Genomic DNA, 115,343 nt, shown 5'->3' with positions numbered 1-115,343 from the left:
GAATGGGCGTGGCCCGGTCGCGGCCCTTGGCCGCCAGCCAGATCGAACCGAGGATCGCGCCGACCAGCGAAGAGATCAGGATGGTCGGCAGGATGCCCTTCAGTCCGCACCAGGCGCCGATCGCCGCCAGCAGCTTGAAGTCGCCATGGCCCATGCCTTCCTTGCCGGTGATCTGCTTGAACAGCCACCACACCGACCACAGCGACACATAGCCGACTGCCGCGCCGAGCAACGCCGGCTTGGCCGGCATGTACAGATTGTCCATGCTGCCGACCAGGCCCAGCCACATCAGCGGCAAGGTCAGCTGGTCCGGCAACAGGCGAGTGCGCAGATCGATCCCCGACATCGCGACCAGGAAACAACTGAATACGATCGCCCCGAACCCCTGCCAACCGAAGCCGAAGCGCCAGACGCTGGCGACCACCAGCAGGCTGGTCAGCATCTCCACCAGCGGGTACTGGATCGAGATCGGCGCATGGCAATGCCGGCACTTGCCGCGCAGCGCCAGCCAGCTGAACAGCGGAATGTTCTCGTACCAGGACAGCTTGTGCTTGCAGTGCGGGCAGTGCGAGGGCTCGACCACGATCCCGGGCGGCGGCGGATCGTAGATGTCCGGCAGCTCCAGGATCTCGCGCGAATCCCGCTTCCACTGCCACTCCATGCGCTTGGGCAGGCGCAGGATCACCACGTTGAGGAAACTGCCTACCAGCAAGCCCAACCCCGCCGCGGCGGGAAAGCCGAGGCCGGGGTGTTGATCGAGAAATGCCATTAATGCTTATCCAACGACGGAGGCCAGCTTAAAGATGGGCAGGTACATGCCGATGACCATGCCGCCGACGATGGTGCCGATGAACACCATGATCAACGGCTCGATCAGGCTGCTCAGCGCATCCACCGCATTGTTCACTTCCTGCTCGAAGTACTCGGCCACCTTGAACAGCATCGCATCCAGCGCACCGGCCTCTTCGCCGATGGCGGTCATCTGGATGACCATATGCGGAAACAGGTTGGTCTGCTTCATCGCCACGTTGACCGGGTAGCCGACCGACACGTCGTCGCGCATGCGCAGCACCGCTTTTTCGTACACGCTATTGCCGGTGGCGCCGGCGACGATGTCCAGCGCCTCCACCAGGGGCACGCCGGCGCGGAAGGTCACGCCCAGCGTCCGCGAGAAGCGTGCCACCGAGCTGTTGTGCATGATCTGGCCGATGATCGGTACCTTCAGAATCAGCCGGTCCATGCCGTGCTGCATCGACGGCGAGCGTTTGTAGGCGAAGATGAAGCCGACGATGGTGCCGACCAAGACGATCAGCAGCATCCACCAATAGGCAACCATGAAGCGCGATGCAGCTACGATCATCTGGGTAAACGCCGGCAGCTCCGCACCAAAGCCCTTGAACACATCCTCGAACTGCGGCACCACCCACACCAGCAGGATCGAACTGACCAGCAGGGCGACCGCCATGACCATGGCCGGGTAGAACAAGGCCTTCTTGATCTTGCCCTTCAGCGCTTCGATGTTTTCCTTGTAGGTCGCGACCGTCTCCAGCACGGTCTCCAGCACGCCTGCGCCTTCGCCGGCCTTGACCAGGTTGCGATAGAGCTCGTCGAACTGGATCGGATGCTTGCTGATCGCCTCGTAGAGCGACGAACCGCCCTCGATGTCGGTGCGGACCTGATCCACCATCTTCTTCATGCGCGGGTTCTTGTGCCCGCTGCCGATGATCTCCAGCGACCCCACGATGGGGACGCCCGACTTCATCATCGTCGCCATCTGGCGGCTGAAAAAGGCGATGTCCTTCGCGCTGATCTTGCTGCCGGCAGAGCCGAACAGCGGCTTGGGCTTGGGTTTGACCACCGACGGCGTGATGCCCTGGCGGCGCAGTTCGGCGCGCAGCAGGTTGGCGTTCTTGGCGGTCTGCTCGCCCTTCATCTTGACGCCGCGCTTATCCGTCCCTTCCCAGACGAACGGCAGCTGCTGGCTGGTATTGCGCGCGACGGGCTCTTTGGGTACTGCGCTACGAGTTGCGGACATCAGGTGTGCTCCCCGTCCAGCCATCCCCAGGCGGACATGACCGGCATGGTATCGGTTTCCGTGGCGTCTGGCATCAGCGGCAATGGTCGCGGCAAGCTCCGAGGCGCGAGGAGCCAAAATCCCGACGAGGTGACGTTTTGCGTCACTATGTGACATATCCTGGCAGAGGGGAAAGCCCGTCGCAAATCGTTTCTTTGCCCGTGTCGGGCGGCATTCGATGGGGCATCATGCGCCCTGGGGAGCATAGGGTGCGCGTGGGGAAGTTGGCACGCGGCCTGCTTGCATCACCCGCACGTGGCGCTCTGCCGCGCGGCGCTCGAGGGGTAGCAAGCTCCGCGGGCGGAGTGTCTGCCAACTTACACACCATCTCTAGGGGATTCACCATGAAGAAGCAGCAGGGCTTTACCCTGATCGAACTGATGATCGTCGTCGCGATCATCGCCATCCTGGCCGCCATCGCGCTGCCGGCCTACCAGAACTACGTGCGCAAGTCGCAGGTCACCGCGGCCCTGTCCGACATCACCCCGGGCAAGACGCAGTTCGAAGTGCTGACCAATGAAGGCAAGAGCATCGCTAGCGCTAGCGATATTGGTCTGACTTCTGCCACGAGCCGTTGCAGTGCCATCACCCCGACCGCGGGTGATACCGGCAATATCAACTGCGTCATGATCGGTGGCGATGGCGTCCAAGGGAAGTCGATTCGGTGGACTCGTAATGCGTCCGGCAACTGGGCCTGCTCGACCGATGCTACCGCAAAGTACCGTCCGAGCACCTGCACCACGGCGCTGTAATAATTTCTTGTCTTGCTTGAAGAAGACCCCACGCAGTGGGGTCTTCTTTTTTGGGGGGAGCAAAGGCATGCGCGATCAGAAGGGTTTCAGCTTGATCGAGCTGATGATGGTGATCGCTATAGTGGCAATTCTTTCTGCGATCGCACTTCAGGGCTACATCAATTATGTCTCGCGTTCACAGGTCGTGGCGGCGTTGAGCGAAATTCGGGGCGGGCAGACTGGCCTCGAGGCGGCATTCAATGACGGCAGGGGCAGTGATGTCAGTGCCTCCTACATAGGCCTATCATCATCCGCGCGATGTCCCGAGATAACTGCTTCGGTTGACGCTGCAACCGGAGTTGGCGGCATCAGCTGCGTTCTGGCCGGCAACGACATGGTCACTGGAACGACGCTGTCGCTGCGCCGGAGCATGTCCGGCGTGTGGAGTTGCGATGGCAGTGATGTACCCGAGAAGTATCGGCCTGAAGGATGTGGATGATTGATTTTCTGAGTAGCGATTACGGTCCGGGGATCTTGTGATGGCGAATCCGCCAACCTTGCGTGCGTTGGTTGCCTCCCCGTGGCTTGGAGTTGTCGTATTGGCGATCGTCGTTCTGGCCGTATATTGGCCTGGGCTGACGGGGCCATTCTTGTTCGACGATTACCCGAATATCGTCGACAACGCGAAGATCCATCTTGCTGAATTAAACTTCCAGAACTTGAAGAGCTCGGCCATGGGCTACGAGCCGGGCTCCGTTGGCAGGCCGTTGGCTACCTTGAGTTTTGCTCTGAACTGGTACTTCTCGGGCGAAAATGCTTGGAGCTATAAGTTGACCGGGGTGGTAGTCCACGTCGTCAACGCTTGGCTGGTGTTTGCCCTGTTGTTGAAGATGACACGCGGTGCCGCCACGACGTCTGTTCGGCGTGGGATCGGCTATTGCCTGGTCGTTGCCTTGCTGTGGGCTGTGCATCCCCTGCAGGTGTCTACGGTACTGTATGTAGTTCAGCGAATGGAGTCGCTGTCGCTGACGTTCGTGTTGCTGGCGCTCATTGTCTACCTGCATGGAAGACAACGGCAGATAGAAGGCGGTTCCGGGTGGGGATGGCTCTGCTTTTCCGGGGCGCTCGCCTTGGTTGGGCTGTTGTCCAAGGAATCCGCTGCGCTTTTCGGCGCGTATGCCTTCTCGCTGGAAGTTTGCCTGTTCCGCTTCGCTGCGAATAAGCGACGAGATAGGCGACTGCTGATCGCCTTGTACTTGGCGTTCGGGTTGGTCGCGAGCGCGATATTCTTCGGGTGGATCTTGCCGCGGGCGCTTCGGCCTGGTGCCTTCCAAGGGCGGGATTTCACGCTCTATGAGCGCTTGCTTACCCAGGGGAGGGTATTGGTTCTTTACCTTCAGCAGATCGCCCTGCCGTTGCCGAAAAGTTTGATTTTTTATTACGATTCCTATCCGAAGTCTGTCGGGCTGCTCTCGCCGGTAACGACACTTTTTTCTTGGCTCTTTATCGTCGCTCTACTTTGTGTGGGCTGGTTTGCGCGGCGAGCGATGCCATTGCTGTCGCTCGGGGTTTTCTGGTTTTTTGCGGGGCACCTGTTGACGAGCAACGCGATAGATCTTGAGCTTGTTTTTGAGCACAGGAACTATTTCTCGTTGCTCGGAGTACTCCTTGTGCTTGCCGAATTGGTGCGCATCATCCCGTTGAGGGATGGTCCTGCAATCAAGTATGTCGGTGTTGCCGCTGTAGTCGTCTTCATGGTTGGCCTTTGCGCCATTCGTTCGGCAACGTGGGGCAATGGGTTCCTTTTCTTCAATGAGCTGGTGGACGTGAATCCACAGTCCGCACGGGCGAGAACCGGTCTTGCCATTGCGCTCGTTGAACGCGCCAATGGAGACGGCGATTCGCCCTTGTATAGCTTGGCCGAGCAACAGTTCGAGGCTGCTGCCGCTCTGCCAAGCGCATCGACGCTGCCCGAGCAGGGGCTCATTCTGATGGCGCTGGCCTATGGCAAGCCGGTCAAGAACGAGTGGTGGTCAGGCTTGATCTCGAAGCTGAAAACAAAGCCGCTTTCGGCGGATGTCGTATCATCCATCTCTGACCTGATTCAACGGCGAAAGCGCGGTGTGGCGATCGACGACGGGAAGCTAAAGGAGGCATGCGTCGCGCTGGCCAATCGGGACGGCGTCCCTGCTTTCATGTATGCCCAATTCGGCGACTATGGCCTGACCTACCTGCATGACGCCACGTTTGCCAACCTGATGTTCACTAGAGCAGTGGAGGCGGGCAGATCGGACACTGCGTTTGCCGCCAAGATGATTTCCACGCTGCTTCAGGAAGGGCATCAAGAGCAGGCGTCTGTCGCGCATGAAAGGGCCAAAGAACTCGGCATGCTGAAATAGGTGTGGGACTCCACGCGTCGCGTCGCGTCGCGTCACGTCTGCGTCGACGCGCCGGCGGTTGTAGCCCGAAGTGCCGAATCGAGCATGATTGCGCAATCGCGCCAAGTCGGTATGCGGATTGCGCGAACTGAGGGATGTGCCAACTGCGTAGAAATGCGGTACGCCAGCATCTCCACATTGCCTGGCTCGTAAAGACAGGGCGCATGGTTGTCCAGTACCTGTGCAACGTCCCCCAGTGCTGTGGCCACCAACGGAATGCGCATCGCCAACATTTCATGTAGTTTCAGCGGAAAGCAGTAGCGTCCGAACGCTGAACTTCGATTGCACACGACCCCGACGTCCAACGACGCCAGAACACGGGGTACCTCGGTCTGCGGAAGTCTCCCCAAGTCGATGATGCGAGGGTGCCGATAGCGGCGAACTGTCCGATCGGTTGGCCCGGCATGAACCAGCCAAAGGTCTTGCATGCCTTGGGCCAGTTGGATGAAAGCGTCAAAAAGATCGCTGATGCCCCGACTCGAAGTCAGCGCCCCTGCTGTACCGATCAGGCGCGCATCGACTGGCAGTCCCAACGCGGTTCTGGAGGAGTGCTTGTCGAGGGGGTGAAAGATCTCCGTGTTCACGCCATTCACCACGACATGGACAGGACCGGCTACGCGGTAGTCCCCACGGACATACTCCGCAAGGGCGTGGCTGACCGTTGTCAATGCATACGCGCGGCGGCAAGCCGATCGAAATGCGCCAGACAGGCCGGGTAGCCGCGAGAGCCCGAAGCTCTCATAGTTGTCATAGAGATCGATGACGTAGGGAACGTCTCGTTTGATCGCCCATTTGGCGGCAAGCACCGCCTGGAGCATGTCTGAACTGGCCCACACGACATCTGGACGCCAGCGGGAGGTCGCTGTGTCGAGCCACTGGAAATGGCGAAGAAGGCCCTGTGGCAGTGCGTTGATCGAATGCCACTGGACGCCGAGATCGTCTGGCTTGGGAGTAGCGTCTTCCGGGCGCCGGCGATAGCTGAGCGCACAGACGCGCACCGAGTGGCCCTGCCGGGCCAGTTCGCGAGGAAGCTCGTACAGTCGCCCGAAGCGGTCTTCAAGGAGATCCTTGTCCGAGTACTGCCGCTTGCATACCACCAATATCTTCACTCGGGCATTTCCTGTCGATCGGCGCTGAAGCGCCGCGCGCGCGGCGGTCTGGCAAGCTTACCGTGCAGGCGTTAGATTAACCGCAGCCAGATCTCGCACTCCAGAGTCGTCAATGTCCGCCAGCGAACATCATCTCAAGAGCTTGCAGGCGATTCGGGCATACGAGTTGCGGCAGGCCCTTGCGTTCTTTCCAGTTCCTGCGCCTGGCCGGACGGTAACCGTCCTGGAGCTCGGGGCGGGGACTGGTCAGCAGGCCTTGATGCTGAGGGACGCTGGTTATGAGGTGAGCGCGGTCGATTTGCCAAGCAGCCACTACCATGATGCACGGGTCTTCGAAGTCGAGGACTACGATGGACGCACGCTGCCATTTGCCGATGGCGCGTTCGATGTCGTTTTTTCCTCGAACGTTCTTGAGCATGTCGCGGACATCGACCGCATCCTGGATGAGACGAGGCGCGTGCTCAAGCGCGATGGTCACGCTGTGCACGTGCTGCCCAGTAGCTCTTGCCGTCTCTGGAGCATCCCTGGCCACTATCTCTGGCTGGCGCGCCGGGTGCTGCAACGGGTTTCCACCTCCACGAAAGCGCCAGTTGAGGGCGAGAATTCCCTTGCAATCCCAAAGACCCCATCGGGCTTCGATGAATGGCGGAAGACGCTGTTTCCTTCGAGGCACGGAGAAAGAGGCAACGTGTTGACGGAGACATTCTATTTTTCCCGCTCGTGGTGGTCGGGAACGTTCCAAAAGGGGGGCTTTGAGGCCGTCACGACACAGTCGACCGGTATCTTCTACACGATGTGCAATTCATTTGCGCATAAGTTGTCGATCTCGCGGAGGCAGAGTCTCTCGTTTTTGCTGGGCTCGTCGTGCCACATCTATGTCCTGCGCAAGCTGAATCACGCGCCGGACAAGGGGGGGGACAGGTGAAGGCCAATACCTTGCTCGGTCTCCGTGCCTCTGCCAGAGCGTTCTCATTTGGCGGCCGGTTCAATGCTCCTCAATCCATCATGAGGCGGCTCTTCCGGCATCACAGGGCCGTGGTCAGCATCGGAGATTTTGACGGCGACATGGCGATGGACCTGTCTTTGACGGAACACATGCAGCGGCGCATCTTCTGGATGGGGTACTACAGCCAGGGCATCGTGGCCTTGTTGGACCGCATCCTGGCGCCCGGCATGAGCGTCATCGATGTTGGCGCCAATATCGGTGAAATCACACTGGTGGCGGCGAAGCGCGTGGGTCAGGCAGGAAGGGTCGTTTCGTTTGAACCTGTCGACAGCCTCGCCGACACGTTGTGCAGCCATGTGCTGCGAAACGATCTCCGCAACGTCACGGTGGTACGCCAAGGGTTGTCGAATCGACATGACCATGTACCGATCTTCGCTTCCTGCGGGCAAGGAGAGCTTGGAGACGAGCATCATGGGCTGGGCAGCCTGTTTGGGACACCTTCGCACGATCGCGCACTTCAGGATATCGAAATAACGACGCTGGACGCTTATCTCGATGCAAATCCACTCCGCAGGGTCGACATCATCAAGGTCGATATCGAAGGTGCCGAGCTGGCCTGTCTGCAGGGCGCCAGGCTCACGCTGGGGAAGTACAAGCCCTCGTTGATCGTGGAGGTCCAGCAGGAATCCTCGTTGAAGGCGGGGTACGATCCGGGCGAGATATTGGACTACCTGCAGGAGCTCGGATATAGGTTCCAGGTCATCCGGTCCGATGGGACGTTAAGGAAAGTCGACCGTTCCTCTCTCGGGCCTTACCAGAACGTGCTTTGTACCGTCGCCGGATAGAATGACGGATTCTGAGCCAGCCAATATTTGGCTTCTCCTGAGCCGATTCGGTCATGGAGGTCTGGAGCGTGTGCAGGTTGCGCTGGCCAATGGGCTTTGCCTTCGAGGTCACCACGTCAAGCTTGTTGCGGGGCAGGTGCTTGTGCATCCTGATGGGCTTACGGCGAACGTTCCGGTTCTTGAAATCGCGCCAAGTGGGCCTTTTCATTTTTTATCAGGTTTCCTGCGCGGGTGGCGGCGGCAGGCACCAGATGTAATTTTCACGACGTCCAACGACGTGGCTTGTCTTGTCCTGCTCTTGAAGTTGCTTTACCGGAAACCAGTACGGGTGGTGGTTACCCAGCACCTGTCGGTATCGGGTCCAAGGATTGCAAGTCGCGGTGCCAGGCGGGTGAAGCTCGAATTGCTCATGCGCGCGATGCGGCTGCTTTTCCCCCGTGCCGATTCGTGTGTCGCCGTGTCCGAAGCGGTGGCTAGCGATATGCGCTCTGAGTTGGGGCTGTCGCCGGACAAGGTCAGCGTGATCCACAATCCGGTGGTGGCGCCTGACTGCGAATTGCGCTCTTTGCAACAGGTGGACTGGCCGTGGCCGGACCGGAGCGTTCCCACCGTCGTCTTCGTCGGCCGATTTTCGCCGGAGAAGCGTCTTGATCTCCTGCTTCGCGCATTTTCTCGCGTCCTCACTCAAAAGCCCGCGCGGCTGCTGCTGATTGGAACCGGGCCTCTGGAGTCCCGAGTGTCGCAATGGATGAATGAGGCGGGATTGGGTGCAACTTGCGAGCGGCTTGGCTATGTCGCCAACCCCTTGCCCTATATTCGCCAGGCCGACGTCCTGGTCCTGTGCTCAGACTACGAGGGCTTCGGCAATGTTCTCGTGGAGGCGATGGCGTGCGGGACCCAGGTGGTTTCGACGGATTGTCCCGACGGACCGCGCGAAATCCTGGAGGATGGGCGGCTGGGGCAGCTTGTCCGCTGTGGCGATCACGATGCGCTGGCCGAAGCGTTGATCCGTGTCATCGACGGTAGGTGCCGGGTCGAGCCTGACGTGTTGAGGCGACGGGCGGCAGAGTTTGGCGTGCAAAAATCAATCGATGCTTATGAAGAGCTTGTCGCGGGACTTCGGCCGCGAATTCGCGTCAGGTCGCGCTCGCCCGATGCGTGATCAGGCGGATGGAGAACAGAAACACCAAGGTGCATTCGCCTGCGATCATGGCCCAGGCGGAGCCTAATGCTCCTCGCGTAGGGGTGAGGGCGAACATTGCGCACGCCAGGGCGCAAAGGCCGATCGTCTCCAGCAATACCCTGGCCCGGATGTCGCTTCTCGCCAGGAGCCAGTGCGCCAACAGGATCCGCATGCAACTGACGGGCGCGCACCAGGCGAGCAGCTTTACGACGGCCGCGGCGGATGTGAAGTCGCTGCCCAATATCGCGACGATGGCGCCCGATGCGAAGTAAAGAAGCAGGGCGGCGGCCAACCCATAGGCAAAGGTGCATGCGAGCAGCGCCCGCATCATGAATGGGTGCTCGTTCATGCCCGCTCCCTGCCGAAACATGCGAGGCAGCGCCGCACCGATGAGTCCTTCGATCGGGAGTGTCGCCAGCCCTGTGAACCGCTGAGCTGCGGTGAAGTTCCCTGCGACCGCTTCGCCTCCCCAGCGCAATGCGAACGTCTTGTCTACGGAGGTCCAGGCCATCGTGCTGGCCCAGATGCCGGAAAGCCCGATGCCGGCTCGCAAGTCGATCCAGGCAAGTGAGTGGTTTGGCGAGTTTGCCAGTAGCCGCCTTGTGCAGCCGTGCCGCAACAAGATGGCGCAAGCGGCCAGCGCTGTCAGATGCAGCCAGACGTACAGGGAAAGCCCTTGGCCAGATTGGAACTGCATGAAGGCGGCGACCGCGGCGACCCTTGCCAAGGACCCTGCAACGGGTACAGCCGCTGCCTGCAGCACCAGTGTATGGGCAGCGTATGCGGAAGCGACCTGCGCGATGATCGGTGCGAACAGAATTTCCGATAGCCCGATGCCGAGCAGTATCCAGCCGCCCGGCTGGTGGAACATGGCGCTCCCAAGCACTACGTACGCGAGCAGAAGCAGCGGTGTACTCCATGCCAACGCGCGCCCTGCCTGCTGCCATCTCATGGGGAACAAGGTCTGGTCGCGTGCAGTATCTTGGTACATGCGCAAACCAAGCCCGAAGCCGGCGAAGCCTCCCAGCGCAACGGCTAGGCCGGCAACGCCGGAGTAGTTTCCGTATCCGGATGCCCCGAGTACACGCGCCAACAGCAGTACCCAGACGAGTTGGCTGCCTACTCGCAAAGCGTGCCAGAGCGTCGTGCCCAGAGTGTTGCGTGCGAGCCAGCCCAGTTTTGGCATGCGGAACTTGGCGTTCATCGTGGAGAAGCGACTTCGCATCGTCGCATCACGGTATCCAACAATGCGGCGTATGCTCCGGCACGCACATGCCAATCAAAGCCTTGCACCTCGTTTGGATCGACCGGCTGCGGCGAGCGGACCAGGCGCGAAATGGCGTCGGCTAATGCTGCTGTGCTACCCGGCGGCACCGTATGCACTCCATTGCATGTCTCGGCCAAGCGCCGGACTGCAGGGATGGCCGAGACCAAGACCGGGCAACCGCAGCCCAGTGCTTCTATCAATACGAGTCCGAGGCCGTCTTGGTCGCCACTTGTTGCCTCGACAAAAGGAGCGACGAACAAGGCGGCGCGGCGGTAGAGGGAGGGAAGCTCCGACTGGGGAACCGCACCCAGAAAGCGGACGGCGTCCTGCAGTTCCAGGTCGCGGACCTGTTCCTTACGCATCTCCAGTTCGGGTCCGAACCCGGCAACTGTCAAAGTGGCACCGGGTACGGCAGCCCGGATCGCGTGCATCGCAGCGATCAGGAAACGAAGGCCTTTTTTTTCCACGAGCCGGCCGACGAACAGTATCTCCGTGCGCGACCGTGGCACGGTGGGGTCGGGAACGAACCTGCCGGAAAGATCGGCCCCCATCGGCTCCACCACCACCTTGGACATGTCTGCACCCAGAGCGGCGACCTGCTGCAGCATGCCTTCGCTGACGACGGCCAGTCGCGCCGATCGCCGTATCACAGCGCGCTTGATCCAGCGAAAAGGCCACGACTTCAGCGCGTACAGATCTCCGCCATGGGATGTGACCAGAAAGGGCGAGGAAGAACCGGCAAGGCTTAGTGCTGTGGCAACGATGCCCTGCGGTATCAGCCAGTGCGCATGAACGACGGTCGGGCGATACCTGCGGACGGCACGGTAGGCAGCGAACAACTGGCCGATGAAGAATCCAGGCAGCAGGAGCGCCTTCCAAGGACTGTGTTGCACGTTGGAAACCATGCCGCCGTCGTTCACGAGCGTTTCCCAGCGCTGTGGGGCATATCGATAACGATGGATTTCAACTGAATCCATCGTTTCGTACTCAAGCGCCCCATTCGCGTGGGGGCACAGCACCACGACCCGAAAGCGGTCGGTCAAGCGCCTGGCAAGCTCATGGACGAAGCCAGGCTCTGGGTCGTCGCGCCAGCGAGGATAGGTGGAGGCCAGCACCAAGAGTGTCGGCTTGGTCATGTTTCGGCTCGCACCGCGTGCATTCAGGCGTCGCGCCGATACGTCAGATTGGTGATCTGCTCGGAAATCAGCCCGATCAGAAAAATGATCACTGCGGCACTGAACAACAACGTGCTCATGTTGGTGAAGCGGTGCATCGTCGCAAAGGTATAGCCGTAGTAGGCGAGTCCGAGGGCGAAGAATGCCATCGAGACCGGGACGAATAGCTTAAGCGGCGAATACAACGTGGCGATCTTGAAGATGATCAACAGGAAGCGGATGCCGTCCTTCATGGGGCGGATGTGGCTGCCGTTGCCGACCCGCTTGGCGACGGGGATCGGCACGTAGGCGACCGGGTAGGCGCTGCGGAAGAAGGCCATGGTGCTGGTGGTGGGGTAGCTGAACCCGTTCGGGAGCAGGTGCAGGAATTCGCGGAACCTGTCCGCGCGGACGGCGCGGAAGCCGGAGGTGAGGTCTTTCACCTCGAAGCCGGTCATGCGGCTGGCCAGCCAGTTGTAGAAGCGGTTGGCGAGGCCGCGGTGCACGCTCGCCTGTCCGCTGCTGTCGCGGGCGCCTACGACCATGTCATAGCCTTGGCCGAGCTTGGCCAGCAGTTTGTGGATGTCGCCTGGATCGTGCTGTCCGTCCGCATCCATGAACACCAGGATGTCGCCGCCCGCGGCCCGTGCGCCGCGCTTGATCGCCGCACCGTTGCCCATCGAGTAGGGACTGCCGATGACCCGGGCGCCATGGTCGCGCGCGACCTGCGCGGTCGCATCGGTCGAGCCGTCGTCGACCACGATGATCTCGGCATCCGGCATTTCCTCGCGCAGCCGCGGCAGCGTGCGCGACAGACCGGCCACCTCGTTCTTGGCTGGCAGAATGATGCTGATCTTGTCCAAAGGTCGACCCCTAGTTCCCCGTCGGCTATGGTAATCCCAGTCGCGGCCGGATTCGTGGCGCGCAGCGATGCCGCCCGGCGTTTGCTGCTGTGCCGGAGGCGGCTGCACGGAATTTGCAGTATCTTTGGTCCGCAAGAACGGGGGCTTTTCCATGAATGCAGCTGTCTCGGCCAACCTAGTTGGCATCACCGGCATCGCGCGCCGCCTGGTTCAGGATGGCGCGGTGGAGGAGGCGGTCGCGCGGACCGCGATGGCGCATGCCGCCGAGGCCAAGATCCCGCTGCCGCAGTGGTTCTCGGAGAAGAAGCTGGCCACCGCGGCGCAGCTGGCTGCCGCCAACGCGGTGGAGTTCGGGATGCCGCTGCTGGATGTGTCGGTGTTCGATGCCAACCAGAGCGCGATCAAGCTGGTCAGCGAGGAGTTGCTGCAGAAGCACCAGGTGCTGCCGCTGTTCAAGCGCGGTACGCGGCTGTTCGTCGGGATCAGCAATCCGACCCAGACCCGGGCGCTGGACGACATCAAGTTCCATACCAATCTGACGGTCGAGCCGATCCTGGTCGACGAGGACCAGATCCGGCGCACGCTGGAGCAGTGGCAGGCGCGCAGCGATGCGATCGGCAATGCGCTGGGCGATGACGAGGAGGGCATGGACAACCTCGAGGTCGGGGCCGGCGACGAGGACATGGGCAGCGGCGGCGATACCGGCGTCGATGCCAAGGGCGACGACACGCCCGTGGTCAAGTTCGTGAACAAGATGCTGGTCGATGCAATCCGCCGCGGCGCCTCGGACATCCATTTCGAGCCGTACGAGGACGACTACCGGGTGCGGCTGCGCATCGATGGCCTGCTCAAGAGCGTGGCCAAGGCGCCGGTCAAGCTCAACCAGCGCATCGCGGCGCGGCTGAAGGTGATGTCGCAGCTGGACATCGCCGAGAAGCGGGTGCCGCAGGACGGGCGCATCAAGCTCAACCTGTCCAAGAGCAAGCAGATCGACTTCCGTGTCAGCACCTTGCCGACGCTGTTCGGCGAGAAGATCGTGCTGCGTATCCTCGACGGCAGCGCGGCCAAGCTGGGCATCGACAAGCTCGGCTACGAGCCGGAACAGCAGAAGCTGTTCTTGGACGCGATCCACAAGCCCTACGGCATGGTGCTGGTGACCGGCCCGACCGGTTCGGGCAAGACGGTGTCGCTGTATACCGCGCTGGGCATCCTCAACGACGATACCCGCAACATCTCCACCGCCGAGGATCCGGTGGAAATCCGCCTGCCCGGCGTGAACCAGGTGCAGCAGAACAACAAGCGCGGCATGACCTTCGCCGTGGCGCTGCGTTCGTTCCTGCGCCAGGATCCGGACATCATCATGGTCGGCGAAATCCGCGACCTGGAGACCGCCGAGATCGCGATCAAGGCGGCGCAGACCGGCCACATGGTGCTGTCCACGCTGCATACCAACGATGCGCCGCAGACCATCGCGCGCCTGATGAACATGGGCATCGCGCCGTACAACATCACCAGTTCGGTAACGCTGGTGATCGCGCAGCGCCTGGCGCGGCGCCTGTGCAACAACTGCAAGCGCCCCAGCCAGCTTCCGGAGAATGCGCTGCTGGCCGAGGGATTCAGCGCGGCGGAAATCGCCGCCGGCATCCAGCTGTTCGAGGCCGTCGGCTGCGACGAGTGCACCGAAGGCTACAAGGGGCGTACCGGCATCTACCAGGTGATGCCGATGAACGACGAGATCGCGGCGATCGTGCTGCAGGGCGGCAACGCGATGGACATCGCCGAGGCGGCGCAGAAGATCGGGGTCAAGGACCTGCGCCAGTCGGCGCTGCTCAAGGCCCGCAACGGCATCACCAGCTTGGCCGAGATCAATCGCGTCACCAAGGACTGATGGGGCCGGGATTCGGCATTCGGGATTGGGGATTCGTAAATGCCAGCGCAGCGGCGCTTCATCTGGGGGCGTTGATCCTGCTTTTTCTGCCTGGGCCGAATATAGGTGCAGGGCAGGGGAAGCGTGCTTTTACGAATCCCCAATCCCAATTCCCCAATCCCAGCTCTTCTACTCCATCCCCAACTTCTTGAGCTTGTAGCGCAGCGCGCGGAAGGTGATGCCGAGCTGGGCGGCGGTGCGGGTCTTGTTCCAGCGGTTTTCCTCCAGCGCCTTCTGGATCGCGGCGCGTTCGAGCTGCTCGATGTAGGAGGGCAGGGCGGAGGAGGTCGGGTCGATATCGACCACGCCGGGCGGCAGGGCGGGGGCGGCTTCGGCCGCGGCGCGGGCGCTGTTGCCGGGCTGCGGCAGGTGCAGGTCGGCGGCGCTGATCTGGTCGTCCTCGGCCATCGCCAGGGCGCGCTCGAGGATGTTCTCCAGTTCGCGCACGTTGCCGGGGAAGGCGTAGCGGTTCAGGGCGTCCAGCGCCGATGGCGACAGCAGCGGGGTGATCCGGCCATGGCCCTTGGCCAGCCGTGCCAGGATCGCCGCAGCCAGTTGCGGCAGGTCGCCGCCGCGCTCGCGCAGCGGCGGCACGCGCAGTTCGATCACGTTGATGCGGTAGTACAGGTCGTGGCGGAAGCGGCCGTCGGCGACCAGGTCGGCCAGGTCCTTGTGGGTGGCCGACAGGATGCGCACGTCGGTCGGCACCTCGGTGGCGGCGCCGACCGGGCGCACCGACTTCTCCTGGATCGCGCGCAGCAGCTTGACCTGCATCGGCAGCGGCAGCTCGGCCACTTCGTCCAGGAACAGGGTGCCGCCCTGCGCGGCCTGGAACAGGCCGGCCTGGTCGGCGTGGGCACCGGTGAAGCTGCCCTTCTTGTGGCCGAAGAACTCGCTTTCCATCAGTTCGGCCGGGATCGCGCCGCAGTTGACCGGCACGAACGGCCCGGCCGCGCGCGCGCCCTGTTCGTGGATGGTGCGCGCGACCAGTTCCTTGCCGACGCCGGACTCGCCGAGGATGTACACCGGCGCCTGGCTGCGCGCGACCTTGGCGATGGTGGCGCGCAGCGCGTCCATCGCGGTCGAGGCGCCGAGCAGGCGGCTGGCCTGCTCCGGCGGCGGCGCCGGCGGCGCGGCGCGCTCGGTGTTGTTGAGTTCCAGTGCGTGCTTGACCAGGCCGCGCAGCACGTGGATGTCCACCGGCTTGCTGACGAAGTCGAAGGCGCCGGCCTTCAGCGCTTCCACCGCTAGGTCCATGCTGCCGAACGCGGTGATCATCGCCACCGGCGTGCGCGGATAGTGGCGGGCGATCTCGCTGACCAGCTCGATGCCGTTGCCATCGGGCAGGCGCATGTCGGTGATGCACAGGTCGTAGGGGTTGCTGGCCAGCAGTTCGCGGGCTTCGGCGAGGTTGGCGGCGGTGCTGATGCGCAGCCCCATCCTGCCCAGGGTCAGTACCAGCAGTTCGCGGATGTCGCGTTCGTCGTCGACGACAAGGGCGCTTCGGGTTTCGTTCATGTGGGGAAAAGATAGCCCAGGTCCAGGGTCCAGCGCCAATTTTTCGACGCCACGGGGGTTGCCGGTGTGGCGCTCAGTTCGCGAGCATGGTGTGCGGGCCGGGCAGGACCACGCGGAAGCAGGCGCCGCCGGCCGGCACCGGCACGTACTCCAGCCGCGCCTGGTTGGCCCGGCACAGCTCGCGGGCGATGTACAGGCCCAGCCCGGTGCCGTGCTCGGAGGTGGTGAAGAACGGACGGAACAACTGTGCGGCCACCGCCTCGGGGATGCCGGGGCCGCGGTCCATCACATCGACGATCGCGTTGCGCTCCTGCACCGCCACGCGCAGCCGCACCCGCGCTGGCTCCTCCATCACCCGTCCGTACTTGAGCGCGTTGTGCACCAGCGCGCTGAGGATCTGGTGCAGGTGCTTGGGATCGACCAGCGCGTGCACCGCCTTCGGCGCGGCGATGGCCTCCAGGCTGTCGGTCTCGATCGACATGGTCTGCTGGTACTCCAGCACGAAGCGGCGCACGAACACGCCCAGGTCCAGGTTCTCCGGATTGGAGCGCTCGCGCCGGGCCAGTCCCAGCACGCTCTCGACGATGCCGTTGGTGCGCTGGCACTGCATGTGGATGATCTGCAGCAGGCGGCGGTCGGCATCGCCGATCGCCGGCGACTCCTCCAGCAGCTGCGAGGCGTAGCTGATCGCGGCCAGCGGGTTGCGGATCTCGTGCGCCAGGCTGGCCGAGAACCGGCCCAGCGCCGATAGGGTCAGCGATTCGGCGCGCCGCGACACCACCGTCGCATCGTCCAGGAACACCAGGGTCAGGTCGCCTTCCATCAGCAGCCGGGCGAAGCGCGGCTGCACTTCCGGCTGGTCCGGCGACAGCTGCAGCGGCGTCTCTTCCTGGTTCCAGCCGTTGCGCCAGCGCTGCAGGCGCCGCGCCAGCTCCGGCGCGGCGCTGAGCAGGTCCAGGCGGCCGCTGCCGCTGTTGCCGTCGGCGTCGCCGAGCAGGGCCGAGGCTGCCTCGTTGGCCAGGGTGACGCGGTTCTGCGCGTCCACCACCAGCACCCCGGTGCGCATGCGGCGGATGATCAACTCGTTGATTTCGTAGAGATTGGCGACTTCCGCGCCGCGCTGGTCGGCCAGCGTCTGGCTGCTGCGCGCGCGCTGCCCGATCTGGTAGCAGATATAGGCCACGGCCAGGTAGCTGGTGGCGAACATCGCCAGTTCGGCCAGGCTGCGCGTGTTCTCGCCGCCGTCCAGCGCGGTCCACAGGTATTCCAGCAGCGTGGCCGCCGCCGCGGTCAGGGCGACGCCGAAGCCGTAGCGCAGCCGCAGCAGCATCGCCGCGGCGGCGACGTTGAACAGCAGCATCATCGCGATGCCGGCACTGGCCGCCGGCAGTGCGTGCGCGGCCAGGGTGGCCGCGGCGATGTCCGCGGTCGCGCTGCAGAACACGATCGCGGTCAGATGGCGCTCGTTGCGGCCCCACAGCAGCAGCAGCAGCGCCACGGCCAGGTAGGCGCCCGCCAGCCCGACCGCCAACTGCGGGAACCGCGGTGCGCCGACCAGCACGCTCAATGGGCTGAACACCAAGGCCGCGATCAGCCCGGCCACCAGCACCCGGTACAGCGCGAAGAAATACAGCTCGCGGCGGGGGATGGACTCGATGCGGTCGATGAGCGAAGCGCTTGTGGGCAAGCCGGACTCCAGCCAGGCGACGGACGGCGCGAGTATAGGCGTCGCGCCGGGGAATGCGATGGCAGGCGCGCAATCGGGGCCGGCGGCTGTGGCGCCCGCCCGGCCGGGGCTGGCCGGACGCGGCACGGGCCGGGCCGCGGGCGGCTTCACACGGGGGCCGGACCGGCGCTTTTGCGCCGTCGCCCAGGGTCGGCGACAATATGCGGCCCGTCCGTACCCTTCCGGCCGCCATCAAGGCCCGGAGCGCTGCGGGACGGTCGTTCCTCTTCCCACGGTGACGCATGAATTTCCACGAATACCAGGCGAAACAACTGTTTGCCGATTACGGCATCCCGGTCCCGGCCGGACGCGTCGCGTCCACGCCCGAAGAAGCCGTCGAAGCGGCCAATGCCCTGGGCAATGGCCCCTGGATGGTCAAGGCCCAGATCCACGCGGGCGGCCGCGGCAAGGCCGGCGGCGTGAAGTTCTGCAAGACCACCGACGACGTTAAGGCCGCTGCGGCCAAGATGCTCGGCACCTCGATGGAAACCTACCAGTCCGCCGGCGTGGCCCTGCCGATCAGCCTGGTGCTGGTCACCGAGGCCGGCGAGATCGCCAAGGAACTGTATCTGTCGGTGCTGGTCGACCGCGGCACCCAGTCGATCACCTACATCGCCTCGTCGGAAGGCGGCGTGGACATCGAGCAGGTCGCGGCCGAGACACCCGAGAAGATCCAGACCCTCAACGTGAACTTCGTCGAAGGCCTGCAGCCGTACCAGGCGCGCGAGATCGGCTTCAAGCTCGGCCTGACCGCCAAGCAGGCCAACCAGCTGGCCAAGATCATGGGCGGCCTGTACACCCTGTTCAACGAGAAGGACCTGGCGCTGGTCGAACTGAACCCGCTGGCGATCCTGGACAGCGGCGACCTGTACGCGCTCGACGGCAAGGTCAACTCCGACGACAACGCCACCTTCCGCCACAAGGATCTGGCCGCCATGCGCGACAAGACCCAGGAAGACGAGGCCGAAGTGCGCGCCAGCGAGTACGATCTGAACTACGTGACCATGGACGGCAACATCGGCTGCATGGTCAACGGCGCCGGCCTGGCCATGGCCACCATGGACGTGATCGCGCTCAACGGCGGCTCGCCGGCCAACTTCCTGGACGTCGGCGGCGGCGCCACCAAGGAGCGCGTGACCGAGGCGTTCAAGCTGATCCTGTCCTCGGACAAGGTCAAGGCGATCTTCGTCAACATCTTCGGCGGCATCGTCCGCTGCGACATGATCGCCGAGGGCATCATCGCCGCGGTCAAGGAAGTGGACGTCAAGGTGCCGGTCGTGGTGCGTCTGGAAGGCACCAACGTCGAGGCGGGCAAGAAGCTGCTGGCCGAATCCGGCCTGGCCATCACCCCGGCCGACGACATCAACGATGGCGCCAAGAAGGCCGTCGCAGCCGTCGCTGCCTGAACCCACGAGACTAGGAAGAATTCATGTCTGTTTTGATCAACAAGAACACGAAAGTCATCGTGCAGGGCTTCACCGGCCAGCAGGGTACTTTCCACGCGACCCAGATGGTCGAGTACGGCACCCAGGTCGTCGGCGGCGTGACCCCGGGCAAGGGTGGCACCACCCACATCGATCTGCCGGTGTTCAACACCGTGCGCGAAGCGGTCGAGGCCACCGGCGCCGATGCGTCGGTGATCTACGTGCCGCCGCCGTTCGCGGCCGATGCGATCCTGGAAGCGGCCGCGGCCGGCATCAAGGTCATCATCTGCATCACCGAAGGCATCCCGGTGCTGGACATGCTGCGCGTCAAGAACGTGCTGAAGTCGCACCCGGACGTGACCCTGGTCGGTCCCAACTGCCCCGGCGTCATCACCCCGGGCGAGTGCAAGATCGGCATCATGCCGGGCCACATCCACATGCCGGGCAAGATCGGCATCGTGTCGCGTTCGGGCACGCTGACCTATGAAGCGGTCAAGCAGACCACCGCGGCCGGCCTGGGCCAGTCCACCGTCATCGGCATCGGCGGCGACCCGATCAACGGCCTGAACTTCGTCGACTGCCTCAAGCTGTTCAACGAAGACCCGCAGACCCTGGGCATCATCATGGTCGGCGAGATCGGCGGCGACGCCGAGGAAGCCGGCGCCGAGTACATCAAGGCCCACGTCAAGAAGCCGGTGGTCGGCTTCATCGCCGGCGCCTCGGCCCCTCCGGGCAAGCGCATGGGCCACGCCGGTGCGATCGCCTCGGGCGGTTCGGGCACCGCCGCCGGCAAGTTCGCGGCGATGGAAGCGGCCGGCGTCAAGACCGTCCGCTCGCCGGGCGACCTGGGTGCGGCGATCGCTTCGCTGGTGAAGTAATTGCAAGTGTGGATGTAGCAGTCAGAAGGCCCGCCCTCGTGCGGGCCTTCTTATGTCCGGAGTCAAAAGGGGGCGGGCAGGGGTGAGGTTCCGTAACGAGATCGAAGGTCTACGCGGCATCGCGGTGCTGATGGTGGTGCTGGCCCACGCCAAGCTTCCCTTTCTGCCTGGCGGCTACGTGGGCGTGGATGTCTTCTTCGTCATCTCCGGGTTTCTCATCACCGGCTTGTTGCAGCAGGAATTGCAGGCGACCGGCAGTATCGATGTCCGGCAGTTCTACGCGCGCCGCATCAGGCGGTTGCTTCCAGCATTCGGCGTCATGCTTCTGGCGAGTGCGGCGCTTGCGCTCTGGTTGCTGCCCAGGAGCAGTTGGGGCGCACAGGCCGAAGCCGCGCGCTGGGCCGCGCTGTGGGCGTCGAACATATTTTTCGCGGGTTCCGATTCCGGCTATTTCGACCAAGGAGCCGAAGCCAATCTCTACCTGCATACCTGGTCGCTGAGTGCCGAGGAGCAGTTCTACCTGATCTGGCCCGCGCTCATTGGCCTCGCCTGGAAGCTTGGACGCCGGCGCGGCGCGACGATGCTCGTCTGGGCGCTGGTGGCGCTGGGTTTCGGATTGACGATAGCGGCTACCGCGCTGGAGCCGTTGCATGCCTATTACCAGATGCCGTGTCGCCTTTGGCAATTGGCGTTGGGTGCAGGAGTCCAGCTCTCTGTCGGTCAGGCGCGCCTTTCGCTGCGGTGGGTCCATGCCGCTCGCGCCATCGGCTTTCTGCTACTGGTCGTTGCGGCACTCTGGCTGGCGCCGGATCGGATCTCGTATCCGGGAGCATGGGCGCTGTTACCGACGGTTGCCGCTGCGTTGCTGTTGTTGAACGGCCCGCAAGGCTGGCGGGACGCTTGGCTGGAGGTGATGCCGCTACGATTCCTTGGTCGCTTGTCGTACAGCTGGTATCTCTGGCATTGGCCCGTTCTGGTCCTGGGTTTCTCATTGGCCGGCCGCACTCCAGCGGTCGGACTCGTGGCGGCGGCGCTGTCGCTGGTTCCCGCGTGGCTCAGTTGGAGACTTGTCGAACAGCGCGTTCGTACGATGAAACGAGGCAAGGCAACCACCTGGGTGCTGGCTGGCTTACTCGTATCGGCATTGTTGGCCTATGCGGCGATGATGTGGGAGCAGGTGGCTTTCGTTCCTGGCCAGCCTCCAGATGCGCGGAGCCAGGCTTTGCTGACGACCCTGGCCACACCGGCACTCTACCGGCAGCCCGGCTGCGATGAGTGGTTCCATGCCGACCGCCTCGTCCCTTGCACCCTGGTCCGTGCCACGTCCGAAGCAGCTCCGACCGTGGTGCTGGCGGGCGACAGCGTAGCGGCGCAATGGTCGACCGCGCTGGAGAGCATCGCCCGCGCCCGTGGCTGGAACCTCGTGGTTCTGACCAAGTCGTCGTGCCCGATGATCGATCATCCATTTGTCTATCCACGGATCAACCGTCGCTACGTGGAATGCGAGCGTTGGCGGGATCGCGTGGTGGCGTATCTGCACGAGCGGCCGCCGTCGTTGCTGGTGCTGGGCTCTTCGGCGGCCTATGCGATCGATCCGGTGGATTGGGAGCACGGGACGCGCCGGTTCCTGACGCGGATCGAGGGAGCTTCGGAACGTATCGTGCTGCTCGCGCCGACGCCGCTTTTACCGTTCGATGGCCCGCAGTGCGCGCTGGCGCGTTATGGGCAGAGCGGGCACTTGGCACGGGATTGCAGCGTACCGTTGCAGCAGGTCCGGCCCAGCGCGCTCATCGCGCGGCTGCAGTCCGCTGTCGCAGGCCATCCGGCGGTGCGATTGGTCGATCTCGGGGACGCGGTCTGCCCAGGGCAGAGCTGTTCTGCCGAGCGCAACGGTTTGCTGCTGTATCGGGATGGACAACATCTCAACGCGAACTATGTTCTGCAACTGGCGCCAGCGCTGGAGGCCGCGCTGGAACCGTCCGCCCGTTGAAGGTGGCTAGCGCGCGGCCTGGCATCGGACCGATAGCACGATGGCGTGCAATGGGTTCCTTGGGCCGTCCCGGCCGCGATCCTGACAGTGGACGAAGCAATGGCGCCGTCACCCCTGCCTCGGATCCAGGCTGGCGAGCAGCGGCCGGGTCGTGCCGGAACGCGCATGAGCCGAGCGCCCAGTCTTTCCGCCTTTCCATTCGTCCCTGCCCGGCCACCACTGGTCACCGGGACGACCGCGGCGCTCCCTCGGCCGCTGCGAGCGAGTAAGCGTTGTCGATACTGCTCGGCAATTCGGATGCGACGGGAAGCGGAATGGCGATCAGTGGATGGCGGGCAGCGGTGTGCGGTGCGGGACTGGCGCTCGGCGTGGGAGGGATCTGTGCGGCGGCGCCGGGCGACTGGTCCAGCTATGCCGGGGCGCTCGGCGGCGGGCAGCATTCGCCGCTGACCCAGATCACCCCGGACAACGTCGGGCGGCTGCGCATCGCCTGGTCGTTCCGCACCGGCGAGCTCGGCGCGGGCCTGCCCGATCCGGAACGGCGCCGCTTCGAGGCCAATCCGCTGGTGGTGGACGGGCGCATGTACCTGGTCACAGGCACCGGCATCGCCTTCGCGCTGGATGCGGCCAGCGGCCGCGAGCTGTGGTCGTTCGACGCCAAGGTCGCGCGCGGCAAGCACTACAGCGATCCGGCCTCGCGCGGGGTGAGTTTCTGGCGCGACGCGCAGGCCGCGGCGGGCGCATGCCGCGAGCGGATCGTGTTCGGCACCCTGGATGCAAGGCTGATCGCGCTGGACGCCGCCGACGGCCGGCCCTGCGCCGGGTTCGGCAATGCTGGCAGCATCGATCTGCATGCCGGTGTCGATGTGCACGATGCGCCCAGCGATGCCTGGGCCAACTATGCGGTGACTTCGCCGCCGGTGGTGGCCGGCGAGGTGATGGTGGTCGGCAGTTCGATCGGCGACAACCGCGGGCATGCGCTGGAGCAGGGCGTGGTGCGCGGCTACGACGTGCGCAGCGGCCGCGAGCTGTGGCGCTGGGATCCGGTGCCGCGTGGGCCCGACGCCGCGGCGGCGGCCGGCTGGCAGCCGGAGCAGGCCGCGACGGTCGGCGGCGGCAATGCCTGGGCGCCGCTGGCGGTGGACCTGGCGTTGGGTCTGGTCTACGTGCCGACCGGCTCGGCCAGCCCCGACTACTACGGCGGCGAGCGCCTCGGCGACAACCGCGACGCCAATTCGCTGGTGGCACTCGACCTGCACAGCGGCCGCCGGGTGTGGGCGCAGCAACTGGTGCATCACGACCTGTGGGACTACGACCTGGCCTCGCAGCCGGTGCTGGCGACGGTGCAGACCGCGCAGGGACCGCGCGAGGCGGTGCTGCAGGCGACCAAGACCGGTTTCCTGTTCGCCTTCGACCGTCGCGACGGCGCCCCGGTGTTCCCGATCAGCGAGGTGCCGGTGCCGGCGACGGATGTGCCTGACGAGCGCGTTTCGCCGACCCAGCCGATGCCCGAGCCGGCGCTGCGCCTGGCGCGGCACACGCCGTTGACCGCCGCGGATGCCTGGGGAGCTACGCCGGGCGCACGCCGCGAGTGCGAGGCGCTGATCGCCGGGCTGCGCTCGGAAGGCCTGTTCACCCCGCCCAGCGTGCGCGGCACGATCGCGCTGCCGGGCTGGGCCGGCGGGGTGAACTGGGGTGGGATCGCGGTGGACCCGCAGCGCCAGCTGGCGATCATGCCGGTATCGGACCTGCCGATGCAGGTGGCGCTGATCCCGCGCGAACGCTTCAGCGAGGCCGACCACGCGCGCCATCCCGACCAGCAGTTCAACGACATGCAAGGCACGCCGTACTACATGCGCCGCGGCATGCTGGCCTCGTCCGGCGGCATTCCCTGCGTCAAGCCACCGTGGGGACGGCTGGTGGCGGTCGATCTGCGCACGCGCAAGATCGCCTGGGAACGCCCGCTCGGCACATTGGAAGAGAAGTTGCCGTGGCTGCCGCTGGAGGTGGGCACGCCGCTGCTCGGCGGCGCGGTGACCACCGCGAGCGGGTTGACCTTCATCGCCGCGGCCGCCGACGCCCGCCTGCGCGCGCTCGACAGCGCCAGCGGCAAGACCCTGTGGGACGCCAAGCTGCCGGCCGGCGGCCAGGCCACGCCATCGGTCTATGCGGTCGGCGGCAAGCAATACCTGGTGATCGCCGCCGGCGGCCGCGAGGGCATGGGGCCGATGGGCGACTACGTGATCGCCTATGCGCTCGATGGGCAGGGCAAGGAGGTGGTGTTCCAGCACGGCGTGGCCGCGCGCATGGCGACGCTGGGCGTCGTCGCGCTGGCGCTGCTCGCGGCCGTGGTGGCACTGTGGCGGCGCTGGCGCCGGCGCCGCCGCGCGCGGGCCGGCAGTCGCGGCAACGGCTGAGGCGATGCGCGGGCTTGCCGCTCGTTGCGAGAGCGACTTCAGTCGCGACATGGAGTCCATCAGCGCCCGGCATGTTCGCTCTTGTGGGAGGTGGCTTAGCAGCGATCTGCCGTCGGCCCGCGACCAGCTTAGGGAATGCGTTGGGGACTGAAGTCCCTCCCACAGTGCAGCTAGCAGGCACCCGGGTCGCTCCTTGTGGGAGCGACTTCAGTCGCGACGCGGAGTCCATCAGCGATCGGCTTCGGAGCCTGTCGGGACTGAAGTCCCTCCCACAGTGCACCCAGCCGGCACCCCCGCATTTTCGCTCTTGTAGGAGCGGCTTCAGCCGCGACCCACCGTCGGCCGGCGATCGGCTTCGGAGCCTGTCGGGACTGAATCCCCTCCCACATTGCAGCCAGTCGGCACCCGGTGTCGCTCCTTGTGGGAGCGACTTCTAGTCGCGACGCGCAGTCCATCAGCGACCGGCTTCCGAACCCGTCGAACTGAAGTTCCTCCCACGGTACGCCAGTCGAACCGCAACATGTCCTCCCTGATGAGGCACAGCGCGGAAAGGTGAACCCGGGTCGTCGGCCGCGGCGCGGTGCGGCGCTACACTGCGCTTCGCCGCCGTGCGGATGCCATCCCCGTCCGCCGCGCGGTCGCCGCATCCGCGACCGCGGCACGGCTTCCCCCTTCTGCCTCTGCAAGGTTGTCCATGTCTTCTTCCCTTCGCATCGCCATGGCCCAGTTCGATTTCCCGGTCGGCGCCGTGGCCCAGAACACCGACCGGATCATCGCGATGATCGACGAGGCGCGCGACGAGTACGGCGCCGACATCGTGTTGTTTCCGGAACTGGCGGTCAGCGGCTATCCGCCGGAGGACCTACTGCTGCGCCCGGGTTTCCTCGCCGATTGCGAACTGGCGGTGCAGCGCATCGCGGTGCGCGTGCACGGCATCGTCGCGGTGCTCGGCTGGCCGCAGAGCGCCGGCAGCGTGGTCTACAACGCGGCCAGCGTGCTGCGCGGCGGGCGCATCGAAACCACCTACCGCAAGCGCGAACTGCCCAACTACGCAGTGTTCGACGAGCGCCGCTATTTCGACGCCGATCCGGACGGCGGCAGCTGCGTGTTCGAGGTCAAGGGCACCCAGGTCGGCCTGGTGATCTGCGAGGACCTGTGGTTTCCCGAGCCGCTGGCCGATACCGCGCGCCACGGCGCCGAATTGGTGCTGGTGCCCAATGCCTCGCCGTTCGAGCGCGGCAAGCACGCGCAGCGCGATGCGCTGCTGGCCGAGCGCGTGCGCGAGACCGGCGTGGCGCTGGCCTATCTCAACGTCGTCGGCGGCCAGGATGCGCTGGTGTTCGACGGCGCCTCGGTGGTCGCCGACGGCGACGGCAGCGTGCATCCGGCCGCGGCCGCGTTCACCGACCAATGGCTGGTGGTGGACTACGCGACGCAGACGCGCGCGTTCACCCCGTTGCGCTGGATCGACGACGGCGACGAGAGCATGGACGCGCTGGCCTGGCGCGCGGTGGTGCGCGGGTTGCAGGACTACTGCGGCAAGAACCGGTTTTCCAAGGTGTGGCTGGGCCTGTCCGGCGGCATCGATTCGGCGCTGGTGCTGGCGATGGCGGTGGATGCGCTCGGCGCCGACAACGTCACCGCGGTGCGGCTGCCGTCGCGCTACACCGCTGGGCTGTCCAACGACCTGGCCGACGAACAATGCCGCGCGCTGGGCGTGAAGCTGGAGACGGTGGAGATCGAGCCGGCGTTCGAAGGCTTGTTGAAAGCGCTCGGCCCGATGTTCGAAGGCACCAAGGCCGACGTCACCGAAGAGAACCTGCAGTCGCGCAGCCGCGGCGTGATCCTGATGGCGCTGGCCAACAAGTTCGGCGGGCTGCTGCTGACCACCGGCAACAAGAGCGAGTATGCGGTCGGCTACGCCACCATCTACGGCGACATGTGCGGTGGCTATGCGCCGCTCAAGGACCTGTACAAGACCGAGGTGTTCGGCCTGGCGAAATGGCGCAACACGGTCGGCGGCGCGCCGGTGATCCCGCCGGCGGTGATCGCGCGGCCGCCGTCGGCGGAACTGCGCGCCAACCAGACCGACCAGGATTCGCTGCCGCCCTACGACGTGCTCGACGGCATCCTGTACCGCTACGTCGACCAGGAGGAGTCGCGCGACGAGATCGTCGCCGCCGGCTACGCCGCGGAGGTGGTGGATCACGTGGTGCGGCTGGTGCGCATCACCGAATGGAAACGGCACCAGGCCGCGCCGGGACCGAAGGTGTCGCGGCGCGCGTTCGGCCGCGAACGGCGCTATCCGATCACCAACGGGTATCAGGCGTAGGCGGGAGAGAACGCCGCGGTCTCGCGGACCTTCGTGGCAGTTCCCAGGATGGGTGTGAGTGCCGGTCGCGGCTGAAGCCGCTCCTACAGGAGCGGACCGCGACAGCATCCGCATCCGGGATTCGCCGCTGTCCGAGTCCCGAGTCCCCGGTCCCGAGTCCCGGCTTTAATCACACCACCTGCAGCAACCGCAACCCGAACGCATCGTCCTGCGCGTTCCAGCCGTGGCTGACGCGCAGGCCTGCCGCGGCGGCCATCTCGCCGAAGCTCTGGTCGGTGTACTTGTGGCTGTATTCGACCTGCATGGCCTCACCGGCGGCGAAGTCGAAGCGGCGTCCGCCCACGCGGACCTGCTGCGCGCGCTGGCTGACCAGGAAGGTCTCGATGCGCTCGCGTTCGCGCGCATACACCGCGCGATGGCGGAACTGCTCCAGGTCGAAATCGCTGCCGATCTCGCGGTTGAGCCGGCGCAGCAGGTTCACGGTGAACTCGGCGGTGACGCCGGCCGCATCGTTGTAGGCGGCCTCCAGCACCGCCACGTCCTTGACCAGGTCGATGCCGATCAGCGCGCAGCCGTCCTGGCGCATCGTCGCGCGCATCGACGCCAGCAGCTTGATGCCGTCCTCGCGGGTGAAGTTGCCCAGCGTGGAGCCGGGGAAGAACACCAGGGTGCGGCGCGCGCTGCGCTGCGGCGCCGGCAGCGCCACCGGGGTGGTGAAGTCGGCGCAGACCGGCAGCATCTGGATGCCCGGGAAGCGCTCGGCCAGGCGCGCGGTGCTGGACATCAGCATGTCGCGCGAGATCTCGATCGGGGTGTAGGCCACCGGCGTGCGTAGGCCTTCCAGCAGCAGTTCGGTCTTGCGCCCGCTGCCGCTGCCCAGTTCCACCACGTGCGCGCCGCTGCCCACCGCCTGCGCGATCGACGGCATCCGCGCTTCCAGCAGATCCAGCTCGGTGCGGGTCAGGTAGTACTCGGGCTGGCGGGTGATCGCCTCGAACAGGCGCGAGCCTTCGGCGTCGTAGAAATACTTGGACGGCAATTGCTTGGGGCTGCGCGACAGGCCGGCGATCGCATCGGCGGCGATGTCGTCCGGTTGCGGATGCAGGTCGGTGAGCGCGGCTTCGGTCAGGGCACGGGCGGTCGCGGCGTTCATACGGGATCCTTGGCCAGGCGCACGCCGGCGAATTGCCATCGCGCATCGGAGGGAAAGAAGTTGCGGTAGCTGGCGCGGATGTGGTCGTGCGGCGTGGCGCAGCTGCCGCCGCGCAACACCCACTGCGCGTTCATGAACTTGCCGTTGTACTCGCCCAGCGCGCCCGACCATGGACGGAAGCCGGGGTAGGCCAGGTAGGCGCTGCCGGTCCATTCCCAGACATCGCCGAACAACTGCTGCAGGCCGGCGTCGCCGTGCGCGGCCGATTGCGGATGCAGCGCATCGGCGTCGACGAAATTGCCGGCGATGGCCACGCCGGTGGCGGCCTGTTCCCATTCGGCTTCGGTCGGCAGCCGGGCGCCGGCCCAGCGCGCGTAGGCGTCGGCCTCGAACAGGCTGATGTGGCAGACCGGCGCATGCGGATCGCGTTCGCGCCAGCCGCCCAGGGTGAACTCGCGCGCGCCGTCGGCATGCCAGTACAGCGGCCGCTGCCAGTCCTCGGCGGTGCGCCGCGCCCAGCCGTCGCTGAGCCACAGGGCCACGTTGCGGTAGCCGCCGTCGGCAACGAAGTCCGCGTATTCGGCATTGCTCACCGGACGGCTGGCCAGCGCATGCGCCGGCACCAGCACGCGGTGCCGCGGCGACTCATTGTCGTAGGCGAAGGCCGCATGCGCCGGCCAGCCAGGCGCGCCGATCTCGCACAGCTGCTCGTCGCGCTGGATCCAGCGCAGCGCGGTGGCCGGTGCCTGGGTCACGGCCAGATCGTGGCGATACGCCAGAGCCAGCGGATTGCTCCAGAACGCGTGCTTGATGTCGGTCAGCAGCAGCTCCTGGTGCTGTTGCTCGTGGTGCAGGCCGAGTTCCAGCACCTGCAGCGTCTGCGCCGACAGGTCGCCGGCCTGCAGCCGCGCCAGCACCCGCGCCTCGACCTCGGCGCGGTAGTCCAGCACCTGCGCCAGGGACGGGCGCGACAGCACGCCGCGGCGCGGCCGCGCATGCATCGGGCCGACGCTCTGGTAGTAGCTGTTGAACAGGTAGTCCCACTGCGGATCGACCGCGCGGTAGCCGTCGTCGGCGCCGAGCACGAAGCGTTCGAAGAACCACGTGGTATGTGCGAGGTGCCACTTCGCCGGACTGGTATCGTCCATGCTCTGCACCATCGCATCTTCCTCGCTCAGCGGCGCGGCGAGCTGGCGGGTGCGCTGGCGCACGCTGCGGAAACGCGCCGACAGCGGTACGCCGGACGCCATGGGCGTGGGGGAAGCCGCCTGAGAGGTCGAGTGCATCCGCCAAGCTTAGGGGAAGACCGTGAACATGCCGTCATGCGTGGTGGAACGTCGCGTTACGCTAGCCCGGTCAATGCGATCTTGGCGGGCCTGATCCCCGTCGCGTCAAACGGCCTCATTTCCTATGTCTACAGCAATCCCGTCCAACGCCTCCCTGTGGGCCCCTGCGACCGGTACCGCGGTGCCGGCGCCGGTCGACCTCGCGCAGGCGCCGCACGCCTTCGTCCTGCCCGACGGCGTGCGTTATCTGGACACCGCCAGCAAGGGGCCGCGGCTGGCCAGCGTGCTGGCCGCCGGGCAGGCGGCGCTGGCCGATTCGGTCGCGCCGTGGACGCTGTCCTTCGCGGCCTGGCGGGAGCAGATCGAAGACCTGCGCGCCCTGGCCGCGGCGACGCTGTTCGACGGCGACGTCGACGGCCTGGCGATGGTGCCGTCGGCCGCCTATGGGCTGGCCACCGCGGCGCGGCAATTGCCGCTGGCGGCGGGCGAGGCGGTGTTGCTGCTGGACGGCCAGTTTCCGTCGAACCTGTTGCTGTGGCAGCAGCGCTGCGCCGAGACCGGGGCGCAGCTGGCGGTGGTGCGGCGTGGACCGCAGCAGGACTGGACCGAGGCGGTGCTGGCGGCCCTGGACGCCGAGCCGCGGGTGCGGATCGCGACGCTGCCGCATGCCTACTGGCGCGACGGCACGTTGCTGGACCTGGACCGCATCGCCGCGCGCGTGCATGCGGCCGGCGCAGCGCTGGTGCTGGACCTGAGCCAGAGCCTGGGCGTGCTGCCGGCGCGACTGGCGGCGTGGCGGCCGGATTTCGTGGTCGCGGTCGGGCACAAGTGGCTGCTCGGGCCGCTGGGGCTGGCCTGGCTCTGGGCCTCGCCGCACTGGCGCGCGCACGGCGTGCCGATCGAACACCATTGGCAAGCCCGCGATCCGGGCGCCGACTGGAACTTCCCGGCCGACGCGCTGCCGCCGTTCCGCGCCGGCACGCGTCGTTTCGATGCCGGTGGCGTCGCCGAACCGCTGCGGTTGGCGATGGCGACCGCGGCGCTGCAGCAGCTGCGGCACTGGCAGCCGGCGCGGATCGCGGCGCGGCTGGGCGAACTCGGCGCGGCATTCGAGGATGAGCTGCGGGCGCAGGGCGGTGGCGACTGGACCGTGCCGGGGCATGCGCCGCACCTGTCCGCGCTGCGGCCGCCGGCGCCTGCGCTGCAGGCGTTGCTGCCATGGCTGCAGAGCGCGCAGGTGATCTGCACCCACCGCCACGGCGCGTTGCGCATCGCGCCGTACCTACAGCTGACGCCGGAGGCGATGCGTGGGCTGGCGCGGGAGATGGTTGCCGTGGCGCACGGGTGAGTGCGCGTTCGGAGCGTTCTTGTGCGGGAGGGCTGAGGTTGCGTTGGATTTTTAGCCCGGACTGTCATCGGAGTCTGGGCGTGCCGCTTCGTTCGTCGCGACTGAAGTCGCTCCCACAGGGGGGCTTGCGGTGGGCTTGCTGGGTGCATGTAGAGGAGCTTCAGCCCTGACTTCTCACCGGGGCTGGAGGCTTGCCGCTTCGTTTGTCGCGGCTGAAGCCGCTCCTACAGGGGCTTGCGGCGAGTCGGATGGGTGCACTGTGGGAGGGACTTCAGTCCCGACGGGTTCCGAAGACGGTTGCTGGCCGTTGTCGCAGTGCGATCGATGGCCGGGCGCCGGCGGATGCTTTCATTGTCGTTCCGATGCGCAACAAGCAGGCGCGCCGGCCTCAGCGCCGCGCCGCCAGGCGCAGGCCGCGCGGGGTCAGCCAGCGCTCCAGGCCTTCGAACAGCGCCTGCGCCAGCAGCGCCAGCATCGCTGCCGGCACCGCGCCTTCCAGGATCAGGCCGATGTCGTCCAGGCGGATGCCGGTGAGGATCGGCTGGCCGTAGCCGCCGGCGCCGATCAGTGCGCCCAGGGTGGCGGTGCCGACGTTGATCACCGCGGCGGTCTTGATGCCGGCCAGGATGGTGCGCAAGGCCAGTGGCAGTTCGATCCGCCACAGCCGCGTGCCCGGCGGCAGGCCGATCGCCGCGGCGGTCTCGCGCAGGTCGCGGGCGATGCCGGTCAGGCCGGCATGGGTGTTGCGCACGATCGGCAGCAGGCTGTACAGGAACAGCGCGGCGATGGCGGGTTTCGCGCCGATGCCGAACAGCGGAATCATGAACACGAACACCGCCAGCGACGGCAGCGTCTGCAGCACCCCGGTCAGCGACAGCACCACCTGGCCCAGCCGCGGCCGGTTGGCGGCGAGGATGCCCAGCGGCAGCGCCAGCAGCAGGGCCAGGCCCAGCGACAGGCCGACCAGCGCCAGGTGTTCGCGGGTGCGCTGCAGCAGGCGCGACAGCCGGCTGTCCTGCGCCGGTGCGGCGACGCCCAGCCACTGCGCGGCGATCGCGCTTTCGGCGCGCTTGTGCAGCTTCGCCTCGGCATTGAGCCGCTGCATCGTCGCCGCGTCGATGCGCCCGCCCAGGCCCTCCAGCGCCTGCACGAAGCGCGGCGCGCGCTGCGCCAGGTCGCTGCGATACAGGAACACCGCGGCGTAGCGCGGGAAGTAGCGGCGGTCGTCCTGCAGTACCAGCAGGTCGTGCGCGGGAATCTCGGCGTCGGTGCTGTACAGGTCGGTGAGGTCGATCGCGCCGCTGTCCAGGGCGCGATAGGCCAGGTCGTGGTCCAGCCCGGTCGGCGTCTGCGGCAACTGGTAGGCGTCGCGCACCCCGGGCCAGCCGTCGGCGCGCGATACGAATTCGTTGCTGAGCCCGAACTTCAGCGACGGATGCGCGGCCAGGTCGGAGAGGCGCACGATGCCCAGCGCCTGCGCGCGTTGCCGGCGCATGCCGAACGCATAGGTGTTGTCGAAGCCCAGCGGTGCGCTCATCGCCAGGCCGCGCTGCGCCAAGGCGCGGCGCAACGCGGCATCGTCGGCGTCGGGCAACTGCAGCAGTTCCGCGGCCAGGGTGCCGGTGTATTCGGCATAGGCGTCGATCGAACCCTGCTCCAGCGCGCGCCACAGGATGCGGGTGCCGCCGAGCTGGCGCCGGTGCTCGACCTCCACGCCGGCCTGGCGTCCGGCGCCGGCGGCGATCTCGCCGAGCACCACCGCCTCGGTGAAGTTCTTCGAGCCGACCACGACTTTCTCCGGCGCCGCCGCTGCGCTGCTGGCGAGCAGGGCGAGCGCCGCGGCGAGCACGAGCAGCACCGCCGCGTGGCGCCGCATCGGCGCCGTCACCGCGCATCCTCCAGCGTGCGTTGTGCGTGCAGGAACTGGCCGACGAACGGGTCGGCCGGCGTGTCCAGCAGGTCGCGCAGGCTGCCTTGCTGCACGATGCGCCCGCCGCGCATCAGCACCAGCGTGTCGCCCAGGTAGGCGGCTTCGGCGACATCGTGGGTCACCAGCACCACGGTCTTGCCGAGCAGCGCGAACAGCTCGCGCATCTGCGTCTGCAGCTCGTGGCGCACGATCGGGTCGAGCGCGCCCAGCGGTTCGTCCAGCAGCAGCACCGGCGGGTCCAGCAGCAACGCGCGGATCAGGCCGACGCGCTGGCGCTGGCCGCCGGACAGTTCGGCCGGATAGCGCGCCAGCAGCGCATCCGGCAGGCGGCACAGCGCGGCCAGCGCGTGCAGGCGGGCGTCGATGCGCGGCCGCGCCCAGCCCAGGGTCTGCGCCAGCAGCGCGGCGTTGTCGCGCGCGCTCAGGTGCGGGAACAGACCGCCCTCCTGGATCACGTAGCCGATGCGGCGGCGCTGCGCCAGCAACGTGGCGCGGCGCAGCGGCTCGCCCTGGAAGCGGACCTCACCGACGTCCGGCCACTCCAGCCCGAGCAGCATGCGCAGCACGCTGGACTTGCCGGCGCCACTGGGGCCGATCAGCGCGGTGGTGCGGCCGGGGGCGATGCGCAGATCGACCCGGTCCAGCGCGAGTGCCTCGCCGTAGCGGCGGGTGACCTGATGCAGTTCGAACATGCCGCCAGCATAGCCGGGCGGCGCCGGTCGGCGCGCGAACGCGTGGACGACTTGCCCGGTTGGCGACAGCTGCTCGATGGGGTCGGGCGCATTGGCTGCAGCGGTCGCGGACCACACGCAGATCGCGTCTGTTCGGGCGGAGCAGCGGCCGGTTCTAGCAAACGCCCGCTTGCCGGCCGTTGCCTGCGTCGGCAAACGAAAAGGGGCCTTGCGGCCCCTGTGTCGTTGCGTCCGGCGGTTGGCTCAGCGGGCCATTTCCGAGTTGGACTGGCCGGTGGAAGCGGACTTCTCGCCGGCGAACGGGTTGAGCTTGCGGATCATCCACGGGTACTTCGGCCAGTGGCCGGTCAGCCACGGATGCTTGGGATCGTTGAGTTCCAGCACCCGGCGCGCGTCGTCGGCCAGCGGCTTGTTGCCCAGATGGGTATAGGCCTCGGCCAGCACCGCCACCGCGTCGTACTGGTAGGCGCTCTGCGGATAGGTTTCCAGCAGGTAGGTGGCGCGGCCGGCGGCCGAGACCCAGGCGTCGCGGCGCAGGTAGTACAGCGCGTTGTCCAGCTCCTGCTGGGCGAACACGTTACGCAGCGCGATCATGCGCTGGCGCGCGTCGGCGGCGTAGCGGCTGTTCGGATAGCGCTCGGCGACGATGTTGAAGTCGGCGTAGGCCTGCTGCGGCGTGGACAGATCGCGGCGGCTCGGATCCAGCGACCAGACCCGGCGCAGGAACACGGTGTCGCGATTGCCGTTGGACAGCGCGCGCAGGTAGTACATGTAGGCGATGTTGCGGTGGGTCGGGTAGGTGCGGATGAAGCGGTCGATGCTGGACACCGCGTCGTCGTGCTTGCCGGCCTTGAACTGGGCGTAGGCGGTCTCGATCATCGCCTGCTCGGTGTACTGGCCGTAGGGATATTGCGCGATCAGGCGCTTGAAGCTGCCCTCGGCGCCGGCCCAGTTGCCGCTCTGCATCTGCGAGTGCGCCTTCTGGTAGAGCTGCTCCACCGGCATCCCTTCCTCGGGATTCTTGTTCTTCTGGCGGTGGCAACCCGTCGCCACGACGACCATGACCAGCATCAGGGCGATGAAACGGACGTGCGCGGAGAGCGAGACGGAGCGTCGGATCATGGGTTCGGGCAGGACACGTCAGGAATACGAAGGGGCGATGATAGCCTAGTGGCCTGTCCGGCGACTGACTACGGCCGCCGCGACCCTCCCTTTCCGACGTAGCCGTGCCCTTTTCATGCCCAATACCCTCCCGGACTCCCCCGAGGACGCCGCCTCCGACGGCCCGCGCCAGGCGCGCGTGCCCGACCATGCAGCCGGCCGCCGCTTCGACGCGGTGCTGGCCGAGCTGTTTCCCGAATTCTCGCGCTCGCGCCTGGCCGAATGGATCAAGTCCGGCGACGCGCTGCTGGACGGCGCCCCGGCACGGCCACGCGACGCCCTGCGCGGCGGCGAGATCGCCAGCCTGCACGTGGTGCTGGAGACCCAGACCCACGCGCTGCCGGAGGACATCCCGCTGGAGGTGCTGTACGAGGACGACCAGGTCATCGTGCTGAACAAGCCGGCCGGGCTGGTCGTGCACCCGGGCGCCGGCAACCCCAGCGGCACCCTGGTCAACGCCCTGCTGTACCGCGACCCGTCGCTGGCGGCGCTGCCGCGCGCGGGCATCGTGCACCGCCTGGACAAGGACACCAGCGGCGCGATGGTGGTGGCGCGCACGCTGCCGGCGCACACCTCGCTGGTGGCGCAGCTGTCGGCGCGCGACGTGCACCGCCAGTACCTGGCGGTGGTGGGCGGGCCGCTGGTTTCCGGCGGCACCGCCGATGCGCCGATCGACCGCCACCCGCGCGACCGCCTGCGCATGGCGGTGCGCGAGGACGGCCGCGACGCGGTCACCCACTACCGGCTGCGCGAGCGCTTCCGCGCGCATACCGCGCTGGAGTGCCGCCTGGAGACCGGGCGCACCCACCAGATCCGCGTGCACATGGCGCACCTGAAGCACCCGATCATCGGCGACCCGCTGTACGGCGGCCCGCTGAAGCTGCCCAAGGGCGCCACCGAGACGCTGATCGCCGAATTGCGCGGCTTCAAGCGCCAGGCGCTACATGCCGAGACGCTGGAGTTCAAGCATCCCGTCCATGGCGAGCCGGTGCGCGCCACCGCCACGGTGCCGGCCGACCTGCAGCGCCTGCTGGCGGCGCTGCGCGAGGACTCGCGGCTGGCCGCCGAGCAGACGCGGCGCTGAGGATGGCGCCGGTGGGCGAGCGTGGGCCTGGGGCCGTTCGCTCATTCCCGAGCGGACGTGCCCGGGAATGGGCGACACGGCTTGGCGTGCCGGTGCAGGCGGCGGGGACGCGCGGCCGGCGTGGTGGTTTCCGATACGCCCACGCGGCCGTCGCAGCGCAGGCGGTCGCCGTCGGTAGCGCGGCGCTGCGCCCGCTGGCGCCGTTCGCCTGCATTGCGTGGTCCCGGGCCATGTGCTCATGACCGACTTCACCGACTTCGCCCTGGCCGCCGATTGGCCGGCACCGCCGCGGGCGCGCGCGCTGACCACGCTGCGATATGGCGCCGGCGCTTCGTTGCCGCCGTTCGACCGCTTCAACCTGGGCAACCGCAGCGCCGCCGACGGCGACGACCCGGCCACGGTGCAGCGCAACCGCGACGAACTCGCCGAGCGCCTGGCGCTGCCGTCGCCGCCGCATTGGCTGCGGCAGGTGCACGGGGTGCAGGTGCTGCGCTTCGAGCGGCCGCCCGCCGCGGTCGGCATCGACGCCGAACCGACCGCCGATGCCGCGGTCACCGCCGTGCCCGGGGTGGTTCTGGCGATCCTGACCGCCGATTGCCTGCCGGTGGTGTTCGCCGCCCGCGACGGCAGCGAGGTCGGCGCCGCGCATGCCGGCTGGCAGGGCCTGGCCGCCGGCATGCTGGAAGCCACCGTCGCCGCGCTGCGCACGCCGCCGGCGCAGCTGCAGGCCTGGCTGGGGCCGGCGGCGGGGCCGCAGGCGTACGAGATCGGCGCCAACGTGCGCGATGCCTTCCTGGGCCACGATCCGGCCGCCGCCAGCGCCTTCGTCGCGACCCGCCCCGGCCATTGGCGCGTGGATCTGTATGCGCTGGCGCGGCAACGCCTGGCCGCGGCCGGGTTGGATCCTGCGCAGGTGTACGGCGGCGGGCTGTGCACGATCTCCGCGCCGCAGCGCTTCTATTCCTATCGCCGCGACCGCCGCAGCGGGCGCATGGCCACGCTGGCATGGATCGCGGACTGAGCGCGCCGCTGTTCGCGCAACTGCTCGGCGACGATTTCGCGCAGTTGCCGCCGGCGCTGCGCGCGCTGCACTCGGTGCCGCAGCGGCAGCGCTACGCCGGTCATGCCGAGGTGCGCCGCGGCCGGCATCCGCTGCTGCCGCTGTGCGCGTGGCTGGCGCGGTTGCCGCCGGCCGGCGCCGCGGTGCCGGTCGCGGTGACGTTCAGCGCCGATGCGCAGGGCGAGCGCTGGGAACGCCGTTTCGGTACACATGCGATGCCGTCGCGGCTGTGGCTGCAGGACGGGCGGCTGCGCGAACGCCTGGGCGCGGTCGAATTCGAATTCGCGCTGCGCGTGGACGGCACGGCCATCGTCTGGCGCGCCGCGCGCGCCTGGGCGTTCGGCGTGCTGCCGCTGCCGCGGCGCTGGCTGGCCGGCGTGCATTGCCGCGAAAGCGAACGCGACGGCCGCTATGCGTTCCTGGTCGAGGTGGCGCTGCCGTGGATCGGCCCGTTCATTCGCTACGAGGGTTGGCTTGCGCCGGCCTGAGCGCCCGCGCGGCGCAGTGCCCGCCGCGGCCGCCGGCAGCGCGATCGTCGTCGTGTTCGACGGGGTGTGCGTGCTGTGCAGCGGCTGGGTACGCTTCCTGCTGCGATTCGATCGCCGCGGCCGCTATCGCTTCGCCGCGCTGCAATCGGCCAGCGGGCGCACGCTGCTGCGCGACAACGGGCTGGATCCGGACGATCCGCTCTCGTTCCTGCTGCTGACCCCGGAGCGCGCCTGGACCGACTCGGATGCGGCGATCGGCGTGATCGCCGGCCTCGGCGGCCCATGGCGCATCGTGGCGGCACTGCGCGTAGTGCCGCGGCGCTGGCGCGACGCGGCGTACCGGCTGCTCGCGCGCAACCGCTATCGGTGGTTCGGCACCACTGCGCAGTGCTTCCTGCCCGACCCGGAGCAGCGTTCGCGCTTCCTGGAGTGACGCGGCCGGCGGTGCGGTCGCCTGCGGGCGCTCGGATTCAGGTGATGCGATTCCTGCAGCGGTGCCGCGTGCAATCGCTGTGAGGCGGGGATGCGACTGGGGGCAACGCGCTGGCCGCCGGCTCGGTCGTGCCGCAGCCGAGTTCGGAACGATCGCCGCCGAGGCTGCCACTATTTGGCGCGTCGCGACCGATGGCTCTCGGCACCGAGTCCGCTCCCCACACATCGCTCCGATATGGCACACGGGCCAGACTGGCGCCGGTCGGTCAATCCTGCGTTGTGGGAGTCGCTCCCGCAAAAGCACAATTCGCCGGCGATGCAGCGACCGAGCGACCAAATGGTTGAGCCGCCGCGCAGCTGCCGCGGTCGGCGCGACACGCAGCGCGCCCGCGCGTCGGCTGCGCGTCGCCTAGCCCGCGCTACGCAGCAGCGGAGTGACGTTGCCGCCGGCGTGGCCGCGGTCGGGTTCGATGCGGAACACCGCCACCGCCGTGGCCAGGCTGCCGGCCTGTTCTTCCATGCTGCGGGCAGCGGCGGTCGCTTCCTCGACCAGCGCGGCGTTGCGCTGGGTCACTTCGTCCAGCTGCATCACCGTGCGGTTGACCTGCTCGATGCCGCTGGACTGTTCGACGCTGGCGGCGCTGATCTCGCCGATGAGCCCGGTCACGCGCTGCACCGAGCCGACGATCTCGTGCATGGTCGCGCCGGCCCGGTTCACCAGCCCCGAGCCCAGCGTCACCTTGTTCGTGGAGTCCTCGATCAGGCCCTTGATCTCCTTGGCCGCATCCGCCGAGCGCTGCGCCAGCGAGCGCACTTCCGAGGCGACCACGGCGAAGCCGCGGCCCTGCTCGCCGGCGCGCGCGGCTTCCACCGCCGCGTTCAGCGCCAGGATGTTGGTCTGGAAGGCGATGCCGTCGATGACGCTGATGATCTCGCCGATGCGCCGCGACGAAGTGCTGATCGCGCTCATCGTGGCGACCACCTCGTCCATCACCTTGCCGCCGGACTGGGCGATTTCGCCGGTGCTCTGCACCAGGCCATTGGCCTGCTGCGCGTTGTCGGCGTTCTGTTTCACCGCCGAGGTCAGTTCTTCCATCGAGCTGGCGGTTTCCTCCAGGCTCGCCGCCTGCTGCTCGGTGCGGTCGGACAGGTCGGTGTTGCCGGCGGCGATCTCCATCGAGGCGCGGCGGATCGCTTCGACCGCGCCCTGGATGCCGACGATGATCTCGGTCAGCTTGGCCACGGTGCGGTTGGTGTCTTCGCGCAGTTGCGCGAACACGCCCTGCGCGTCGCCGTCGACGCGATGGGTGAGGTCGCCTTCGGCCAGTGCGGCCAGCGCGGCGGCCAGCGCGGCCAGATTGTTCTCCACCGAATCGGAGATGCGGTTGACGCCCTCGGCCAGCGCCTTGAGCACGCCGTCCATCGCCGCGGTATCGATGCGGCGGCTGAAATCGCCGTGCGCGGCGGCCTCGATCACCGTGGTCAGCGCCTGCTCGGCAGCGACCTGCGCGGTCACCTCCTCCCACTGCGCGATGGTGCCCAGGCGCACGCCGTCGGCGCCGCTGATCGGGCTGTAGACGAAGTCGATCTGGCGGCCGAAGAACGGCGCGCGCACGCGCTTGGAGCCGGTCAGCGCGCGCATGCGGTCGATCGCGGCCTGGCTGTCGGGATAGATGTCGCCGATGCTGCCGCCGACGAACCCTTCAGCGTGGAAGTCGGGGCGGAAGCTCTGCACGTCCGGCTCGATCGCGCGCAGCATCTGCAGCAGCTTGCGGTTGGCGAAGTGCACGCGGCCGTCGTCGTCGGCGATGCGGACCATGGTGTCCAGGTCGTCCAGCGCCTGGATCACGAAGCGGCCGCGGCCCAGTTCGGCCTCGGTCTCGGCCTGGCGCGCGGCCAGCCGCGCCTGCGCGGCCTGCAGCGCACGCAGCAGCGCGGCGTCCGCGCCGTTGCCGGCGGGGGGCAGGCGCTGCTCGAAACGGCCCTCGCCCAGCGCCTGCACGGCCTGCACCGCGCGCTGCAGCGACGGCGCCGCGAGCCGCAGGCCGGCCCAGTACAGCGCCGCCACCAGCAGCGCGCCGATCGCCAGTGCCGGCGCCAGGCGCGCCAGCGCCGGTCCGTTCGGTCCGAGTTGGCGGCCGACGTGCAGCGCGTACAGCGCCATCGCCAGCAACCCCAGCGCATAGGCCAGGGCGAGCAGGAGCGGGCGAGCCTGCAGGCGGGAGGTGCCGGTCGGCGGCAGGGCTGAGGCGTCTGGCAAGGTCATGGCGTCTACCGGCTGGGAAGCGCTGGCGCAGTCCATTCGCGTCAGCGGTTCATGGTGAATGTCTTTCAGTATCGGCCGGCACCTCCGCCGACTTGACCGCAGCGGACGCCGCTCGTCGGAAACATGGCGCCTGAATGCGCGAAATAGGTCGCTGAATACGCTGCATTTTTTGCTGCACCGCGATAAATCGTGGCATCTGCCGCTTGCTGTGGCGCCACCGCTGTCGCCCACCACCGCTGTTGCCGCTGGCGGCGCATCCGCGCCCAAAACGCAACCGGCCGTCTTGCGACGGCCGGTCGGGTCGATCGGGGCGGTGACGCAGGCTATTTCGTCGCGGCGGCGTCCGGCAGGGTCCAGGCGATCACGCTGTCGCCGGGCTTGGTTTCCATGCGGTCGTGGCCGCCGATCGCGGCGACGATGTACTGCTTGCCGTCCACCGTGTAGCTCAGCGGCGCGGCCTGCGGGCCGGCCGGCACCCGCACTTCCCACAGCAGCTTGCCGGTCTGGGTGTCGTAGCCGCGCAGGAAGTTGTCCAGCGCCGCGCCGATGAAGGTGACGCCGCCGGCGGTGGCCAGCGAGCCGCTGTTGTTGGGCGTGCCCAGCTCGAACTTCATCTTCGACGGGATGCCCATCGGTCCTTGGTCGTAGCCGGTGCCCAGCGGCCGCCGCCAGATCACCTGCTGGGTGCGCAGGTCCACGCCGGACACGTAGCCCCATGGCGGCGCGATGCACGGCGTGTTCAGCGGCGACATCCACGGCTCCTTGCGCGCGCCGTAGGCCAGGCCTTCCTGGGCCATGTAGCCGGGCGTCTTGCTCTTGCCGTTGAACACCGAGACCACGCCCAGCGCGTTCATCTCCTGCCGCGGGTAGACGTTCTCGGTGTACGGCAGGCGGTTGCTGTTCATCACCATGATGCCGCGCTGCAGGTCGACCGACACGCCACCCCAGTTGATGCCGCCGTGGTTGCCGGTGAACGACAGCGAGCCGCCCAGGCTGGGCGGGGTGAACATGCCTTCGTAGCGCAGCTGCTTGAACTGGATGCGGCAGGCGAGCTGGTCGAACGGGGTGATGCCCCAGGCGTCGGACTCGACGATGGTCTCGTAGTCCTTGCTGGGCGCACCGACCGTGTTGGGCATGCCCGGCGACACCGGCTGGGTCTTGGCGGTCCAGTCGCCGTGGTCGGTGCCCTGCGGCACCGGGATCTGCTGCACCGGCATGATTGGCTTGCCGGTCTCGCGGTCGAGCACGAACACCTGGCCGGACTTGGTCGCCTGGATCACCGCCGGGCGGGTGCCGCCGCCGGGGACCGGGAAATCGACCAGGTTCGGCTGCGGGCCGATGTCGTAATCCCACAGGTCGTGGTTGACGGTGCGGAAGTGCCAGCGTTCCTTGCCGGTGGCCGCGTCCACGGCGACCAGCGAGGCGGTGTATTCCTCCTCCTGCGGCGTGCGGCCCTTGCCGAAGAAGTCGCCGGCGGCGTTGCCGGTGGGCAGGTAGACCAGGCCCAGTTCGTCGTCGGCGGCCATCAGCGACCACACGTTGGGGGTGGAGCGGGTATAGGTCTGGCCGGCCGGCGGCGCGGCGTCGATCGCCGGGTTGCCCAGGTCCCAGGCCCAGCGCAGTTGGCCGCTGACCGCGTCGAAGGCGCGTACCACGCCCGACGGCGCATCGCGTTCCTGGCCGTCGCGGACCTGGCCGGTGGGCTGGATCACCACGCCGCGCATCACCACCGGCGGCGAGGTCGGGCCGACGAAGCCGGGCTTGGTGTTGCCGGTGTCCTTGTTCAGATCGACGTAGCCGTGGTCGCCGAAGCTCTCGCACAGCTTGCCGGTGACGGCGTCGAGCGCGCCCAGGCGGCCGTCGACCATCGGCCAGAAGATGCGCTTGGCGCATTCGGCGACCGGCGTGGTGGCCTCGAAATAGGACACGCCGCGGCAGGTGGTGGCGGCGACGCCGGCCATCGCCTTCGGATTGGTCTTGGGATCGAAGCGCCAGCGCTCCTTGCCAGTGGTGGCCTCGACCGCGATCACCTTCTGCGTGGGGGTGCAGATGTAGACCAGGTCGCCGACCTTCAGCGGCGTGTTCTGGAACGCATAGCCGAGCTTGGAGCCTTCCGGCTTGAGGTCGCCGGTATGGAATTCCCAGGCGATCTTCAGGTCCTTGACGTTGTCCGGGGTGATCTGCGCGCCGGGGCTGTAGTGGTTGGACAGGTTGGAACCGGCATAGGCGGTCCAGTTGCCGGCATCGTGGTTGGCGGCGACGTTGCCGTCCGGGCTGTTCACCGCGGCGCGGCTGAACGCGGCTTGCGGGCGTTGCGCGGCCAGCGCCGGGTCGGCCAGTTCGACGGTGCGCGGGAAGAACAGCGGCACGAACACCAGCAGCGCGCCCAGCACCGGCAGCACGCCGGTGACCAGTGCGTAGCCCAGGCCGGACAGCGGCGCCAGGCGCCAGCGCGCCACCTTCCAGAACGGCAACAGCAGCAGGCCGAGCACCGAGATCATCGCCAGACGCGGGATCAGCGCCCAGCCGTCCAGGCCGACCTCGGCCAGCGCCCAGGCGATGGTCGCCGCCAGCGTCGCGCCGAACAGCCACAGCCCGGCGCGGCGGCCGAGCGCCAGCAGCGCGCCGGACACGGCCAGCGCCAGCCCGGCCAGCAGGTAGTACCAGGAGCCGCCGACGGCGACCAGTTGCCCGCCCATGAAGGCGAGCGCGATGCCCACTAGGGCGATGACCACGGCATAGGCGGCGAACAGCCAGTGGCCGGGTCCGTGTTTCGGGGTGTGATCGTTCATGGGGATGGGGGAGCGTCTGACGGGGACCCGGAGGCGTCGCGGTGCGGCGGAGGCGGGTCGTGGAGGGAGCAGGCGAGGGCATGGCCGCATCGGCGGTGGTCCTGCGCACAACGGCAACATCGCGCTACCCCTCCCAGGGTGCAGAAAAGCGCGGTGCGTAGGCGTAATTTTAAGGCCCGCAGGTCATCGGACCGTGACGGCAGGCGGAACCTTCCGTCCTGTGCGGCGGGCGATCCCGACGCCGGTGCCGGACTGGGATTGGGGTCACCCGGCAGTGCAGCGTTCGCGAAGCGCGCCGGTACGTGGAGTTTTCGCGCTGCGAAGCGCTGCGGCGCCCATGTCCGCAAGTGCGGGCGCGCTACCCTTCGCGGGACGGTTGCCCAACGTGGAAACTTGCAGCCGATGCGCCGGCCGCTGTCCGGCACCGCACGCCGCTCCGCCGGCAGCCGCGTACAGCGCAGCGTGGCGCAGGCCTCAGCGTTCCAGCGCCTGCAGGTAGCGCTGCCGCCAGACGCCGATGTCGTTCTTGCGCAGGTGCTCCATCATGGTCTGCCAGCGTTCGATGCGCTTGGCCTTGGACAGCGAGGCGGCGGTGGCGATCGCGTCGGCGACGCCGTCCAGGTCGTGCGGATTGACCAGCAGCGCTTCCTTCAGTTCGTCGGCGGCGCCGGCCAGCAGCGACAGCACCAGTACGCCCGGATTCTCCGGGTCCTGCGCGGCCACGTATTCCTTGGCCACCAGGTTCATGCCGTCGCGCAGCGGCGTCACCAGACCGACCTGAGCGGCACGGTAGAAGCCGGTCAGGGTGGCGTGGGTGAAGTTGCGGTTGACGTAGCGCAGCGGCGTCCAGTCCGGCTCGGCGTGGCCGCCGTTGATGTGCCCGGCGATCTGTTCGAGCTGATTGCGCAGCTGCTTGTATTCGGCGACGTCGCCGCGCGAGACCGGCGCGATCTGTAGGTAAGTGAGGCTGCCGCGCTGGTCCGGATGCCGTTCCAGGTAGCGCTCGAAGCCGAGGAAGCGCTCGGGCAGGCCCTTGGAGTAGTCGAGCCGGTCCACGCCGATCGCCAACTGGCGGTCGCGCAGGCTGCTGCGCAGGTCGCGCACCGCCGGCTTGGCCACCGCCGCGCGCGCCTGCTGCGCGATCAGTTCGGTGTCGATGCCGATCGGGAACTTCTCGGCGCGGAAGCGGCGCCCGCCGGGCGCTTCCAGCACGCCGTCCTTGATCACCTTGCCGCCGCCGAACAGGCGCACGTAGGCCTGGAAGCGGTCCACGTCGCGCTGGGTCTGGAAGCCGACCAGGTCGTAGGCGTAGAAGCCGGAGAACAGCCGCGCATGGTCGGGCAGGGCCTGGATCAGGTCGGCCGAGGGGAACGGCACGTGCAGGAAGAAACCGATCTTGCAGCCGATGCCGCGCTCGCGCAGCAGCGAGGCCAGCGGGATCAGGTGGTAGTCGTGGATCCACACCGTGTCGTCGTCGCGCAGCAGCGGCGCCAGCTTCTCGGCGAACATCGCGTTGACCCGGCGGTAGCCCTCGCGGGTGGCGCGGTCGTAGTCCACCAGGTCCAGGCGGAAATGCAGCAGCGGCCACAGCGTGCGGTTGGCGAAACCGTTGTAGTAGGCGTCCAGGTCGGCGCGGTTGAGATCCATGGTGACGAAGCGGATGTCGCCCTGGGTCTGCTCGTGCATCGCGCCGCTGTCGCCGCGCACGGTCTTGCCGCTCCAGCCGAACCACACCCCGCCGCGTTCCTTCAACGCGGCGAGCAAGCCTACCGCCAGGCCGCCGGCACGGTTCTCGCCGGGCAAGGCCACGCGGTTGGATACCACCACCAATCTGCTCATGACGCCTCCTGCCAGCTGCGCGACAACCGCATCGCGGCGATGATCAACCCGACATGCGAATAGGTCTGCGGGAAATTGCCCCAGGCCTCGCCGTTGTCGAAGGCTAGATCCTCCGACAGCAAGCCCAGGTGATTGCGGCGCGCGAGGATGCGCTCGAACAGCTCGCGCGCCTCGTCCTTGCGCCCGATCGCGGCGAGCGCGTCGATGTACCAGAACGTGCAGATGGTGAAGCTGGTTTCCGGCTCGCCGAAATCGTCCGGCGCCACGTAGCGGTACAACGCATCGCCATGCTTGAGGTCGCGGCCGATCGCCTCGACCGTGGCGACGAAGCGCGCATCGTCCGGGGCGATGAAGCCGATGTCGGCCAGCAACAGCAGCGAGGCGTCCAGCCGATGGCCGTTGAACGTGTCGGTGAAGTGGCCGCGCTCGGCGCTCCACGACTCGGCCAGCACCCGCGCGTGGATGGTGTCGGCGCGCTGGCGCCAGTAGGCCACGCGCGCGTCGATGCCCAGCCGCGCGGCGATCTTGGCCAGGCGGTCGCAGGCGGCCCAGCACATCGCGCTGGTGTAGGTGTGCACCTCGGCACGGCCGCGGAATTCCCACAGGCCGGCGTCGGGGACGTCGTGCAGCGCGAAGGCGCGCTCGCCCAGCGGCTCCAGGCGCAGGAAGGTGTCGGCGTCGCCGGGGTCCTTCAGGCGCAGGTCGAAGAACAGCTGGGTGGAGGCCAGCACCACGCTGCCGTACACGTCGTGCTGCTTCTGGATCCAGGCCAGGTTGCCGCGCCGCACCGGGCCCATACCGCGGTAGCCGGCCAGCGATTCGACCTCGTGTTCCTCCAATGCCGCTTCGAAGCCGATGCCGTACAGCGGCTGCAGGCTGCCGTCGGTGGTGGCGATGTTGAAGATGTAGCCGAGGAACTGCTCCATGGTGCGGGTGGCGCCGAGCCGGTTCAGCGCGCGCACCACGAAGGCGGCGTCGCGCAGCCAGCAATAGCGGTAGTCCCAGTTGCGCGGGGTGTCCGGCGCTTCGGGGATGGAGGTGGTCATCGCCGCGATGATCGCGCCGCTGTCTTCGTACTGGCACAGCTTCAGGGTGATCGCGCTGCGGATCACCGCGTCCTGCCAGTCCAGCGGCACCGACAGGTAGCGCACCCACTCGCGCCAGTATTCCTCGGTGCGTTCCTGCGCTTCCTGAATGTAGCCGGTCAGCGAGCGGGTCAGCGATTCGTCCACGCCGAGCATCAGGTTGACCGGATGGTTGAGCACGAACGGCAGTTGGTCGCGGATGAAGCGCACCGGCACGTCGGTGGTCAGGCGCAGGGTGAAGTCCGGCAGCAGCCAGCGCACGTGGTTGCTGCCCCAGGTGCTTTCCGGCTGGCGCGCGCCCCAGTCGGCCAGCGGCCGCGCCAGCACGCGGATGCGCGGGTTGCCGGACAGCGGGCGCACCTGGCGGATGATGCTGACCGGCCGGTAGAAGCGGCCGTGATTGCGCCAGCGCGGCGCGAAGTCGATCACTTCCACCGCGCCGCCGTGCGCGTCGCGCAGCACGGTGCGCAGGATCGCGGTGTTGGCCAGGTAGTGCTGTTCGCTGTCGACGAAATCCTCCAGCTCGATGCTGAAATCGCCGCCGGGGTGGTCGCGCGGGGACAGCAATGCGCAGAACGCCGGATCGCCGTCGAAGGCGGGCAGGCAGCTCCACACCACGCGGGCCTGCTTGTCGACCAGTGCGCCGAAACTGCCGTTGCCGATCACGCCGAGGTCGAGGTTGGGGGAGCTCATGGAGCGGGCAGATCCTTGTGCAGGGACGGGGAGAAAGCGAAGGCGCACCAGGCGGCGCGCGCGGGCAGGCCGGCACGCGCCGTCGTACGCGCCGCGCTCATGCGGCGTTGTCGCGCAGCCATGCGTGCACGCCGTGTGTATCGGGCAATGCGAACGTGGCCGCGCTGCGTTCGCGGGCGCCGACCAGCACGCTCCAGCCGCCGGCGCGGTTGGCCGCGTCGAAGCCGAATTCGTCGGTGAGGTCGTCGCCGACGAACACCGGGCGTCGGCCCTGGAACGGCGGCTGCTGCAGCAGCGTGGTCACCGCTTGGCCCTTGTCGCTGCCCTCGGGCACGAACTCGACCACGTGGTCGCCGGGTTGCAGGCGGTAACCGGGCAATGCGTCCATCTGCGCCTGGGCGAAGGCCAGCACCTGCGCGCCGGCGTCCGGCGCGGCACGCCAGTGCAGCGCCAGGCTCGCGCCCTTGTCTTCGATCAGCACGCCCGGGTGCGCCTGGCGCAGGTGCGCGGCGCGCTGGTGCAAGCCATGCAGCCACTGCGAGGTGTCGGCGGGCATCGCCGCACGCGCGTTGATGTCGCTGCGCAATTCGTGGCCGTGCAGGCCGGCGGCCGGCAAGCGCAAGGGCGCGAACAATGCGTCCAGCTGCGCCAGCGGCCGGCCGCTGACCAGCGCCAGCGCGCCGTGCAAGCGGTCGCTGATGCGGCCGATCGCCTCGCGCACCTCGGGCAGCAGGTGCACGCCGTCGGGACGGTCGGCGAACGCGATGAGGGTGCCGTCCACGTCCAGGAACAATGCGCAGGCATCGTCCAGGCGCGGCGGCGGCGGTCGGAGGGGGAGCGCGTCAGCCATCCATTCATCATGAACGAGACAGCGTTAGCGTCAGGTGGAGCGGCGCACGACCCAGGCCGCTAACGCAGAAATCGGTCGGATCCGCGTCCGATACCAATGTAGGGGCGCACGCGCCCCTGCATTGAAGATGCCGCCGATTCGCGCGCGATATCGCCGAAACGGCTTTGCCGAGTCCCGGGTCCCGGGTCCCGGGTCAAAAGGTAAACCGCACCCGCCCGTAGTAATAAGCGCCATTGCTGCCGATCGGCGACAGCACGTCGTAGGGCAGGTTGCCGAAGTAGTAGATGTCTTCGTTGGAGCGGTCGGAGTAGTTGTCGGTGAGGTTCTGCCCGCCCAGCGCCACGCTCCACTGCGGCGTGATGCGGTACTCGACCTCGGCGTCGAGCTGCCACTCGGCGCCGTAGGTCTGCCGCGGCACGAAGCCGCCGCCGAAGTCGAACACGCGGGTCGCGCTGCCGTAGCGGCTGACGCGGGTCTGCAGCGCCCAGCGGTCGTTGCTCCAGTTCGCCGCGAACTGCGCGCGGGTGCGTGGGGCGGCGTCGGTCAGGGTGTTGCTCTCCTCCACGCCGAACAGCACGTAGTCCGGATTCAGCGCCAGCAGCTGCGCCGGGGTGGCGACCACGTTCTTCAGCTCGGTCTTGGCGTAGCTCCAGGTGCCGGTCAGCTGCAACTGGCCGTTGCCCAGCGCCTGCCGCCAGTTGCTGACCAGTTCGGCGCCGCGGGTGCGGGTGTCGGCGGCGTTGACGAAGAAGCTGGCGCTCTGCAGGCCGCTGACGCCGAAGTTCTGCGCCACGAACGCGGTCAGCGCATCGCCGCTGATGTCTTCGGACAGCGCGATGCGGTCGTCGATGTCGATCTGGAACAGGTCCAGCGACAGGTCGAAGTGGGAACCGATGCGGCTGGTGAAGCCGAGGCTGTAGTTCAGCGACTTCTCCGGCTTCAGTTCGCGCGCACCGAGCGCCTGCGCGATCGGGTTGTTGACCGACAGCAGGCGGCCCTGCTGCAGCTGGCCGGCGGCGTCGTAGCCGGTGGAGGTGGCTTCGTAGCCGATCTGGCTCAGCGACGGCGCATGGAAGTTGTTGGAGATCGCGCCGCGCAGCGCGAACGCCGGCACGAACTCGTAGCGTGCGGCCAGCTTGCCGGTCAGTTCGCCGCCGAAATCCTGGTAGTGCTCGTAGCGCGCGGCCAGGTCGGTGGAGAACTTGTCGCCGAACTGGCTGGACAGGCTGGCGTAGGCGCTGGCGACGTTGCGCGACAGGTCGGCCGCGTCCTGCGGGGTCAGCCCGCCGCCGGCCTGGGCGCCGGTGGGACGGTCGGTGAAGGCGCCGGCGGCGTAGCTGGCCGGGTCGCCGGGGCGGGTGCGGTAGTGCTCGCGGCGAAATTCCACGCCGCTGCCGAAGCTGTGGCTGGCGCCGGCCGCGTCGAAGCTGCGGCTCAGGTCCAGGTTGGCCACGCTCTGCTCGAAGGCGTAGTCGCCGGTCTTGAAGCGGGTCGTGCTGCCCGGGCCGAGCGAGGCGTTGAGCGAGTTCTTCAGCCGGTAGGTGAAGTCGTTGCGGCCGTAGTCGAGGCTGGCGTCGTAGGCCCACTCGCCCCATTGCCCGCGCGCGCCGGCCACGCCCTGCAGGTCGCGGTTCTCGCCCAGCGACACCGGGCGGTAACCGTTCGGGTAGACCTCGGTCCAGTTGGCGTCGCTGTCGGGATAGCGGAAATAGTTGGCGCCCTGCGTGTCGCGCTGGTTGTAGGTGCCGAAGAAATAGAACTCGCTGCTCTGGCCGAACGGCAGCTTGCCGTTGATCCAGGCGTTGAGGTCCTTGCTGGCGCCGTCGCCGAGCACGTAGTTGCGCTTGCCGGCCAGGGCCAGGTTGGCCGGGGTCTGCGCTTCGAACGGCGGGATCTGGTCGTAGCCGGCGCGGTTGGTGCCTTCGCGGTTCTTCAGTTCCAGGCCGACCTTGAAGAAGCCGCCGTCCTCGCCCAGGCGGGTGCCGACCTTGGCGCTGGCGTAGCTGGTCTGGCCGTCGGTCACGGTGCGGTCGATCGGCTGCACGTCGGTGTGGTGGGCGCCGAAGCTGGCTTCCAGTGCGCCGCTGTCCGGATCGTCGTCGAGGATCACGTTGATCACCCCGGCCACCGCGTCCGAACCGTACTGCGCGCCGGCGCCGTCGCGCAGCACTTCGATGCGCTGGATCGCGCTGACCGGGATCGCGTTGAAGTCGACCGGGGTGGTGCCCTTGCCGATCTTGCTGTCGGTGTTGACCAGCGCCGAGGTGTGGCGGCGCTTGCCGTTGACCAGCACCAGCACCTGGTCGGGCGAGAGCCCGCGCAGCTGCGCGGCGCGGATGTGGTCGGCGCCGCCGGAGTTGGACTGGCGCGGGAAGTTGAACGACGGCAGCAGCGCCTGCAGCGCGCTGCCCAGCTCGCCGTTGACCACGCCGGCCTTGCGGATGTCCTCGGCGCTGAGCACGTCGACCGGCGCGGTGGACTCGAGCACGGTGCGGCCGCTGGCGCGGGTGCCGGTGACGATCACCGTGTCCAGGTTGGTCGCGGCGGCGGGCTCGGCCTGCTGCGCCAGGGCGGGGGCCGACAAGGCCAGGGCGATGGCCAGGCTCAGCGGCCGGGCGAACGGGTACGACATGGGGGCTCTCTCCTGCGGTGGCGCGAAGACCAGCCGCGGCGGTGGTCCATGCGCCGCAGACGATCGAATTTGGTTACATCCATCCGGATGAAGCGATATATTAGCTTATCGTTAACACGGCTGCGAGCCGCCCGATCCGCTGCGTTTGGCATGAGCTGATGCCCGGCGGTTATCGGGTACGCGCGGCCGCCGTCGCCTACCATCCCCTTTTTCCATTCGCTTCCGAGACCTGCCGATGCTGCTGCGTGCCCCGTTGCTTGCCGTGTTCCTGGCCCTGACCGCCTGCGCCAGCGTGGCGCCGTCGGCTTCCACCGCGCCGGCCAAGGTCGCTGCCGCCATGCAGGGCGATGCCGCGCGGCCGGCGCAGGCCAGCGGCTGGGTGCGCAGCGAGCTGTACTTCGGCGTCGGCGAGGAGAGCGGCCCGGCCGACCGCCCGCAGGCCGAGCCGATCAGCCAGGCGCAGTGGCGCGCGTTCCTGGACAAGCAGGTCACGCCGCGCTTCCCCGACGGCCTGACCGTGTTCGACGCCTACGGCCAATGGCTGTTCCGCGGCGCCAAGGAACCGAACCGGCTCAACACCAAGGTGCTGGTGATCCTGCACGAGGACACGCCGCAACGCCGCGCCGACATCGAGGCGATCCGGCTGGCGTGGAAGCAGGCGACCGGACACCAGTCGGTGCTGTGGTCGCGGCAGCCGGTCGAGGTGTCGTTCTGAAACCGGGACTCGGGACTGGGGACTCGGGACCCGGAAAAGCGCCGGCGGCGACGTTCTCGATTCGGCGGGACGATCTGTCCGGTGCGGCGGTGCAGGCGTTGCTCGAATACCACCTGCAGCAGATGCATGCGCAGTCGCCGCCGGGCAGCGTCTATGCGCTGGACCTGTCCGGATTGCAGCGTCCGGATGTGACCGTGTGGAGCGTCTGGCGCGGCGATGCGTTGGCCGCGGTCGGCGCGTTGCGCGTGCTGGACGATGGCGGCGGCGAACTGAAGTCGATGCGCACCCATCCGGAGTTCCTGCGCCAGGGCGCGGCCGCGGCGCTGCTGGAGCACATCGTGGCCGCCGCGCGCGCGGCCGGCCTGCGCCGGCTGAGCCTGGAAACCGGCAGCGGCGCGGCCTTCGACGCGGCACTGGGCCTGTACCGGCGCCGCGGCTTTCGCAATGGACCGGCGTTCGCCGATTACGTGCCGAGCGCGTTCAACCAGTTCCTGCATCTGGCGCTGTAGCCGCGGCGCACGGGCGCAGGCCGGGATGCTGCATCCCTGTTCGCGCGCCAATCGGCAAGCGCCGCTTCCATTACCATCCATCGATCCCTCACCTAGCCATCGCCCGCATGCCCAGCATCGCTCCTCCTACGTCGCGCCCGCGCTGGTTCGTTGCCGGCGACCTCAACGGTTTCTTCGGGCTGGTGGTCGACAACCTGTCGATCCTCGGCTTCATCACCATGGCGCTGGTCGGGATCTTCCAGTTCCCGGCCGAGGTGATCTACACGCGGATGATTCCCGGCACCGCCTTCGGCGTGCTGATCGGCAATCTGCTGTACACGTGGATGGCGCGCAGGCTGGCCGCGCGCAGCGGGCGCAGCGACGTCACCGCGATGCCGCTGGGCCTGGATGCGCCGACCAGCATCGGCATGGCGCTGCTGGTGCTGGGCCCGGCGTTCGTGCACTACAAGCAGCAGGGTCTGGATCCGCAGGCCGCGGCGATCGCCACCTGGCACCTGGGCATGGCCTCGCTGGTGGTGATGGGCGTGCTGAAGACGGTGCTGTCGTTCTTCGGCGACGCGGTCACCCGCGCCTTGCCGCGCGCGGCGCTGCTCGGTTCGATCGCCGGCATCGCGCTGGTGCTGATGGGCTTCCTGCCGCTGTTGGAGACGCTGCGCGCGCCGCTGGTCGGGCTGGTCGTGCTGGGCCTGCTGCTGTACGTGCTGATCGCCAAGGGCCGGCTGCCGTACGGCGTGCCCGGCGTGCCGCTGGCACTGGTGCTGGGCACCGGCCTGTACTACTGGTCGAACGCGGCCGGTTTCGGCATCCCCGGCTACCAGGCGCCGCAGTGGGTGGCGCCGCAGTTGGTGCTGCCGTGGCCGAGCCTGGGCTTCGTCGCCGGCCTGCCCGACACCGTGCCGTTGCTGCCGCTGCTGCTGCCGTTCGGCCTGCTGATGGTGGTCGGCGGCATCAACGTCAGCGAGAGCGCGCGCGCCGCCGGCGACGACTACCGCACCCGCGACATCCTGCTGGTCGAGGCCTGCTCGACCCTGGTCGCCGGCATCTGCGGCGGCGTCGCGCAGACCACGCCCTACATCGGCCAGCCGGCGTACAAGCACATGGGCGCGCGCAGCGGCTACACGCTGCTGACCGGGCTGTTCATCGGCCTGGGCGGCATGCTCGGCCTGGTCGCCGGACTGGTGCAGTGGCTGCCGCTGGCGGTGCTGGCGCCGATCATCGTGTACGTGGCCATCGACATCACCACCCAGGCGTTCCAGGCCACGCCCAAGCGCCATGCCGGGGCGATGGTGCTGGGCTTCCTGCCGTCGGTGGCCTACCTGCTGGCGATCAAGGCGCCGGGCTGGATCCCGGCGGACAAGCTGGCCGCGCTGACCACCACGCTGGACGGTCACGGGTTGCCCGAACTGGCGGTGATCTTCACCCTGGGCAACGGCTTCATCATCACCGCGATGCTGTGGACCGCGGCGGTGGCGGCGATGGTGGACGGACGCCTGCGCCGCGCCGCGGTGTTCCTGCTGGTGGCGGCCGGGTTGACCCTGTTCGGCTTGATCCATTCGGTGGATCCGCGCGGCGGCATCTATCTGCCGTGGACGCTGAGCGGCCTGCCCAAGTTGATCGCCTGGCAATTCGTCGGTGGCTACGTCGCCCTGGCCGTGCTGCTCGGCCTGCTGTCGTTGCAGAAACCGCGCGCGGTGGTGGTGGACTGAACGTTCCGCGGCCGGCATGCTCGGCCGCCCAACCGCAACAGGGATGTCGCACATGACCCCACGCTTCGTTCCGCTGGCCGGCCTGGCCCTGGCGGCGCTGCTGCTGGCGCCGGCCGCGTCGGCCGCCTCCTTCGATTGCGCCAAGGCCGCCAGCCCGATCGAGCGGCTGCTGTGCGGCGACGCGAACCTGGGCCATCAGGACGAGCAACTGGCCAACGGGTACGCCGCCCTGCTGGACAGCGCGCCGCGTGCCGAGGTCGCCGCGTTGCGCAGCGCGCAGCGCGCCTGGCTTACGCAACGCAATGCTTGCCTGCAACAGGCGCAGCCGGTGGCCTGCGTGCAGCGCGCCCAACTGGCGCGGATGCGGGAGTTCGACACGCAGAGCGCGGCGCAGGCGGCGCGCCTGGACCGCATCGTCGCCCGCATCCCGAGCGCGCCGGCCGCCGCCGCCGCGCAACTGCGCGACTACGACGGCGCACTGGCCTCGGCCTGGTTGGCGTACCTGCAGCGCTTCGAACCCGGCGCCGGGGTCGGCGCCAAGGAAGCGCAGACGCGTTTCGCCCGCGCCGCCACGGCATTGCGCGCGCAGGACGAGTTCGCCGCCTCGCTGCTCGACGACCTGCGCAAGGATCCCAAGACACCAGCGGGCGAGGTCGAATTGACCCTGCTGCGCAACTGGATCGAGCGCAGCGGCTACGACGATGGCACGCGTCCGTACGTGCACTGCTTCGTGTTCGCGCGGCAGGGCGAGTTGGCCTATGCGGCGATGGGTCCGCTGTACGGCTCCTCGCGCGACGGCAGCGCGCCGCTGTGCGCACCGCAGGGCGGCCTGTTCGATCTGCCGGCCTGGACCCAGCTGCGGGCGGCGTTCGAGCCGGCGATCGCGACTGTCTCGGGCGACGCGGGCACGATCCGTTTCGCCAGCTACGCCGGGTGGCGCGTGCAGGAACTGCGCGCGACCGTATCGCCGCTGGATTTCCTGCAGGCGGCGAAGGTGCCGCGGGCGCCCGATCCGCTGCCGGCGATCCGCGCCATCCGTGGCGAGACGCCGTGGCCTGCGGCCGCGCGCAAGGCCGCGCTGGCGGCGGTGCCGGCGGCGCGCATCGCGACCGCGGCGTGGCTGGTGCAGCACAAGCGGTTGCCGGCGGTGCAGGCCGACACGGTGGCCGCGGCGATCGTCGCCGACTGGGTCGGGTCGCGGCTGGACTTCATCGACGAAAACGCGGTGGAGCAGTAGCGCGCGGCATGGCACGCGCCGGCCGCACGCCGTGCGGTGTGGCTTAACGCCGCCCCACTCGCCGCGGAACCAGGACCGCCGCACCGGGTCACACCCCTGTGTTCCGCAAGAGGTGCGATTCCATGCAGACCCGACACGCGCGCTGGCCCTGGGCCGTGGTGGCGCTCGCCATGCTCGCGGCGGCCGCCTGGCTGTTCCGCGACAACCTGGGCGGTCTCGGCACGCCCGCCGCGCCGACCCCTGTCGCAGCGCCTGCGGCCGGCACCGCGCCAGCGGCTGCACCTGCACCGGCCGCTCCGGCGCCGCCGCCGATCCAGCATCCCATCGCGCCTGCCGACCCCGCTGCCGCCGACGCGGCGATCCCGGCGCTGGCCGACAGCGACGCGGCGGCGTGGGCCGAGCTGGTGACGCTGGCCGGCAGCGATGCACCGCTGGCGCTGCTGATCCGCGACCATCTGGTCCAGCGCGCGGTGACCATGATCGACAACCTGCCGCAGCGCCGCGTTGCCGCGCGCACCCTGGCAATGAAGCCGGTGCCTGGACAGCTGCAGGTCGACACCGATGCGGCCGGCGCCAGCACCGTCGCGGAGGCCAATACGCAGCGCTACGCGCCCTACGTGCAGGCCTTCACCCACGCCGATGCCGGCGCCATGGTGACCGCGTACCGGCGCTTCTATCCCCTGTTCCAGCAGGCGTACGTGGAGCTGGGCTATCCGCAGGGTTATTTCAACGACCGCCTGGTGCAGGTGATCGACCACCTGCTGCAGACCCCGGCGGTACCCGCTGCGCCGGCGGTGGTGGCCGATGCGCGCACCGGCAAGTACCGCTTCGCCGATCCTGCGCTGGAGTCGCTGTCGGTCGGGCAGAAGGCGCTGCTGCGCCTGGGGCCGGCGCAGGCCGAGGCGGTGCGCAAGCAACTGCAGGCGATCCGTGCGGCGTTGATCAGGACCTGAGGGCCGTCCTGGCCGGCTTCGGTACCGTGGTTGTGGAACGCCTTCGCATTGCTGCAGGAATCATGTGGGAGCGACTTCAGTCGCGACGGGCTTCACCGGCAATGCCCGTCGCGACTGAAGTCGCTTCCACAGGAAGACGTCATGCTAAAGCCCAGGTTTGAAAGCAGACCTCACGGTTCGCCACACCTCACCCATCCAACTCCGGATAACGCCGGAAAATCCCGTTGTCGTTGAACGGCAGGCGCCGCGGCGAGGCCAGGTAGGCGGCGACGCCGGGACGCTCGGAGACGCGCTGCTGCAAGGCGCGCAGCTGCGGCAGCTTCGGCGAGAGTTTCTTCATCGCGCCGGGGAACGCGTAGTCCAGTCCGCTCATCAGCTGGAACAGCGACAGATCCACGTAAGAATGCTCGCGCAGCGCATGGCGCCCGCCGCCCTGGACCAGCACCTGCTCGAAGTAGCCCAGGAATTTCGGCAGCCGCTGCGTGCGCAGGTCTTCGGCGCGGCGCCGCGCTTCGGGCTTCTGGTCTTCGTAGTACAGCGCGCTGGCGATGGGGTGGTGGCTGTCGTGGACCTCGGTCACCAGGTCGGCGATGGTCAGCTGCAATTGCAGCGCCTGCAGGCGCCGCGACTCGCTGTCCGGCACCAGTCCCAGCGGCGGACCCAGGTAATGCAGGATGTTGGCCACCTGCGCAATCACCTGCCGCCCGGCCTTCAGGAACGGCGGCGCGAACGGCCGCACGCCCGGCTGCTCGCCGTCGAGAAAGGGCTGCAGCACAGCGTCGCCTTCTTCGCGGGCGACGTCGCGGTAGGCCGCGCCGGCATCCTCCAGCGCCAGTCGCACGAACTCGCCGCGGCCCTGGATGCCGGTCCAGTAATAGAGTTCGTAGTGCATTGCGGCTCCTGTGCGGGATCGTTCGGAACGTGCAGGGTAGGGGGACGACCGGTAGCGGCGTGTGACCGCAGCGCGACGGACTGCGCCCGTGCCCGCGGCGCAGGAGTATCCGCAGCCGCGGGCATCGCCGGCGCATGCGCGCAGATGGGCGGAGCCGGCGGTGATCGCGCATCGACGCGAGGCCCACGTTGCAGCCCCTCGCGCGCGCCGGGCGCGGCTCCCGCCGATCCTTCCCGCGAGCGGCCCATGCGTCGCGAGGGTGTATACAGACGGTCCCGGCGGCCTTGAAACATGCCGCGCCAACCGCATCTGACTAGCATGCCGGCACGGCCGGCCCTTCATTCAGAGGAACTTCCCGATGCGGATGGACAAGCTCACCTCGCGTTTCCAGCAGGCGCTGGCCGACGCCCAGTCGCTGGCCGTGGGCCGCGACCACACCATCGTCGAGCCGGTGCACGTGTTCACCGCGCTGCTCGACCAGTCCGGCGGCAGCACCCGGCCGTTGCTGGCGCAGGCCGGCGTCAACGTACCGGTGCTGCGCGAGCGCCTGGGCGAGGCGCTGGACAAGCTGCCCAAGGTCAGCGGCCAGCCCGGCAACCTGTCGATCGGCAACGATCTGAGCCGGCTGCTCAACCAGACCGACAAGCTGGCGCAGCAGCACAACGACCAGTTCATCGCCAGCGAATGGTTCGTGCTGGCCGCGGCCGACGACGCCGGCGCGTTGGGCCTGGCGCTGCGCGCCGCCGGCGCCGACAAGAAGAAGCTCGAAACCGCCATCGACAAGCTGCGCGGCGGCGAGACGGTGCAGTCGGAGAGCGCCGAGGACCAGCGCCAGGCGCTGGAGAAATACACCATCGATCTCACCGCGCGCGCCGAGAGCGGCAAGCTGGATCCGGTGATCGGCCGCGACGAGGAAATCCGCCGCACCATCCAGGTGCTGCAGCGGCGCACCAAGAACAACCCGGTGCTGATCGGCGAGCCCGGCGTCGGCAAGACCGCGATCGTCGAGGGCCTGGCCCAGCGCATCGTCAACGGCGAGGTGCCCGAAGGCCTGCGCGGCCGCCGCGTGCTGTCGCTGGACATGGGCGCGCTGATCGCCGGCGCCAAGTTCCGCGGAGAGTTCGAAGAGCGGCTCAAGGGCGTGCTCAACGACCTGTCCAAGACCGAAGGCCAGGTGATCCTGTTCATCGACGAACTGCACACCATGGTCGGCGCCGGCAAGGCCGACGGCGCGATGGACGCGGGCAACATGCTCAAGCCGGCGCTGGCGCGCGGCGAGCTGCACTGCATCGGCGCCACCACGCTGGATGAATACCGCAAGTACATCGAGAAGGACGCGGCGCTGGAGCGGCGCTTCCAGAAGGTGTTCGTCGGCGAACCGACCGTGGAGGACACCATCGCCATCCTGCGCGGCTTGAAGGAGCGCTACGCGGTGCACCACGGCGTGGAGATCACCGATCCGGCGATCGTCGCCGCGGCCACGCTGTCCAACCGCTACATCAGCGACCGCCAGCTGCCGGACAAGGCCATCGACCTGATGGACGAGGCCGCCAGCCGCATCCGCATGGAGATCGACTCCAAGCCGGAGGAACTGGACCGCCTGGAGCGGCGCCTGATCCAGCTGAAGATCCAGCGCGAAATGCTGAAGAAGGAAAAGGACGAGGCCTCGCGGCAGCGCCTGGCCGACCTGGAAAGCGACATCGACAAGCTCGAACGCGAGTTCTCCGACCTCGACGAGGTGTGGAAGTCGGAGAAGGCCGCGTTGCAGGGCGCGACCAGGATCAAGGAGCAGATCGAGCAGGCGCGAGTCGAACTGGAAGCGGCGCATCGGCGCCAGGACTACGCCAAGATGAGCGAGATCCAGTACGGCCTGCTGCCGAACCTGGAGAAGCAGCTGGCCGCGGCCGGCGATGCCGAGCATCACGATTTCACGCTGGTGCAGGACCGGGTCACCGCCGAGGAGATCGCCGAGGTGGTGTCGCGCTGGACCGGCATCCCGGTCAGCAAGATGCTCGAAGGCGAGCGCGACAAGCTGTTGCGCATGGAAGACGAGCTGCACCGGCGCGTGGTCGGCCAGGAAGAGGCGATCAAGGTGGTGTCCGACGCGGTGCGGCGTTCGCGTGCCGGCCTGTCCGATCCCAACCGGCCCAGCGGTTCGTTCCTGTTCCTGGGTCCGACCGGGGTCGGCAAGACCGAGCTGTGCAAGGCGCTGGCCGAATTCCTGTTCGACAGCAGCGAGGCGATGATCCGCATCGACATGAGCGAGTTCATGGAGAAGCATTCGGTGGCGCGGCTGATCGGCGCACCTCCGGGCTACGTCGGCTACGAAGAGGGCGGCTATCTCACCGAAGCGGTGCGGCGCCGGCCGTATTCGCTGATCCTGCTCGACGAGGTGGAGAAGGCGCACAGCGACGTGTTCAACATCCTGCTGCAGGTGCTCGACGACGGCCGCCTCACCGATGGCCAGGGCCGCACCGTGGACTTCCGCAACACCGTCATCGTGATGACCTCCAACCTGGGCTCGCACCAGATCCAGGAACTGAGCGGGGACGGCAGCGCGGAGGCGTACACGCAGATGAAGGCGGCGGTGATGGGCGTGGTGCAGGCGCATTTCCGCCCGGAGTTCGTCAACCGGCTGGACGACATCGTGGTGTTCCATCCGCTGGACAAGGCGCAGATCAAGTCGATCGCGCGCATCCAGCTGCACGGCCTGGACAAGCGCCTGGCCGAGCGCGGATTGAAGATCGAACTCAGCGACCGCGCGCTGGAACTGCTCGGCAACGTCGGCTTCGATCCGGTGTACGGCGCGCGGCCGCTGAAGCGCGCGATCCAGTCGCAGCTGGAGAACCCGCTGGCGCAGCAGATCCTGTCCGGGCAGTTCCTCAGCGGCGACACGATCCGGGTCGATGCCGAGGGCGGACGCCTCACGTTCGTGAAAGCCTGACGCGTTGCCGATCCTGGCCCATGGTGCGCTCGGCGACGGCCGAGGCACCGTCGGCGTGCGGCGGCGCTCCTAGCGTCGCCGCCACGGCGGCGGCATGAGCTCATAACCGCAGCTTTGCATTCGCCGCCGCGCATGGCGCTATCGTCTCGGCTCCTCTTGCCGAGACCCGCCCATGTCCGACCCGAACTGGAAGCTGGAAACCATCGCCGTGCACGGCGGCTACCGTCCCGATCCGACCACGCGCGCGGTGGCGGTGCCGATCTACCAGACCGTGGCCTATGCCTTCGACGATACCCAGCACGGCGCCGACCTGTTCGACCTGAAGGTGCAGGGCAACATCTACAGCCGCATCATGAATCCCACCACCGACGTGCTGGAGCAACGCATCGCCGCGCTGGAAGGCGGCATCGGCGCGCTGGCGGTGGCGTCCGGGCAGGCGGCGGTGACCTATGCGATCCAGACCATCGCCGAGGCCGGCGACAACATCGTCTCCTCCAGCGCGCTGTACGGCGGCACCTACAACCTGTTCGCGCACACGCTGCCGCTGTCGGGCATCGAAACCCGCTTCGCCGACTACCGCGAACCCGACGCGTTCGCCGGGTTGATCGACGAACGCACCAAGGCGATCTTCGTCGAGTCGATCGGCAACCCGCGCGGCAACGTCACCGATCTGGAGGCGGTCGCCAAGGTCGCGCACGCGCACGGCGTGCCGCTGATCGTCGACAACACGGTGCCCACGCCGTACCTGCTGCGGCCGATCGAGTTCGGCGCCGACATCGTGGTGCACTCGCTGACCAAGTACCTGGGCGGGCACGGCACCAGCCTGGGCGGGGCGATCGTGGACTCGGGCAAGTTCCCGTGGGCGGCACATGCGCAGCGCTTCCGTCGCCTCAACGAGCCGGACGTCAGCTACCACGGCGTGGTCTATACCGAGGCGCTGGGCGAGGCCGCCTACATCGGCCGCGCGCGGGTGGTGCCGTTGCGCAATACCGGCGCGGCGCTGTCGCCGTTCAACGCGTTCCAGATCCTGCAGGGCATCGAGACGCTGCCGCTGCGGATGGACCGGATCAACCAGAACACCTTGGCGGTGGCTCGGCACCTGCAGAGCGAGGCCAAGGTGGAGTGGGTGAACTACGTCGGCTTGCCCGGGCATCCGGAGCATGCGCTGGCGCAGAAATATCTGCGCGGACACGGCTCGGGCGTGCTCACCTTCGGCCTGCGCGGCGGCCGCGCCGCCGGCGCGCGCTTCCTCGATGCGCTGCAGTTGTTCACCCGCCTGGTGAACATCGGCGATGCGAAGTCGCTCGCCACGCATCCGGCCTCGACCACGCATCGCCAGCTGTCGCCGCAGGAACTGGAACGCAGCGGCGTCAGCGAGGACACGGTGCGGCTGTCGGTCGGCATCGAGCACATCGACGACCTGCTCGCCGATTTGCGGCAGGCGCTGGCGCAGGCCTGAGTCCGGCGCTGGTAGAGGCCGGAAACGCTACCCATAGAACCAGCTCGGCGGCTGGCCGAGTTGGCGCTTGAGGCCGTCGCAGCCGGGTTCGGCCATGCGTCGGCGAAGCGGTCGCCAGCGGGCCAGCCGTCGTTGCCCGCGCGACGGCCGCCGCCATCGGCCGCCGCCGCCCGCAAACGCGCGCCAGACTCAGACCTGGGCGAACCCGCCATCCACGAACACTTCGCTACCGGTCATGAAGCTGCTTTCGTCCGACGCCAGGAACAGCGCCGTCGCCGCCACTTCTTCCGCACGGCCGATGCGCTCCAGCGGGATCTGCGCCGTCATGCCGTCGACGATCGCCTCTTGCTGGCCGGTGCCGGAAAGCGCCAGATCCAGGCCCGGTGTCGCGATCGGCCCGGGCGACAGGACGTTGACGCGGATGCCGGTGCCTTTCAGGTCCAACGCCCAACTCCTGGCGAAATTGCGCAGCGCGGCCTTGGTGGCGCTGTACACGCTGAAGGCCGGGGTGCCCATCGTGCCGGTCGTCGAGCCGGTCAGGATCACCGAGCCGCCGGCGCGCATCAGCGGCAGCGCCTTTTGCACGGTGAACAGCGTGCCTTTGACGTTGATGCCGAAGGTGCGGTCGAACGATTCTTCCGTGATCGCTCCGAGCGGCTGGAACTCTCCCAGCCCCGCATTGGCGAACAGCACGTCGATCCGGCCCTTGGCGGCTTCGACCTGAGCGAACACGCGGTCCAGATCGTCCAGCCTTGAAATGTCGCCCTGGATCGCGACGGCGTCATGGCCGATCAGGCGCAGCGCCTTGTCCAGTTCTTCCTGCCGGCGCCCCACGATCACCACCTGGGCGCCTTCGGCCGCAAAGCGGATGGCGCTTGCCAGGCCGATCCCGCTGTTGCCGCCGGTCACCACTGCAATCTTGCCGCTGAGCCTGCTCATGTCTGCACTCCGAGAAAGTCGAGGCGCAACTGTAGATCTCGGCTATTATTTTGAATAGTATGCACCATTAGGTAAGTACCTTGGAGCGACCGATACCATGGCGAACAACAGCACCTTCAGTTGCGGGCTCGCGGCCGCCCTGGCCGTGGTTGGTGGCAAGTGGAAACCCCTGGTTCTCTACTATCTGGCCAAGCGTGCCCACCGCTACGGCGAATTGCGGCGTGCGATCGGCGGGGTGACCGACAAGGTGCTGATCCAGCAACTCAAGGAGCTGGAGCGCGACGAGATCGTTGCGCGCATCGACTTCCAGGAAATCCCGCCCAAGGTCGAATATTCGCTGACGCCTTTCGGGCAGTCCCTGGCGACCGCGCTGGGCGGGCTGTGCGAATGGGGCACCGAACACATGCGCACGGTCGAGCGCATCAGCGGACGCCGCATGCCCGCGTCGCCGGATCCGAGCCTGCCACGCTGAAGGACACGACTAGCGGAAGAACTGGCTCGGCGGCTGGCCGAACTGGCGCTTGAACATCGCGGTGAACGCGCTGGGGCTGTCGTAGCCGAGTTCGACCGCCACGTCGATGACGCGGTCGCCGGCAGCCAGCCGTTCCAGTCCGCGCAGCAGGCGCTGCTGCTGCCGCCATTGGCCGAAGCTCATCTGCAACTCGCGCCGGCACAGGCGCTGGATGGTCTTGACGTCCACGCCCAGCCGCACGGCCCAGGCGTGCAGGGTGGTGGCGTCGGCCGGGTCGGCATCGAGCGCGGCGGCGATACGCAGCAGGCGCGCATCGTGCGGTTGCGGCAGGTGCAGCGGCAGCGCGGGCAGGGCATGCAGCTCGTCCAGGATCAGCCGCATCAGGCGCCCGTCGCGCGATTCGGCGGCGTGGTCCCAGGGCACGCTGGCGGCGCTGCGGATCAGTGCTTCCAGCAGCGGCTCCACCGCCATCACCGTGGGCTGCGCAGGCATGCCGGCGATCGCGCCCGGGCGGATGTACAGGCTGCGCATCCCCAGCGTGCCGACGCAGCGCACGCTGTGCACGGTGCCGGCCGGCATCCACAGCGCGCGGGTGCTCGGCACCACCCAATGGCCCTGGCCGGAGCGCACCACCATCAACCCGTACAGCGCGTAGACCAACTGGTGGCGTGCATGCCGGTGCGGGGCGATGACGGTGTCGCTGGGATAGTCGGACGCCTTGCACACCACGTCGGCCGGCGCGTCGTCCACGCTCCACGCCCGCGGCGTCGCGGCGCGGAAGCTGTCCTTTTCTCGACGAGTGATGGGCATGTTGCGCAGGAAGGTCGCGGCGACGCAGCCTACCATGCGCGCCGTCCCCCCTCATTGCCCGGTCCGCCATGTCGAGCCCGCGTCCTGCCGCCGCCACCGTTCCCGCCGTCGCGCCCCGCCCGATCGTGGCCGGCGTGCTGGCCGCGATCACCTCCTCGCACCTGATCAACGACATGATGCAATCGCTGATCCTGGCGCTGTATCCGGTGCTCAAGGGCCAGTTCGAGCTCAGTTTCGCCCAGGTCGGGCTGATCACGTTGACCTACCAGCTCACCGCCTCGCTGTTCCAGCCGCTGATCGGGCTGCGTACCGACCGCCGCCCGGCGCCGTACTCGCTGCCGCTGGGCATGACCTCCACCCTGTGCGGCCTGTTGCTGCTGGCGTATGCGCCGAGCTTTGCGATGGTGCTGCTGGCCGCGGCGCTGGTCGGCATCGGCTCGGCGATCTTCCATCCGGAATCCTCGCGCATCGCGCGGCTGGCCTCGGGCGGGCGCCACGGGCTGGCGCAGTCGGTGTTCCAGGTTGGCGGCAACACCGGCACCGCGCTGGGGCCGCTGATCGCCGCGGCGGTGATCGTGCCCAACGGCCGCCACGCAGTGGCCTGGTTCGGCGCCGCGGCGCTGCTCGGCATCGCCTTGCTGTCCTACGTCGGCCGCTGGTACGCGTTGCACCTGCAGGCGGTGCGCGCCGCGCCGCGGCCGGCGGTGGCGGCGCCGGCGTTGCCGCGCAAGACCGTGGTGCGGATCGTGGCGATCCTGCTGCTGCTGATCTTCTCCAAGTATTTCTACATCGCCGGGCTGAGCAGCTACTACACGTTCTACCTGATCCAGCGTTTCGGGGTGTCGGTGCAGAGCGCGCAGCTGCACCTGTTCGCGTTCCTGCTGGCCTCGGCGCTGGGCACGCTGATCGGCGGTCCGGTCGGCGACCGGATCGGGCGCAAGCCGGTGATCTGGGTGTCGATCCTGGGCGTGGCGCCGTTCGCGCTGGCGCTGCCGTACGTCGGTCTGCATGCGGCGACCGCGCTGACCGTGTTGATCGGCTTCGTGCTGTCCTCGGCGTTCTCGGCGATCCTGGTGTACGCGCAGGAAATGATGCCCGGCCGCATCGGCACTATCTCCGGGCTGTTCTTCGGCTTCGCCTTCGGCATGGGCGGGCTGGGCGCGGCGGTGCTCGGCCTGCTCGCCGACCGCGAGGGCATCGTGTTCGTGTACCAGGCGATGTCGTATCTGCCGCTGCTGGGCATCGTGGCGGCGCTGCTGCCGGCGCGGCGCGTGCCGCCGCCTGACAGGTTGTAACCGCGATCGCGCAAGATCGGGACCGCCACGCGGCCGCCGCCATGGGAGGCTGTGATCCTCGTCCATCGGAGCCCACCATGAACATCGCCGTACGTCACGCCTACGCACGCGCCATCGAGCGCGTCATCGCGCACCTGCAGCAGGTGGTACAGGACAACGCTCCGTTGCCGGACCTGGCCGAGCTGGCGGCGGTGGCGCACCTGTCGCCGTTCCATTTCCATCGCATCTACCGCGCGCTGACCGGCGAGACGGTCGGCCGGACCGTCGCCCGGCTGCGCCTGCTGTGCGCGCTGCAGCTGTTGGGCGGCACTGCGCGGCCGGTCAGCGAGGTGGCGTTGGCGGTGGGCTACGAGACCTCGCAGGCGCTGGCGCGCGCGTTCCGGCAGGCGCTGGACGCCACCCCGAGCGAACTGCGCGCCGCGCCGGAACGGCTGCAGGCCAAGCAGCGCGAACTGGCGCAGCCGGTGGTGGCGGTCGACGCCGCGGCGCCGCTGCAGGTCAGCGTGCTGACCCTGGCGCCGTTCGAGCTGGTGGTGCTGCGCAAGCGTGGCGCCTTCGACGATCTCGACCGCGGCTTCGGCCGGCTGTTCGCCTGGGCGATGCGCGCCGGCATCGCCGAGCGGCTGGAGCGGCTGGTGGGCATTCCGCTGGGCGACCACCGCGACCTGCCGCCGCGCGAACTGGAATTCGACTGCGCGATGGGATTCGCCGCTGCGGTCGATCCGCCGCCGCCGCTGCAGCGGCGCGTGCTTGGCGGCGGCCTGTACGCGGTGCTGCGCCACGTCGGCCCCTACCACGAGCTGGACGCCGAGGTGGACCGGTTGATCGCCGGCTGGCTGCCGGGCAGCGGCCATCTGCTGCGCGATCAGCCGCTGCACTTCCATTACCTGGACGATCCGGAGGAAGTGCCGGCGTCCATCCTGCGCGCGGACATCTGCGTGCCGGTGCAGGCCGCAGGATGACCGCAGCGACGCCGCGCGGCGTCGTCGGAATCCCGGTCCCTGCCTCTCCCGCGACAGCCGCCGCGTAACGGGAACGGTTCGACCCTAGGCCGGCGTGGTCTGCTTGCGCAGTGCGCGGTACGGCGGCGTCGCCATCACCATTTCGGCCAGCGAATAGGCCAGCTCGCGCTCGGCCATCACCGTGCCGTCGGCGCCGTGGTCGAGCAGGTGCTTGACCTCGGCATCGCTGTGCGCGCGCGCCAGCAGGGTCAGTCCCGGATTCAGCGCGCGCAGCTTGGCCAGCGCCTCGCCGGCCTCCAGCGGTTGCGGGATCGCCAGGATCGCGATCTTGGCCTTCTCCGGATGCGCCTCGGCCAGCACCCGGTCGGCGGCGGCGCTGCCGCGGATGCCGGGGATGCCGTCGGCATGCGCGCGTTCCACGTGTTCGCGGTTGTCGTCGATAACCAGCACCGGCACGCCGCGCTCGCGCAGCACCGCGGCCAGGGTGCTGCCGACCCGGCCATAGCCGATCACGATGGCGTGGTCGACCAGGTCCAGCGACGGCCCCGGCGGCAGTTCCGCTTCCACCGTCACCGGCGCGTCCACCGCCTGCCTGGCCTGCCAGCGGTCCAGCCAGGTGAACAGCAGCGGGTTGGCGATGATCGACAGCAGCGCGCCGGCCAGGATCAGGTCGCGGCCGGTCTCGGGCAGGATCGCCAGGCTCACCCCGAGCCCGGCCAGGATGAAGGAGAACTCGCCGATCTGCGCCAGGCTGGTGGAGATGGTCAGGGCGATGCCGGTGGGATGGCCGAACGCGCGCACGATCACGAACGCGGCCAGCGACTTGCCCACGGTGATGGTCAGGAACGTGGCCAGCACCTGCCACGGATGCTCGAGCAGGATGTGCGGGTCGAACAGCATGCCGACCGAGACGAAGAACAGCACCGCGAACGCATCGCGCAGCGGCAGCGAATCGCTGGCCGCCTTGTGGCTGAGTTCGGACTCCTTGAGCAGCATGCCGGCGAAGAACGCGCCCAGCGCGAACGACACCCCGAACAGGGTGGCCGAGCCGAACGCCACGCCCAGCGCGATGGCCAGCACCGATAGCGTGAACAGCTCGCGCGAGCCGGTCGCGGCGACCTTCTCCAATACCCACGGGATCGCGCGGCGGCCGACCACCAGCATCACCACCACGAACGCGGCCATCTTCAGCAGGGTGATGCCCAGTGCGCCGAGGATCGCACCGCTACCGGCGCCCTTGCCGCCGAGCGCGTCGGCCAACGCCGGCAGCAGCACCAGCGCCAGCACCATCACCAGGTCCTCGACGATCAGCCAGCCGACCGCGATGCGCCCGCGCTGGGTTTCCAGCAGGCGCCGCTCTTCCATCGCGCGCAACAGCACCACGGTACTGGCCACCGACAGCGCCAGGCCGAACACCAGCCCGTGCAGCGTCGGCCAGCCCATGCTCCAGGCCAGCCCCCAGCCGAGCAGGGTGGCGACCGCGATCTGCGCCAGCGCGCCGGGGATCGCGATCCACTTCACTTCCATCAGGTCTTCGAGCGAGAAGTGCAGGCCCACGCCGAACATCAGCAGCATCACCCCCAGTTCCGACAGCTGGTTGGCCAGCGCCTGGTCAGCGACGAAGCCGGGAGTGAACGGGCCGACGCAGATGCCGGCCACCAGATAGCCGACCAGCGGCGAGAGCTTGAGGCGATGGGCGAGCGCGCCGAGGACGAAGGCGAGGGCGAGCCCGACCGCGATGATGTCGATGAGGCTGGTGTCGTGATGCATTCAGATTCGCAGAACAGGGATGCCCGGAGTTTGGCCGATACGGCTTTTGTCGGCAAATTCCAGCCAATCGGCCGAGTTACGGAGAACGCCTGCCCGCGCGTCGCGTCGCACGACGCGCGGCCGCCGCCTGCTTGCGGGCCACGACACCTTGCGATGGCATTGGCTTGCCGAGCGCTGCGACGTCGCCGGCGGCCGCTGCCACGTCCCGGCATGTGCTTCCGATCAACGCTGCAGCAGCGGCGGCGCGGCGGCGCGGCGGCAGGGCACATCGCGCTTCGGCAAACATGCGTCGCGTTCGCATTCCCGCGCGCGCTATCCGTTCTGCGCCGCAGTCGGCCGCTCCGCCCGATTGCAGTAAAGCCGCTCCGTTCCGACAAAACGCCGACATCGCCGCCTGGATACCGGGTTACACAGCATCTGGGACGCCGCCGCGCCAATATCGGCGGCACTCTCACACAAGCGTGATACGCGAAACCGTCAAAATTGCGCCGGGCCGGGAAGACGTCGAATGAGAAGCCTGTCCCAGGGCTCCTCGCGATCGCTGCAAACCCCCGCCAGGCAAGGGGTTGCCGCGATCGCGCGCGCTGCAAAATGTCTACTGTGCGGGTTCGCGGCGTGCTGTATGTTTGCGCCAATTGGGCGTCCTGCCAAGGATCAAGGTGGCATGGCAACACTGAAAAAATTCGCTGGCGGCATCCTTCTGAGTGCGCTGTATTGCGCGCTCTACATGACCGTGTGGCGCTGGTCGGTGGACCAATGGTTCCTGCCGGCGGGCGTGCGCGCGGCGGCGTTTCTGTTCCTGCCCTACCGGCTGTGGCCGTATGTGCTGCTCGGCGACGCCGCCGCGTTGCTGGCGATGCGCGTGCCGATGGCCAACCACGACGGCGTGAGCGAAGTGTGGGCGTACCTGAGCCCGTTCCTGGTCGCGCCCTTGTTCGCGTTGCTGCCCTGGGCCTTCCGCAGCCGCTTTCCCGCCGCCACGGCCGTACAGCGCTGGTTGCCGCTCCTCACCGTGAGCCTGGCGCTGTGGGGCCTGCTGGTCAACAAGGCGGTCAACGCGATGTTGGACGGGCCGGCCGCGTTCATCACCCTGGAGCACAGCGTCAGGTACTGGATCGGTAGCTATCTGGGCATCCTGATGTTCTTCCTGCCGGCCTTGCTCTGGCTGCATCGCAAGACCGACAAGGCCGTGCCCAGCAAACTGCTGCGCGACTCCGCGATCGCGGTGCTCGCGGTGGCGGCGATCTTTGCGCTGGCGATGAGGACGCCGGGCCTGTTGCACCAGGTCATCTTGCTGATGCTGCTGGTGCCCGGCGCCTGGCTGACGCTTTCGCATGGTTGGCGCGGCTCGGCGGTAGGCGTGGTGCTGGCCAACCTGGCGGTGGCCATGTCGCTGCCGCGCTCGAACTATTCGGGCGCCTACGACCAGCAGGGATTCGACGTGCAGATGCTGATCGCGGTCGCCGCGACCCTGCTGTTCGTGCTCGGCGCGAAGATTTCCAGCGCCTTCCGCCAGGCGCGGCATTTCGGCTATGCCGAGCAGCAGGCGCTGCAGGTGGCGCAGGCCAGCTACATGTCCGCCGAACGCACGCTGCGCAACCGGGTGATCGAGTACACCGATATCCATGTCCACCTCAACAAGCTGCGCCGCGACATCGCCTCCTCGCTGAAGGAGCGCGGGCACTACGCCGCGGCCATGGAAATGAACCGCACCGGGGTGATCCAGGCGCAGCTGCTGGACGACTACGTCGCCGCGCTGTATCCGCTGGACATCGAGACCCATGGGCTCTACGGCGCACTGAGCTCGGTCGCCTTCGCCAATGCCTGCGATACCGAGGTGGAGACGCGGTTGCGCGGCGAATCGCGGCAGCTATCGATCGGCCTGCAACTGGCGGCGTACCGCTGCGTGCTCAATGCGATGGAGATCCTGCCGCGCGGCGGCCGGCATCGGATCACTGCGCGCGTCTGGAACGTGCGTGGCCGGCGCGGCCTGGTGGTGGCGATCGCCGCCGATCCGGCGCTGCTGCTCGACACCGGCGCAGGCAAGAGCACGGACGAGATCGAGTGGGAGCTGGCGAGCCGGCTGAAAGCTCATGACGGCACCTGTCGGCGTCGCCATGAGCTGAAGATCAGCTTCCTCGTCTCCGAACTCTCGGAGCGGCGCCCCCTCACTTCTTGATGGTGACGGTCCACGCGTCGCCGCTGGCGGTGCTGGAGCGCTGCACGGTGAAGTAGCGTGCATCGTAGAGCACCATGCCGCGGCTCTGGTCCAGCGTATCGACGATGCTGACCCGGTCGACGTCCTGGCCCATCGGCGTCACCCAGGCGGTGTTTTCGATGCGCGCCACGGCGCCGCGGACCTGGCCGTTGGCATCGTTGATCTGCAGGTAGGTCACCCCGCCGCGCTCGAATTGATAGATGCTCACGGTGGCGTTGGTCGACAGATTGGTTGCGGCCGGCATGCTTTCGCCCAGGCCTTGCGTCGCGATGTGGCTACCGCCTCCGGTGGGGCAGCAGGTCTGCGCGTGGGCGGCCGTGGCGAATGCGGAGCACAACAACACTCCCGAGGCCAGCGCCGCGGTTTTCGAGATATTCCAGTCCATAGCTTGTCCTTCCCCTGCTAAGGGTTTTTATCGCCTGCCGTTCAGGCGATTCCACCTTACGCGAGTCGCGGCGGACAGCTGTTGACAAATATCGGGTAGATAAACGGAGTTTTAGCCTATGCCATTGATATCCCGCATATTGTGAGGATGTCTACCGAAGTAACTTCCTCCGGTTCTTAATCTGTGTTAGCCGGTTGAGTTAATCGACAGGCGGCAGCCGGCTTAATGTGCGATGGCCGCTTACGCAGCGCGCGGCAGCCAAAAAAGCCCCGGCGAACCGGGGCTTTTCTATCCGCTCAGCGGCCGGCGCCGCATCGTCTACGTATCGACCCGGCTCACCATTTGAAGTTGACGTTGGCGTAGGCGAACGCACCGTTGAAGCCGAACGGCGAGGAGGTGCTGTACGGCAGGTAGGTGCGGGTGCCCGCGCCGGCGCGCGACTGGTCGGGGTATTCGTCGAGCACGTTGTCGCCGCCGATGGTGAAGTCCCAGTTGCCCAGCTTGTAGCTGGCGGCCAGGTCCAGCGTCCACTTCGCCGTATAGGTCTGGTCGGCCGCGGGCGTGGTGCCGAAGTCGGTGAATTCGCCCCAGCGCGTGGCGGTGGCGGTGAATGCCCAGTTGCCGGGCGCCCACACGCTGCTGAGGAAGAACTTGTCGCGCGGCGCGCCCTTGGTGATGCGGCCGATCTCGGCGCGGCCGATGCGCACCGCGGTCGGGTCGATCGCCTCCAGCACCGCCGGGTTCTCGGCGATCTTCTCGATCTCGGTCTTGTTGTAGTTGTAGCCGGCGGTCAGGTCCAGGTTGCTGTTGCTCAGCGCGAGCTTGTAGGTGCCGACCGCGTCCACGCCCTGGGTCTTGGTGTCGATGGCGTTGGTGAAGTAACGGCCGCCGCCGATGCCGGCGTAGCCGTTGGCCTGCAGGTAGTTGCGCACTGCTGTGGAGGTCAGGTTTTCCGACAGCACGATGCGGTCGTCGATGTCGATGCGGTAGGCGTCGACGGTGACGTACAGCGCATCGACCGGTTGCAGCACCAGGCCCAGGCCGTAGTTCTTCGACTTCTCCGCCTTCAGCGGCTCGGCACCGAGCGCAACCGCGGCCGGATTGTCGGTGCGGAAGGTGCCGATCTCGAACGGCGTGGCGGTAATGCTGCCGTCGGGCTGGGTGACGTTGATGAAGTTGGTGGCGATGGACTGGAAATACTGCTGCTGCAACGACGGCGCGCGGAAACCGGTGGAGGCGGTGGCGCGCAGCGCGATCTTGTCGGTGAAGGCGTAGCGCAGCGACAGCTTGCCGGTGCTGGTGTCGCCGAAATCGCTGTAGTTCTCGTAGCGCCCGGCCAGGCCGGCGGAGAACTTGTCGGTGATGTCGCCTTCCAGGTCGACGTAGGCCGAATAGCTGTTGCGGTCGTAGTGGCCCGAATCGCTGGGCTTGAAGCCGGCGTATACCTGCGCGCCCGGCAGCAGCGTGCCGTTGGCCGAGGGCACCCCGCCATTGAGGTAGGAGGCCACGTCGCCGGGCGATTCGTTGAACTTCTCGCCGCGCCACTCGCCGCCGAAGGCCAGCGTGACCGGATAGGCCAGGCCGATCTCCAGCGACTTGCTGAAGTCGGCGTTGAGCAGGTTTTGGGTGACTTCCAGCGAACCGGCGTAGAAGTCGGTGGGGCTGCTCAGGCCCATGCTGTTGTTGAGGCTGTTCTTGACCTCGAAGCTGAGGTCGTTGCGGCCGTAGTTGTAGCTGATGTCGATGCCCAGCCCGCCCTCGGTGCTGGCCTTGAAGCCGCCGACCCAGGAGACGTCCTTGCTGACGTTGTAGATCTGCGGCAGGAAGCCGCCGGGGTAGATCTCCGGACGGTTGCGGTTGTCGCCGGACCAGCGGAAGTAGCCGTTGGACAGCACTTCGCGGCGGCTGAGCATGCCGTAGGAATAGAACGTGATGTACTCGGCCGGGCTGTACTGGCCGTTGTAGGAGAACGCGCCCTGGTCGATGTCCGGGTCGCCGTAGCGCTGCTGCACTTCGCCCAGGTACGGCTTGGCGCGGTCGGTCTGGTCCTGGTGGCCGGCTTGCGCAGCGAAATGCACCGCGCCGTTCTCGCCGAACTTGACCCCGGCATCGCCGGACAACTGGTACTGCTCGCCGTCGCCGGCGCTGTACTTGCCGTAGCGCGCGGCGATGCTGCCGCCATCGCCGCTGCCCTTGAGCACGATGTTGATGACCCCGGCGATGGCGTCGGAGCCGTACTGCGCCGAGGCGCCGTCGCGCAGCACCTCGATGCGCTCGACCGCGGCGATCGGAATGGTGTTGAGGTCGGCCGGCGACGAGCCGCGGCCCTGCGCGCCGTTGAGGTTGACCAGCGCGGTGGTGTGGTAGCGCTTGCCGTTGACCAGCACCAGCACCTGGTCGGGCGAAAGCCCGCGCAACTGCGCCGGGCGCACCGCGTCGGAGCCGTCGGTGATCGCCGGGCGCGGGAAGTTCAGCGACGGCACCGCGCGCGACAGTGCGGTGGCCAGTTCGGTGGTGCCGGTGGACTGCAGCATTTCCGGCGAGATGATGTCGATCGGCGAGGCCGACTCGGCGACGGTGCGGTCGGCCACGCGGGTGCCGGTGACGATCACGGTATCCAGCGTCTGTGCGCTGCTGGACGTGCTCTGGGCGATGGCGGGCGCTGCGGAGGTGGTCAGGGCGAGGGCGACGGCGATAGCGAGAGGATGGGACGTGCAGTTCATCGGTGGGCGGCTCCAGAACGGGGGAGGTCGCCGCCAGATTCGCCATCACCCCCTCCCGGGTGTCGCGCGCATGGCGAACGTGGCGGCTGTCCAGTGGATTACCGGGATATGTCAGGTGTGTCAATGTTCCGTTAAACCTTGTTGCGTGGTTGCAAGTGCAACGACCGCCGCGACACTTGCGCCAGCGGCGATGCGGCCGTTCGCCGCGCTTGTAGACAAAACCGGGCGGTGTCGTCCGACGGGGCGGTAGAAGTGCGTTGCGCTTCGCGCGTCGCGCCGCGTGCCGGCAAAGGCGGCGCCACTCACACGGCGGCGGGCGACCACACTGGAGGATGTGCGTAGCGAGGCGCCGCAAGCGCGCGTGTGAGGGGTGAGGAAACTCGATCAGGCCGACGCTGCGTCAGCTTTCAACAGCTCGCTCCGCATGTGCCGCAGTCGCTTCACGTCAAGTGCCGAGGATGGCGTGTAGGCGCAGGCATCGACATGCTCCCGCGCCTCCCGCATGCGCAGGTCCGGCATCCCTTGCAGCGCAATGGCGACCAATGCGCTTGCGCTCCACAACTGGATCGTGGAATCAGTCCGGCAGCTGCAGTCGGCTCAGAAGCTGATCTGCACCGCGTCGGCACTGCGTTGTGCCGGCCCGTGGAAAACCGCTTCGATGTTGTTGCCGTCGGGATCGAGCACGAACGCCGCGTAGTAGGCGGGGTGATACGGGCGCAGCCCCGGCGCGCCGTTGTCGCGTCCGCCATGCGCCAGCGCGGTGCGGTGGAAGGCGTCGACCATCGCGCGATCGCGTGCCTGGAACGCGAGGTGGTGGCGTCCGGTCAGCTCGCCCTGCGCTAGCGTACTGCGGTCGGACACGAACAGTTCGTCGGCCCAGAAATAGCCCTCGCCCTGGCCACCGAGCGGGATGCCCAGTTCGCCGAGCACGGCGGTGTAGAAGGCCTGGCTCGCCTGCAGGTCGCGCACCACCAGGTGCAGGTGGTCGATCAGGCGCCCGCGGTACAGTCGCTCGGTTTCCATGTGCATGCTCCGCCGAAGGAAGATGGCGCGTGTGATACCACCGTTCCCGCCCTGGTTTGTTCAGGTCGTGTGGATGCGAGACGCCGGCGTGCGGCGCAAGAACGAGCACGCCCCGGACCGGCCGGGGCGTGCTCGTGGTGCGCTACGTACGTGGGCCTACCAGCGGTAGTTGATCCGCCCGTACACATAGGCGCCATTGAAGCCGTACGGCGAATAGTTGCTGTACGGCAGCATGCCGTAGGTGGAGTTGACCAGGTTGGTGGTCTTGTCCGGATACTGGTCCAGCAGGTTGTCCGCGCCCAGGGTCAGGGTCCAGTTGCTGCCGGGCTTGAAGCTGGCCGAGGCGTCCACCACCCAGCTCGCATCGTAGGTCTGGTCGCGGGCGGCGCTGGCCGAGTTGCGCACGGTGAAATCGCCGTAGCGCGTGGCGGCCAGGTTGAAGTCCCAGTGCTGCAGCTTCCAGGTGCCGCTGAGGATGAGCTTGTCCTTCGGGAAGCTGTCCTCCAGGCGGCCGATCTCGTCGCGGCCGAGGATGGTCTGGGTCGAGCCGATCGCCGCCAGCGCCTGCGGCTGTTCGACCGCATCGGTGATCTCGGTCTTGCTGTAGCCGTAGCTGGCGGTGAGGTCCAGGGTACTGGCCGCGAACGGGATCGTGTAGGTGCCGACCAGGTCGACGCCGCGGGTGCGGGTGTCGGCGGCGTTGGCGAAGTAGCGCACGCTGGTGACGTTGGCGTAGCCCAGGCCCTGCAGCTGCGCGAGCACGGCGGCATCGTTGAGGTTGGAGGAGAGCAGGATGCGGTCGTCGATCTTGATCTGGTACGCGTCCAGGGTCACGTACAGGCGCTCGACCGGCTGCAGCACCAGGCCCAGGCTGTAGGACAGCGAGGTCTCGGCCTTCAGCGGCGCAGCGCCCAGCGCCTGGGCCACGGCGCTGTCCACCGGGAAGGTGCCCGATTCGAAGAAGCTGCCGTTGATGTAGTTGCTGGTCACCGCCTGGTACTGCTGCTGCGCCAGCGACGGGGCGCGGAAGCCGCTGGCCACGGTGCCGCGCAGCGCCACCTTGTCGGTGAAGGCGTAGCGTGCCGACAGCTTGCCCGAGCTCTTGCTGCCGAAGTCCGAGTAGTCCTCGTAGCGGCCGGTGAGGCCGGCGGAGAACTTGTCGGTGAAGTCGGCTTCCAGGCCGGCGTAGACGGCGTAGTTGTGGCGGTCCGAATGCACCGCGTTGGCTGGGGAGAAGCCGGCGAAGCCCTGCGCGCCGCCGGTGGTGCCGGTGTAGGACGCCGCTTCGCCCGGCGACTGGTTCCACTTCTCCTGGCGGTATTCGGCGCCGAAGGACAGCGTGACCGGGTAGGCTAGGCCCCATTCCAGCGGCTGGGTGAAGTCGGCGTTGAGGATGTTCTGGGTGTACTCAAGCGCACCGTCGTAGAAGCTGCTCGGGCTGTCGGTGCCCAGGCTGTAGTTGATGCTGTTGCGGGTGTTGAAGCCGATCTTGTTGTAGCCGTAGTTGTAGCTCACGTCCCAGCCGAAGCCGCCCGCGGTGCTGCCCTTGAGCCCGGCGACCAGCGAGCGGTCCTTGGAGGACTGGTCGATTTCCGGCACGTAGCCGTCGGGGTAGGTCTGCGCCAGCAGCGCGCTCTGCCCGTTGTGGTTGCGCGAGCGGTAGAACGCGAACGAGGTGATGTCGCGGTTGCTGGCGATGGCGGTGGCGTAGCCGGTGACGTTGTCGCTGAAGCGGAACTCGCCGTTGGCCGAGACCGCGCTGGCGTCGACCTGCGGATCGCCGTAGACGAAGGTGGTTTCGCCGATGCCGGGATAGTTGCCGGTGTTCGGCGCGACGCCCTGGTACGGGCCGGCGCGGTTGGTCTCGTCCTGCTGGCTGATCTGGCCGGCCACGTGCAGCGTGCCGCGGCCGTCGCCGAAGCTGACCCCGGTGTCGCCGGAGAGCTGGTACTTCTCGCCGTCGCCGGCCGAGTACTGGCCATAGTCGACCGCCAGGCTGCCGCCCTGGCCGGCGCCCTTGAGCACGATGTTGACGACGCCGGCGATGGCATCGGAGCCGTACTGCGCCGAGGCGCCGTCGCGCAGCACTTCCACGCGTTCGATCGCCGCGATCGGAATCGCGTTGATGTCCACCGCCGAAGCGCCGCGGCCGATGCTGCCGTTGACGTTGATCTGCGCGGAGGTGTGGCGGCGCTTGCCGTTGACCAGCACCAGCACCTGGTCCGGCGACAGCCCGCGCAGCTGCGCCGGGCGGATGCCGCTGGTGCCGTCGGTCAGCGCCGGGCGCGGGAAGTTCAGCGAGGGCAGGGCGCGCGACAGCGCGGTGGCCAGCTCGGAGGTGCCGGTGGACTGCAGCGCTTCGGGGGTGATGATGTCGATCGGCGACTGCGATTCGGCCACGGTGCGGTCGCTGACCCGGGTGCCGGTGACGATGACGGTGTCCAGGGTGCTCGGCGTGGCGCTGCCATCGGCGTTCTGGGCGAAGGCGGGGATGCCGACGAGGACCGCGACGACGGCGGTCGCGAGCCGGGAAACAGGGTGCTTCATGGATTCTCCAGACAACGGGTAGGCCGCGAGGGCCCAATAAGTGGGGGAGCGGGCGGCGCGGGGTGCCACAAGCGGGGTGGCAGGGTGGCGCGCGGGTCCCTGAGCGTCAATTATTCGTTAACGGTAGAATCGTGTCCCAGGAAGCATGCTCATCTGCATATTCCCAACCGTTCTTTGGACGCTCTCCCCCGATGATTTCGTTACGTAATTTCGCCATGCGCCGCGGCGAGCGGCTGCTGTTGTCCAATGTCGATCTGACCCTGCATGCTGGCTACCGCGTCGGCGTGGTCGGGCGCAACGGCACCGGCAAGTCCAGCCTGTTCGCGGCGATCCGCGGCGAGCTGGAGGCCGACAAGGGCGACGTGGAGCTGCCCGGCAAGCTGCGCACCGCCAGCGTCGCCCAGGAGACCCCGTCGCTGCCCGATCCGGCGCTGGACTTCGTGCTCGGCGGCGACACCGAGGTGGCCGCGGCGCTGCAGGCCGAGGCCGACGCGCTGGCCGCCGAGGACTGGGAGGCGGTCGCGGCCGCGCACGTGCGCCTGGAAGAGGTCGGCGGCTACGACGGCACCGCGCGTGCCGGCAAGCTGCTGCACGGCCTGGGCTTTCCGGCGGCGACGCATTCGCGCCCGGTCAAGGATTTCTCCGGCGGCTGGCGGGTGCGGCTGAACCTGGCGCGGGCGCTGATGATGCCCTCGGACCTGCTGCTGCTCGACGAGCCGACCAACCACCTGGACATGGACGCGGTGCTGTGGCTGGAACAGTGGCTGCTGAAGTACCCCGGCACGCTGCTGCTGATCAGCCACGACCGCGAGTTCCTCGACAACGTCGCCACCCACACCCTGCACCTGCATGGCGGCGGCGCCAAGCTGTACGTGGGCGGCTATACCGATTTCGAGCGGCAGCGCACCGAGCAGCTGCGCCAGCAGCAGATCGCGCACGACAAGGAACAGGCCGAGCGCGCGCACCTGCAGAGCTTCATCGACCGCTTCAAGGCGCAGGCCAGCAAGGCCAGCCAGGCGCAGAGCCGGATGAAGCGGCTGGCGAAGATGGCCGGCACCGAGGCGGTGCGCGCCGAGCGCGAGTTCCGCATCGAGTTCGCCCAGCCCAATCGCCTGCCGCATTCGCTGATCCGGCTCAACCATGCCGACTGCGGCTACGGCAGCGAGGTGATCCTGCGCCAGGCCGGCTTCGGCCTGGAAGCGGGCGACCGCATCGGCCTGCTCGGCCCCAACGGCGCCGGCAAGTCGACCCTGGTCAAGAGCCTGGTCGGCGAGATCCCGCTGCTGAGCGGCGAGCGCAGCGCGCACCCGGACCTGCGCATCGGCTACTTCGCCCAGCACACGGTGGAATCGCTGCACGAAGGGCAGTCGCCGATCGACCATTTCCGCGACATCTCGCCGGACGCGTCGATCCAGGCGTTCCGCGACTTCCTCGGCAAGTGGAATTTCCCCGGCGACCGCGCCTTCGAAGTGGTGGACGGTTTCTCCGGCGGCGAGCGCGCGCGCCTGGCGCTGGCGCTGATCGCCTGGCAGCAGCCCAACGTGCTGCTGCTCGACGAGCCGACCAACCATCTGGACCTGGAGATGCGCGAGGCGCTGGCCGAGGCGCTGAGCGACTTCGAGGGCGCGATCGTGATGGTCTCGCACGACCGCCACCTGATCGGCCTGGTCTGCGACACCTTCTGGCGCGTGGCCGACGGCGTGGTCGAGCCGTTCGCCGGCGATCTGGACGAGTACGCCGCGTGGCTGCGCAGCCGCCCGGCCGCGCAGGGCACCAAGCAGAAGATGGCCGAGGTCGCGCCGACCCCGCCGCCGCCGGTCAAGCCGCTGCCGGCGAAGAAGCCGCCGAACCCGCACAAGCTCGCCGCCGCCGAGAAGCGCGTCGGCGAGCTTGAGGCGGCGCTGGCCGAGCTCGATCGCCAGCTGGCCGATCCCAAGCACTACGCCGATGCCGAAAAGATGGCGGTGCTGGGCCGCGACCGCGAAGCCACCGCGCAGCAGCTGGCGCAGGCCGAGCAGGCGTGGATGGAACTGATCGAGGGCGCGTGAGCGGCGGCGCTTGCCTGCGGCGCGCTGTCTGGCGCCGCACGTGCGCGCCGGTTCGCTAAGCTGTGGCGCCACGCCAGCAAGCAGGGAGCCAACCATGATCAGCGGCATCATCAGCGTGGACGACTATCTTGCCGCGCAACGTCTGCATACCCGGCATCAGCTGCGGCGCGCCTTGGCGGTGCTGGTGGTCGCATTGCTGGTCGGGCTGGTGCTGGTGCTGTCGCTGCCGTCCGCGGCCACGGTGTTCGGCGCCTTGCTGATCGGCGCCGCCGGCGGCGGGCTGATCGGCCTGGGCGTCACGCGCGCGTGGATACTGCCGCGCAAGGTGCGGCGCCTGCACGCGCAACAGGCCACGCTGCGGCACGTCGTCACCTATGCCTGGAACGAGGCCGAAATAGAGGTGTCGTGGTCGGGCGGGCAGGCGCGCCATCCCTGGGCCGACTACGTCCGCTGTCGCGAGAACGCGCAGGTACTGCTGCTTTACCACAACGACATGCTGTTCGAGCTGGTGCCCACCTCCTGGTTCGCCGATGCCGCCCAGCACGAGGCGTTTCGGCGGCTGGCGTCGCGCGTGGGGGCCTCTGCCGCACGCGCTGTGTAGCTGCGGCCGCAGATGGGTGTGCGAACACGGGTGACGCGTCGCGGCAGAAGTGGAGCGTGCGCCCGCGGCGTGTGCAGGGCGGCGCGCCGGACCGTTGCCAGCTCGTGCGCCCCGATCAGGCGCCGGCGTTTAGGGGGTGGCTCAGGCGGCGGCGCTGGCCACGACCAGCAGGCCGCCGGCGATGGCGGCCCAGTCCAGCGGCGTGCGCGAGCGCAGGCTGCGCAGCGACGGGCGCGCCGTCGGCGTCGGCCGCAGGCTGGCCTTGATCGCCATCAGCGCCAGTCCGGTCGCGCTGAGCGCCCAGTGCCATTCGCTCGCGCCGCTGCGCAGGAAATAGGCCAGGTGCAACAGGCACAGGCAGGCCAGCGCAGCGGCCAGGACGACGTCGCGAGAGACCAGGGCCGGACGCGCGGCCATGACGATACGGTTCATTGCGTGTTCCCCCCAGGAACGTGATCGCCTTCCCCTGGCGCACATTGCAACTGCGACCCTGATCATAGTTCGGCCTTCGGCCGGCCGCCAAGTGGCAGTGCACAAATTTTTCACGCGGTTTGGTGTGGGGGTCTGCACGGCTCCGAGGCACTCGCGGGTCTAGGTGTCGTGCAGCGAAGGCGGTAGCGCTCGGACCGAAACCGCGGGGCGAAGCGCCGCTCAGTGCCCCGCCTGCTGCCCCTGCTCCTGCAGCCACTCGCGCAAGCGGCGTCCGGCGTCGCTTTCCGCGCGCGAGCGCAGGCGGGTGAGCCAGTAGCGTCCGGCGTCCAGGCGGGTCGGGAACGGCGCGACCAGGCGCCCGGCATCCAGGTCCTGCGCGAACAGGCGCAGCGGCAGCAAGGCCACGCCGGCACCCGCCGCCGCGGCGCTGGCCAGGGTCAGCGACGAGTCGCAGATCGGCCCGCCGGCGACCAGTTCGGGCGCGCCGGCCGCCTGCAGCCAGTGCGGCCATTCGTCCAGCCGGTAGGAGCGCAGCAACGGCACGCCGCCCAGGTCGGCCGGTGCGCGCAGCGCGCGCGCCAGTGCCGGCGCGCACACCGGGGCGAACGGCGCATCGAGGATCGGCGTGGCGCACTGGCCTTGCCAGTCGCCGTCGCCGAAGCGGATCGCCAGGTCCAGGCCTTCGCCGGCCAGGTCGACCCGGTTGTTGTGGGTGTGCACGCGCAGTTCGATGTCCGCATGCGCGGCGTGGAAGGCGTCCAGCCGCGGCAGCAGCCAGCCGACCGCGAACGTGCCGACCACGCCGAGGCTCAGCGTCTCGCGGTAGCGGCCGCCGGCGAAGCGCTGCAGGGTGGCGGCGATGCGGTCGAACGTCTCGGTCAGCACCGGGTGCAGGCGCTGGCCCTCGTCGGTCAGGGCCACGCCGCGCGGCAGGCGCTGGAACAGGACCACGCCCAGGCGCTCCTCCAGCCGTTTGATCTGGTGGCTCAGCGCGGCCTGGGTCACGCACAACTCGGCGGCGGCGCGGGTCAGGTTCTGGTGGCGCGCGGCTGCCTCGAAGGCGCGCAGGGCATTCAATGGCAGCTGCGGGCGGATCATCGTCAGGAATTAGTTTTGCTCATGGCTGAGATTGAATAACCTCGCTGGTGGGCGGCGGTCAAGCTGCGCATCATCGACGCTTCCGACGGAGGTGGACGATGCTGGCGAGACGACAATTTTTGCAGGGAATGGGGTTGGCGGCGGCAGCGCTGGCGGTCGCGGTGGCGGACGCTAAAGCGCCGCAGAGCAAGGCGCCGGCCCTGGCGCAGCGGCTGGCCGCGATCGAGCGCGGCAGCGGCGGCCGGCTCGGGGTGACGCTGCTCGACGGCAACGGCGCGACGCTCGGCGGGCAGCGCCAGGACGAGCGTTTCCCGATGTGCAGCACCTTCAAATTTCTATTGGCGGCGGCGGTGCTGCAGCGGGTGGATCGCGGCGAACTGACGCTGCAGCAGCGCGTGCAGATCCGCGCGGCGGACATGCTGTCGCACGCGCCGGTCACCGAGCGCCATGTCGGCGGCGCGCTCAGCGTGGCCGAGCTGTGCCAGGCGACGATGATCTTCAGCGACAACCCGGCCGCCAACCTGCTGTTCCCGCTGGTCGGCGACCCGCCGGGGCTGACCCGCTTCCTGCGCGGACTCGGCGATACGCAGACCCGCTCCGACCGCCACGAGCCGGAGATGAACCGGTACGCCGCCGGCGACCCGCGCGACACCACCACCCCTGCGGCGATGGCCGCGACCCTGCGCGCGCTGCTGCTCGGCGATGCGCTGCAGCCGGCCTCGCGCAAGCGGCTGACCGATTGGATGATCGACAACCGCACCGGCGACGCCTGCCTGCGCGCCGGGCTGACGCCTGCCTGGAAGATCGGCGACAAGACCGGCAGCAACGGCGTCGACACCCGCAACGACATCGCCATCGTGTGGCCGCCGGGCCGGCGCACGCCGTTGCTGCTGACCGCCTATCTCAATGGCGCCAAGGTCGACGACGCCGCACGCGACGCGGCGCTGAAGGCGGTGGCGGTTGCGGTACGGGAAACGCTCGCGCACTGAACGCCTGGCGTGTCCGGTCCGCGCAACGCATGTAGTCGGCGATGGGCTTCGGCGACAAGCGGTGGCCGTCCGGGCTTCGCCATCGCGGCCTCTCCGAGCGAAGGCGGGGCGCTCAACCGGGCGCGGCGATCTCGGCCACCTCGCTCTGGTGCAGCTGCGCCGGCCCGCCCATGGCCGGATCGCTGACGCTGGCCTTGCCGGTTTCCACGCGCCCGGCCAGACGCTGGCGCGCGCGGTCCTGCACCAGCCACAGGTCGTACCAGCCGCCGGTGGGCGCCGCTTTCCAGGCGAGCCGCCGCTGCGCGCCCGGGGCCAGGCTCAGGCGGTCGTGCGGTTGCGCCTGCGCGTAGGCGCCCGGCTGCAGTTGCACGTGCAGGGCGCTGTTGCCGGGATTGCGCAGCAGCAGGCACAGCGCCTGCGGATCGTCCGCGTCCTGCGCGATCTCGGCCTGCAGCAGCGGTGCGTCGAGGTCGCCGCGGTAGTGGCGGTGGAAGCCGTTGGGGCCGAGCAGCCACAGGTCGTAGCGGCCGTCGTAGGTGGTCCAGGTGGCGTCCAGCGTCGCGCCGCCGCCGACCGTGTAGCGCCGCGGAATCGCCGCCAGGTCGTAGCGGTCGTAGACGTGCAGCACCGCGGCCGCGCCGGCATTGGCCATCCGCAGCCGCACTTCGCCGCGCGCGTCCACGTGTTCGAACTGCACCGTGGGGCGATACGGCAATGCGCGCGAGCGGCGCACGCCGAACGGCTGTTGCGGCGCCTGCACGGTGGCCGGCAGCGGCGGCAGCGCATGCTCGCGCAGGGCGGCCGCGCGCGCCGCGGCGGCGCTCACATCGGGCAGCGCGGCGACGAACGGGCGCGTATCGGCCTGGCGGAAATCGAAGGCGTCGAGCAGGTCGCCGCAGACCGCGCGGCGCCATGGCGTCAGTCCGCTCGCGGCGACGCCGAAGCGGCGTTCCAGCAGGCGCAGCACCGAGGTGTGGTCGTAGACCTGCGAGTCGATCCAGCCGCCGCGGCTCCACGGCGAGATCACGTACAGCGGCACCCGTGGGCCCAGGCCATAGGGCCGGCCGCGCAATTCCGGCAGGTCGGCCTTCTCGTCGCCCGGCGCCGGATGCAGATGGTATTCGCCGTCGGTGCTGACCGTCGAAGCGCCGGCCCAGCCGCCGGTGGCGGCCGGATCGGGCGAGGGCGGCGCCGGCGGCGGCACGTGGTCGAAGAAGCCGTCGTTCTCGTCGAACATCAGCAGCAGCGCGGTGCGCGACCAGACCTGCGGATCGGCGGTCAGCGCGTCGAGCACGCGCGCGGTGTAGGCCGCGCCCTGCGCGGGACTGGACGGATCGGGATGCTCGCTGCCGGCGGCGTCGGCGATGATGAAACTCACCGCCGGCAGCCGCGCGGCGAGCACGTCCTCGCGCAACTGCGCCAGCGTGCGCGTGCCGACCCCGCGTTCGCGCAGCTGCGGATCGTGGCCAGGCGCGCCGCGCCAGGCCGCGCGGAACGGCGCGAAGCCGGCCAGCGGGTTGTCGGTGAAGTTGTCGGCCATGTCCTGGTAGATCTGCCAGGACACGCCGGCGCGCTGCAGCGCCTCGACGTAGCTGGGCCAGCGGTAGTCCTGCGCATGTCCGCCCAGTTCGGGGAAGTTGTCGTGCGAGTTGGCGATCACCGGCCCGCCGGCGTGCGCATGCGCATCGTTGTGGCCGGTCCACAGGAACACCCGGTTGGGATTGGTGCCGGCCTGGATCGCGCAGTGGTAGGCGTCGCACAGGGTGAAGGCCTCGGCCAGCGCGAACTGGAACGGCAGGTCGGCGCGTTCGTAATGGGCCAGCGCATGGTCGCGCTTGGCCGCGGTCCAGTGGCCCATGCGGCCGTGGTCCCAGGCCTGCTGCGCGTTGGGCCAGGTGTGCGGCGTGCCTTGCACGCGCATGGTGGCGAAGTCGCGCGCGGTGTGCAGCGGGAACGGCGCCAGCAGCCGGCTGCCGTCCGCGCTGGGCTGCAGCCAGACGCTGCGCCGTGCCGCCTCGGGCAGCGGCGGCGCCGGGATCGGGAAGCGGTCGCCGAAGCCGCGCGCGCCGGGAAAGCTGCCGAAGTAGTGGTCGAAGGCGCGGTTCTCCTGCATCAGGATCACCACGTGCTGCAGGTCCTGCAGGGTGCCGCTGCGTACGTCCGGCGCGATCGCCGCGGCGCGGGCGATGCTGGGCGGCAGCAGCGCCGCGGCGGCACCGGCGACGCCGGCCTGCAGCAGGCGGCGGCGGGGAAGATCGGTCATGGCACGGGCACCGGCAGGACGGAACGAAGAGGGCTCGCCGGCGGCATCGCGCCGCCGGCGAGGGCGCAGCATGCGGGCTGCGCGATTACAGATCCAGCGTCAGGGTCAGGCCGACCGTGCGCGGTGCGGCGATGAAGGCGCTGTCGCTGCCGTCCACGCCTTCCAGGTAGCGCTTGTTGGTGAGGTTGCTGACGTTGAGGTCCAGCTTCACGCCCTGCAGCTGCGCCGACAGCTGCGACAGGCTCAGGCCCAGGTGCGCGTCGAAGGTGGTGACGCCGTCCAGGCTGGCGCTGTTGGACGCATCCAGGTAACGCTTGCCCAGGTAGCGCCCGGAGATGCCGAACGCCCAGGCCTGGCCCTGCCAGTCGGCCGAGGCGACCAGGGTGTTGCGCGGCTGGCCGATCACCTGCGAGCCGGGGGTGATCTCCAGCGCCGTGTCGCGCGCCGCGTCGCCGCTGCCCAGGTAGGTCGCCTTGTTGAAGGTGTAGGCGCCGTTGATCCGCCAGCCGTTGTCCCAGCCGTAGCCCAGCGCCGCTTCCAAGCCGCGCGCGTGCACGCCGCCGAAGTTCTCGTAGACGCCGTCGGTCTCGCCCAGGTAGTCGATGCCGTCGACGAAGTTGGCCGGCACGTAGACGATGCGGTTGTCGAAACGGATGTCGTACACGGTGACGCTGCCGGTCAGCGGCCAGCGGCTGATGCGCAGGCCCAATTCGACGTTGTCGGCGGTTTCCGGCTTGACCCGGCTCAGCGCCACCGGGTCGGTCTCGCCGAGCACGCCGGAGGGGATCGCGGCGAAGTTCTGCGAGTAGCCGGCGAAGGCTTCCAGGCCCTTGACCGGCGTGGTCCAGGTCAGGCCGGCGGAGAACAGCGGATCGGAATGCGCGTCCGATGCGGCGTGCTGGCTGTCGCCGATGCGGCGGTCGCGGGTCTGGTCGACGAAGAACTGCTTGACGCCCACGCGCCAGGCGAAATCGCCGTAGCGCATCAGGTCCTCGACGTAGTACATGCGCTCGTCGGTGTCGTAGCGGTCCTTGAACTGCACCCAGTACGGGCTGTGGTCGAAGGCGATGTTGGTGCCGACGTTGAGCAGCCGGTGCCAGTCGCGGGTGACGCTGCGCTGGTACTTCTCCAACCACACGCCGGCGCGCACGGTGTTGTCGATCGCGCCCAGCGCGGTGCGCCATTCGGCATCGGCGGTGAACCCGGCGCGGTCGTTGTCGTAGTGGCTATGGCGGTAGGACTGCACCGCTTGCGAACCGGCCGGGTAGCAGGCCGGGTCGGACTCGGCCGGCAGCGCCGCGCTGCCGCTGCAGCCGGCGCGCATGGTCGCCGCCGCGCCGCTGGGGGTGACGAAGTAGATCTTGCCCAGGTCGCTGCCGCCGTACACGGTGCGCCCGCCCCGGTATTCCGATTCCGGATTGCCGCTGCCGTCGTCGCTCACGTCCACCAGGTACGGTGGGATCCAGTCGCCGCGGCCTTCCAGGCGGTGCGCGTAGCCGGCGAACGTGGCCTTGAAGCCGTTGCCGCCGTCGAACGCGCCGCGCAGGTAGCCGAAGGTGTTCTTTCGGAGCGCGCGCGAGCCGGAACGGTAGTTCTGGTCCAGATAGGGAATGCCGGTCAGCGTGCCGGTCAGCAGGTCGTGCTCGGGATCGCGCGCGAACTGCTCAGGGGTGACGCTGGTGTATTCCGACTCGTCGGCGTCGTCGTAGGACAGGTAGCCGCTCAGTTTCCATGCGCCCAGCTCGCTGTCGAACTTGCCGGCCAGGTGGTCGCGAGTGGTGTGGCCGCTGCCGTCGATCCAATCGTCGTTGCTGCTGTGCGAGGCGCTGAGCCAGGCCTTGGTGCTGCCGATCAGGCCGGTGTCGTAGCGGGCGTAGTACTTGCGCGCATCGTTGTCGCCGATGCCCACCGCCACGCGCACGCGCTGCGCATCGAGCGGCTCGCCGGTCAGGTAGTTGAGCGTGCCGCCCAGCGCCTCGTTGGAGCGCGAGGCGATGTCGGCGGTGCCCTGGCTGACTTCCACCGTCTCCAGGTCCAGCGGATCGATGAAGCGGTTGGCCTTGGCGCCGCCGCCGTAGGCCGAGCCGCCGTTGGGCAGGCCGTCGATGGTGGTGCCGATCTGCTGAGTGTCGCGGTTGCTGACGAAGCCGCGCATGCTGATCTGCGTGCCCCAGTCGGAGGAGCCGAACGCGTCGGCCTCGGTCACGATCACGCCCGGCAGTTCGTTGAGCACGTCGTTGACGCTGCCCATGGCGAACTGGCGGTCGAGCATTTCCTTGCTGACGCTGGTCTTGGCGTAGGTGGTGGCCTGGCCGACGACCTGGACCTGCTCCAGGGTGGAGACCTGCTCGCCAGCATCGGCGGGGGCCGCGGGAGCGCCGGTGTCGCTGGCGGCCTGGGCGTGGGCGACCATGGCCGACAGCAGCAGGGCCAGCGCGGTCCGCCGCGGGACACGGAAACTTTTCGGAAAATTCATCAAAGGTGAACGCTTGCATGTGGGGGACCGTGATGGTGTCGGCGCATGGTTGCGTGGATGTGACTGTCGGTTTGCGGCCCTTGTGCGCATGCCTCTGCGGTGGCGGCGCGCTCGGCTGCTCCTTCTCCCATCGGGGCTACGGCCCCTTTGGTGGAAGGTGCCCGAAGGGGCGGATGAGGGTGCGGACGCAGCCTCGTGCGCCCAGCGGGTCGCTTCGCGCCGGACCCTCACCCCAACCCCTCTCCCGACGGGAGAGGGGCTTCGGCTGTCCCTTCTCCCGGTGGGAGAAGGTGCCCCGTAGGGGCGGATGAGGGTACGGGCGCAAGCCTCGTGCACCCAAAACCAGCGAGTCGCTTCGCGTCGTAACTTCACCCCAGATCCTCTCCCGGTGGGACAGGGCTAGGCGGGCTGGCGGCCGGCGCCGCCGTTGCCGCTATGGCCTCGGCAGGCACCGCCTCGGCGGCCAAGCTGACGGCATCGCTTGAAAGCCTGCGCCCGGGCCCCATACTGGCGGCCTCTGTTCCTCTCGCGTTTTTGCCGCCATGCCGATCTATGCTTTCCAATGTGCCGAGTGCGGTCACAGCTTCGACCGCCTGCAGAAACTCTCCGATCCCGATCCGGACGTCTGCCCGTCGTGCGGCGCGCCCGCGGTCAAGCGGCAGCTGACCGCGCCGTCGTTCCGGCTGTCCGGCAGCGGCTGGTACGAGACCGATTTCAAGAAGGACGGCGACAAGAAGCGCAACCTGGCCGAGTCCGGCAGCGGCAGCAGCAGCGGCGGCGAGACCAAGCCGGCTGCGGCGGCGGCCTCCACCGACAGCGCGGCCAAGCCCGCCGCCGCGCCTGCGGCCACGCCGGCACCGGCGGCCAAGCCCGCCGCGACCTGAGGGCGCGCCTGTAGGCGGCGTCGCGCGGCTCGCCCGGCCAGGCACCTTTGCCACCGGCGGCCCGAGGCCCGCAGCAGCAGCCAACGCCCAAAAATGCGAACGGCCCGGAGTCGCCTCCGGGCCGTTCGCGTTTCCATCTAGGAAGATCAGCGGGCGCCGAAGCGCGCCCGGCAGCCTTCCTTGACCCATACCGCGTTGCCCTCGTACCCCCAGTTGCGGCCTTCCACGCAGGTGGTGCCGGACAGCTGCTGGATCACCGCCGGGCGGCCCTGGCGGCGATCCCAGGCGCAGCTGCGCAGGCGCTTGTCGTCGCTGCTGCAGGTCACCGAGTAGTCGCCGCCGCCGGACGGCGGACGGCCCGGGCCCCAACCGCCGCCACCGCCACCGCCCCGGCCTTCTGCGAATTCGCCGCGGCAGCCATCGTCCACCCACACCGTGCCGTCGCGCTGGCCCCAGCTGCGGCCCTCGATGCAGCGGGTGTCGGACAGCTGCCGCACCAGCACCGTGTTGCGCCAGCCGGTGTTGCACACGCGTTGCCGCTGGTCCTGGCTCTCGCAGCGGATGGTGCCGCCGGGACCGGCGCCGCCGCCATTGCCGCCGCCGCCCCAGTTGCCGCCGCCACCGCCGTCGCCCCAGCCGCCCCGGCCCTCGGCGAAGCGGCCGCGACAGCCGCGGTCCACCCACACCACGCCGGGACCGGCGCCCCAGGTCTGGCCCTCGATGCACGGCGAGTCCGACAGCGTGCCGACCAGCCGCGCGCGGCCGCGGAACGGGGTCGCGCACTGGCGGCGCTTGCGGTCGCTGCTGGAGCAGGCGATGGTCTGCGCGGTGGACCCGGGCTGCGGCCGCCACTGGCCGCTGCTGCCGCGCAGCGAAGTGGCGATGTCCTGCTGGATGCGGCCGAAGCCCCAGCCGCGGTCGATCTGGTCCAGATAGAACTCCAACTGGTCGTCGGGGATCTGCCGGCCGCGCGACTGGTCGGCGTACTCGCGCTCGATCGCCCGCACCCGGCTCGGCACCGACAGCTGCCGCAGGTCCTCCGGCGCGTAGGCGCGCGCGCTCTGCGCGGCCACCGGCCCGCTGGCCAAGGCCAACCCGGCCACCAATAGCCAACCGCTCAGCTGCTTCAACATGGGTCCCCTCCGATGCCCGTGGATGTGGGCGGACTATAGCCTCACGGAAACTTAAGGCCAGGTGAGTTGCGGCGCGATTTGCCCGGGCCGGCGCCGCGCCGCAGAATATCCGGCTTGCCGGCGCCTTCTGCGGCGGCGGTCCCTCCTTGGAGTTTGCGATGCGTACCCACTTCTGCGGCCTGGTCGACGAGACCCTGATCGGCCAAACCGTCACCCTGGCCGGCTGGACCGATGTCGCCCGCAATCTCGGCGGCGTCTGCTTCATCGACCTGCGCGACCACGAAGGCATCGTGCAGGTGACGGTGGAGCCGGAGAACGCGGAGGTGTTCGCGGTCGCCGCTTCGCTCGGCTACGAGGACGTGCTGCAGGTCGAAGGCGTGGTGCGCGCGCGGCATGCGGTCAACGACAAGCTGCGCAGCGGCAAGGTCGAGGTCATCGCGACCCGCATCAGCGTGCTCAACAAGGCCGCGCCGCTGCCGTTCCATGCGCACGAGAACCCGGGCGAGGAAACCCGCCTGAAGTACCGCTACCTGGACCTGCGCCGCCCGGAGATGCAGCGCATGCAGCGCACCCGCATCAAGCTGGTGCAGGCGCTGCGCCGGCACCTGGACGGCAAGGGCTTCCAGGACATCGAGACGCCGATCCTGGCCAACGTCACTCCGGAAGGCGCGCGCGACTTCCTGGTGCCGGCGCGCATGCACGCCGGCGAGTTCTACGCGCTGCCGCAGTCGCCGCAGCTGTTCAAGCAGATCCTGATGGTGGCCGGCTTCGACCGCTACTACCAGATCGCGCGCTGTTTCCGCGACGAGGCGCTGCGCGCCGACCGCCAGTTGGAGTTCACCCAGCTCGACATGGAGTTCGCCTTCGTGCGCGAGCGCGACGTGCAGGACTTCGTCGAAGAGATGATCCGCGCCATCTTCAAGGAAGTGGCCGAGGTGGAGCTGGACGCCAGCTTCCCGCGCATGACCTGGGCCGAGGCGATGCGCCGCTACGGCTCGGACAAGCCGGACCTGCGCATCGCGCTGGAGCTGGTCGACGTGGCCGAGCTGGTCAAGGACAGCGAGTTCGCGGTGTTCAGCGCCGCCGCCAACGACGCCGGTGGCCGCGTCGCCGCGCTGCGCATCCCAGGCGGCGCCAGCCTGTCGCGCAAGCAGATCGACGAGTACGCCGCGCACGCCGCCAAGTACGGCGCCAAGGGCCTGGCCTACATCAAGATCGGCGACAACGGCGAGATCGCATCGCCGATCGCCAAGTTCTTCGGCGAAGCGGCCTTCGCCGCGCTCGTCGCGCACGTCGGCGCCGGCAACGGCGACATCGTGTTCTTCGGCGCCGGCGCCTACGGCAAGGTCTCCGATTTCATGGGCGCGCTGCGGCTGAAGGCCGGCAAGGACTTCGGCCTAATCGCCGACGGCTGGCGCCCGCTGTGGGTCACCGATTTCCCGATGTTCGAGTACGACGAGGAAGCGCAGCGCTACGTCGCCCTGCATCATCCCTTTACCGCGCCGGCGGTGGAGGACATCGACGACCTGCGCGCCAACGCCAGGACCGCGGTGTCGCGCGGCTACGACATGGTGCTCAACGGCAACGAGATCGGCGGCGGCTCGATCCGTATCCACCGTACCGACATGCAGGCCGCGGTGTTCGAACTGCTCGGCATCGGCGCTGAAGAAGCGCGGATCAAGTTCGGCTTCCTGCTCGACGCGTTGAAGTACGGCGCGCCGCCGCACGGCGGCATCGCCTTCGGCATCGACCGCATCGCCGCGCTGATGGCCGGCACCGACTCGATCCGCGACGTCATCCCGTTCCCCAAGACCACCGGCGCGCAGGACCTGATGACCGGCTCGCCGTCGCCGATCAGCGAAGAGCAGCTGGCCGAAGTGCACGTGCAGGTGCGCGCCAAGCCGGTGCAGGGCTGAGCGATGGCATTGGCGATCCGCCAGGCCACGCCGGACGACGCCGCCACGCTGGCGGCGCTGGCCGCGGCCACCTTCACCGAGACCTTCGGCCACCTGTATTCGCCGCAAGACCTGCATGGCTTCCTCGACGAGCACTACACCGCGCAGCGGCAACGCACGATCCTGCAGCACCCGGACTACGCGATCTGGCTGCTGGAGGACGACGGCGTGGCGGTGGGCCACGCCGCGGCCGGCCCATGCGGCCTGCCGCATGCCGAGGTGCAGCCCGGCGACGGCGAACTGAAGCGGCTGTACCTGCTGCGTTCGCACCAGAACAGCGGCTGGGGCAGCCGCCTGTTCGAGACCGCGCTGGCCTGGCTGGAACACGCCGGCCCGCGCACGCTGTGGATCGGGGTGTGGTCGGAGAACTTCGGCGCGCAGCGCTTCTATGCGCGCTACGGCTTCGAGAAGGTCGGCACCTACGAGTTCCCGGTCGGGCAGACCCGCGACCTGGAATTCATCCTGCGGCGCCTGCCGCGCTCGGCATAGCCTCGCGCGGCACGCATGGCCGCCATGCCGGCGCGGCCAGCCGATCGGCAGGGCCGGCGACATGGCGCAGTACACTGGCCACTCCTCCGGGCCCGACAGGAGAGTGCCATGCCGCGATCACTGAAATACGCCGCCGCCGTGCTGCCGCTGCTGGCCGCGTGCGCGCCATCGGCCTCGCTGCAGCCGGCCAGCGGCGGCCCGGCCGGGCAGGGCGACGGCCGCTGCCAGGCCGAGCCGGTGACCTGGGCGGTCGGCCAGGTCGCGACCGACGCGACCCTGGCCAGGCTGCGCAAGGACAGCGGCGCCGGCCTGGTGCGGCCGATCGCGCCGGGCCAGCCGACCACGCGCGACCTGCGCCCGGACCGGCTCAACGTCTTCGTCGGCGCCGACAATGTCATCACCAAGCTCGGTTGTGGCTGAGCCGGCCGGCGCGTGCGCAGCGCGGCCGGAGCCGGACATCGGTGCCGCCGCTGCCGCCGCAACGCCGCAGGTGCTGCTGTTGCACGGCATCTGGAACGGCCGCGCCTGGCTCGGGCCGCTGGCCTGGCGGCTGCGTCGCGCCGGTTTTCGCGTCGCCAGTTTCGGCTACTCCACCGCGTTCGGCGGCGCCGAGGCGGCGGTGCCGCGGTTGCAGCAGCGGATCGAGCGCCTGGCCGCGCACGGGCCGCTGGCCCTGGTCGGGCACAGCCTGGGCGGGCTGGTCGCGCTGCACGCCCTGCGCCAGGCGCCGCAGCTGCCGGTGACCCGGGTGGTATGCCTGGGCGCCCCGCTGGCCGGCAGCGCGGTGGCGCAGGCGCTGCTGCGACGCGGCCTCGGCGCCGCCCTGGGCCGCAGCGCGGCCTTGCTGCAGCAGGGTCTCGGACACTGGGACGGTCGCGCCGCGGTCGGCATGGTCGCCGGCAGCGTCGCGTTGGGACTGGGCAACCGCTTCGCCGCGCTGGGGCCGGAATCGGACGGCACCGTGGCCCTGGCCGAGACCCGCGTGCCCGGCCTGCACGACCATTGCCTGGTGCGCGCCAGCCACAGCGGCCTGTTGTTCTCGCCGGCGGCCGCGCTCCAGACCGCGGCCTTCCTGCGCCATGGCCGCTTCGCCGCCTGAGCGCGGGCACCGCGGATGGGGCGCGGCGGCGCAATCGAGTAAAATCCGCCGCTTGTCCTTCTGATGTCCGGAACGCCCCATGGGTAGAGGCCCCTCGATCGAAGCCCGCAAGAACGCATCCGATGCGAAGCGCGGCAAGATTTTCACCAAGATCATCCGCGAGATCGGCGTCGCCGCGCGCGCCGGCGGCGGCGACCCGTCCAACAACCCGCGCCTGCGCGTGGCGATGGACAAGGGCCTGGCCTCGAACATGTCCAAGGACGTGATCGAGCGCGCGATCAAGAAGGCCACCGGCGAGCTGGAAGGGGTCGAGTACGAGGAAATCCGCTACGAGGGCTATGCACCGGGCGGCGTGGCGGTGATCGTCGACTGCCTGACCGACAACCGCGTGCGCACCGTGGCCGACGTGCGCCATGCCTTCAGCAAGTGCGGCGGCAACATGGGCACCGAGGGCTCGGTGGCCTTCATGTTCAAGCGCCTGGGCGTGCTCAGCTTCGCCGCCGGCGCCGACGAGGAAAAGATCACCGAAGCGGCGATCGAGGCCGGCGCCGACGACATCGTGGTCTATCCGGAGGACGGCGCGATCGACGTGCTGACCTCGCCGGACGCGTTCCACGCGGTCAAGGACGCGATGCAGGCGGCCGGCCTGGCCGCCGACCATGCCGAGATCAGCTTCCGCGCCGACAACGACATCGCGGTGGAGGGCGACACCGCGCTGCAGGTGCGCAAGCTGCTGGACATGCTGGAAGACCTGGACGATGTGCAGGCGGTCTATTCCAACGCCGATCTGGGCGGTTATGCGTGAACTGAGGCGCGGGACCGGGGACCGGGGACCGGGGACCCGTAACGGCGCAAGGCACAGGTACGTCACTGCCCGGCGCGTCGAGGTGTTCCAATGCGCGCCCCGGTGAGCGCTTCCGGTCCCCGGTCCCCGGTCCCCGGTCCCGGCGCCGTCCGCATCCTCGGCATCGATCCCGGCTCGCAGCGCACCGGCGTGGGCATCATCGACGTCGACGCCGCCGGCCGCACCACCCATGTGCACCACGCGCCGTTGCTACTGCTCGGCGAGGGCGACTTCTCGCAGCGGCTCAAGCGCCTGCTGCACGGGCTGGGCGCGCTGATGGAGGAATACCAGCCGCAGGAAGTGGCGATCGAGCGGGTGTTCATGGGCAAGAGCGCCGATGCGGCGCTCAAGCTCGGCCACGCGCGCGGCGCGGCGATCTGCGCGGTGGTGCTGCGCGATCTGCCGGTGCACGAATACGCGGCCAAGGAGATCAAGCTGGCCATCGTCGGCAAGGGCGGGGCCGAGAAGCAGCAGGTGCAACATATGGTCGGCCTGATGCTGAGCCTGACCGGCAAGCTGCAGGCCGACGCCGCCGACGCGCTGGCGGTGGCCATCACCCACGCCCACGTGCGCGCGACCGCGCAGCGCCTGGGCATCAGTACGCAACAGGCTTGGAGCAGGAAATGAGTGGAGCCGGGATTCGGGATTGGGGATTGGGGATTGGAAACGGCCGCGCGCAAGCGCGGACGCCGCGCTTTTACGAATCCCCAATCCCCAATCCCCAATCCCGGCGCCTCGCACGAGGCGCCCAATGATCGGCCGTCTGCGCGGGATCCTCGCCTACAAGCAGCCGCCGTGGCTGGTGATCGACGTGGGCGGGGTCGGCTACGAGCTGGAGGCGCCGATGAGCACCTTCTACGACCTGCCCGACGTCGGTCGCGACGTGATCCTGTTCACCCACTACGCGCAGAAGGAGGACAGCGTGTCGCTGTACGGCTTCCTGCGCGAGGGCGAGCGGCGCCTGTTCCGCGACGTGCAGCGGGTCACCGGCATCGGCGCCAAGATCGCGCTGGCGGTGCTGTCGGGAGTCAGCGTGGACGAGTTCGCGCGGATGGTCACCGCCGCCGACGTCACCGCGCTGACCCGCATCCCCGGCATCGGCAAGAAGACCGCCGAGCGCATGGTGGTGGAACTGCGCGACCGCGCCGCGGACTTCAGCGGCGGCGCGCCGATCACCGGCCAGTTGGGCACCGATGCGGTGTCCGAGGCCACCGTGGCGCTGCAGCAGCTCGGCTACAAGCCGGCCGAGGCGGCGAAGATGGCGCGCGATGCCGCCGCCGACGGCGACGAGGTCGCCACCGTGATCCGCAAGGCCCTGCAGGCCGCGTTGCGCTGAGCCGGCCGTACCCCTCTTCTTCACGCCTTGCGGCGCTAACCTGATCCCCTCATGTCCTCCACTCCCGTTCCATCCCCCGGCTCAGGCCATTCGGCCGATGCGCATGGCAAGGCCGGCTTCGCGCTGGTCATCGGCGCCATCGGCGTGGTGTTCGGCGACATCGGCACCAGCCCGCTGTACACGCTCAAGGAAGCGTTCTCGCCGCACTACGGCCTGAGCAGCGACCACGACACCGTGCTCGGGGTGCTGTCGCTGGCGTTCTGGTCGCTGATGATCGTGGTCACGCTGAAGTACGTCACCATCATCATGCGCGCCGACAACGAGGGCGAGGGCGGCATCATGGCGCTGATGGCGCTGACCCAGCGCACCATGCGCAAGGGCTCGCGCTCGGCCTACGTGGTCGGCATCCTCGGCATCTTCGGCGCCTCGCTGTTCTTCGGCGACGGCGTGATCACCCCGGCGATCTCGGTGCTGGGCGCGGTCGAGGGCCTGGAGGTGGCCGCGCCGGGCCTGCACGCCTTCATCGTGCCGATCACCGTGGTGGTGCTGGTGATCCTGTTCCTGGGCCAGCGCTTCGGCACCGAGAAGGTCGGCAAGGTGTTCGGCCCGATCACCTGCCTGTGGTTCCTGTCGCTGGCGGCGATCGGCATCTGGAACATCGTCGACGCGCCGGAAGTGCTGAAGGCGTTCAACCCGTGGTGGGCGATCCGCTTCTTCCTCGAGCACGGCTGGCACGGGGTATGGATCCTCGGCGCGGTGGTGCTGGCGGTGACCGGCGGCGAGGCGCTGTACGCGGACATGGGCCACTTCGGCGCGCGCCCGATCCGCCACGCCTGGTACTTCTTCGTGCTGCCGTGCCTGGTGCTGAACTACCTGGGGCAGGGCGCGCTGGTGCTCAAGCATCCGGCGGCGCTGAAGAACCCGTTCTTCGAGGCGGTGCCCGGCTGGGCGCTGTACCCGATGATCGTGCTGGCCACGCTGGCGGCGGTGATCGCCTCGCAGGCGGTGATCACCGGCGCGTTCTCGATCGCGCGCCAGGCGATGCAGCTGGGCTACATCCCGCGCATGCTGATCAAGCACACCTCGCACGACACCATCGGCCAGATCTACATCCCCGGCATCAACTGGCTGCTGATGGTGATGGTGATCGCGCTGGTGCTGATCTTCCGCAGCTCCACCAACCTGGCGGTGGCCTACGGCATCTCGGTGTCGGCGACGATGCTGATCGACACCCTGCTGCTGGCGCTGGTGGCGCGCGCGCTGTGGCCGCGCTGGCGCAACTGGGTGCTGCCGCTGTGCGTGGTGTTCTTCGTCATCGACGCCGCGTTCCTGATCGCCAACGGCGCCAAGCTGCTGCAGGGCGCCTGGTTCCCGGTGGCGCTGGGCATCGTGATGTTCACCATGATGCGCACCTGGCGCCGCGGCCGCGAGCTGCTGCGCGAGGAGATCCGCAAGGACGGCATCCAGATCGACAGCTTCCTGCCCGGGCTGATGCTGGCGCCGCCGGTGCGCGTGCCGGGCACCGCGGTGTTCCTGACCGCCGACGCGACCGTGGTGCCGCATGCGCTGATGCACAACCTCAAGCACAACAAGGTGCTGCACGAGCGCAACGTGTTCCTGACCGTGGAGACCCTGCCGGTGCCGTACGCCTCGGCGCGGCAGCGGCTGAAGATGGATGCCATCGGCGACGAGTTCTACCGGGTGATCGTGCGCTTCGGCTTCATGGAGACCCCCGACGTGCCGCTGGCGCTGATGCGCTCCTGCGACCAGGGCGGCATCTACTTCGACCCGATGGACACCACCTACTTCGCCAGCCGCGAGACCATCGTCGCCAGCGCCAACCGCGGCATGCCGATCTGGCGCGACAAGCTGTTCGCGGTCATGCACCGCAACGCCGCCCCGGCCACCGGCTTCTTCCGCATCCCGGGCAACCGGCTGGTGGAGCTGGGGGCGCAGGTGGAGATCTGAGTGGGGCCGGGACTCGGGTTGCGGGACTCGGGACCCGGAAAAGCGGCAGTCCGCCTGCCAGTTGCCTACAATAGCCGGATGCCGACCTGCGCCCGCGCCATTGTCCGTTTGCCGATGATCCGTCCGATGGCGGGAACGCTTGCCGGGTCCCGGGTCCCGAGTCCCGAGTCCCGCTGATGGACCGCATCATCGCCAGCAGCGCCACCCGCGAAGACGATGCGGTCGAGGCCAGCATCCGTCCCAAGCGCCTGGCCGACTACCTCGGCCAGCAGCCGGTGCGCGAGCAGCTGTCGATCTATATCGAAGCGGCCAAGGCGCGCGGCGAGGCGATGGACCATGTGCTGATCTTCGGCCCGCCGGGGCTGGGCAAGACCACGCTCAGCCACGTCATCGCCAACGAGCTGGGGGTCAACCTGCGGGTGACCTCCGGCCCGGTGATCGAGAAGGCCGGCGACCTGGCGGCGCTGCTGACCAACCTGCAGCCGCACGACGTGCTGTTCGTCGACGAGATCCACCGCCTGTCGCCGGTGGTCGAGGAAGTGCTGTATCCGGCGATGGAAGACTTCCAGATCGACATCATGATCGGCGAGGGCCCGGCCGCGCGTTCGATCAAGATCGACCTGCCGCCGTTCACCCTGATCGGCGCCACCACCCGCGCCGGCCTGCTGACCGCGCCGTTGCGCGACCGCTTCGGCATCGTGCAGCGGCTGGAGTTCTATACCCCGGAAGAGCTGGGCAAGATCGTGCGCCGGTCCTCCAGCATCCTCGGCATCGCCTGCGACGCCGACGGCTGCGCGGAGATCGCGCGGCGCGCGCGCGGCACCCCGCGCATCGCCAACCGGCTGCTGCGCCGGGTCCGCGACTTCGCCCAGGTGCGCGCCGACGGGCACATCGACCTGGCCGTGGCGCAGGCGGCGATGCAGATGCTCAAGGTCGACCCGGAAGGCTTCGACGAGCTCGACCGGCGCCTGCTGCGCACCATCATCGACTACTTCGACGGCGGCCCGGTCGGGGTCGAGTCGCTGGCCGCCTCGCTGTCCGAAGAGCGCGGCACCCTGGAAGACGTGATCGAGCCCTACCTGATCCAGCAGGGCTACCTGATCCGCAGCGCCCGCGGGCGCATGGCGACCAACAAGGCGTATCTGCACTTGGGCCTCCAGCCCAAGCGGGATTCGGGATTGGGGATTGGGGATTCGGGAGGGCTGTTTTGACTGCCGGCCATCAGGACACGCCGTCGCCCGGCCAATCCCCAATCTCCAATCCCCAATCCCGGCAGCTATTCAGTTGGCCGACACGCATCTACTGGGAAGATACCGACGCCGGTGGGGTGGTCTACCATGCGCGCTACGTCGCCTTTCTGGAGCGGGCGCGCACGGAGTGGTTGCGCGCGCTGGGCTACGGACAGGAGCGCTTGCGCCTGCAGCACGATCTGGTGTTCGCGGTGCGCGCGATGCAGCTCGACTTCCTGCGCCCGGCCCGCCTCGACGATACGCTGCAGGTCGGCGCCGCGCTGTCGCAATGCAAGCGCGCCAGTCTGCTGTTCGCGCAGTCGATCCACCGCGACGGCGAGTTGCTGTTGCGCGCGCAGGTGAAGGTGGCGGTGCTGGGCGCCGGCAGCTTCCGCCCGCGCGGCATGGACGACGCGCTGTACGACGCATTGAAAGTTCTCGAAATCACTGAAACAGAATTACTGAGGAACGACGGATGATCGCATTGCTCCTGGCCTTGCAGGACACGGTGGTGGAGGCGCTGCCGCAGGACGTGACCCAGACCGCCGCGCAGGCCGTCGCCAACACGGCTGCCCACGGCGGCATCAACTACCTGGACCTGATGCTCAAGGCCAGCCTGCCGGTCAAGGTGATCGTGCTGCTGCTGCTGCTCGGCTCGCTGATCAGCTGGGTGATCATTTTCCGCAAGGCGCGCGTGTTCAAGCAGGCCAACCGCGAGGCCGACGATTTCGAGAACCGCTTCTGGTCCGGCACCGACCTGACCAAGCTCTACGCCGGCGCGGCCGACCGCAACCGCGTGGTCGGCGGACTGGAGGCGATCTTCGAGGCCGGCTTCCGCGAGTTCACCCGCCTGCGCGACAAGCGCAAGCTCGACGCGCGCATCCAGTTGGAAGGCGCGCAGCGCGCGATGCGGGCGACCTATGCGCGCGAAGTGGACCGCCTGGAGCGCAACCTGGAACTGCTCGCCAACATCGGCTCCACCGCGCCCTACGTGGGCCTGGTCGGCACCGTGTTCGGCATCATGGTGACCATGCACGACATGATCAACAGCGGTCAGCAGGCGGGCATCGCCGCGGTGGCGCCGGGCATTTCCGAGGCGCTGTTCGCGACCGCCATCGGCCTGTTCGTGGCGATCCCGGCGGTGTGGGCGTACAACCGCTTCACCACCCGGGTCGAGCGCATGGCCGTCCGCTTCGAGACCTTCTCCGAAGAGTTCAGCTCCATCCTGCAGCGCCAGGCCAGCGGCGACTGAGCGCGCCCGCGCGCTCCGCCCCAGATCCCAGGATTCCCGCATGACTGCCGCCATTTCCCGCCGCAAGCGCCGCAAGCTCAAGTCCGAGATCAACGTCGTGCCGTACATCGACGTGATGCTGGTGCTGCTGATCATCTTCATGGTCACCGCGCCGCTGCTCAGCCTGAGCGTGGACGTGGACCTGCCCGATTCCACCGCGCGTTCGGTGGAGAGCAAGAAGGACCCGGTCATCGTCACCGTCGACGCCGAGGGCCGCTATACGCTGACCCTGCAGGACGGCAAGCCGGAGAAGATCGGCGCGCCGGAACTGAAGGCCAAGATCCAGGCCTTCGTCGGCCAGAACAAGGACGTGCCGGTGTTCGTCGCCGCGCCCGGCAATTCCAACTACCAGCTGGTCATGGACACCATGGTCATGCTGCAGCAGGCCGGCGTTCCCAAGGTGGGCCTGATGAGCCAGCCCGGTACCAATGCACGCTGAAGCCGATACCCGACCGCATCTGGACCAGGGCGACAACGATGGCCTGATGTACGGCATCGCCCTGGCGGTGGGCGTGCACGTGCTGCTGGCGCTGCTGTTCTTCCTCGCCTGGTGGTGGTCGCCGCTGCGCGAGGTGGAGCCGGCGGCCGGGTCGCCGATGGTCGAGGCCTCGCTGGTGGTGTCCGCCGCCGACGTGCGTTCGGCGCAGAAGGCGGTGCAGGACGCGCCCAAGCCGCTGCCCGAGCCGCTGCCCGAACCGGTCAAGGACATCGCCGAGGACGACACGGTGCCGCCGCCGCAGCCGATCCCCGTGCCCAAGCCGCAGCAGGCGCCGACCGAGCAGCAGCAGAAGGCGCAGGACTTCATTCCGGTGCCGGACAAGGTCGACCAGGACCGCGCCAGCCGCACCGCGATCTCGCAGGAAAAAGAGAAGCAGGAGCAGGAAGCCAAGCGCCGCCAGGAGCAGATCGACCTGACCGAGCAGAAGCGCCAGCAGGAGGCCGAGCAGAAGCAGCGCCTGGCCGCGCAGCAGGAAGAGGAGCGGCAGAAGAAGATCGCCGACATCCGCAAGCAGCGCGAGCAGGCCGACCGCGAAGCCAAGCTGGCCGAGCAGAAGCTGCGCCAGCTGGCCGACGTGCGCGCCAAGCAGGCCTCGGCCACCGCCGCGTCCACGCCGCAGGCCGCACCCGGCCAGAACGGCACCAACACCGACCTGTCGGCCAAGTACGCCGCGGCGATCCAGCAGGCGGTGCTGAGCCAGTGGGTGCGCCCGGATTCGGTGCCGCTGGGGCAGAAGTGCAAGATCTCGATCAAGCAGATCCCCGGCGGCACGGTGATGGAAGCCCGGGTCAGCCCCGACTGCCCCTACGACGAGGCCGGCCGCCGCTCGATCGAGGCGGCGGTGCTGCGCGCGCAGCCGTTGCCGTATCGCGGCTTCGAATCGGTGTTCGCGCGCGAGCTGACCTTCAACTTCACCGCGCAGGATCGCTGAGAGGCCGGGATTGGGGATTCGGGATTGGGAATGCGAAGTTTCGTTACCTGTCCCCACGGGCCAAAACCCCCGCTTCCGGGCTTGGCGAGGTCCGGAACTCCCGGGCGGCGGTGCGATAGGCGATAATCGGTGCCTCCTGCCATCGGCTTCACATGCCGATGGTTCATGATTGCGAATACGTTCACCCGCGCATTGCTATCTCTTGCGCCTTCCCGAGTACTGCTGAGCGACCCATGAAGAAACTGCCGCGCTGGCTAGCCGTCCTGACTGCCCTGTTGCTCCCCTTGGCCGCGTCCGCGCAGGACAAGGGCCTGGAAATCGACATCGTCGGCGGCAACGCGTCGGCGACCCCGATCACCGTCGTGCCGATGCCCTACCAGGGATCGGCGGCCGCGCCGTCCACCGACGTGTCCGCGGTGGTCCGCGCCGACCTGGACCGGTCCGGCCAGTTCCGCAACCTGCCCGAGGCGCAGATCGTCGAGCGCCCGACCCGCGGCAGCGAAGTCCAGTACGCCACCTGGCGCGCGCTGAAGCAGGATTACCTGGTCGCCGGCCGGGTGATGGACGCCGGCGAGGGCACCTACCGGGTCGAGTACGAGCTGTTCGACGTGGCCAAGGGCGAGCGCATGCTCGGCCTGGCGATGACCGCGCGCGCCAGCGCGATGCGCGACGTGGCGCACCAGATGGCCGATGCGATCTACGAGAAGATCACCGGCGTGCGCGGCGCGTTCTGGACCCGCATCGCCTACGTCACCGCCAGCGGCAAGGGCGGCGCGATGCGCTATGCGTTGATGGTCGCCGACTCGGACGGCTACAACCCGCAGACCATCGTGCGCTCGGCCGAGCCGCTGCTGTCGCCGAACTGGAGCCCGGACGGCAAGAAGCTGGCCTACGTGAGCTTCGAGCGCGGCAACTCCTCGATCTACATCCAGGACATCGCCACCGGCGCCCGCCAGCTGGTGTCCAGCTTCCGCGGCATCAACGGCGCGCCCGCATTCTCCCCGGATGGCCGCAAGCTGGCGCTGGCGCTGTCGCGCAGCGGCAACCCGGAGATCTACGTGATGGACCTGGGCAGCAAGCAGCTGACCCAGCTGACCAACCACTTCGGCATCGACACCGAGCCGACCTGGGCGCCGGACGGCAGCACCATCTATTTCACCTCCGATCGCGGCGGCCGCCCGCAGATCTACCAGGTGGCGGCGAGCGGCGGCAGCGCCAGCCGGGTGACCTTCCAGGGCAACTACAACGCCACCGCCAGCGTCTCCTTCGACGGCAACAAGATCGCCGTCGCCCAGGGCAGCGGCAACACCTACAAGATCGCGATGATGGACCGCAGCCTGGGTTCGCCGCGCTGGAACACGTTGTCTACGGGTTCGCTGGACGAGTCGCCGAGCTTCGCGCCCAACGCCAGCATGGTCCTGTACGCCGCCCGCGAAGGCGGACGAGGGGTGCTTTACGCGGTTTCGGCCGATGCGCGCGTGCGCCAGCGCCTGGTCCTGGCCGATGGCGACGTGCGCGAGCCGTCGTGGTCCCCGTATCGGACGGCGCGTTGACAACGTAAGTTTGATGTTAATATTTCGCTGCGTTGAACCCCTTTTCGGCTCAGGAGCCATATAGGTATCCCCATGAACAAGACCACCCGCGTTCTGCTTGTTTCGCTTTTGTCCGTCGCAGCTCTGGCCGGCTGCTCCAAGAAGGTCAAGGAAGTTCCCCCGACCGACACCACCGGCACCACCGGTTCCACCACCCCGACCGGTCCGTCGACCTCCGGCCTGTACGGCCCGGGCGACCTGGACACCGACGCCTGCCTGCGCCAGCGCGTGGTCTACTTCGATCTGGACCAGGACTCGCTGAAGCCGGAGTTCCAGGCGATCATGGCCTGCCACGCCAAGTACCTGCGTGACCGTCCGTCCTCGCGCATCACCCTGCAGGGCAATGCCGACGAGCGCGGTTCGCGCGAGTACAACATGGGCCTGGGCGAGCGTCGTGGCAACGCCGTGTCTTCGGCGCTGCAGGCTGCCGGCGGTTCGGCTGCGCAGCTGACCGTCGTCAGCTACGGCGAAGAGCGTCCGGTCTGCACCGAGTCGGGCGAGTCCTGCTGGTCGCAGAACCGCCGCGTCGAGATCGTCTACACGGCTCAGTAATAGATGCGTATCGGTGTCCTTACATCGATGATCGTCGCGGCGGCCCTGGTGGCCGCCGCGCCGGCTCATGCGCAACGCGCCAGCTTGGCCGACCGGGTGACCGTGCTCGAGCAGCAGGCGATGAACACCCAGGCCAACACCGACATGCTGAACCAGCTCAACCAGCTGCGGACGCAGATGCAGTCGCTGCAAGCCACGATCGAGCAATTGCAGCACGACAACGAACAACTCAAGCAGCGCGTCAAGGACCAGTATCTGGACCTGGACGGTCGCCTGAACCGGCTCGAGGGTGGCGCCATGCCGCCGTTGCCGCCGGCTGGCGGTGCCGCACCGGCCGCTTCCGCACCGCCTGCCAGGCCGGCTGCCGCCGTTTCCGAACGGCCGCCGTCGGTGCATGGCGATGCCGGCACGCTGAGCGCCACCGGCGACGAGCGCACCAGCTACAACGTCGCGTTCGACGCACTGAAGGCCGGCAAGTACGCCGACTCGGCCAACCTGTTCCAGAGCTTTCTCGAGCTGTACCCGAACGGCGTCTACGCCCCCAACGCCTTGTACTGGCTGGGCGAGAGTTATTACGCCACCAAGAATTTCCCGCTGGCCGAGGCGCAGTTCCGCGACCTGATCGGCCGCTATCCGACCCACGACAAGGCGTCCGGCGCCCTGCTCAAGCTTGGCCTGTCGCAGTACGGCGAAGGCCATGCGCAGGAAGCCGAGCAGACCCTGCAGCAGGTGATCAGCCAGTATCCGGGATCGGATGCCGCGCGCACCGCGCAGGACCGCCTGCAGTCGATCCGCATCGGCCAGCAGCTGCGCTGAGCCCCGAACGCTGCCGCCATCGTCGCGGGGGCATACTTTCCCGCCATGGCCGCCGTTCCCAGCGATATCGTACAAAGCCCGCTGCCGCGCCTGAAGCTGACGGAGATCTTCCTGTCGCTGCAGGGCGAGGCCGACAGCGCCGGCTGGCCGACCGTGTTCGTGCGTTTGACCGGTTGCCCGCTGCGCTGCAGCTACTGCGACACCGCCTACGCCTTCCACGGCGGGCAGTGGTGGGACATCGATGCGATCCTGGCCGAAGTGGCGCGGCATGGCGTGCGCCATGTCTGCGTGACCGGTGGCGAGCCGCTGGCGCAGAAGCGCTGCCTGCGCCTGCTCGAGCAACTGTGCGACGCCGGTTACGACGTGTCGCTGGAAACCTCCGGTGCGCTCGACATCGCCGAGGTGGACCCTCGCGTGTCGCGGGTGCTCGACATCAAGACCCCGGCCTCGCAGGAAGCGCACCGCAACCGCTGGGACAACCTGCCGCTGCTGACCGCGCGCGACCAGATCAAGTTCGTGCTGTGCGGCCGCGCCGACTACGACTGGGCGCGCGCGCTCGTCGCCGAACATCGCCTGCATGAGCGCTGCACCGTCTGGTTCTCGCCGAGCAAAAGCGAACTGCCCCCGCGCGACCTAGCCGACTGGATCGTCGCCGACCGCTTGCCGGTCCGCTTCCAGATGCAGTTGCACAAGCTGCTGTGGAACGACGAGCCGGGGCGGTGAGAGGCCGAGATTGGGCACTCGGGATTGGGGATTCGTAGAAGCTCCCTCCGATGTCCGATGGCGTGCTGTAGCTTTTGCGAATCCCCAATTTCCAATCCCCAATCCCGGCCCCACAATGAAAAACGCCGTCGTCCTACTCTCCGGTGGCATGGATTCCGCCGTCGTCGTCGCCATCGCCCGCGAGCAGGGCTATGCCGTGCATGCGTTGAGCGTGAGCTATGGACAGCGGCATACGTCCGAGCTGGACGCGGCCACGCGCGTGGCCGACGCGCTCGGCGCGGTGGCGCACAAGACCGTCAACGTCGACCTGCGCAGCATCGGCGGCTCCGCACTGACCGACGACATCGAGGTGCCGGACGCGGGCGGCGAGGGCATCCCGGTCACCTACGTGCCGGCGCGCAACACCATCATGCTGTCGGTGGCGCTGGGCTGGGCCGAGGTGCTGGGCGCGGCGGACATCTTCTGCGGCGTCAACGCCGTGGACTATTCCGGCTATCCGGACTGCCGCCCCGAGTTCATCGACGCCTTCCAGACCCTGGCCAACCTGGCGACCAAGGCCGGCGTGGAAGGCGCCGGCCTGCGCGTGCACGCGCCGCTGCAGCGCCTGAGCAAGGCCGACATCGTGCGCGAGGGCGTGCGTCTGGGCGTGGACTTCGGCCTGACCGTGTCCTGCTACCGCGCCGATGCCGCCGGCCGCGCCTGCGGCCACTGCGACGCCTGCCGCCTGCGCGCCGCCGGCTTCGCCGACGCCGGCGTGGCCGACCCGACCCGCTACGCCTGATTTCGCGTTGACCCGGGGCTGGGGTAGAATACGCACCCCGGCGCAATGCCGGGGCATTGTTTTGGGCCGTTAGCTCAGTCGGTAGAGCAGAAGACTTTTAATCTTTTGGTCGATGGTTCGAATCCATCACGGCCCACCACTTCGATCAGCGATCCGAGCGTCGCCTTCGCTGGTCTCGTCACCGCTTGCTGAAAGCACGCCAGAAAATCTGGCGGTGCGGGCGAGCACGCATCGTTGCGGTTGCCGCGGGAACTGCGTCGCTGCTTACGCGTCGAACAAACCTGCACGCGGCTGTCGGGACTGTAGCTTCTGCCGCCGTGCACCTGATCGCAAGTCAAAGGGAGCGGCTTCCGTCGCGACAAGCGCAGCGACTGAGCACGCCGCGCTCAAGCGCGTTGCCGGCCGCCCTGCATGCTCGATGCCGCCGTGCGCAGTGCCTGGCCGATGTGCTGCAAGGCGCTCGAGCGCACCGCCGCGTGTTGCCAGTAGAGCGGAACGTCGAGCCAGCGCTGCGGATCGATGATCACGATCTGCTTCTCGCGCAATCCGGACGCGAGCATCTGCTCGGGGGCGAGGCACCATCCGAGACCGCGTGCGGCGGCTTCGACGAAGCCGGTGGAGGTCGGCAGGTAGTGGATGGGAGGGGCGAGGCGGGTGCGGGTGATGCGCCGTACGAAGCGCGCCTGCAGCGCGTCCTTGCGGTTGAACACCATCATCGGCGCCTGCGCCAGTGCCGCGGCGCCGAATCCGGCGGCGAAGTGGCGGGCGACGAATGCCGGCGAGGCGATCGCGTAGTAGCGCATGGCGCCCAGGGGATGGACGTTGCAGCCCTGCAGCGGCTTGCTCGCGGAGGTGACCGCGCCAAGCACGGTGCCGTTGCGCAGCAGTTCCAGGGTGTGGTCCTGGTCGTCCACGTGCACGTCGAACAGAAAACCGTGCGCATCGTGCAGGGCTGACAGTGCGGCGAGGAACCAGGTCTGCAGCGAGTCGTCGTTGACCGCGATCGCGATGCTGCGCGCGGGTCCCGCGGTGGCCGCGCTCGGCACGAAGTCGGCCAGCGCCTCGGCCTCCAGCGCCTGCATCGGCCGCACCCGGCGCAGCAGCGCTTCTCCCGCAGGCGTCGGCCGGCACGGCGCCTGGCGCACCACCAGCACCTGCCCCAGGCGGTCCTCGAGCGCCTTGATCCGTTGCGAGATCGCCGAAGGGGTCAGCGAAAGCCGGCGCGCGGCCGCCTCGAAGCTGCCTTCGTCGAGCACGGCGGCGAAGGCAGACAGTTGTGGATGCAGCAGGTCCATGCGCCTGGCCGATTAGAATTTCTTCATAGGCTACAGAATATTTAGCTTGGCTAATGCCGTGGCCAGGGCCAGCATGCGCTTTCCGCAGTCTTGGACATCCCCATGTTGCTCGAAGCATCGCTTGCCGGCTTCGTCGCCAGCGCCGGCTTGATCATCGCGATCGGCGCGCAGAACGCGTTCGTCCTGCGCCAGGGGTTGCAGCGGCAGCATGTAGGCGTGGTGGTGGTGGTCTGCGCCTTCGGGGATATCGCGCTGATCGTGCTCGGGGTCGCCGGCATCGGTGCGCTGGCGCAGCAATGGCCGGCACTGCTGCAGGTGTTGCGCTACGCAGGCGCGGCCTTCCTTGGCGTCTATGGCCTGATGGCGGCGCAGCGCGTATGGCGCGGTGCCGGCGCATTGAAGGCGCAGGGCGAGGAGCCGGCGAGTTGGCGCCGCATCCTGCTGACCTGCCTGGCTTTTACCTTTCTCAACCCGCACGTGTATCTCGACACGATGATCCTGCTCGGCAGCCTGTCCACCCGCTATCCGGGAGCGCTGCGCTGGGCGTTCGCGTTCGGCGCCTGCCTGGCGAGCGTGGCCTGGTTCTGCAGCCTGGGCTATGGCGCGCGATTGCTGCAGCCGGTGTTCCGCAAGCCCAACGCATGGCGGGTGCTGGATGCATGCATCGCGGTGTTCATGCTGGCGCTGTGCCTGTTGCTGCTGTCGCGGCCGCTTGGCTGACGCGCTCGGCGGCAATGCGAGGTACTGCAGCGGCAAGCGGCCGGTCGCGGTAGGCCAGCGGCAAGCGAAGCGCTGGCCCGGTGGCCGCTACGCGGAGGCGGGCGCACTGCTGAGCATCCCGGCCAGGCTTTCGCTGAGGATCAATTGCAGGTGCATGCGCTTGAGTTCCACGCCCATCATCATCAGTTGCAGGCCGGCGCACATCGCCGCGACCGCGTAGACCCGCGCCTGGAATTCCTGGTCGCTGCCGTTCCAGCTGCCGTGTCCGCGCAACAGGCGCTTGAGCATGTCGCCGAGGTGTTCGACCAGGGAGACGGCCAGGCGCCGCGCATACGCGGTCAGCTCGGGGTCGCGCGCGGCGGCCAGGTCCATTTCCAGGTTGAACCTCAGCCGGCGCTCGTCGACCTCGGATAGCAGCCATTCCTCCAGCGCGCCGGCGATGAAGTCGGTCGCGTCCAGGTGCGGCGGCCGTTCGGTCGTCCACATCGCGCGCAGCGACCTCTCGTAGCTGCGTTCCATCAGCGCCCGCACCAGTCCGCGCCTGTCGCCGAAGCGCCGGCGCAATGTGCTGCAGGAGACGTCGCTGGTCTGGGCGATCAGTTCGAAGGTGGTCGCGCCGACACCCTTGTCGGCGATGCACTGTTCGGCCGCGTCCAGCGCGGCGTCATAGAGGCGTTGCTCGCGTTCCCTGGCGCTGCGCAGATCAATAAGGTTGGACATGGAGATCGGTCCTGGGCGGAAAAACATGGTGACGCGGTTGTGCTGCTGGCGCCATGCCGGACCAGCGCGAATGCGGAGTCGCGGGTGCGGGACGGCGGCGGTCGGATCGCACGTGTGCGTATAATAATCATTCTCGTTAGTCGACGGCGCCTGGGTGGCGCCGTCTCGTCCCAAGGACCCATTGATGCGTTTGCCGCTTTCCCTGTTCGCCGCGATGCTGCCGGCGACGGCCGCCATTCCCGATGCCCGGGCGCAGTCGCCCTCCACGCAAACGCTGGACGCCGTGGTCGTCAGCGCATCGCGGACCGATCAACCCGCGGACACGGCGCCACAGACCGTGGTGGTGATCGACCAGCAGGAGATCGCCCAGCAGCTCAGCATCAGCAGCAATTCGTCGGACCTGCTGTCCAGCCTGCTGCCGTCGTATACGCCGAGCCGCGGCAAGATGAACGGCAGCGGCGAGACCTTGCGCGGACGCACGCCGCTGATCCTGGTCGACGGCATTCCGCAGTCCAATCCGCTGCGTCCGACCGGGCGCGAAGCGCACACGATCGACTATGCGATGGTCGAGCGCATCGAAGTGATCCAGGGCGCCAACGCGATGAACGGCCTGGGCGCCACCGGCGGCACCATCAATCTGGTCACGCGCCGCCCGCAGCCGGGCGCGCTCAACCAGCATGTCGAGGTGCAGGCCAGCGTGCCGACCACCGACGTCGATGCCGAGACCGCGAGCTACAGGACCAGCTACCGCATCGACGGGCGCCGCGACAAGCTCGACTACCTGCTCGCCGTCGGCTACGAGGACCAGGGCCTGTACCTGGACGGCGACGGACGCGCGATCGGCACCGACGTGACCCAGGGCGATCTGATGGCCACGCGCGCCTACGACGTGCACGCCAAGCTGGGCTACTGGATCGACGACCGGCAGGAGCTGCAGTTCAGTTCCAACCGCTACCGGATCAAGTCCAAGGCCGAGTACCTCGGCGTGGCCGGCGATCGCGATCTCGGCATCCCGACCACCTCGGTGCGCGGCCGGCCGCAGGGCACGCCGCCCTGGAACGACGTGTGGACCACCGGCCTGTCCTACGCCCATCACGATCTGGCGGGCATGGAACTGAAGGCGATGGTGTTCAACCAGGAGTTCGAGGGCCTGTTCGGCGCCGACAACTCGGCCACCTTCCAGGACCCGCGCATCGCGCCCAACGGCACGCTGTACGACCAGTCGCGCTCGGTCGCGTCCAAGTGGGGTTCCAAGACCAGCCTCGGCAAGGACGACCTGCTCGATGGCCGGCTCAAGCTCACCGGCGGCGTCGATACCCTGTGGGACAGCGGCAAGCAGGACCTGTACGGCACCGGCCGCACCTATGTGCCCGAGTCGGAGTTCCGCGACCTGGCCGCCTTCGTGCAGGGCGAATACCGGCTGCTGCCGCAGCTGACCGTGCATGGCGGCGTGCGCCACGAGGACGCCAAGCTGACCATCGACAGCTACCAGACCCTGGCGCGCTACAACCGGGTGCAGGTGCAGGGCGGCAGCCTGTCCTTCGCCGAGACGCTGTACAACGCCGGCGCGGTGCTGGCGCCGAGCGAGCGTTTCAGTGTCTTCGCCAGCTATTCCGAAGGCTTCGGCATGCCCGACGTGGGCCGCGTGCTGCGCTCGATCAATACGCCCGGCACCAGCGTCGCCAGCCTGAGCGCGCTGCAGCCGGTGCTGACCCGCAACGTCGAACTGGGCACGCGCCTGCGCGGCGATGCGTGGGATGTCGATGTCGGCGTGTTCCAGTCGCGCTCGGATTACGGCACCCGCGTGATCGCGGTGGACGGCGCGTTCCAGATGGCGCGGGAGAAGACCCGCATCGAGGGCGTGGACGCCAGCGCCAAGTACCGGCTCAACGACCGGCAGCGCCTCGGCCTGGCCTATGCGTATACGCGCGGGCGCTACGACAGCGACGGCAACGGCAGCCTGGACGCGCATCTGGACGGGCTGAACATCGCGCCCAACCGGGTCATCGGCAGTTGGTCGTCGCAGTGGACGCCGCGGCTGTCCAGCTTCGTGCAGGCGCAATACGCGTTCAGCCGCAGCTTCGACGATCCGCAGAAGCGGTTCAGCGGCTACGCGCTGGTCGATGCCGCGCTGAACTACAGGCTGCGCCAGGGCGAACTGCGTCTGGCTGTGGCCAACCTGCTCGATCGCCAGTACATCACCTATTACTCGCAGAGCGCGCTGGTCGAACCGGATCGCTATTTTGCCGGGCGCGGGCGCACGCTGACGGTGGGCTACAGCCTGGATTTCTGAGCGGCGGCGGCTGCGTGACGCGCGCTTGAGCGCGTCCGCAGGTGCAGCGTTGCGGCGCGGTGTCCGCATGGTTCTAGGTCGGACGACGGACGCGGCGGATGGCGGCGGGCCGTGCAGCCATTCGTGGCTGGCTGACTAGGGCCATTTGCCGGGTCGGCGCGTTCGCCGGCATCGGCGGCGTTGTCGAGCAGCGCCTGCAACAGGTGTCCGATCGCGCTAGGTATCCGATCGCGCTTTCCGGCCGCTCGCGCCGGAATCCATGCGTGGCGTTCGCCTGCCGGATGCCGGTGCGGGCAGGCAGCCGCTGCGCCGGCCGTCTGGCGGCTACTTACCAGCCGCCGTAGGGATAGCCGTAACCGCCGTGGCCGTAATAGCCGCCATGGCCTTCGCTCTGGCCCACGCTGATGCTGATGCCGACTTCGCGCGGCTTGCCGTCATCGTTGTAGTAGGTCTTGCACAGGTTGAGGTTGGCGGCCTGGTAGTTGCTGTTGCCGCCGCGCGAGGAATAGCCGAAGCCGGTGGCGACACTGCCGTGCACGTCGCCCTTGCAGCGGTCGGCGCGCGCCTGTTGCGCCTCGGCCAGGGCCTGGGTGGCCGCGGCCTTCTGCGCCGAGGCCGAGGTGCCGCTGGTGTCGCCGTAGTAGGCGCCCGGCGGGTCGGCCTTGTACACCGGGTCGGTGCCGTAGGTGATCGGCTGCTGCGGCACGCTCAGGTCCAGCGCGCGCTTGGCCGCTTCGCTGTCGCTGTTGCCGCTGTCGGCGGAGGTTTGCGCCATCGCCGGGCCGGCGAGCAGGGCGCAGGCAAGCAGGAGGGATCGCTTCATCGGACGTACGCCAAGGAAAGAAGGGCTCGGTGGCTGCAGCCGCAGCTGCGCGCCGCCACAACGCGACGCTATCAATACCACGTTGAACCCGGCCTGTCGGCGGCCGGGGATTTTCTTGCCGGTGCCGGCCACAGGGCGCGATGCGGCGGCAAACGTCCGCCGCCAGGCCAGCCCAGCTAGCCCTGCTGCTGCACGATGTCGACCAATTGCTGGCCGTAGCGGGCCAGCTTGGTGCCGCCGATGCCGCCGACGTGGGCCAGTTCGTCCAGGCTGGTCGGGCGCTGCTCGGCGATGTTGCGCAGGGTGCTGTCGTGGAAGATCACGAAGGCCGGCACGTTCTGCTCCTTGGCCAGGGCCGCACGCAGGTCGCGCAGGGCGTTGAACAGGCTCAGGTCCTGCGGCTGCACCGGCACGCCGGTGCGCGGGCTGCCGCTGCGGTCGCCGCGTTCGCGGCCGCGGGTCGGCGCCTCGCGGCGCATCATGATCTGGCGCTCGCCCTTGAGCACCTGGCGGCTGGCGTCGGTCAGGCGCAGCCCGCCGTAGGCGTCGCTGTCCACCTCCAGCAGCCCGGTGGCGACCAGCTGGCGGAACACGCCGCGCCAGGCGCGCGCGTCCAGGTCCTTGCCGATGCCGTAGGTGCTGAGCTGGTCGTGGCCGAACTGCTTGATCTTCTCGCCGTCGCTGCCGCGCAGGATGTCGATCAGGTGGCCGACGCCGAAGCGCTGGCCGCTGCGGTAGACGCAGCTCAGCGCCTTCTGCACGGCGACGGTGGCGTCCCAGGCGGCGGCCGGGGTCAGGCAGTTGTCGCAGTTGCCGCAGGGCTGCGGATAGGTTTCGCCGAAGCTGGCCAGCAGCACCTGGCGCCGGCACTGCATCGATTCGCAGTAGCCCAGCAGCTGGTCGAGCTTGCGCCGCTCCACCCGCTTGCGGTCTTCGCCGGCCTCGCCCTTCTCGATCATCTGCTTGAGCAGCACCACGTCGCCCAGGCCGTAGCACAGCCAGGCCTCGGCGGCTTCGCCGTCGCGGCCGGCGCGGCCGGTTTCCTGGTAGTAGCCTTCCAGCGATTTGGGCAGGTCGGTATGCGCGACGAAACGCACGTCCGGCTTGTCGATGCCCATGCCGAAGGCGATGGTGGCGCACATCACGATGCCGTCCTCGCGCAGGAAGCGGCGCTGGTTGCCGGCGCGCACCTCGGCCGGCAGCCCGGCGTGGTAGGGCAGGGCGTTGAGCCCTTCCTTGGCCAGGAACTCGGCGGTTTCCTCGACCTTGCGCCGCGACAGGCAATACACGATGCCGGCGCTGCCGCGGTGCGCGCGCAGGAAATCCAGCAGTTGGCGCTTGCTGTTGTCCTTCTGCACCACGGTGTAGCGGATGTTGGGGCGGTCGAAGGAGCTGACGAAGTGGCGGGCCTGGGTCAGGTCCAGGCGCTCGGCGATCTCGCGCTGGGTCGGCGGATCAGCGGTGGCGGTCAGGGCGATGCGCGGGGTCTGCGGCCAGCGCTCGTGCAGCACCGTCAGCTGGCGGTATTCGGGGCGGAAATCGTGGCCCCATTGCGACACGCAGTGCGCCTCGTCGATCGCGAACAGGGCGATGCGGCTGCGCTCGATCAGCGACAGGAAGCGCGGGGTCAGCAGGCGTTCGGGGGCGACGTACAGCAGGTCCAGCTCGCCGGCCAGCAGTTCGCGTTCGACCCGCTGCGCGGTCTCGCCATCCAGCGTGGAATTGAGGTACTCGGCACGCACGCCGAGCTGGCGCAGCGCTTCGACCTGGTCCTGCATCAGCGCAATCAGCGGCGAGATGACGATGCCGGTGCCGTCGCGCAGCAACGAAGGAATCTGGTAGCACAGCGACTTGCCGCCACCGGTGGGCATCAGCACCAGCGCGTCCTGGCCGGCGGCGACATGTTCGACGATGTCCTGCTGCGGGCCGCGGAACTGGTCGTAGCCGAACACGCGGCTGAGCACGGAATGAGCGGAAGATTGCATGCGCCTAGGATACCGCGTAGGTCAAGTGCGCCAGAGCGGCGCCACCGTGCTCCGCGGTGTCAGGCAAGCGATGCGGCATGCGTCGGCATTGCCCGACGCGCGCGGCGCCTGCCGACGAAGTGGCCGATCACCAGCACCGGCAGCGCGACCAGCAGCCCTGCCGAACACGCCAGCGCCGGCGCGATCAGCGCCACCAGCTGCGCCGGATGGTCGGGGTCGTATCCGCGCGCCCACCACGTCACCGCCAGCACGCCCAGGCCGCTCGCCAGCAGCAGCAAGGCCAGCGCGGTCATCTTCGGCACGCTGCGCTGCTGCGGCTGGTAGCTGTCCACCGCCAGGGCCAGGGCGACGCAGGCGGCCCACACCCCGGCGAACCAGTTCAGCGCGGGCACGAGAAAACCGACGCTGTAGCCGATCACGGTCAGCACCGCGAGCAGCAACGCGACCAGCCCATGTCCACTATTGGTGGGCACGCCGGAGTCGCCGAGCTGCCACCAGGCATGAAAACCCGCGGCCAAACCAGCCGCGATGCCAACGGCGCAGCCCAGCACGATGGCCAGCAGTGGGCGACGCAGCGAGGGATACGGAAACGGGGCGGCCATCGAACGTCCATGTAGGCGGAGCGGCTGCTCCGCCCGCCAGTATGCCCGACGCTTGCGACCCGGGCGCTTGCGTTGAAGCCCCGGCGTGCAAGCCCCCTTGGTAAGGGGGGGGGCGCCGAAGGCGCGGGGATCGGGAGCATGCTGCTGGGGCCCGGAGTTTGCAGCGCAAACTCCGGGAGGCCATGCCTGCTGCGCAGGCCTGGCCGTACCCTTACTGCAGCAGCGACCGCAACATCCACGCGTACTTTTCGTGGGTCTGCAAGCGCTGGGTCAGCATGTCCACCGACGGATCGTCGCCGGCGTCGTCGGCGGTCTTGAGCGCCTTGCGCGCGGTGCGGCACAGCGCTTCGTTGCCGACCACCAGCTGGCGCACCATCTCGCGCCAGTCGGCGCTGTCGGTCAGGCCCGGCTCTTCCGGGATCGAGGTCAGCGCGGCGAATTCCTTGTACGAGCCGGGCGCGTTGAAGCCCAGTGCGCGGATGCGCTCGGCGACATCGTCCAGCGCGGCCCACTGCTCGGTGTACTGGGTCTCGAACATCAGGTGCAGCGAATTGAACATCGACCCGGTCACGTTCCAGTGGAAGTTGTGGGTCTTCAGGTACAGGGTGAACGCGTCGGCCATGAACTGCGACAGGCCGTCGGCGATCTTCTTGCGGTCGCCGCCGCTGATCCCGATATCGATGTTGGGCGCGGACGGCGCCAGCGCCGCCAGCGGCTTGGTGGCGAGGCTCTTGGTCTTGCCGGGGGTCTTGCTCTTGGCCATCGGGGAATCCTCTTGAGGGGTTGGGAACGATATGGCGTCACAATAGACAGACTAAAGCATGCGCTGTTATTCAAAGTTCAACGGCACCCGATTGATGAGCACTATCGAAAAACAATTGCCCGCCCGCCTGCGCGAGCGCCGCGACGCGATCGACGGGGCGTTGACCCGCGACCGCGGCCGCCTGTTCGGCCTATGGTCGCGCTGGCAGGCCGCGCCCGGCAATCCCGCAGCGGAGGCCGCGTTCGAGCAGGCACTGGGCCAGTCACGGGCGCGCTGCGAGGCGCGCGCGGCGGCGCAGCCGGCGATCACCCTGGACGAGCAGCTGCCGATCGCGCGCGAGGCCGAGCGCATCGTGGCGCTGATCCGCGCGCACCAGGTGGTGGTCATCGCCGGCGAGACCGGCTCGGGCAAGACCACCCAGCTGCCGAAGCTGTGCCTGGCCGCCGGCCGCGGCGCCGCCGGCATGATCGGCTGCACCCAGCCGCGGCGCATCGCCGCGCGCGCGGTGGCCGCGCGCGTGGCCGAGGAATTGCGCACGCCGGTGGGCGGGGTGGTCGGCTTCCAGGTGCGCTTCAACGACCGGGTCGGCGAGGAGACCCGGATCAAGTTCATGACCGACGGCATCCTGCTGGCCGAGATCGCCAGCGACCGCTGGCTGTCCAGCTACGACACGATCATCGTCGACGAGGCGCACGAGCGCAGCCTCAACATCGACTTCCTGCTCGGCTACCTCAAGCAGCTGCTGCGCAAGCGCCCGGAGCTGAAGGTGATCGTGACCTCGGCGACGATCGACACCGCGCGCTTCGCCGAACATTTCGACGGCGCGCCGGTGATCAGCGTCGAGGGCCGCACCTTCCCGGTGGAGGTGCGCTACCGACCGCTGGAAGAGCCGGGATTGGAGAGTGGGGATTCGGGATTGGCAGAAGCGCGAGAAGGCCAGCGTTCGCCGCGAACGGCCGTTGCGGTTGCGACTCCCGACTCCCGACTCCCCAATCCCGGCCTCACAGTCAACGATGCGATCGTGGCGGCGGTGGACGAGATCACTCGGCTCGATCCGCGCGGCGACGTGCTGCTGTTCCTGCCCGGCGAGCGCGAGATCCGCGATGCGCACCAGGCGCTGGAGCGGCGCAAGTACCGCGAGACCGAGGTGCTGCCGTTGTACGCGCGGCTGTCCAACAGCGACCAGGACCGGGTGTTCAATCCCGGCCCGCGGCGGCGCCTGGTGCTGGCCACCAACGTCGCCGAGACCTCGCTGACGGTGCCGCGGATCCGCTACGTGGTCGATCCGGGCTATGCGCGGGTCAAGCGCTACAGTCCGCGGCAGAAGCTGGACCGGCTGCACATCGAGCCGATCTCGCAGGCCAGCGCCAACCAGCGCAAGGGCCGCTGCGGGCGCGTGGCCGAAGGTATCTGCTACCGGCTGTACGCCGAGGCCGATTTCCAGGCGCGGCCGGAATTCACTGATCCGGAGATCCGCCGCTCCAGCCTGGCCGGGGTGATCCTGCGCATGCTGCAGTTGGGCCTGGGGCGGATCGAGGATTTCCCGTTCCTGGAGCCGCCGGACGAGCGCGCGGTCGCCGACGGCTGGCAGCAGCTGGTGGAGCTGGGCGCAGTCGGCGAGCCCGACCGGCATGGCCTGCGCAAGCTCACCGAGACCGGCCGCAAGATGGCGCGGCTGCCGGTGGACGTGAAGCTGGCGCGGATGCTGGTGGCCGCGCAGCAGCATGGCTGCCTGCGGCCGATGCTGGTGATCGCCGCGTTCCTGGGCATCCAGGACCCGCGCGAGCGCCCGCCGGAAGCGCGCGAGGCGGCCGACAACGCGCACGCCAAGTTCGCCGATGCGCGCTCGGAATTCGTCGGCATCCTGCGCCTGTGGGACGGCTATCGGCAGGCGCATGAGGAGCTGACCCAGTCCAAGCTGCGCGACTGGTGCGGGCGGCAGTTCCTCGGCTTCCTGCGCATGCGCGAGTGGCGCGAACTGCACCGCCAGCTGCACCTGCTGTGCGAGGAACTGGGCTGGAGCGAGGAGCCGGCGGCGGCCTCGCTGCTGCCGCTGCTGGCCGGCGCCGCGTCGCTGCCGCCGGCGCGCGATGCCGAGACCAATGCGCGGGCCACGCGCGGGCAGCTGCACCGTGCCGCGCGGCTGGCGCGCGAAGGGCGCAGCGAGCCGACGGCGGCGCCGGTCGAGACCAGGCCCGCGCCGCCGGCCAATGCGGCCGACGACGCGCCACGTGCGAGCGAGCGCGAACGCGCCGCCGCCTACCAGGCGCTGCATCGCGCGCTGCTCGCCGGCCTGCCGACGCAGGTCGGCCATCGCACCGAGAAGGGCGATTTCCTGGCGCCGCGGCAGCGCCGTTTCCTGCTGTTCCCCGGCTCCACGCTTGCCCGCAAGCCGCCGCCGTGGGTGCTGCCGGCCACGCTGCTGGACACGCAGAAGGTGTGGGGCCTGACCAATGCCGCGGTCGAGCCGGACTGGGTCATCGCCGAACTGCCGCACCTGCTGGCGCGCAAGCACTTCGACCCGCACTGGTCGCGCGCGCAGGGGCAGGTGCTGGCCTCCGAACAGATCAGCCTGTTCGGGCTGGTGCTGGCGCCGAAGAAGCCGGTGCATTACGGCCGTATCGATCCGCCCGGCGCGCACGAGCTGTTCGTGCGCCAGGGCCTGGTGCCGGGCGAGATCAACACCCGCGCCAGTTTCGTCGCCGACAACCAGAAGGTGCTGGCGCAGGCGCACGAGGAAGAAGCCAAGCTGCGCCGCGCCGGCATCGTCGCCGACGAGGACTGGCAGGCGCGCTGGTACCTGGACCGGATTCCGGGCGAGATCCACTCCGCCGCCGGCCTGGACGCGTGGTGGAAGGCGCTGCCGCCGGAGCAGCGGCGCGCGCTGCACTGGTCGCTGACCGACCTGCTGCCGGGCGAGGGCAGCGAGGCCGATCGCTAT

General features: G+C 68.6%; 90 protein-coding genes, 1 tRNA gene and 1 pseudogene (2 of these 92 cut by a window edge). 54 read left to right on the top strand and 38 right to left on the bottom strand.

The genetic code is table 11. The features are described 5' to 3' along the window. On the bottom strand, positions 1–769 hold the 5' portion of the coding sequence (locus NUG20_RS16230; protein ID WP_263395460.1) for a prepilin peptidase. 95 nt of this gene lie to the left of the window's left edge; only the first 769 of its 864 coding nucleotides appear in the window; it begins with the start codon at positions 767–769; the stop codon falls past the left edge of the window. A 6-nt stretch (positions 770–775) separates the two neighbouring features. Next, positions 776–2,035, bottom strand: coding sequence for a type II secretion system F family protein (locus NUG20_RS16225; RefSeq protein ID WP_263398512.1), 1,260 nt, complete (start codon positions 2,033–2,035; stop codon positions 776–778). 383 nt (positions 2,036–2,418) lie between these two features. Between NUG20_RS16225 and NUG20_RS16220 the strand changes: the two genes are divergently transcribed. The 3 genes from NUG20_RS16220 to NUG20_RS16205 all read left to right on the top strand — a co-directional run bounded on the left by NUG20_RS16220 (position 2,419) and on the right by NUG20_RS16205 (position 5,204). Further along, positions 2,419–2,826 (top strand): pilin, encoded by a 408-nt coding sequence (locus NUG20_RS16220; RefSeq protein WP_263395459.1) that lies wholly within the window; start codon positions 2,419–2,421, stop codon positions 2,824–2,826. A 67-nt stretch (positions 2,827–2,893) separates the two neighbouring features. Then, positions 2,894–3,304: a pilin gene (locus NUG20_RS16210; RefSeq protein ID WP_286038011.1), complete on the top strand. Its 411-nt coding sequence runs from the start codon at positions 2,894–2,896 to the stop codon at positions 3,302–3,304. Between the two features lie 100 nt (positions 3,305–3,404). Further along, a complete protein-coding gene (locus tag NUG20_RS16205) occupies positions 3,405–5,204 on the top strand; it encodes a glycosyltransferase family protein (RefSeq protein ID WP_263395458.1) in 1,800 nt (599 codons plus the stop codon). 32 nt (positions 5,205–5,236) lie between these two features. Here NUG20_RS16205 and NUG20_RS16200 read toward each other — a convergent pair whose 3' ends face one another. Continuing rightward, entirely contained in the window at positions 5,237–6,352 is a 1,116-nt protein-coding gene (locus NUG20_RS16200) for a glycosyltransferase family 4 protein (protein ID WP_263395457.1), read from the bottom strand. A gap of 112 nt (positions 6,353–6,464) precedes the next feature. On the opposite strand from NUG20_RS16200, the gene NUG20_RS16195 reads away from it, so the two are divergent. The 3 genes from NUG20_RS16195 (at position 6,465) to NUG20_RS16185 (ending at position 9,305) form a co-directional block, all read left to right on the top strand. Next, positions 6,465–7,277 (top strand): class I SAM-dependent methyltransferase, encoded by an 813-nt coding sequence (locus NUG20_RS16195; protein ID WP_263395456.1) that lies wholly within the window; start codon positions 6,465–6,467, stop codon positions 7,275–7,277. Next, positions 7,274–8,143 (top strand): FkbM family methyltransferase, encoded by an 870-nt coding sequence (locus NUG20_RS16190; RefSeq protein ID WP_263395455.1) that lies wholly within the window; start codon positions 7,274–7,276, stop codon positions 8,141–8,143. Before NUG20_RS16195 ends, NUG20_RS16190 begins: the two co-directional genes overlap by 4 nt. A gap of 70 nt (positions 8,144–8,213) precedes the next feature. Continuing rightward, positions 8,214–9,305 carry a glycosyltransferase gene (locus NUG20_RS16185; RefSeq protein WP_263395454.1) on the top strand — a complete coding sequence of 364 codons (1,092 nt, stop codon included), beginning with the start codon at positions 8,214–8,216 and terminating at the stop codon, positions 9,303–9,305. On the opposite strand, the gene NUG20_RS16180 is transcribed toward NUG20_RS16185, so the two are convergent. From NUG20_RS16180 to NUG20_RS16170, 3 genes are read right to left on the bottom strand one after another with little or no spacing between them, the layout of a single operon-like run. Further along, positions 9,280–10,530 carry a lipopolysaccharide biosynthesis protein gene (locus NUG20_RS16180; RefSeq protein WP_263395453.1) on the bottom strand — a complete coding sequence of 417 codons (1,251 nt, stop codon included), beginning with the start codon at positions 10,528–10,530 and terminating at the stop codon, positions 9,280–9,282. The two genes, NUG20_RS16185 and NUG20_RS16180, sit on opposite strands and share 26 nt — an antisense overlap. Further along, on the bottom strand, positions 10,527–11,729 hold the full coding sequence (locus NUG20_RS16175; RefSeq protein WP_263395452.1) for a glycosyltransferase: 1,203 nt from the start codon (positions 11,727–11,729) through the stop codon (positions 10,527–10,529). The genes NUG20_RS16180 and NUG20_RS16175 overlap by 4 nt, the downstream gene beginning before the upstream one ends. A 23-nt stretch (positions 11,730–11,752) precedes the next feature. Beyond that, complete coding sequence (locus NUG20_RS16170) at positions 11,753–12,610, bottom strand: glycosyltransferase family 2 protein (RefSeq protein WP_263395451.1); 858 nt, start codon at positions 12,608–12,610, stop codon at positions 11,753–11,755. Between the two features lie 151 nt (positions 12,611–12,761). Between NUG20_RS16170 and pilB the strand changes: the two genes are divergently transcribed. Next, a complete protein-coding gene (gene pilB, locus NUG20_RS16165) occupies positions 12,762–14,498 on the top strand; it encodes a type IV-A pilus assembly ATPase PilB (protein WP_263395450.1) in 1,737 nt (578 codons plus the stop codon). Positions 14,499–14,666: 168 nt separating this feature from the next. On the opposite strand, the gene NUG20_RS16160 is transcribed toward pilB, so the two are convergent. Together NUG20_RS16160 and NUG20_RS16155 are read right to left on the bottom strand one after the other, a co-directional pair. Beyond that, complete coding sequence (locus tag NUG20_RS16160; protein WP_263395449.1) at positions 14,667–16,055, bottom strand: sigma-54-dependent transcriptional regulator; 1,389 nt, start codon at positions 16,053–16,055, stop codon at positions 14,667–14,669. Between the two features lie 73 nt (positions 16,056–16,128). Further along, entirely contained in the window at positions 16,129–17,742 is a 1,614-nt protein-coding gene (locus NUG20_RS16155) for a sensor histidine kinase (protein WP_263395448.1), read from the bottom strand. A 281-nt stretch (positions 17,743–18,023) separates the two neighbouring features. Between NUG20_RS16155 and sucC the strand changes: the two genes are divergently transcribed. The 5 genes from sucC (at position 18,024) to NUG20_RS16130 (ending at position 26,822) form a co-directional block, all read left to right on the top strand. Next, on the top strand, positions 18,024–19,187 hold the full coding sequence (gene sucC, locus NUG20_RS16150) for an ADP-forming succinate--CoA ligase subunit beta (protein WP_145702360.1): 1,164 nt from the start codon (positions 18,024–18,026) through the stop codon (positions 19,185–19,187). 23 nt (positions 19,188–19,210) lie between these two features. Next, positions 19,211–20,083 (top strand): succinate--CoA ligase subunit alpha, encoded by an 873-nt coding sequence (gene sucD, locus NUG20_RS16145; RefSeq protein WP_263395447.1) that lies wholly within the window; start codon positions 19,211–19,213, stop codon positions 20,081–20,083. 82 nt (positions 20,084–20,165) lie between these two features. Next, the gene (locus tag NUG20_RS16140) at positions 20,166–22,073 is read left to right on the top strand and encodes an acyltransferase family protein (RefSeq protein ID WP_263395446.1); all 1,908 of its coding nucleotides are present in this window, start codon (positions 20,166–20,168) and stop codon (positions 22,071–22,073) included. Between the two features lie 314 nt (positions 22,074–22,387). Next, entirely contained in the window at positions 22,388–24,490 is a 2,103-nt protein-coding gene (locus NUG20_RS16135; protein ID WP_263395445.1) for a pyrroloquinoline quinone-dependent dehydrogenase, read from the top strand. Between the two features lie 694 nt (positions 24,491–25,184). Beyond that, positions 25,185–26,822: an NAD+ synthase gene (locus tag NUG20_RS16130; RefSeq protein WP_263395444.1), complete on the top strand. Its 1,638-nt coding sequence runs from the start codon at positions 25,185–25,187 to the stop codon at positions 26,820–26,822. A 169-nt stretch (positions 26,823–26,991) separates the two neighbouring features. Here the strand turns inward: NUG20_RS16130 and egtD are convergent, their stop codons facing one another. Next, positions 26,992–27,975 carry an L-histidine N(alpha)-methyltransferase gene (egtD, locus tag NUG20_RS16125; RefSeq protein ID WP_263395443.1) on the bottom strand — a complete coding sequence of 328 codons (984 nt, stop codon included), beginning with the start codon at positions 27,973–27,975 and terminating at the stop codon, positions 26,992–26,994. Beyond that, entirely contained in the window at positions 27,972–29,225 is a 1,254-nt protein-coding gene (gene egtB, locus NUG20_RS16120; protein WP_263395442.1) for an ergothioneine biosynthesis protein EgtB, read from the bottom strand. The genes egtD and egtB overlap by 4 nt, the downstream gene beginning before the upstream one ends. A 190-nt stretch (positions 29,226–29,415) precedes the next feature. Here egtB and NUG20_RS16115 point away from each other — a divergent pair, with 190 nt between their 5' ends. After that, positions 29,416–30,609, top strand: coding sequence for an aminotransferase class V-fold PLP-dependent enzyme (locus NUG20_RS16115; protein ID WP_263398510.1), 1,194 nt, complete (start codon positions 29,416–29,418; stop codon positions 30,607–30,609). 388 nt (positions 30,610–30,997) lie between these two features. Here the strand turns inward: NUG20_RS16115 and NUG20_RS16110 are convergent, their stop codons facing one another. The 3 genes from NUG20_RS16110 to NUG20_RS16100 form a co-directional block, all read right to left on the bottom strand. After that, positions 30,998–32,485, bottom strand: a complete 1,488-nt coding sequence (locus NUG20_RS16110; protein WP_263398509.1) for an ABC transporter permease/substrate-binding protein — start codon at positions 32,483–32,485, stop codon at positions 30,998–31,000. A gap of 8 nt (positions 32,486–32,493) precedes the next feature. Further along, positions 32,494–33,231 carry an ATP-binding cassette domain-containing protein gene (locus NUG20_RS16105; RefSeq protein ID WP_263395441.1) on the bottom strand — a complete coding sequence of 246 codons (738 nt, stop codon included), beginning with the start codon at positions 33,229–33,231 and terminating at the stop codon, positions 32,494–32,496. A gap of 243 nt (positions 33,232–33,474) precedes the next feature. After that, positions 33,475–34,353 carry an outer membrane protein assembly factor BamD gene (locus tag NUG20_RS16100; RefSeq protein WP_263395440.1) on the bottom strand — a complete coding sequence of 293 codons (879 nt, stop codon included), beginning with the start codon at positions 34,351–34,353 and terminating at the stop codon, positions 33,475–33,477. A gap of 115 nt (positions 34,354–34,468) precedes the next feature. Here NUG20_RS16100 and rluD point away from each other — a divergent pair, with 115 nt between their 5' ends. The 4 genes from rluD (at position 34,469) to NUG20_RS16080 (ending at position 37,457) form a co-directional block, all read left to right on the top strand. Further along, entirely contained in the window at positions 34,469–35,476 is a 1,008-nt protein-coding gene (rluD, locus tag NUG20_RS16095) for a 23S rRNA pseudouridine(1911/1915/1917) synthase RluD (RefSeq protein WP_263395439.1), read from the top strand. A gap of 238 nt (positions 35,477–35,714) precedes the next feature. Next, positions 35,715–36,497 (top strand): peptidoglycan editing factor PgeF, encoded by a 783-nt coding sequence (gene pgeF / locus NUG20_RS16090; protein WP_263395438.1) that lies wholly within the window; start codon positions 35,715–35,717, stop codon positions 36,495–36,497. Beyond that, positions 36,482–37,024: a DUF4166 domain-containing protein gene (locus NUG20_RS16085; protein WP_263395437.1), complete on the top strand. Its 543-nt coding sequence runs from the start codon at positions 36,482–36,484 to the stop codon at positions 37,022–37,024. Before pgeF ends, NUG20_RS16085 begins: the two co-directional genes overlap by 16 nt. A gap of 16 nt (positions 37,025–37,040) precedes the next feature. After that, complete coding sequence (locus NUG20_RS16080) at positions 37,041–37,457, top strand: thiol-disulfide oxidoreductase DCC family protein (RefSeq protein WP_263395436.1); 417 nt, start codon at positions 37,041–37,043, stop codon at positions 37,455–37,457. 408 nt (positions 37,458–37,865) lie between these two features. Here the strand turns inward: NUG20_RS16080 and NUG20_RS16075 are convergent, their stop codons facing one another. The 6 genes from NUG20_RS16075 to NUG20_RS16050 form a co-directional block, all read right to left on the bottom strand. Next, the gene (locus tag NUG20_RS16075) at positions 37,866–39,722 is read right to left on the bottom strand and encodes a methyl-accepting chemotaxis protein (protein WP_263395435.1); all 1,857 of its coding nucleotides are present in this window, start codon (positions 39,720–39,722) and stop codon (positions 37,866–37,868) included. Positions 39,723–40,045: 323 nt separating this feature from the next. Next, positions 40,046–42,475: a membrane-bound PQQ-dependent dehydrogenase, glucose/quinate/shikimate family gene (locus NUG20_RS16070; RefSeq protein WP_263398508.1), complete on the bottom strand. Its 2,430-nt coding sequence runs from the start codon at positions 42,473–42,475 to the stop codon at positions 40,046–40,048. Between the two features lie 513 nt (positions 42,476–42,988). Further along, complete coding sequence (gene otsA, locus NUG20_RS16065; RefSeq protein WP_263395434.1) at positions 42,989–44,353, bottom strand: alpha,alpha-trehalose-phosphate synthase (UDP-forming); 1,365 nt, start codon at positions 44,351–44,353, stop codon at positions 42,989–42,991. Further along, positions 44,350–46,131 carry a glycoside hydrolase family 15 protein gene (locus NUG20_RS16060; RefSeq protein ID WP_263395433.1) on the bottom strand — a complete coding sequence of 594 codons (1,782 nt, stop codon included), beginning with the start codon at positions 46,129–46,131 and terminating at the stop codon, positions 44,350–44,352. Before NUG20_RS16060 ends, otsA begins: the two co-directional genes overlap by 4 nt. Positions 46,132–46,228: 97 nt before the next feature. After that, positions 46,229–46,981, bottom strand: coding sequence for a trehalose-phosphatase (gene otsB / locus NUG20_RS16055; RefSeq protein ID WP_263395432.1), 753 nt, complete (start codon positions 46,979–46,981; stop codon positions 46,229–46,231). A gap of 193 nt (positions 46,982–47,174) precedes the next feature. Next, the gene (locus tag NUG20_RS16050) at positions 47,175–49,613 is read right to left on the bottom strand and encodes a TonB-dependent receptor plug domain-containing protein (RefSeq protein ID WP_263395431.1); all 2,439 of its coding nucleotides are present in this window, start codon (positions 49,611–49,613) and stop codon (positions 47,175–47,177) included. 235 nt (positions 49,614–49,848) lie between these two features. On the opposite strand from NUG20_RS16050, the gene NUG20_RS16045 reads away from it, so the two are divergent. The 5 genes from NUG20_RS16045 to NUG20_RS16025 all read left to right on the top strand — a co-directional run bounded on the left by NUG20_RS16045 (position 49,849) and on the right by NUG20_RS16025 (position 54,733). Then, on the top strand, positions 49,849–50,328 hold the full coding sequence (locus NUG20_RS16045; protein ID WP_263395430.1) for a DUF3574 domain-containing protein: 480 nt from the start codon (positions 49,849–49,851) through the stop codon (positions 50,326–50,328). Between the two features lie 89 nt (positions 50,329–50,417). Continuing rightward, on the top strand, positions 50,418–50,837 hold the full coding sequence (locus tag NUG20_RS16040; protein ID WP_263395429.1) for a GNAT family N-acetyltransferase: 420 nt from the start codon (positions 50,418–50,420) through the stop codon (positions 50,835–50,837). A 107-nt stretch (positions 50,838–50,944) separates the two neighbouring features. Further along, the gene (locus tag NUG20_RS16035) at positions 50,945–52,543 is read left to right on the top strand and encodes a hypothetical protein (protein ID WP_263395428.1); all 1,599 of its coding nucleotides are present in this window, start codon (positions 50,945–50,947) and stop codon (positions 52,541–52,543) included. Between the two features lie 52 nt (positions 52,544–52,595). After that, on the top strand, positions 52,596–53,780 hold the full coding sequence (locus NUG20_RS16030) for a lysozyme inhibitor LprI family protein (RefSeq protein ID WP_263395427.1): 1,185 nt from the start codon (positions 52,596–52,598) through the stop codon (positions 53,778–53,780). A gap of 122 nt (positions 53,781–53,902) precedes the next feature. Continuing rightward, entirely contained in the window at positions 53,903–54,733 is an 831-nt protein-coding gene (locus NUG20_RS16025) for a DUF3014 domain-containing protein (RefSeq protein ID WP_263395426.1), read from the top strand. A 187-nt stretch (positions 54,734–54,920) separates the two neighbouring features. Here the strand turns inward: NUG20_RS16025 and NUG20_RS16020 are convergent, their stop codons facing one another. Next, positions 54,921–55,625, bottom strand: a complete 705-nt coding sequence (locus NUG20_RS16020; protein WP_263395425.1) for a glutathione S-transferase — start codon at positions 55,623–55,625, stop codon at positions 54,921–54,923. A gap of 358 nt (positions 55,626–55,983) precedes the next feature. Between NUG20_RS16020 and clpB the strand changes: the two genes are divergently transcribed. Further along, positions 55,984–58,569 carry an ATP-dependent chaperone ClpB gene (clpB, locus tag NUG20_RS16015; protein ID WP_263395424.1) on the top strand — a complete coding sequence of 862 codons (2,586 nt, stop codon included), beginning with the start codon at positions 55,984–55,986 and terminating at the stop codon, positions 58,567–58,569. Between the two features lie 172 nt (positions 58,570–58,741). Further along, the gene (locus tag NUG20_RS16010) at positions 58,742–60,028 is read left to right on the top strand and encodes an O-acetylhomoserine aminocarboxypropyltransferase/cysteine synthase family protein (protein ID WP_263395423.1); all 1,287 of its coding nucleotides are present in this window, start codon (positions 58,742–58,744) and stop codon (positions 60,026–60,028) included. A 189-nt stretch (positions 60,029–60,217) separates the two neighbouring features. Here NUG20_RS16010 and NUG20_RS16005 read toward each other — a convergent pair whose 3' ends face one another. Beyond that, positions 60,218–60,967 (bottom strand): SDR family NAD(P)-dependent oxidoreductase, encoded by a 750-nt coding sequence (locus NUG20_RS16005; RefSeq protein WP_263395422.1) that lies wholly within the window; start codon positions 60,965–60,967, stop codon positions 60,218–60,220. Positions 60,968–61,064: 97 nt separating this feature from the next. Between NUG20_RS16005 and NUG20_RS16000 the strand changes: the two genes are divergently transcribed. After that, positions 61,065–61,439: a winged helix-turn-helix transcriptional regulator gene (locus tag NUG20_RS16000; protein ID WP_263395421.1), complete on the top strand. Its 375-nt coding sequence runs from the start codon at positions 61,065–61,067 to the stop codon at positions 61,437–61,439. 9 nt (positions 61,440–61,448) lie between these two features. On the opposite strand, the gene NUG20_RS15995 is transcribed toward NUG20_RS16000, so the two are convergent. Then, positions 61,449–62,249, bottom strand: coding sequence for an AraC family transcriptional regulator (locus NUG20_RS15995; RefSeq protein ID WP_263395420.1), 801 nt, complete (start codon positions 62,247–62,249; stop codon positions 61,449–61,451). Positions 62,250–62,317: 68 nt separating this feature from the next. Between NUG20_RS15995 and NUG20_RS15990 the strand changes: the two genes are divergently transcribed. Continuing rightward, positions 62,318–63,544 (top strand): MFS transporter, encoded by a 1,227-nt coding sequence (locus NUG20_RS15990; protein WP_286038013.1) that lies wholly within the window; start codon positions 62,318–62,320, stop codon positions 63,542–63,544. Positions 63,545–63,621: 77 nt separating this feature from the next. Then, on the top strand, positions 63,622–64,506 hold the full coding sequence (locus NUG20_RS15985; protein ID WP_263395419.1) for an AraC family transcriptional regulator: 885 nt from the start codon (positions 63,622–63,624) through the stop codon (positions 64,504–64,506). Between the two features lie 84 nt (positions 64,507–64,590). Here NUG20_RS15985 and ybaL read toward each other — a convergent pair whose 3' ends face one another. After that, positions 64,591–66,276, bottom strand: coding sequence for a YbaL family putative K(+) efflux transporter (gene ybaL / locus NUG20_RS15980; protein WP_263395418.1), 1,686 nt, complete (start codon positions 66,274–66,276; stop codon positions 64,591–64,593). A gap of 664 nt (positions 66,277–66,940) precedes the next feature. On the opposite strand from ybaL, the gene NUG20_RS15975 reads away from it, so the two are divergent. Continuing rightward, a complete protein-coding gene (locus tag NUG20_RS15975; RefSeq protein WP_263395417.1) occupies positions 66,941–68,455 on the top strand; it encodes an MASE1 domain-containing protein in 1,515 nt (504 codons plus the stop codon). On the opposite strand, the gene NUG20_RS15970 is transcribed toward NUG20_RS15975, so the two are convergent. The 4 genes from NUG20_RS15970 to NUG20_RS15955 form a co-directional block, all read right to left on the bottom strand. Further along, positions 68,445–68,738, bottom strand: a complete 294-nt coding sequence (locus NUG20_RS15970; RefSeq protein WP_263395416.1) for a hypothetical protein — start codon at positions 68,736–68,738, stop codon at positions 68,445–68,447. The two genes, NUG20_RS15975 and NUG20_RS15970, sit on opposite strands and share 11 nt — an antisense overlap. A 476-nt stretch (positions 68,739–69,214) precedes the next feature. After that, entirely contained in the window at positions 69,215–71,602 is a 2,388-nt protein-coding gene (locus tag NUG20_RS15965; protein ID WP_263395415.1) for a TonB-dependent receptor plug domain-containing protein, read from the bottom strand. Positions 71,603–72,199: 597 nt separating this feature from the next. Then, positions 72,200–72,625 (bottom strand): VOC family protein, encoded by a 426-nt coding sequence (locus NUG20_RS15960; RefSeq protein ID WP_263395414.1) that lies wholly within the window; start codon positions 72,623–72,625, stop codon positions 72,200–72,202. A 156-nt stretch (positions 72,626–72,781) separates the two neighbouring features. Beyond that, entirely contained in the window at positions 72,782–75,172 is a 2,391-nt protein-coding gene (locus tag NUG20_RS15955; RefSeq protein ID WP_263395413.1) for a TonB-dependent receptor plug domain-containing protein, read from the bottom strand. A 191-nt stretch (positions 75,173–75,363) separates the two neighbouring features. On the opposite strand from NUG20_RS15955, the gene NUG20_RS15950 reads away from it, so the two are divergent. Then, the gene (locus tag NUG20_RS15950; protein ID WP_263395412.1) at positions 75,364–77,220 is read left to right on the top strand and encodes an ABC-F family ATP-binding cassette domain-containing protein; all 1,857 of its coding nucleotides are present in this window, start codon (positions 75,364–75,366) and stop codon (positions 77,218–77,220) included. A gap of 94 nt (positions 77,221–77,314) precedes the next feature. Next, on the top strand, positions 77,315–77,821 hold the full coding sequence (locus tag NUG20_RS15945; protein ID WP_263395411.1) for a YcxB family protein: 507 nt from the start codon (positions 77,315–77,317) through the stop codon (positions 77,819–77,821). Positions 77,822–77,962: 141 nt separating this feature from the next. Here NUG20_RS15945 and NUG20_RS15940 read toward each other — a convergent pair whose 3' ends face one another. Together NUG20_RS15940 and NUG20_RS15935 are read right to left on the bottom strand one after the other, a co-directional pair. Continuing rightward, entirely contained in the window at positions 77,963–78,253 is a 291-nt protein-coding gene (locus NUG20_RS15940) for a hypothetical protein (RefSeq protein WP_263395410.1), read from the bottom strand. A 219-nt stretch (positions 78,254–78,472) separates the two neighbouring features. Beyond that, entirely contained in the window at positions 78,473–79,351 is an 879-nt protein-coding gene (locus NUG20_RS15935; protein ID WP_263395409.1) for a LysR substrate-binding domain-containing protein, read from the bottom strand. A 197-nt stretch (positions 79,352–79,548) separates the two neighbouring features. On the opposite strand from NUG20_RS15935, the pseudogene bla reads away from it, so the two are divergent. Then, positions 79,549–80,340, top strand: a pseudogene (gene bla / locus NUG20_RS15930) (class A beta-lactamase); the annotation flags it as partial. Between the two features lie 112 nt (positions 80,341–80,452). On the opposite strand, the gene NUG20_RS15925 reads toward bla, so the two are convergent. Further along, the gene (locus NUG20_RS15925) at positions 80,453–82,603 is read right to left on the bottom strand and encodes a phosphocholine-specific phospholipase C (protein WP_263395407.1); all 2,151 of its coding nucleotides are present in this window, start codon (positions 82,601–82,603) and stop codon (positions 80,453–80,455) included. Between the two features lie 85 nt (positions 82,604–82,688). Beyond that, a complete protein-coding gene (locus tag NUG20_RS15920) occupies positions 82,689–85,079 on the bottom strand; it encodes a TonB-dependent receptor domain-containing protein (RefSeq protein ID WP_263395406.1) in 2,391 nt (796 codons plus the stop codon). A 542-nt stretch (positions 85,080–85,621) separates the two neighbouring features. Between NUG20_RS15920 and NUG20_RS15915 the strand changes: the two genes are divergently transcribed. Continuing rightward, positions 85,622–85,963: an FmdB family zinc ribbon protein gene (locus NUG20_RS15915; protein WP_263395405.1), complete on the top strand. Its 342-nt coding sequence runs from the start codon at positions 85,622–85,624 to the stop codon at positions 85,961–85,963. A 146-nt stretch (positions 85,964–86,109) separates the two neighbouring features. On the opposite strand, the gene NUG20_RS15910 is transcribed toward NUG20_RS15915, so the two are convergent. Continuing rightward, positions 86,110–87,096 carry a DUF3011 domain-containing protein gene (locus tag NUG20_RS15910; protein ID WP_263395404.1) on the bottom strand — a complete coding sequence of 329 codons (987 nt, stop codon included), beginning with the start codon at positions 87,094–87,096 and terminating at the stop codon, positions 86,110–86,112. Positions 87,097–87,254: 158 nt separating this feature from the next. Here NUG20_RS15910 and aspS point away from each other — a divergent pair, with 158 nt between their 5' ends. The 19 genes from aspS (at position 87,255) to NUG20_RS15815 (ending at position 103,340) form a co-directional block, all read left to right on the top strand. Further along, positions 87,255–89,012: an aspartate--tRNA ligase gene (aspS, locus tag NUG20_RS15905; RefSeq protein WP_263395403.1), complete on the top strand. Its 1,758-nt coding sequence runs from the start codon at positions 87,255–87,257 to the stop codon at positions 89,010–89,012. Positions 89,013–89,015: 3 nt separating this feature from the next. Next, complete coding sequence (locus NUG20_RS15900; RefSeq protein WP_263395402.1) at positions 89,016–89,540, top strand: GNAT family N-acetyltransferase; 525 nt, start codon at positions 89,016–89,018, stop codon at positions 89,538–89,540. A gap of 108 nt (positions 89,541–89,648) precedes the next feature. Then, positions 89,649–89,960, top strand: coding sequence for an I78 family peptidase inhibitor (locus NUG20_RS15895; RefSeq protein WP_263395401.1), 312 nt, complete (start codon positions 89,649–89,651; stop codon positions 89,958–89,960). Positions 89,961–90,033: 73 nt separating this feature from the next. Beyond that, positions 90,034–90,639, top strand: coding sequence for an esterase/lipase family protein (locus NUG20_RS15890; protein ID WP_317852751.1), 606 nt, complete (start codon positions 90,034–90,036; stop codon positions 90,637–90,639). Between the two features lie 79 nt (positions 90,640–90,718). After that, positions 90,719–91,444, top strand: coding sequence for a YebC/PmpR family DNA-binding transcriptional regulator (locus tag NUG20_RS15885; RefSeq protein ID WP_263395400.1), 726 nt, complete (start codon positions 90,719–90,721; stop codon positions 91,442–91,444). Positions 91,445–91,546: 102 nt separating this feature from the next. Continuing rightward, the gene (gene ruvC, locus NUG20_RS15880; protein WP_263395399.1) at positions 91,547–92,110 is read left to right on the top strand and encodes a crossover junction endodeoxyribonuclease RuvC; all 564 of its coding nucleotides are present in this window, start codon (positions 91,547–91,549) and stop codon (positions 92,108–92,110) included. A 124-nt stretch (positions 92,111–92,234) separates the two neighbouring features. Continuing rightward, positions 92,235–92,819, top strand: coding sequence for a Holliday junction branch migration protein RuvA (gene ruvA / locus NUG20_RS15875; RefSeq protein ID WP_263395398.1), 585 nt, complete (start codon positions 92,235–92,237; stop codon positions 92,817–92,819). A 51-nt stretch (positions 92,820–92,870) separates the two neighbouring features. Then, positions 92,871–94,787: a potassium transporter Kup gene (locus NUG20_RS15870; RefSeq protein WP_263395397.1), complete on the top strand. Its 1,917-nt coding sequence runs from the start codon at positions 92,871–92,873 to the stop codon at positions 94,785–94,787. Positions 94,788–94,963: 176 nt separating this feature from the next. Further along, a complete protein-coding gene (gene ruvB / locus NUG20_RS15865; protein ID WP_263395396.1) occupies positions 94,964–95,998 on the top strand; it encodes a Holliday junction branch migration DNA helicase RuvB in 1,035 nt (344 codons plus the stop codon). Beyond that, on the top strand, positions 95,995–96,495 hold the full coding sequence (ybgC, locus tag NUG20_RS15860; protein ID WP_263395395.1) for a tol-pal system-associated acyl-CoA thioesterase: 501 nt from the start codon (positions 95,995–95,997) through the stop codon (positions 96,493–96,495). Before ruvB ends, ybgC begins: the two co-directional genes overlap by 4 nt. Further along, positions 96,492–97,268, top strand: a complete 777-nt coding sequence (gene tolQ / locus NUG20_RS15855; protein ID WP_263395394.1) for a protein TolQ — start codon at positions 96,492–96,494, stop codon at positions 97,266–97,268. The genes ybgC and tolQ overlap by 4 nt, the downstream gene beginning before the upstream one ends. 40 nt (positions 97,269–97,308) lie before the next feature. Further along, on the top strand, positions 97,309–97,746 hold the full coding sequence (gene tolR / locus NUG20_RS15850) for a protein TolR (protein ID WP_263395393.1): 438 nt from the start codon (positions 97,309–97,311) through the stop codon (positions 97,744–97,746). Continuing rightward, positions 97,736–98,737 (top strand): cell envelope integrity protein TolA, encoded by a 1,002-nt coding sequence (tolA, locus tag NUG20_RS15845; RefSeq protein WP_263395392.1) that lies wholly within the window; start codon positions 97,736–97,738, stop codon positions 98,735–98,737. The genes tolR and tolA overlap by 11 nt, the downstream gene beginning before the upstream one ends. A 233-nt stretch (positions 98,738–98,970) precedes the next feature. Continuing rightward, on the top strand, positions 98,971–100,290 hold the full coding sequence (tolB, locus tag NUG20_RS15840) for a Tol-Pal system beta propeller repeat protein TolB (protein WP_263395391.1): 1,320 nt from the start codon (positions 98,971–98,973) through the stop codon (positions 100,288–100,290). A gap of 72 nt (positions 100,291–100,362) precedes the next feature. Continuing rightward, positions 100,363–100,881: a peptidoglycan-associated lipoprotein Pal gene (pal, locus tag NUG20_RS15835; RefSeq protein WP_263112686.1), complete on the top strand. Its 519-nt coding sequence runs from the start codon at positions 100,363–100,365 to the stop codon at positions 100,879–100,881. Positions 100,882–100,884: 3 nt separating this feature from the next. Next, complete coding sequence (gene ybgF, locus NUG20_RS15830; RefSeq protein WP_263395390.1) at positions 100,885–101,697, top strand: tol-pal system protein YbgF; 813 nt, start codon at positions 100,885–100,887, stop codon at positions 101,695–101,697. Between the two features lie 45 nt (positions 101,698–101,742). Next, entirely contained in the window at positions 101,743–102,420 is a 678-nt protein-coding gene (queE, locus tag NUG20_RS15825; RefSeq protein ID WP_263395389.1) for a 7-carboxy-7-deazaguanine synthase QueE, read from the top strand. A 115-nt stretch (positions 102,421–102,535) separates the two neighbouring features. Then, positions 102,536–103,201 carry a 7-cyano-7-deazaguanine synthase QueC gene (queC, locus tag NUG20_RS15820; RefSeq protein WP_263395388.1) on the top strand — a complete coding sequence of 222 codons (666 nt, stop codon included), beginning with the start codon at positions 102,536–102,538 and terminating at the stop codon, positions 103,199–103,201. A 63-nt stretch (positions 103,202–103,264) separates the two neighbouring features. Beyond that, positions 103,265–103,340, top strand: a tRNA-Lys gene (locus tag NUG20_RS15815). Between the two features lie 247 nt (positions 103,341–103,587). On the opposite strand, the gene NUG20_RS15810 is transcribed toward NUG20_RS15815, so the two are convergent. After that, on the bottom strand, positions 103,588–104,496 hold the full coding sequence (locus NUG20_RS15810; RefSeq protein WP_263395387.1) for a LysR family transcriptional regulator ArgP: 909 nt from the start codon (positions 104,494–104,496) through the stop codon (positions 103,588–103,590). Positions 104,497–104,598: 102 nt separating this feature from the next. On the opposite strand from NUG20_RS15810, the gene NUG20_RS15805 reads away from it, so the two are divergent. Next, the gene (locus tag NUG20_RS15805) at positions 104,599–105,216 is read left to right on the top strand and encodes a LysE/ArgO family amino acid transporter (protein ID WP_263395386.1); all 618 of its coding nucleotides are present in this window, start codon (positions 104,599–104,601) and stop codon (positions 105,214–105,216) included. An 87-nt stretch (positions 105,217–105,303) separates the two neighbouring features. Here the strand turns inward: NUG20_RS15805 and NUG20_RS15800 are convergent, their stop codons facing one another. Further along, positions 105,304–105,936, bottom strand: a complete 633-nt coding sequence (locus NUG20_RS15800) for a TetR/AcrR family transcriptional regulator (protein WP_263395385.1) — start codon at positions 105,934–105,936, stop codon at positions 105,304–105,306. A 184-nt stretch (positions 105,937–106,120) separates the two neighbouring features. Between NUG20_RS15800 and NUG20_RS15795 the strand changes: the two genes are divergently transcribed. Further along, positions 106,121–108,229: a TonB-dependent receptor gene (locus NUG20_RS15795; protein WP_263395384.1), complete on the top strand. Its 2,109-nt coding sequence runs from the start codon at positions 106,121–106,123 to the stop codon at positions 108,227–108,229. Between the two features lie 328 nt (positions 108,230–108,557). Here NUG20_RS15795 and NUG20_RS15790 read toward each other — a convergent pair whose 3' ends face one another. The 4 genes from NUG20_RS15790 to NUG20_RS15775 all read right to left on the bottom strand — a co-directional run bounded on the left by NUG20_RS15790 (position 108,558) and on the right by NUG20_RS15775 (position 112,402). After that, on the bottom strand, positions 108,558–109,052 hold the full coding sequence (locus tag NUG20_RS15790; protein WP_263395383.1) for a hypothetical protein: 495 nt from the start codon (positions 109,050–109,052) through the stop codon (positions 108,558–108,560). A 176-nt stretch (positions 109,053–109,228) separates the two neighbouring features. Continuing rightward, positions 109,229–111,037: a DNA helicase RecQ gene (recQ, locus tag NUG20_RS15785; protein WP_263395382.1), complete on the bottom strand. Its 1,809-nt coding sequence runs from the start codon at positions 111,035–111,037 to the stop codon at positions 109,229–109,231. Positions 111,038–111,096: 59 nt separating this feature from the next. Continuing rightward, positions 111,097–111,639, bottom strand: a complete 543-nt coding sequence (locus NUG20_RS15780; protein WP_263395381.1) for a hypothetical protein — start codon at positions 111,637–111,639, stop codon at positions 111,097–111,099. A 211-nt stretch (positions 111,640–111,850) separates the two neighbouring features. Continuing rightward, complete coding sequence (locus NUG20_RS15775; RefSeq protein WP_263395380.1) at positions 111,851–112,402, bottom strand: Dps family protein; 552 nt, start codon at positions 112,400–112,402, stop codon at positions 111,851–111,853. A gap of 94 nt (positions 112,403–112,496) precedes the next feature. Here NUG20_RS15775 and hrpA point away from each other — a divergent pair, with 94 nt between their 5' ends. Beyond that, positions 112,497–115,343 carry the 5' portion of an ATP-dependent RNA helicase HrpA gene (gene hrpA / locus NUG20_RS15770; protein ID WP_263395379.1) on the top strand. The gene runs 1,341 nt beyond the window's last position, so 2,847 of the gene's 4,188 nt are visible here — the first part of the coding sequence; it begins with the start codon at positions 112,497–112,499; its stop codon lies off the right edge, out of view.

This window comes from Xanthomonas sp. CFBP 8443, from assembly GCF_025666195.1.
In the GTDB taxonomy this organism is placed as follows: domain Bacteria; phylum Pseudomonadota; class Gammaproteobacteria; order Xanthomonadales; family Xanthomonadaceae; genus Xanthomonas_A.
The sequence above is the reverse complement of the archived record's forward strand: the minus strand, read 5'-3'. Positions and strand labels throughout refer to the sequence as shown.

What these genes read in the sequence shown, in the direction of transcription:
- NUG20_RS15810 (WP_263395387.1), bottom strand. Translation starts at nt 104,496, where the DNA reads ATGGACCTGCTGCATCCACAACTGTCTGCCTTCGCCGCCGTGCTCGAC.
- NUG20_RS15900 (WP_263395402.1), top strand. Translation starts at nt 89,016, where the DNA reads ATGGCATTGGCGATCCGCCAGGCCACGCCGGACGACGCCGCCACGCTG.
- tolB (WP_263395391.1), top strand. Translation starts at nt 98,971, where the DNA reads ATGAAGAAACTGCCGCGCTGGCTAGCCGTCCTGACTGCCCTGTTGCTC.
- tolR (WP_263395393.1), top strand. Translation starts at nt 97,309, where the DNA reads ATGACTGCCGCCATTTCCCGCCGCAAGCGCCGCAAGCTCAAGTCCGAG.
- tolA (WP_263395392.1), top strand. Translation starts at nt 97,736, where the DNA reads ATGCACGCTGAAGCCGATACCCGACCGCATCTGGACCAGGGCGACAAC.
- tolQ (WP_263395394.1), top strand. Translation starts at nt 96,492, where the DNA reads ATGATCGCATTGCTCCTGGCCTTGCAGGACACGGTGGTGGAGGCGCTG.
- NUG20_RS16105 (WP_263395441.1), bottom strand. Translation starts at nt 33,231, where the DNA reads ATGTTCGAACTGCATCAGGTCACCCGCCGCTACGGCGAGGCACTCGCG.
- NUG20_RS15790 (WP_263395383.1), bottom strand. Translation starts at nt 109,052, where the DNA reads ATGAAGCGATCCCTCCTGCTTGCCTGCGCCCTGCTCGCCGGCCCGGCG.
- NUG20_RS15945 (WP_263395411.1), top strand. Translation starts at nt 77,315, where the DNA reads ATGATCAGCGGCATCATCAGCGTGGACGACTATCTTGCCGCGCAACGT.
- NUG20_RS15955 (WP_263395413.1), bottom strand. Translation starts at nt 75,172, where the DNA reads ATGAAGCACCCTGTTTCCCGGCTCGCGACCGCCGTCGTCGCGGTCCTC.
- NUG20_RS15940 (WP_263395410.1), bottom strand. Translation starts at nt 78,253, where the DNA reads ATGAACCGTATCGTCATGGCCGCGCGTCCGGCCCTGGTCTCTCGCGAC.
- NUG20_RS15885 (WP_263395400.1), top strand. Translation starts at nt 90,719, where the DNA reads ATGGGTAGAGGCCCCTCGATCGAAGCCCGCAAGAACGCATCCGATGCG.
- aspS (WP_263395403.1), top strand. Translation starts at nt 87,255, where the DNA reads ATGCGTACCCACTTCTGCGGCCTGGTCGACGAGACCCTGATCGGCCAA.
- NUG20_RS15805 (WP_263395386.1), top strand. Translation starts at nt 104,599, where the DNA reads ATGTTGCTCGAAGCATCGCTTGCCGGCTTCGTCGCCAGCGCCGGCTTG.
- clpB (WP_263395424.1), top strand. Translation starts at nt 55,984, where the DNA reads ATGCGGATGGACAAGCTCACCTCGCGTTTCCAGCAGGCGCTGGCCGAC.
- NUG20_RS16195 (WP_263395456.1), top strand. Translation starts at nt 6,465, where the DNA reads ATGTCCGCCAGCGAACATCATCTCAAGAGCTTGCAGGCGATTCGGGCA.
- ybaL (WP_263395418.1), bottom strand. Translation starts at nt 66,276, where the DNA reads ATGCATCACGACACCAGCCTCATCGACATCATCGCGGTCGGGCTCGCC.
- rluD (WP_263395439.1), top strand. Translation starts at nt 34,469, where the DNA reads ATGCCCAATACCCTCCCGGACTCCCCCGAGGACGCCGCCTCCGACGGC.
- NUG20_RS16180 (WP_263395453.1), bottom strand. Translation starts at nt 10,530, where the DNA reads ATGAACGCCAAGTTCCGCATGCCAAAACTGGGCTGGCTCGCACGCAAC.
- NUG20_RS16000 (WP_263395421.1), top strand. Translation starts at nt 61,065, where the DNA reads ATGGCGAACAACAGCACCTTCAGTTGCGGGCTCGCGGCCGCCCTGGCC.
- NUG20_RS16075 (WP_263395435.1), bottom strand. Translation starts at nt 39,722, where the DNA reads ATGACCTTGCCAGACGCCTCAGCCCTGCCGCCGACCGGCACCTCCCGC.
- NUG20_RS16160 (WP_263395449.1), bottom strand. Translation starts at nt 16,055, where the DNA reads ATGAACGAAACCCGAAGCGCCCTTGTCGTCGACGACGAACGCGACATC.
- NUG20_RS15920 (WP_263395406.1), bottom strand. Translation starts at nt 85,079, where the DNA reads ATGAATTTTCCGAAAAGTTTCCGTGTCCCGCGGCGGACCGCGCTGGCC.
- pilB (WP_263395450.1), top strand. Translation starts at nt 12,762, where the DNA reads ATGAATGCAGCTGTCTCGGCCAACCTAGTTGGCATCACCGGCATCGCG.
- sucD (WP_263395447.1), top strand. Translation starts at nt 19,211, where the DNA reads ATGTCTGTTTTGATCAACAAGAACACGAAAGTCATCGTGCAGGGCTTC.
- egtB (WP_263395442.1), bottom strand. Translation starts at nt 29,225, where the DNA reads ATGGCGTCCGGCGTACCGCTGTCGGCGCGTTTCCGCAGCGTGCGCCAG.
- otsA (WP_263395434.1), bottom strand. Translation starts at nt 44,353, where the DNA reads ATGAGCAGATTGGTGGTGGTATCCAACCGCGTGGCCTTGCCCGGCGAG.
- NUG20_RS16005 (WP_263395422.1), bottom strand. Translation starts at nt 60,967, where the DNA reads ATGAGCAGGCTCAGCGGCAAGATTGCAGTGGTGACCGGCGGCAACAGC.
- NUG20_RS15990 (WP_286038013.1), top strand. Translation starts at nt 62,318, where the DNA reads ATGTCGAGCCCGCGTCCTGCCGCCGCCACCGTTCCCGCCGTCGCGCCC.
- NUG20_RS16130 (WP_263395444.1), top strand. Translation starts at nt 25,185, where the DNA reads ATGTCTTCTTCCCTTCGCATCGCCATGGCCCAGTTCGATTTCCCGGTC.
- NUG20_RS16035 (WP_263395428.1), top strand. Translation starts at nt 50,945, where the DNA reads ATGCCCAGCATCGCTCCTCCTACGTCGCGCCCGCGCTGGTTCGTTGCC.
- NUG20_RS15995 (WP_263395420.1), bottom strand. Translation starts at nt 62,249, where the DNA reads ATGCCCATCACTCGTCGAGAAAAGGACAGCTTCCGCGCCGCGACGCCG.
- NUG20_RS15910 (WP_263395404.1), bottom strand. Translation starts at nt 87,096, where the DNA reads ATGTTGAAGCAGCTGAGCGGTTGGCTATTGGTGGCCGGGTTGGCCTTG.
- NUG20_RS15800 (WP_263395385.1), bottom strand. Translation starts at nt 105,936, where the DNA reads ATGTCCAACCTTATTGATCTGCGCAGCGCCAGGGAACGCGAGCAACGC.
- NUG20_RS16225 (WP_263398512.1), bottom strand. Translation starts at nt 2,035, where the DNA reads ATGTCCGCAACTCGTAGCGCAGTACCCAAAGAGCCCGTCGCGCGCAAT.
- ruvB (WP_263395396.1), top strand. Translation starts at nt 94,964, where the DNA reads ATGGACCGCATCATCGCCAGCAGCGCCACCCGCGAAGACGATGCGGTC.
- pal (WP_263112686.1), top strand. Translation starts at nt 100,363, where the DNA reads ATGAACAAGACCACCCGCGTTCTGCTTGTTTCGCTTTTGTCCGTCGCA.
- egtD (WP_263395443.1), bottom strand. Translation starts at nt 27,975, where the DNA reads ATGAACGCCGCGACCGCCCGTGCCCTGACCGAAGCCGCGCTCACCGAC.
- NUG20_RS16135 (WP_263395445.1), top strand. Translation starts at nt 22,388, where the DNA reads ATGGCGATCAGTGGATGGCGGGCAGCGGTGTGCGGTGCGGGACTGGCG.
- NUG20_RS16060 (WP_263395433.1), bottom strand. Translation starts at nt 46,131, where the DNA reads ATGAGCTCCCCCAACCTCGACCTCGGCGTGATCGGCAACGGCAGTTTC.
- NUG20_RS16025 (WP_263395426.1), top strand. Translation starts at nt 53,903, where the DNA reads ATGCAGACCCGACACGCGCGCTGGCCCTGGGCCGTGGTGGCGCTCGCC.
- NUG20_RS15915 (WP_263395405.1), top strand. Translation starts at nt 85,622, where the DNA reads ATGCCGATCTATGCTTTCCAATGTGCCGAGTGCGGTCACAGCTTCGAC.
- NUG20_RS16175 (WP_263395452.1), bottom strand. Translation starts at nt 11,729, where the DNA reads ATGACCAAGCCGACACTCTTGGTGCTGGCCTCCACCTATCCTCGCTGG.
- NUG20_RS15895 (WP_263395401.1), top strand. Translation starts at nt 89,649, where the DNA reads ATGCCGCGATCACTGAAATACGCCGCCGCCGTGCTGCCGCTGCTGGCC.
- NUG20_RS16020 (WP_263395425.1), bottom strand. Translation starts at nt 55,625, where the DNA reads ATGCACTACGAACTCTATTACTGGACCGGCATCCAGGGCCGCGGCGAG.
- NUG20_RS16210 (WP_286038011.1), top strand. Translation starts at nt 2,894, where the DNA reads ATGCGCGATCAGAAGGGTTTCAGCTTGATCGAGCTGATGATGGTGATC.
- queC (WP_263395388.1), top strand. Translation starts at nt 102,536, where the DNA reads ATGAAAAACGCCGTCGTCCTACTCTCCGGTGGCATGGATTCCGCCGTC.
- NUG20_RS15795 (WP_263395384.1), top strand. Translation starts at nt 106,121, where the DNA reads ATGCGTTTGCCGCTTTCCCTGTTCGCCGCGATGCTGCCGGCGACGGCC.
- NUG20_RS15780 (WP_263395381.1), bottom strand. Translation starts at nt 111,639, where the DNA reads ATGGCCGCCCCGTTTCCGTATCCCTCGCTGCGTCGCCCACTGCTGGCC.
- NUG20_RS15985 (WP_263395419.1), top strand. Translation starts at nt 63,622, where the DNA reads ATGAACATCGCCGTACGTCACGCCTACGCACGCGCCATCGAGCGCGTC.
- NUG20_RS16030 (WP_263395427.1), top strand. Translation starts at nt 52,596, where the DNA reads ATGACCCCACGCTTCGTTCCGCTGGCCGGCCTGGCCCTGGCGGCGCTG.
- NUG20_RS15775 (WP_263395380.1), bottom strand. Translation starts at nt 112,402, where the DNA reads ATGGCCAAGAGCAAGACCCCCGGCAAGACCAAGAGCCTCGCCACCAAG.
- NUG20_RS15965 (WP_263395415.1), bottom strand. Translation starts at nt 71,602, where the DNA reads ATGAACTGCACGTCCCATCCTCTCGCTATCGCCGTCGCCCTCGCCCTG.
- recQ (WP_263395382.1), bottom strand. Translation starts at nt 111,037, where the DNA reads ATGCAATCTTCCGCTCATTCCGTGCTCAGCCGCGTGTTCGGCTACGAC.
- sucC (WP_145702360.1), top strand. Translation starts at nt 18,024, where the DNA reads ATGAATTTCCACGAATACCAGGCGAAACAACTGTTTGCCGATTACGGC.
- NUG20_RS15970 (WP_263395416.1), bottom strand. Translation starts at nt 68,738, where the DNA reads ATGCCGGCCGCAACCAATCTGTCGACCAACGCCACCGTGAGCATCTAT.
- NUG20_RS15950 (WP_263395412.1), top strand. Translation starts at nt 75,364, where the DNA reads ATGATTTCGTTACGTAATTTCGCCATGCGCCGCGGCGAGCGGCTGCTG.
- NUG20_RS16045 (WP_263395430.1), top strand. Translation starts at nt 49,849, where the DNA reads ATGCTGCTGCGTGCCCCGTTGCTTGCCGTGTTCCTGGCCCTGACCGCC.
- NUG20_RS15935 (WP_263395409.1), bottom strand. Translation starts at nt 79,351, where the DNA reads ATGATCCGCCCGCAGCTGCCATTGAATGCCCTGCGCGCCTTCGAGGCA.
- ruvA (WP_263395398.1), top strand. Translation starts at nt 92,235, where the DNA reads ATGATCGGCCGTCTGCGCGGGATCCTCGCCTACAAGCAGCCGCCGTGG.
- NUG20_RS16010 (WP_263395423.1), top strand. Translation starts at nt 58,742, where the DNA reads ATGTCCGACCCGAACTGGAAGCTGGAAACCATCGCCGTGCACGGCGGC.
- NUG20_RS16050 (WP_263395431.1), bottom strand. Translation starts at nt 49,613, where the DNA reads ATGTCGTACCCGTTCGCCCGGCCGCTGAGCCTGGCCATCGCCCTGGCC.
- NUG20_RS15925 (WP_263395407.1), bottom strand. Translation starts at nt 82,603, where the DNA reads ATGACCGATCTTCCCCGCCGCCGCCTGCTGCAGGCCGGCGTCGCCGGT.
- pgeF (WP_263395438.1), top strand. Translation starts at nt 35,715, where the DNA reads ATGACCGACTTCACCGACTTCGCCCTGGCCGCCGATTGGCCGGCACCG.
- NUG20_RS15975 (WP_263395417.1), top strand. Translation starts at nt 66,941, where the DNA reads ATGGCAACACTGAAAAAATTCGCTGGCGGCATCCTTCTGAGTGCGCTG.
- NUG20_RS16100 (WP_263395440.1), bottom strand. Translation starts at nt 34,353, where the DNA reads ATGATCCGACGCTCCGTCTCGCTCTCCGCGCACGTCCGTTTCATCGCC.
- NUG20_RS15960 (WP_263395414.1), bottom strand. Translation starts at nt 72,625, where the DNA reads ATGGAAACCGAGCGACTGTACCGCGGGCGCCTGATCGACCACCTGCAC.
- ybgF (WP_263395390.1), top strand. Translation starts at nt 100,885, where the DNA reads ATGCGTATCGGTGTCCTTACATCGATGATCGTCGCGGCGGCCCTGGTG.
- queE (WP_263395389.1), top strand. Translation starts at nt 101,743, where the DNA reads ATGGCCGCCGTTCCCAGCGATATCGTACAAAGCCCGCTGCCGCGCCTG.
- NUG20_RS15870 (WP_263395397.1), top strand. Translation starts at nt 92,871, where the DNA reads ATGTCCTCCACTCCCGTTCCATCCCCCGGCTCAGGCCATTCGGCCGAT.
- otsB (WP_263395432.1), bottom strand. Translation starts at nt 46,981, where the DNA reads ATGGCTGACGCGCTCCCCCTCCGACCGCCGCCGCCGCGCCTGGACGAT.
- NUG20_RS16220 (WP_263395459.1), top strand. Translation starts at nt 2,419, where the DNA reads ATGAAGAAGCAGCAGGGCTTTACCCTGATCGAACTGATGATCGTCGTC.
- NUG20_RS16085 (WP_263395437.1), top strand. Translation starts at nt 36,482, where the DNA reads ATGGATCGCGGACTGAGCGCGCCGCTGTTCGCGCAACTGCTCGGCGAC.
- NUG20_RS16110 (WP_263398509.1), bottom strand. Translation starts at nt 32,485, where the DNA reads ATGCGGCGCCACGCGGCGGTGCTGCTCGTGCTCGCCGCGGCGCTCGCC.